A 92,712-nucleotide genomic window follows, 5' to 3' on the forward strand; every position below is an offset into this window, starting at 1 on the left:
AGCCGCAGCCGCCTCCGCACTCTGATCGAACCGGCGGGTCTGCTACGCGAGTCCCGCCGCACCAGAATCACTCCTGCACCGCGCCGCCCAGCGTAAGCCGTTTCAAATCAGCCGCGACGCCAGCGGTGGAACCTCTCGAGTAGTTTCAGCGCTGTCGCAGGCGCGTGGGCCCGCTTCCAGTCGCCGGCAGCAAAGCGGTTCGCCTCCATCATGGTGGGGTAGATATGGATGGTGCCCAGCAACTTATTGAGCCCCAGGCCGTGCTTCATCGCCATGACGAACTCGGCTATCAGCTCCGCAGCATTCTCGCCTACGATCGCGGCCCCCAGAATCGTGTCCTTGCCCTTGGCCGTCAGCACCCGGACGAAGCCACGGCGGTTACCCTCGACAATGGCCCTATCAAGCTCATCCAGCTCATAACAGGTGAGTTCATAGGCGATGCCCTGCTCCTGTGCCTGCCGCTCGGTCAGGCCGACACTGGCTACTTCCGGATCCACGAACACCGCCCTGGGCACGATGGAGTAGTCGACCCGGAACTTTTTCAGGTCACCGAACAGGCCGTTCACTGCCGCGTACCAGGCCTGGTGCGAGGCCATGTGGGTGAACTGATAGGGGCCCACCAGATCTCCGGCCGCCAGGATATGCGAGTGCTCGGTGCGCAAGTAACCGTCGGTTTTCAGCCGACCGTCCTCCACCAGACCCAGCTCCTCGAGGCCGAATCCCTGTACCCGCGGGCGACGTCCCAGCGCCAGCAATAGCTGATCAAAGGGGAGTGATTGCTCACCCTCGGGCGCCCTGACGATTGCCTGTCCTCCGCCCTGCGTCGAGCGATCAAACCGCTGTGCCTCTGTTCCCGTCTGGACGGTGACACCGTCTCTCTTCAGGGCCTCAGTAACAGCGTCGGAAACCGCCTTGTCTTCCGCCGGCAGCACGCGCGGGGCCTTTTCCACCAGTGTGACACTGGAACCCAGGCGTGCGAACGCCTGGGCCAGCTCGCAACCGATGGCACCGCCACCGAGAACCAGCAGCCTTTCAGGAGCCCGGTCGAGCTTTGCGAAACGGTCCCACAGAGTCTCGCTGGTGACATATCCCACCTGATCCAGCCCCGGCAGTGGCGGCACTATGGGCGCAGCACCCGTTGCGAGCACGATGGCTCGGCCGGTCAGTGTCTGCTCACTACCATCGTTGAGAGTTACCTGGACTGTCCACGGGTCTAGTAATTTCCCATAGCCCTTGAGCACCTCAACGCCGAGTCCGTTATATCGCTCGACACTGTCGTGGGGTTCGATGGTCTCGATGGATTGACGGACATGAGCCATCACCGAGGGAAAATCGATCTCCGGTTCCGGCAGTTTCACACCAAATTGCCCGGCCTCCCGTGCGTGCTGGGCCATACGGGCGCACTTGATCAGGGCCTTGCTGGGAACGCAGCCCGTATTCAGGCAGTCCCCGCCCATCTCCCCCGCCTCGATCAGGGTCACTTTTGCCTTCACCGCGGCAGCGATGTAGGCGCTCACCAGCCCGGCAGCACCGGCGCCAATCACGATCAGGTTGCGATCAAACTGTTTCGGCTTCTGCATGGTTCAGTGCTCCCCTTTTGTTTTGAGGCGTTTGATGGCCCGCAGCGCCCACTTGGCCAGTAATGGAAAGGCGCCGAGCAGGGCGAAGGAGAAAATGAGCTGGGGGGAGAGGATATCGCCGAGACTTTCGATATGCGCGAGCTGAGTGCCCGCATTCACATAGACCACTGTCGCCGGCAGCATACCGATCTGGCTGACCCAGTAGAAAGTCCAGGTGCGAATGCGGGTCAAGCCCATCAGGATATTGATGATGAAAAACGGAAAGACCGGTACCAGGCGCAGCGCAAACAGGTAGAAGGCACCCTCCTGTTCGACTCCCCGGTTGATGGCCTGCAGGCGCTCACCGAAGCGTGCCTGCACCCAGTCGTGCAGCAGGTAGCGTGCCACCAGAAATGCAAGAGTGGCACCAATACTGGAAGCAAATGACACGATAACCGTGCCCCACAGGAGCCCGAACAGCGCTCCGGCAGCCAGCGACATGATGGCCGCCCCGGGTAACGACAAGCCGGTAACCGCAATATAAAACAGCGTGAACAGCAGACCGACCAGGAGCGGTGACTGGGCCCGCCAGGCAGCAAACTGGGCCTGCCCCTCTTTCAGTCGCTCCAGCGTCAGCCACTCATTGAGATCGAAAATAAAGAACGCCGCACTCAGTGCCACTAGCACGACAACCAGCAGTATTTTTTTAGACACAACCTTCTTCCGTCTTTTCCGCTTCTGGGCTGTTGATGAAGATACGCTTTCCAGGCATCGATGCACTACTCTTGTGATCGATTGTGGACACCCTCAACGCGCAACGCACGCCAGGGCTTATCGCTCAATAGCTGCATGCCGCTGCCGACATGACTCTGAGCTGTAATGGTCGCCAGAGCAGGAGAAATCTTACACCTGCCGGTTGCAAGCCTCTGCAGGACGGCATATGAGCCAGCGGCATTTTGCCCACAGCACAGCTTGCCGTTATCCTCCGCCGCCATCCAGACAACCGTTTCAGGGGACGCATGCTCAAGGGTATCCACCACGCCGCCATCATTTGCTCTGACTACAGCAGGTCCAGGCAGTTTTATACGGAAGTTTTGGGACTTGAGATCCTCGCAGAAAACTATCGCTCCAGCCGGGACTCCTGGAAACTGGATCTCGGCCTGCCGGATGGCAGCCAGGTGGAGCTATTCTCATTCCCCGGCGCGCCAGAGAGACCGAGTTATCCGGAAGCCCAGGGCCTGCGTCATCTGGCATTCCGGGTTGCCGCACTGGAACCGGCGATCGAGCAGCTGGAGAGCTCCGGCATAGCGATTGAACCAGTGCGGGTCGACGAGTACACCGGCAAACGATTCACTTTCTTCAGTGATCCGGATGGACTGCCTCTCGAGCTCTATGAGAGCTAGCGCAGCGTTCTAAAGTAGCTTCTTTTCCAAGCGTTTTTCTTTCACCAATAAAAAAGGCTGCCCGGAGGCAGCCTTTCTCGCAAAGAAAGCAAACGACTGATTACCAGCCGGCAGCTTCCTTCAGTGCGTCGCCGATGTCGGCCAGGGAGCGCACGGTTTTGACACCGGCGTCTTCCAGCGCGGCGAATTTCTCGTCCGCAGTGCCCTTGCCACCGGAGATGATCGCACCAGCGTGGCCCATGCGCTTTCCGGGAGGAGCAGTTACACCAGCGATGTAGGAAACCACCGGCTTGGTGACATTTTCCTTGATGTAGGCTGCCGCCTCTTCTTCCGCAGTACCGCCGATCTCACCGATCATAACGATCGCTTCGGTCTGCGGATCCTTTTCGAACATCTCCAGGATGTCGATGAAGTTGGAACCCGGGATGGGGTCGCCGCCGATGCCCACACAGGTGGACTGGCCGAAGCCGTGGTCGGTGGTCTGCTTGACCGCTTCATAGGTCAGGGTACCGGAACGGGAAACGATGCCCACTTTGCCCGGCTTGTGGATGTGGCCCGGCATGATGCCGATCTTGCACTCACCGGGAGTGATCACGCCCGGGCAGTTCGGGCCAATCAGGCGTACGCCCAGCTCGTCACACTTAACCTTCGCATCCAGCATATCCAGAGTCGGAATGCCTTCGGTAATGCAGACGATCAGCTTGATGCCAGCGTTGGCCGCTTCCAGGATGGAATCCTTACAGAACGGGGCCGGAACGTAGATCACAGAGGCTTCAGCGCCAGTGGCCTCGACCGCTTCTTTTACGGTGTTGAAGACCGGCAGGCCCAGGTGCTCCTGGCCGCCCTTACCCGGAGTGACACCGCCAACCATCTTGGTGCCGTAAGCGATGGCCTGTTCGGAGTGGAAGGTACCCTGGGAGCCGGTGAAGCCCTGACAGATGACCTTGGTATCTTTGTTAATCAGTACGGACATGATTATTTACCCTCCGCCGCTTTAACCACTTGCTGAGCCGCGTCGGTCAGGCTGGTGGCCGCGATAATGTTCAGACCGCTCTCGCTCAGTACCTTGGCACCCAGGTCTGCGTTGTTGCCTTCCAGGCGCACCACAACGGGAATTTTCACGCCCACTTCTTTCACAGCGCCGATCACGCCCTCTGCGATCATGTCGCAACGCACGATGCCGCCGAAAATGTTGATGAGAACAGCTTTTACGTTCTCATCGGACAGGATGATTTTGAACGCCTCAACCACGCGCTCCTTGGTGGCGCCGCCGCCCACGTCCAGGAAGTTGGCCGGCTTGCCGCCGTGCAGGTTGACGATATCCATGGTGCCCATGGCCAGGCCGGCACCGTTTACCATGCAGCCGATGTTGCCATCGAGTGCTACGTAGTTCAGGTCCCACTTGGCGGCGTGCGCTTCACGGGCATCTTCCTGAGTCGGATCGTGCATTTCGCGCAGGTCCGCGTGGCGGTACAGGGCATTGCTGTCGATCACAACTTTGGCATCCAGGCAGTGCAGGTTGCCTTCATCGGTGATTACCAGCGGGTTGATTTCCAGCAGCGCCAGGTCTTTCTCTTCGAACATCTTGGCGAGGCCGAGGAAGATCTTGGTGAACTGCTTCACCTGAGTCGGGTTCAGGCCCAGCTTGAACGCCAGCTCACGCGCCTGGTAAGGCTGAGCGCCTACCAGCGGGTCGATAGTGGCCTTGAGAATCTTTTCCGGAGTCTCTTCCGCAACCTTCTCGATCTCAACACCGCCCTCGGTGGAGGCCATGAAAACGATGCGGCGGGTAGAACGGTCTACCACAGCACCCAGGTAGAGTTCCTGAGCGATGTCGGTGCAGCTCTCAACCAGAATACGGGAGACCGGCTGACCGTTTTCGTCTGTCTGATAAGTTACCAGGCGCTCGCCCAGCCACTTCTTGGCGAACTCTTCAATCTCCGCCTTGGAATCCACCAGCTTTACACCGCCGGCCTTGCCGCGGCCACCGGCGTGTACCTGGGCCTTTACCACCCACTTGTCGCCACCGATTTCATCTGCCGCTGCTGCTGCCGCTGCCGGGGTTTCCGCTGCAATGCCTTTGGAAACCGGCAATCCGTATGCTGCAAACAGTTGTTTGCCCTGATACTCATGCAAGTTCATAGTTGATACCAATTCACTTTTGAAAAATTAGAGGTCGGGTTTTCCTTTCCCGCATCCATAATGGGCAAACGGTTGCCACGAATGACGTAAAGGCAGGGCCCATATCAGTGGAACCTGCCTTTTTCGTTCGCCCGAACGAGACAGGGCGAACATAAAGCCCGCCCCTACTTCCTGATTGTTACTTGCGCTTCTTACGGTTGGCGATATGGATCGCGTGACCGTTAACTGCCAGCGCAGCTTCCTTCACCGTTTCGGACAGAGTCGGGTGACCGAAGACGGTCATACCGATGTCTTCTGCGCTGGAACCGAATTCCATCGCGATCGCCACCTGCTGAACGAGATCAGCCGCGGACGGACCCACGATGTGGGCGCCCAGAACGCGATCGGTCTCAGCGTGCGCGATGATTTTCACCATGCCGCTGGTGTCGTTGGCGGCAACCGCACGACCGGACGCCACGAACGGAAAAACGCCTACATTGTAGGGTTCGCCGTCGGCTTTCACCTGCTCTTCGGTGCGACCAACTGCGGCGATTTCCGGATGGGTGTAGATCACGTTCGGGATCACGTCGTAGTTCATCATCGGCTTTTGGCCGGCGATGCGCTCGGCAACCACCACACCTTCTTCAGAGGCCTTGTGGGCCAGCATCGGGCCGCGAACCACGTCGCCCACCGCCCATACGCCCGGGGCGGAAGTCATGCACAGATCGTTGACGTAAACGAAGCCGCGCTCGTCCATCTTCACGCCGGCGTCTTCGGACAGCAGACCTTCAGTGTAAGGGCGACGGCCGACACACACGATCAGCTTGTCGAAGGTTTCCTGCTGCTCTTTGCCATCTTTGTCTTCATAGGTGACAACGACTTCCTTGCCCTTCACTTCGGTGCCGGTTACACGGCAGGAAAGGCGGATGTCCAGGCCCTGCTTCTTGAAGATCTTCTGGGATTCCTTGGCGATCTGCTGGTCCATGATGGACAGGAAGCTGTCCAGGGCTTCCAGCACCACAACTTCGGAACCCAGGCGGCCCCATACGGAACCCAGCTCCAGACCGATCACACCCGCGCCGATGACGCCAAGGCGCTTCGGCACTTCGGAAAACTCCAGTGCGCCGGTGGAGTCGACGATGATCTTGTTGTCTACCGGTGCCGGCGGAATGTTTACCGGCACGGAGCCGGAAGCCAGGATCACGTTCTCGGCTTCGTAAACGGTGGTGTTGCCGTCTTTATCGGTCACTTCCACCTTCTTACCCGCCAGCAGTTTGCCGGTACCCTGAATAGAGGTCACCTTGTTGGCCATGAACAGGCCGGCGATACCGCCAGACATCTGCTTGACCACGCCCTCTTTACGCTCGATCATTTTCTTGACGTCAATCTTGACCTTACCGGTGTCGATACCGTGTACGTCGAGGGAGTCTTTGGCTTCGTGATACTTCCAGGAGCTGTCCAGCAGCGCCTTGGACGGAATGCAGCCCACGTTCAGGCAGGTACCGCCGTTAACGGTCTTGCCGTCTTTATTGGTCCACTTTTCAACACAGGCAGTCTTCAGGCCGAGCTGGGCTGCGCGAATGGCCGCTACGTATCCCCCCGGACCGGAGCCAATAACGATTACGTCAAATTTTTCCGACATGGTCAGTTCCAGATATTCGTGTGTTCAGGTTTCTGCGGGAGCATCGGCTCCCGCAGGACGAGTTACTTCGCGTGCTTAGACTTCCAGCAGGATGCGCGCGGGATCCTCGATCATTTCCTTGATCGCCACCAGGAAACCAACAGCCTCTTTGCCGTCGATGAGGCGGTGGTCGTAAGACAGCGCCAGGTACATCATCGGCAGGATTTCCACCTTGCCGTCAACCGCCATCGGGCGCTCCTGGATTTTGTGCATGCCCAGAATCGCAGTCTGCGGCGGGTTCAGGATCGGGGTGGACAGCAGAGAACCGAACACACCACCGTTAGTGATGGTGAAGGTACCACCGGTCATCTCCTCGATGGACAGCTTGCCGTCGCGGGCGCGCAAGCCCAGGTCGCGAATATTGTTTTCCATATCCGCCAGACCCATGTTCTCGGCGTTACGCAGGATCGGTACCACCAGGCCCTTGGGAGAGGAAACCGCCACACCGATATCCTGGTACCCGTGATAGACGATGTCGTCGCCGTCGATGGAAGCGTTCACTGCCGGGTAGCGCTTGAGCGCTTCCACGGCGGCCTTCACGAAGAAGCCCATGAAGCCCAGGCGGGTGCCGTTGTGGGTTTTCTCGAACAGATCCTTGTAGTTCTTGCGCAGGTCCATGACCGGCTTCATGTTCACCTCATTGAAGGTGGTGAGCATGGCGGTGGACTGAGAGGCGTCCAGCAGGCGCTCGGCGATGCGCTTGCGCATACGGGTCATCGGGACGCGCTTCTCGACGCGCTCGCCCGCGGCAACCGGCACTTCAGCGGCCGCAGACGGTGCAGCCGCAGCCGGAGCAGTGCCAGCCTTCATCACGTCTTCCTTCAGGACGCGACCGCCCTTACCGGAACCCTCGACGCCGGCCAGATCAACGCCCTTTTCGGCCGCCATTTTCTTGGCAGAGGGCATGGCAATCTTCTCGCCACCGGCAGCCGGAGCGGCTTCGGATTTCTCCTCCGCTTTTTCCTCGGCCTTGGCTTCCTCGCCGCCGGCACTGCCGCCAGCACCTTCCTCAAACTTGGCGATCACCTCATTGGAGAGAACGGTGTCGCCCTCGTCCTTGATGATTTCGCTGAGGGCGCCGTCAGCCGGGGCCACGACTTCCAGGACCACCTTGTCGGTTTCGATATCCACGATCAGTTCATCGCGGGAGACGGCCTCACCGGGCTTCTTGTGCCAGGTGGCAACAGTGCCATCCTGAACGGATTCCGGGAAAGTTGGCGCTTTAATCTCGATCGTCATTTTTCCTGTTCCTGAGATTGACTCTTCACTAATTACTGCCGCCGATTACTTGACGGTCAGCGCCTCGTTGATGAACTTGTTCTGTTCTTCCAAGTGCGTGGACATATAACCCGCTGCCGGGGCCGCGGAGGCCGGCCGGCCAACGTATTCCAGTTCCAGCTTCGGATGCGATTCTGCCAGAAGGCGACGCATGTGATGCTGACTGTGATACCAGGCCCCCTGGTTCATGGGCTCTTCCTGGCACCAGGCCACGCTCTTGATGTTCTTGAATGCAGAAACTGCATCCAGGAACTCTTCGTCCGGGAAGGGATAGAGCTGTTCGATGCGCACAAACGCAACATCGTCCTGCTCCCGCTCCATGCGCGCTTCCAGCAAATGGTAGTAAACCTTGCCGGAGCAAAGGATCAGGCGCTTCACCTTGGCCGGGTCGACACCCTGGTCCTGAATCACGTTGTGGAACTGGCCACTGGCCAGCTCGTCCAGGCTGGAGGTTGCCAGCTTGTGGCGGAGAATCCACTTCGGGCTCATGATCACCAGCGGGCGGCGCATCGGACGAATGGCCTGGCGACGCAGCAGGTGGAAGATCTGAGCCGGGGTGGTGGCGTTACATACCTGGATATTGTGTTCGGCACACAGCTGCATGAAGCGCTCGAGACGGGCGGAGGAGTGCTCCGGACCCTGCCCCTCATAGCCGTGCGGCAGCAACATCACCAGGCCACACATGCGGCCCCACTTGTGCTCGCCGGAAGTGATGAACTGGTCGATCACCACCTGGGCACCGTTGGCGAAGTCGCCGAACTGGGCTTCCCAGATCACCAGGGACTTGGGCGTGGTGGTGGCGTAACCGTATTCGAACGCCAGCACACCCTCTTCCGACAGCAGGGAATCGTAGATGTAGAACGGCGGCTGGCCGTCATACATGTTCTGCAGCGGCACGTAGGACTGGCCGTCCTTCTGGCTGTGGATCACCGCGTGACGGTGGGAGAAGGTACCACGACCCACGTCCTCACCGGTCAGGCGTATCAGGTAACCCTGCTCCAGCAGTGTGCCGTAAGCCAGTGTCTCGGCCATGCCCCAGTTCAGTGGCAATGCTCCACCGGCCATCTTGCGGCGGTCTTCGTAGATCTTGGAAACCTGCCGCTGCAGTACGACACCGTCGGGCACCGCGGTCATGCGGCCGGCCACGTCTTTGAGCTTGGCCAGCGGGAAGCTGGTATCGCCTTCCACGGTCCATTCGTGATTCAGGTACGGGCTCCAGTCGACGAACATGGATTCGTCGGGCTGCTTCACCAGACCGGTGGCAACGTCCTCACCCCGATCCAGCTTGTCGCGATAGTCGTTGGCGAGTTTGTCCGCTTCGGCCTTGTCCAGCACCTTCTCTTCCACCAGTTTCTCGGCGTAGAGGGTGCGGGTGGTCTTCTGCTTGCGGATTGCCTGGTACATCAACGGCTGGGTACCGGACGGATCGTCGGTCTCGTTGTGACCGCGACGACGGTAGCAAACCAGGTCGATGACAATGTCTTTCTTGAACTCGTAGCGGTAGTCCACCGCCAGCAGGCCGGCCAGTACGACCATTTCCGGGTCGTCACCGTTCACGTGCAGTACCGGAGCGTCGATCATCTTGGCGACGTCAGTACAGTACTCGGTGGAGCGGGCGTCCTCGCGCTTGCTGGTGGTAAAGCCGACCTGGTTGTTGAGCACGATATGGATACTGCCGCCGGTGTAGTAACCGCGGGTCTGGGACATCTGCAGGGTTTCCTGCACCACGCCCTGACCGGCAAAGGCCGCATCGCCGTGGATGTTGATCGGCATCACCTTCTCGCCGGTGTTGTCAGTGCGGCGATCCTGGCGCGCACGCACGGAGCCGACCACTACCGGGGCACAGATCTCCAGATGCGAGGGGTTAAAGGCCAGCGCCAGGTGCACTTCCCCGCCAGGAGTCATCACGTTGGAGGAGAAGCCCTGGTGGTATTTAACGTCACCGGAGGTATCCAGGGTCTTCTTGCCCTCGAACTCCTCAAACAGGTCGGCCGGGTTCTTACCCAGGATATTGACCAGGGTGTTGAGGCGACCACGGTGGGCCATGCCCATCACCACTTCCTTCACACCGTAGGTGCCGGAGCGGCGGATCAGCGCGTCCATCAACGGGATCAGGCTCTCGCCGCCCTCGACGCCAAAGCGCTTGGTGCCCGGGTACTTGGAATCCAGGTGGCGCTCCAGGCCCTCAGCGGCAGAGAGACGCTGCAGGATTTCCTTGCGGATATCGGCACCGAAGTTAGGACGCGCCTGACTGCGCTCGAGGCGCTGCTGAAACCACTGCTGCTCTTCGAGATTCGAAAGATGCATGATTTCGGCGCCGAGATTGCCGCAATAGGTGCGCTCCAGCCCTTCTACAATCTCCCGCAGGGTGGCTTCGCCCTGGCCAAAGAAAAGATCGCCGGTCTGGAAAGTGGTGTCGAAGTCGCCTTCGGTCAGGCCGTGGTAATTCAGCTGCAGATCCGGCACCTGCTCACGGGCCATCAGGCCGAGCGGGTCGAGCGTGGCCTTCTTGTGGCCGCGGTGGCGGTAGGAATTGATCAGCTGCAGGACACGGACCTGCTTACGCTCGTGCTCGACATTGATAGCGCCGGCACCGGGTGCAGCCAGCGGGCGGGTGCGGTTCTTGGCCAGCAGCTCAAAATGGGCACGGATGGCCTCGTGGGATACGTCACCACCCGCCACACGCGGGAGGCTGTCAAAGTAATTGCGCCATTCCTCCGGCACGCCACTGGGATCGTGCAGATAGGTTTCGTAGAGGTCCTCCACGTAGGCGGCGTTGCCCCCGGAGATATGGGAGCTACGCCACAGCTGCTCCATGGTGCTTTCGTGCATGTTGATGCCTACCTCGTTGCAGTGCCCGTCGGCGGCACTGCGCTTTTCAGTGTTCCTGCCTGCCGTGGGCGGTCCGATCACCCGCGGCACCAGCGCCATTCCAGCTGGCGCCAAAGCCTAGTTGCAACAAAACGCCAGTTGCCGCTGCCCGTGAATCGACCCTTTGGCCAACTCACAAAAGGGGAGGTGCCGTCAGTCACCTCCCCTTTTTATTCTGGCAGCGGCTCAGGCGCCGTCGCTTGATGCTGTCATTCCCGTTTGGCCGCGGCCAGCGGGAATCCGCTCCTGAGACACCGGCGCCGAATCAGACGGCGCGGGTCAGCAGCATATTGCGGATGTGGCCAATCGCCCGGGTCGGGTTGAGACCCTTGGGGCACACATTCACGCAGTTCTGGATACCGTGGCAGCGGAATACGCTGAAGGGGTCATCCAGATTGGACAGACGTTCCTCGGTGGCGGTGTCGCGGCTGTCCGCCAGGAAGCGGTAGGCCTGCAGCAGGCCCGCCGGGCCGATGAACTTGTCCGGGTTCCACCAGAAAGAAGGACATGCTGTGGAGCAACAGGCACAGAGGATGCACTCGTACAGTCCGTCCAGCTTTTCGCGATCTTCCGGGCTCTGCAGACGCTCGATGGCCGGAGCCGGAGTGTCGTTCTGCAGGTACGGCTCGATCTTTTTGTACTGCTCGTAGAACTGTTCCATATCCACAACCAGGTCGCGGATCACCGGCAGGCCCGGCAGCGGACGCAGGACCAGCTTGCCCTTGGGCGCCGCCTCGGACAGCGGCGTGGTGCAGGCCAGGCCATTGCGGCCGGAAATGTTCATACCGTCGGACCCACACACACCTTCACGGCAGGAGCGACGGAAAGACAGGGTGGAGTCCTCGGCCTTCAGCATCTCGAGTACGTCCAGCACCATCAGGTCCTTGCCCTGGGTGTCCAGCTCGTAGTCCTGCATGTAGGGAGCCTTGTCGGTCTCCGGGTTGTAACGGTAAATGCTTACTTTCAACATATGTCTGCTTCCGAATGAAGGGCGCCGAGCGCCCTGCAATCTCTTAGTAGGTGCGGGCCTTAGGCTCGAACGCCTCCATGGTGGTCGGTGCAAAGTTCACCGCGCGCTTGCCGACACGTTTCTCTGCCGGGAAGAACATGGAGTGGCACAGCCAGTTCTCGTCGTCACGTTCCTGGAAGTCTTCGCGGGCGTGGGCACCACGGCTCTCGACGCGGGTCTCTGCGGCAATGGCAGTCGCCTCGGCCACTTCCAGCAGGTTCTGCAGTTCCAGCGCTTCGATACGGGCGGTATTGAAGGCGCGGCTCTTGTCGTCCAGGCGCACGTTCTCGATACGGCCACGCAGCTCTTCCAGCTTCTTGACACCTTCAGCCATGTAGTCACCGCGACGGAATACACCGAAGTGGTTCTGCATAACGTTCTGCAGGTCACGACGCAGGTCGGCGGCCTTCTCGCCGTCGTTCTTGTTCTCGAGGTTGTTCAGGCGCGCCATGGCGGCCTCGAGATCCGACTCGGAAGCCTCGCGGTGCTCGATACCCTCGCGCAGGGACTGCTCGATGAACAGGCCGGAAGCGCGACCGAAGACCACCAGGTCCAGCAGGGAGTTACCACCCAGACGGTTGGCGCCGTGTACGGACACACAGGCAACCTCACCACAGGCATAGAAACCGTCGATGACCTGATCGTTGCCGGAAGCGTCCTGGGTCAGGGCCTGGCCGTGCACATTGGTGGGGATACCACCCATCATGTAGTGACAGGTCGGCACCACCGGGATCGGGGCCTTGACCGGATCCACGTGGGCAAAGGTCTTGGCCAGCTCACAGATACCCGGCAGGCGGCTGTTCAGCACTTCCTCACCCAGGTGGTCGAGCTTCAGGAATACGTGGTCGCCTTCCGGACCGGCACCGCGGCCATCGAGGATCTCCAGCACCATAGAGCGGGCCACCACGTCGCGAGAGGCCAGGTCTTTGGCGTTTGGAGCGTACCGCTCCATGAAACGCTCGCCATCCTTGTTGATCAGGTAGCCACCCTCACCGCGGCAACCTTCGGTTACCAGTACGCCGGCACCGTGGATGCCAGTCGGGTGGAACTGCCACATTTCCATGTCCTGCACCGGGAAACCAGCGCGCAGGGCCATGCCAACACCGTCACCGGTGTTGATGTGGGCGTTGGTGGTGGAGGCGTAAATACGGCCGGCACCGCCAGTGGCCAGCACGGTGGCCTTGGATTTGATGAAGACCACTTCACCGTCTTCGATGGAGAGCGCGATCACACCCACCACGGCGCCATCCTGGTTCTTCACCACGTCGACGGCGAACCACTCGTTCAGGAAGACAGTGTTGTTCTTGACGTTGTTCTGATACAGCGTGTGCAGCAGGGCGTGACCAGTACGGTCGGCTGCAGCACAGGTACGCGCCGCCTGACCGCCGCGGCCGAAGTCCTTGGACTGGCCACCGAACGGACGCTGGTAGATACGGCCATTCTCGGTACGAGAGAAAGGCAGGCCCATGTGTTCCAGCTCGAACACGGCCTCCGGGCCAGTGGAACACATGTACTCGATCGCGTCCTGGTCACCGATATAGTCGGAACCTTTGACGGTGTCATACATGTGCCAGCGCCAGTCGTCCTGCGGGTCAGAGCTGGCGATTGCACAGGTGATCCCCCCCTGGGCGGACACTGTGTGCGAACGGGTGGGAAAGACTTTGGTGATGACCGCGGTCTTGAAGCCGGATTGGGCCATCTGCAGGGCAGCGCGCATACCCGCGCCACCACCGCCAATTACAATCCCGTCAAAGGAAATGGTTCGCATGTTCGCCATAAATTACACACCCCACAGAATTTGAATGCCCCACACCGTGTAGATCACGGCAACCGCGCCCAGCACAGTCTGCGCCAGGACTCGCAATACGGTCGCCTTGGGACCCATCATGCGATTGGTGAGGTAGTCGGTAACAACAGACCAGAGACCGATCCAGGCGTGCACCACTACAGACAGCAGCGCTACCAGGCTGAAGATGCGCATCCAGAAGTTCTGGAACAGCGCGGACCAGGCCTGATAACCAAAGTCATCAGTCAGAAAGATGAAACCCACAATAAAGAGGGTATAGGCAGCGAGAACCACCGCGGTAACGCGCTGGTACAGCCAATCGAAAACGCCGCTGCGGCCGAAACTAGTGACGGTCGTTACCATAACCATACTCCCACTGCCAGAATCAGGATGACACTCAGGACCAGAACCAGCACGGCACCGCGCCGGCCACCTTCCAGGGACTCACCGATCCCCAGGTCCATGAATAAATGACGTACGCCAGCCACCAGGTGATAGATGAGGGCAGCCAGGGAAGCCCACAGGATGAGCTTGGCGGGAACGCTGCTGAAAGTCTCGGCTACACTTGCGAAGCCCTGCTCGGACTCGAGACTGGTACCCAGCATCCACAACAACAGCGCCATCACGGCGAAGAGCACTACGCCGGAGACACGATGCAGAATGGAAACCAGTGCGGCAGCGGGGAGCTTAATAGTGGAAATGTCTAGATTGACAGGTCTGCTTTTGTTCACAGGAAAAACACCTTGTTGCCCTGAACGACCGGGCGCCCGTTAGCTTTCATTGGAGGGGCGAATCGCCTGCTGTTCACTTTGCACTCGACCTGATGAAGGCTTGTACAAAATGGCCGTACCTCGGCGCAAGCCGCGCGGATTATAGGCATTTGGCATTCAAAAGACAATGAAACTGCGGCCTTCCCCGGCGGCCCCTTCCGGGCTCCAGATCGTAAAAACGGCTCCCTGGCGGGAGGTCAGCACCGAATATACTTGGACGCCAGGTGGGGGTATTCAGGCAATTCCTCTCCCACTGCGAAGCGTGACCGCATATTCTGCCGTTTCCCAGCGGGTCACTCCGCCCGGTTCAGTTTGACAATTGGGGGCGCGACACTTAAGTTTGGCCCCGCTTAAAAGCCCGCTACGGCCCAATATGACAGGGAATCAGGCGGCATAAGAACAGTTTTAGGAGTCCGCAATGTCCGATAAAAAAGCGCAACTAACGGTCGACGGTATCGACGGCACTATAGAGATGCCTGTGCTCTCCGGCACTCTCGGCCCCGACGTTGTCGACGTCGGCAGCCTGACCGGCAAGGGCTTGTTTACCTACGACCCGGGCTTTGTGTCCACCGCCGCCTGTGAATCCAAGATTACCTTTATCGATGGTGCCAAAGGCCAGCTGTTGCACCGCGGCTACCCCATCGAGCAACTGGCAGAGCAGTCCGACTACCTGGAAACCTGCTACCTGCTGATGAACGGCGAGCTGCCGAGCGCAGAAGAGAAGAGAGAGTACGTCGAGACCATCATGAACCACACCATGGTGCATGAGTCCATCGTCAACTTCTTCAAGGGCTTCCGCTACGACGCCCACCCGATGGCCATGATGTGTGGCGTAGTAGGCGCCCTCGCCTCCTTCTACCACGACTCCCTGGACATCAACGATCCGGAGCATCGTAGAATCTCCGCCCATCGCCTGATCGCCAAAATGCCGACCCTGGCTGCCATGTGCTACAAGCACTCCAAGGGCCAGCCGTTCATGTACCCGGACAACAACCTCGGCTACGCCGAGAACTTCCTGCACATGATGTTCGGCAACCCCTGTGAAGCGAGCAAAATCGACCCGATCGTGGCCAAGGCCATGGACGTGATCTTCCTGCTGCACGCCGACCACGAGCAAAACGCCTCCACCTCTACCGTGCGTCTCGCCGGCTCCTCCGGCGCCAACCCGTTTGCCTGCATCTCCTCCGGCATCGCCGCCCTGTGGGGACCGGCGCACGGTGGCGCCAACGAGGCGGTACTGAACATGCTGCAGGAGATCGGCGACGAGAGCCGTATCGACGAGTACGTCGCCAAGGCCAAGGACAAGAACGACCCGTTCCGCCTGATGGGCTTCGGCCACCGCGTGTACAAGAACTTCGATCCGCGCTCCCGCGTCATGCAGGGCATCTGCGACGAAGTCCTGGGTGCCATGGGTGCCGAGAACGACCCGCTGCTGCGCATCGCCAAGAAGCTGGAAAAGATCGCCCTGGAAGACGAGTACTTCGTCGAGAAGAAGCTGTACCCGAACGTGGACTTCTACTCCGGCATCATCATGAAGGCCATCGGTATCCCCACCGATATGTTCACCGTGATCTTCGCCACCGGCCGCACCGCCGGCTGGATTGCGCACTGGAATGAGATGATCTCCAACCCGTACAAGATCGGCCGTCCGCGCCAGCTGTACACCGGCTACACCCAGCGCGACTACGTACCGCTGGACAAGCGCAAGTAAGGCGCTGATCCAAGCTAAAAAAAACCCGGCCTCAGCGCCGGGTTTTTTGTACCTGATCGATCTTCAGAAAATACAAAAGGCGCCGCAGCGCCCTTTGTATTTACCACACCCTGTGAGAGTGAATAGCTGTGATGGCAACGCCCACCGGCTGCCGCTATCGCCCAGCCCCAAAGGGACGCCGGCTTTGACCAACATGCAAACTGACAGCGATGTCATTTAATTTTCAAAATAGCACCAATTACCTTTTCTACAAATGGAAGTTGGATTTTCGCGAAGAAAGTCACACATCTGGCGCCGAAGTCACCTTGGGCGGCGTGTGTCTTCCTGGCGCCCTCACCTGCCTAAAACTTCAATCCCAGAAAGCTCCAATAGATTCAGGCTATTCAGGGCTGCGGGGAGGAGCAGTTGTGATGGGAGCGAGAGAATGAAAAATTTCAGGTACCTGGGAGAAGAAATCGAAACCAAAAATTAAGTACCCGTAAAAGAGAATAGCGGCCGAATTCATTTCGACCGCTCCCTCTCTTTAAGCTGTCCGAACGTTAGTACCGCATGTTCACTCGCTGAAGTCATCTCAGACCAGTGGTCACCCGCTGTGGGCCTATTTACGGTCTTGTCCGGGCTCCATTGCGGACCGCTTCTTCTTGCCGCTCCGCACTACAAACAGTGACGGGGCTTCTTACCTAGGCACTATGTATTTTAGTGTTGGGCAGCTCCGTCACAAACTTTCTGGCGCACTATCTACACTCTAAATACACGGGAAAAACAGTACCGGAGTCGACTCCATGCCCTACGAAAAGCGCGAAGAACTTCCGGATAGCGTCAGGAATGTACTGCCACCGCATGCTCAGTCCATCTACAAGGAAGCGTTCAATAGCGCCTGGGAACAGTATGCGAAACCGGAGGACCGGAAAGGAGATTCCTCCCGTGAGGAAACAGCCCACGCGGTCGCCTGGTCTGCGGTGAAAGAAAAATATGAAAAAGGCGATGACGACCGATGGCACCGCAAATCCTGATCTCAACCCCGCGCCCCACATTCCTATCGGGTATCCCCGCGACAGTGATCTTGCTTGAATGGGTAAGCGCGGCCAGGTCGAGCTAGTGGTTCCCTGCCCTTTCTGGGCCGCCTCCTTTCAGGGGGCGAATCAATCCCTCCAGCCCCTCGATCTTGATTTCCAGCGTTAGTGCCAGCAGGTAGCCGAGCCGCCCCGCGGGAAATTCCTTTTTCTGAAACCAGAGCAGGTATTCCTCAGGCAAATCAATCAGCATCCTTCCTGCATATTTACCAAAGGGCATTGGGGTACGAGCTATATCCAGCAGGTCTTTTTTCTCAAACATAACTACCTCTTCCCGACTTCTTTTCAGGCCCACCTGACATTGACAGCGCAGGTGGGGAGCGCCTGAACAGGACAATAAACTCGCTTGACGTGGGCTATCCCCCGGCCATCCGCCTCACTCATGGAGGTGACCTGCCTGATCCGCCCGCTCAAACCCTGTCGAACCATCAGGAGCCTATTATGCTGAATCATTACCTGAAACGCGCGGGGCTAGCCTCTCTGGTATCCGCCACCGTTCTCGCCGGCAGCCTCACCAGCGGCTGCGCCAACATGAGTGATACCGATCGTCGTATCGGAACCGGAGCCGGTATTGGTGCAGTCACCGGGGCCCTGATCTCCGGTGGTCGGCCTGGAGGCACCGCGGCAGGCGCAGTACTGGGTGCAGGCGCCGGCTGGCTTTACGACCGCGAGAAGAAACGGCACTACTACTACGACCGTAACGGCCGCCGCGTTTACCGCTAGGAGCGGGTCCGAAAGAAACGGGGCAAAATGGCCGCCCAACAGTCAGTCCATGCCCCGGGCCGCGACGGGATAGTAACAGCAACAATAACCATACGGGGTGATGCTCAGCTTCACCCCGACTTTCTGGGCAAGCCAATCGCGAGTTAAGGACACATCTCAAGGTTTCCGCCTGCGCCATCGTGGCGCGCGAGGCGCCACCTTACACTGGAGCTGTTTTTTGCAGGAAGGTTTTTAGAGGTGCTTATGCGAACCCGTGTAATTCAGAATTGTGGCCTTGCCGTGATCCTGGCTGCCGGCCTCGGCAGCACCGGCTGTGCCAACATGAGTGACTCGCAGCGCCGGGTTACTACCGGGGCAGGAATAGGTGCAGCCACCGGCGCGGTGATCCGTGGTGATACTCGCGGTGTTGCCACGGGCGCGGCCATCGGTGCCGCGGGTGGTTGGATCTATGACCGCAACCAACGGAAGTGGAGACGTCGTCGCTGATCAGCGCAGTCATCATCTATCAGAGTTCGTACTCGATGATCGGAGCCGGTAACCCCCTCGGTTTACCGGCTTCTTCGTTTTCCCCAATCGCCAATTGTGGGATTATGGAGCCCTTGCGGCCGCCTGTTGCGGCCGCACTGTGATTTCGCAGCAAAAGCCAAACCGCTAAGGACAAGCCGTGAAGAAAAATAACCTATCACGTGTGCTGGGGCTTTCCCTGGCCACAGCACTGCTGGCCGCCTGTGACGGCAAGCCAACCGAACAAACAACCCAACCGGTCAGCGAGACCAAACCCGAATCAGCACAACAGGCCTCGGTCTCTACCGAAGGCATGTGGATGCCAAGCCAGCTGCCGCTGCTGGGCGACAAGCTGAAGAGCCTGGGCCTGGAGCTGGATCCGGAAACCATGACGGACCTGACCCAGTTCCCGATGAACGCCGTTATCAGCCTGGGAGGCTGCTCTGCGTCCTTCGTCTCCCCTCAGGGCCTGGTCGCAACCAACCACCACTGCGCCTATGGCTCCATCTCCTATAACTCCACCGAGGACAACGACCTGCTGGCCAACGGTTTCCTGGCCAAGAGCCTGGAGGAAGAGCTGCCGGCCGCCCCGGGTTCCCGGGTCTACGTGACCGTGGACATGCAGGAGGTGACGGACAAGATCAAGAACAAGCTCAGCGACGATATGGACGGTGCCGAGCGCTTCAAGGCGATTGAAGATGCCGAGAAAGCCCTGGTTGCCGAGTGTGAGGCCGACCCGGGCCACCGCTGTGAGGTCTACAGCTACTACGGCGGCGCCACCTATTACCTGATCAAGCAGCTGGCGATCCGCGACGTTCGCCTGGTGCACGCCCCGGCCTCCTCCGTGGGCAAATTCGGTGGCGATATCGACAACTGGATGTGGCCGCGCCATACCGGCGATTACTCTTTCCTGCGCGCCTATGTCGGCCCGGACGGCAAGCCGGCGGATTACGCCGAGGACAACGTCCCCTACAAACCCAAGCACCACCTGAAAGTTGCCACCAAGGGCCCGAGCGAGGGTGACTATGTGATGGTGGCCGGCTACCCCGGCAGCACCAACCGCTACCGCACCGCCGCAGAGGTGGATAACAACTTCAACTGGTATTACCCCACCATGCAGAAGGTATTGGCGGAGTGGTCCGAAGTTATCGGCAAAGCCAGCGAGGGCAACAAGGACGCAGAACTGAAATACGCGAGCCTGGTCGCCGGCCTGAACAACTACTCCAAGAACTTCACCGGCATGCTGGAAGGCTACGAGCGCAGCGACCTGCTGCAGCGCAAACAGCAGCTGGAGAAGGATCTGCAGGCCTGGATCGAGGCCAACCCGGAATCTGCCGAGAAATACGCTTCTGTGATCGCAGATCTGCAGGCGCTGATTGCAGAGCAGCAGTCCACCCAGGAGCGCGACCTGGTGATGCGCTATATGGGCCGCTCCGCCATGCTAAGCGCAGCTCAGCGGCTGTACCGCCTCAGCTTGGAAAAAGAAAAGCCGAACATGGAGCGCGAGCCCGGCTATCAAGAGCGTGACATGACCCGCTTCACCGAGAGCATGAAGCGCATCGAGCGCAACTTCCATCCGCAAGTGGACCAGGCAATCTGGACCTACTTCATCCAGCGCTACAACCAGCTGCCGGAAGACCAGCGCATCGCCAGCTTTAGCGAATTCCTCGGCGACGACGCCAGCGGTGAAGCCCTGCAGGAAAAGCTGTCGGCGATGTACGGGAACACGGATCTCACCGAGACGGATACCCGCCTGGCGTGGATGGAGAAATCTCCAGAAGATTTCCGCAACAGCGAAGATCCGTTCATCCAGCTGGCCGTCGCCATGTATGACGACATGTACGCAATGGAACAGCGGGACAAGGCCATGACCGGCCGTTTTGCCGAGCTCCGTCCCAAGTACATGGACCTGCTGATTGCCTACTACGAGGAACAGGGCAAGCCGGTCTACCCGGATGCCAACAGCTCCCTGCGCCTCACATACGGCCTGGTGAAGGGCTACACCCCGCCCGAAGGCACCATCAAGGGCCCCGCAGACGGCAACGATGGCAAAGACGGCTTTGTACCGTTCACCACCCTGCGCGGCATCCAGGAGAAGTACACCGGCGAGGATCCCTTCGATGCACCGCAGGCGCTCCTCGATGCCATCAAGAACGAGGATTACGGCCGCTTCTACAAGGAAGAGCTGAACTCAGTACCGGTGAACTTCCTCAGTACTGTGGATATCACCGGCGGCAACTCCGGCTCTGCCACCATGAATGGCAAGGGCGAGCTGATTGGCCTGGTGTTCGACGGCACCTATGACAGCATCAACGCCGACTGGGACTTCAACGACAACACCCGCGCTATCCACGTAGATGTAGCCTACATGCTGTGGGTAATGGAAAAAGTCGACGGGGCACACAACCTGCTGGAAGAAATGGGTGTGGCGGCGGATTCCGCTGAGAAAGAATCAGCCAACTGATTCCCCCCTTAGCCAGAAATAGAAAAGCCGGCGTTTTCGCCGGCTTTTTTTATTTCTGTTTGCTAACCACCAAAACCCCCAAACTGGGAATGTCAGGTTAAGGTACTTGGACGGACTGGCGCTCAGAGCAGCTTGGTCTTGGTCTTGCCGCACCGCTCGCAGCGGTATTCGGTCACCAGCTTGCCCTGCTTGACGTCGAACTTGCGCTCGGTAACCACCTGCCACTTGTGGAAGCCATCGCGGCACAGGCTGCTGCCTTTGTGCTTTTGCCACGCGGTTTTGCGCTTGAAGGGAATCACATCGCCCATGGATGCTCGCCTCCTGTCCGGTTTATGCCAGAGCCATTGGATGGGGTAGAGCTATATTAAACCACTTCTCCGGCGGCATGTGCGGAAGACCAGGCCCATTGAAAGTTGTACCCACCCAGCCAGCCGGTCACATCCAGTACCTCACCGATAAAATACAGCCCGGGCTGTGTTTTACACTCCATGGTTCGCGACGAGATTGCATCCGTATCCACACCACCGAGGGTCACCTCGGCCGTGCGGTAGCCCTCGGTACCGGCAGGCACCAGTTGCCAGGTCTGCAACGCCATACCGATTTCGGCCAGCTCAGAGGGACTGAACTGCTTGAGAGGACGGCTCTCGATACCCTTTTCGGAGAGGAAATGCTGCGTAAGCTTCTTGCTCCAAAAGCCGGCAAGCACCGTATGCAGATGCGCCTCCGGTTTTTCCTGCCGCTGTTGGACAAGCCACTCGGCCAGGTCCAGGTCCGGTGCCAGGTCAAATGAGACGGGCTCGCCTTCACGCCAGTAGCTGGAAATCTGCAACACTGCCGGACCGCTCAGGCCACGGTGGGTAAACAGCATCTGCTCGTGGAAACTGCCCGCACCACAAGTAGCGGTGACCGGTATCGCACTGCCCGGCAACTCCTGCTGTCGCTCCAGCTGGCGCTTGTGCTGGGTAAAAGGTACCAGGGCCGCACGAGTGGGCACGAGGCGCAAACCAAATTGGCGGGCAATATCGTAACCAAAGCCGGTCGCACCCATGGTGGGAATCGACAGACCGCCGGTAGCAATCACCAGCGACTGGCACTGCACCGGACCCAGGCTCGTCTCAACCCGGTAGCCGTTACCCAGCGGCTTCACCGACTCGATGCTACAGCGGGTGCGGACCTGCGCTTTGGCCGCGCGGCACTCTGCCAGCAGCAGGTCGACAATGTCCTTCGACTTGTTGTCGCAAAACAACTGACCCAGGGTTTTCTCGTGGTAGGGAATCCCATGTTTTTCCACCAGCGCGATAAAGTCCCACTGGGTGTAACGGGCCAGCGCCGACTTACAGAAGTGCGGGTTTTCGCTGTAGAAGTTCTCCGGCGAGGTATACAGGTTAGTGAAATTACAGCGCCCGCCGCCGGACATCAGGATCTTCTTGCCCACCTTGTTGGCGTGGTCCAGCACCAGCACACTCCGTCCCCGTTGCCCGGCCACAGCCGCACACATGAGCCCGGCGGCACCGGCACCGATGATCAGGACATCGATCTGTTGGGGAAGCTCATTCATGGCTAAATGCTAATGGAGAAAAGCGAGGTAAGGGAGAAGTGGCGGGGGCGCGGGTTCCGAAACCTTCCGTACCAGGGACGGTACGGAAGGAGCCACAGGGACGTGTTCATGCGTTTTCGGAACCCGCGCCCCCGTCACTTTGACGCCACACAGTAATCCCGGGGCGCCAGAGAAAAATCAGGCCCGCGGCAGGGTGACGCCGCGCTGACCCTGGTACTTGCCGCCGCGGTCCTTATAAGACACGTCGCAGACCTCGTCAGATTCGAAGAACAGCATCTGCGCCACACCCTCGTGGGCGTAAATCTTGGCCGGCAGGTTGGTGGTGTTGGAGAACTCTAGGGTCACATGACCCTCCCACTCCGGCTCCAGTGGCGTCACGTTGACGATGATGCCACAGCGGGCATAGGTGGACTTGCCCAGGCAGATGGTCAGTACGGAGCGCGGGATGCGGAAGTATTCCACGGTGCGCGCCAGGGCGAAGGAGTTCGGCGGGATGATGCAGGAGTCACCCTCCACATCCACAAAGCTGTTCTCGTCGAAGGTCTTCGGATCCACAGTAGCGGAATGCACGTTGGTGAAGATCTTGAATTCACTGGAGCAGCGCACGTCATAGCCGTAGCTGGAGGTGCCGTAGGAGATCAGTCGATCACCGTTGCCGTTCTTGCGTACCTGACCCGGCTCGAAGGGCTCGATCATGCCCTCTTGCTCGGCCATCCGGCGAATCCACTTGTCGGATTTGATACTCACTCCGCCCCCCGTCGCTGTGCGTGTTCTGGTCTGTGAAAGAGGCGGAATCATAGCGGGTTTGAACTGTGCAAAAAAGTGCCAGCTGTGCCGGGAACCCACGGGACACTTTCCGTCAGCTAATGTTTAGGAAGAAGCGAGGCAACTGAGCCGCCAGCGCCCGGGCGGATCCCCCACGGCTGAACCTGGGCACGACCGGATGGAACCATGAGTAAGCCCGGTACAGACCGCCCCATTCGTGCACCCTCCCTGGTGGACGCGCTGATCCCACTGGTCACACTCACCGTTCTGATCGCCGCTGCTCTGGCCCTGTTCGGGCTGAATGCCCTGGATGGCCCCATCCAGACCGCCCTGATCCTGTGCTGCATGGTGGCGGCATTGATTGCGCTGAAGAACGGCTATACGTGGGGGGCGGTGCAGAAAGCCGGCCAGGGCGCGCTGGCTTCAGTCACCAGTGCCATCTTTATCCTGCTAGCCGTGGGGGCCCTGATCGGCACCTGGAACCTGTCGGGCACCATTCCCACACTCGTCTATTACGGCATTCAAGTCCTGGCACCGGGCTGGTATTACGTGGCCACGGCACTGATCTGTGGCGTGATCGCCCTGTCCATTGGCAGCTCCTGGACCACCGCCGGTACCATCGGTGTGGGGCTGGTGGGCATCGCCAATATGCTCGAGGTGTCTCCCGCCATTACCGCAGGGGCAGTCATATCCGGCGCCTATCTCGGCGACAAGCTTTCACCACTATCCGAGACCACCATCCTTGCCGCCCAGATGGCGCGGGTGGACCTCCCCACCCATATCCGCACCATGGCGTGGACTTCGGTCCCGGCGTTCCTGATCGCCGCCGTGCTCTTCGGCCTGCTGGGACTGGGCCGGGTCGATGTCCAGGGGCAATCCGAGCTGCAGACCGCGGTAGAACTGGAGGCACTGAACGGTATCTACCGGATCAGCGCCTGGAACCTGCTACCGCTGGCGCTGCTTGCTTTCCTGTCGATCCGCAAGGTACCCGCCTCCCTGGCACTGATGACTTCGGCCATGTTTGCCGGTGTGCTCGGCGCCTTCCTGCAGCCGGACGTGTACAGGGGCTTTGTCGACAGCGCCCAGATGGGCCCGGTGGAGGCCATCAAGAGCATCTGGCAGGCCATGGCCACGGGCTTCACCATGGACTCCGGTATTGCCGATGTAGACAGTCTCCTGTCCCGTGGCGGCATGGATAGCATGCTGTTTACGGTATGGCTGATCATCGGCGCCGTCACCTTTGGCGCCCTGCTGGATGAATTCGGCCTGATCAACCGTCTGGTCAGCCCGGCGATCAGCCACGCCAGGTCCACCGGCCAGCTGTTCCTGCTGGTGTGCGCCAGCTGTATCGGCCTCAACGTAGTGGCGGGAGATCAGTACATCGCCCTGGTGCTACCGACCCGAATTTACCGGGCAGAGTTCGCCAAACGTGGACTGGCGCCGCAGAACCTCTCCCGGCTCGCCGCCGACTCCGGCACAGTGACCTCGCCACTCGTCCCCTGGAATTCCTGCGGTGCCTTTATGTCAGCCGTACTCGGCGTATCCACCCTGCTCTACCTGCCATTCTGTTTCTTCAATATCGCCAGCCCGCTACTCAGCGTCTTGTACGGCTTTACCGGCTTCCGGATCGTCCGCACCGAGCCCATCGTAAGTAGCGAAAGTAGCGATCAATAAACTGGCGATAACTTGCGCCAGCAACTCAACCCACCCTTGTTAGCCTGAAACAACTACTGTATAAATTGACAGTATTAACTGTATACCCATACAGCAACCCAAAGACCGGGAGCTGACAAAGAGGGCTCAGATCGTGAGCAATGCCGAAAACCTTATTCAAAACAATCAGTTAGATCATGGCTCCAGGCGCCAGCGCATCAACCGGCTGCTGGCACGGCCGGATATCTGGCAGGCCGCCAATGAACAACAGCGCCCAAGAAACGGCATTACCACGGGCTATCCCGGGCTGGATGCCCTGCTGGCCGGCAACGGCTGGCCCCGTGGTGCCACTACAGAGCTACTGGTAGACCAGTCCGGTATCGGTGAGCTGTCACTGCTGTTACCAGCCCTGGCAGAGATGACCCAGCGGGAGCAGATGGTGGTACTGATCAATCCGCCTTTTATCCCCTACGCCCCCGCTCTGGCTGCTGCCGGAGTCCGGTTAGAAAAACTGTTGATCCTGCACCCGCGTGGCCAACGGGATCAGTTGTGGGCCATGGAGCAGACCCTGCAATCCGGCTGCTGCGGCGCATTGCTCAGCTGGCAGGGCGGCCCGCCGCCGGCAGACAAGGATCTGCGCCGTCTGCAAGTAGCCGCCCGTGAGGGCAATGCCATGCACTTTCATTTTCGCCCCAGCTCCTGTGCTGCCAGCCCATCACCGGCCGCCCTGCGGCTGCAATTGGCAAGTGACGGCGAACAGCTGGTCCTGCAACTGCAAAAACAACTGGGCGGCGCCTCCGGGCAGCGGCTCCACCTGGCCCGCAACAGCGACCTCACCCGGCGCGACCGGCCGCTGCACTGAGGATCTGTCAGCAACGAATTCATTGCTCCAAAAGGCAGCGGGCATTCCAGCCCGCCCAACCCAAACAAAAAGACCAAAACAGGAAGTGGTATCACCTGAAGACATCACGCACTGAAAAGTGCAGGAGTTCCCCATGCTCTGGCTCTGTATCCAGTTTCCCCGCCTGCCTCTGCAGGCCCTCACCCGCGCCCAAACCGGACCCATCGACGAAACGCCGCGTGCCGTCGCTGAACAGCAACTGATCGTCGATGCCAACCCGGCCGCCAATCAGCGCGGTATTGAATGTGGCCTCACCATCGCCACCGCCTGTGCCCTGAGTGCCGAACTGGAGCTACTGACGCGGGATACGGAACGGGAGTCACAGCTACTGCAGGAACTGGCGCAATGGGGTTACAGCTTTACACCGGTGGTCTCACCCATGGCTGCAGGCCCGGTGGAAAACGGAGAGAGCCGCGCTGCCTGCCTGTACCTGGAACTGAGCGGCTGCCTGCGCGCCAGCGGCGGCCTGCAGCCGCTACTGGAGCAGTTGCGCCGGGAACTGGAACAGATGCAGATCACTGCAACAATGGGCCTTGGCCACAGTCCCAGTGCTGCCCATATGCTCAGCCAGTTACCGGAACACCGGCAGTGGCTGCAGGAAGCCAAGTCACCCCCTACGGCCCAGCAGTGGCGCCAGTGGATCAGTTTCAGCCCCTCTAAATTACTGGATTGCGACCACAAGACCACCGCCAAACTCTATGCCTGCGGCATCAAGCGCGTCAGCCAGTTGCTGGCCATTCCCCTGTCCGAGGTCGGCAGCCGCTTCGGCCGCAACTTTGTGGATTACCTGGCGCGGTTGAATGGCAGCCGGCACGATCCGGTCCCAAGTTACCAGCCACCGCCGCAGTTCCACAGCGAACTGTTTTTCCCCACCCCGCTGGATAACAGCGAGCAACTGCTGTTTCCCACCGGCCGCCTGGTGCGCGAACTCTGCCAGCAACTGCAACGCCGCCAGTTATATGCACAGCAACTGCGCTGGAAACTGGACTTCGGCCAGAAAGGCTGCCAAGTAGTGAGCGTTGAAGTGTCACGCCCGCTGCTGGATGCACAGCGCCTGATCGCACTGACAAAATTACAGTTCGAGCGCGTTCATCTGGAGCAGGAAGTACAGGCACTGCATCTCACCTGCGATCAATTACAGCCCCTGGAAGAAAGCGTGCTAGACGACGATCTGTTCGGTGAGAGCAGCAATCTGCAGCGCAGCCATCAGCTACTCGACAAGCTCAAGGCCCGCCTCGGCCACGAGGCCATGTCCGGCGTCACCCTGCGGGAGAGCCACCTGCCGGAGCAAGCCTGGCAGAGCGCCGACACCCTGATACTCCAGAGCGGTCGCCGTCAGCACGGGCACCAGGTAAAACCTGTCAACGCACCGCGCCCCAGCTGGTTCCTGCAGAGACCGGATCCGATCAAGGCGCGTGAGAACAAGCTTTTCTACCGCGGTGAGATCCAGCTACTGCAGGGCCCCGAGCGTATCGACGGCTACTGGTGGCAACACCACCGCCACGCCCGCGATTACTACATCGCTCGGGGTGAGGAAGGCAGCCTCTACTGGGTGTACCAGGACCTCACATCTGCGGAGTGGTATCTGCAGGGTATCTACGCCTGATACTCCTACTCACGACAAAGCACTTCCCTTATACGGCGAGCAGTTACTGAGCCACCCCACCATGCAGTACGCGGAACTCTTCTGCCAGAGTAACTTCTCCTTCCTGCAGGGTGCATCGCACCCGCAGGAACTGGTGCGCACCGCCCATGAACTGGGCTATACCGCACTGGCGCTGACCGACGAATGCTCCCTCTCTGGCGTCGTCCGTGCCTACGCAGAACTTCAACAGCTCAAGCAGGAAGGAAGCCAGCTTAAGCTGATCTGCGGGAGTTTTTTTCGTTTGGAGAAAGAAAATGAAACCGATACAGAAAGAGCGGAGAAGAAAACCAAGTCCAGGAAAAAAGATTCAGAAAGCACCCAGCAGATCGTACTGCTGGCCCCAACCCGCAGTGCCTACAGCGAACTCTGCCAACTGATTTCCACCTCGCGCCTCCGGGCCGAGAAAGGCCAATACCGCATCTACGTCAAAGACCTTCTGGAGAGCTGCCATGAGTGCATCGCCCTCTGGTTACCCGCTGAAAAACTCGAGATACCGGAGACGGTCAGACAGCATTTCGAGCGGCGCCTCTATCTAACTATAAGCAACCAACTATTGGGCCAGCAGAACATGCAGGCCCAAGAGCTGATCGACTTTGCCCGACGAGAAAAGCTCCCACTTGTCGCCACAAATGCGGTGCTAATGCACAGCACCAGCCGTAAGCCCTTGCAGGATGTGCTTAATGCCAATTATCACCACTGCACTCTGGAAGAGCTGGGTTACCGTCTGGAACAGAATGCCGAGCGCTACTTGCGCACCCTGGATGACATAGCCCGACTATTCCCCCATGAAGGGATCGACAACACCATAAGAATTGCCGAGCAGTGTCACTTCTGCCTGAGTGAGTTGAGGTACCAATATCCCTCCGAAGTCATACCCAAGGGCAAGAGCGCCAGTGCATATCTACGGGAACTGGTCGAGGCGGGGCAGCAAGTACGCTGGCCCCAGGGCGCGGCCACGCATATTGCCGAGCAGATCGAAAAAGAACTCAGCCTGATCGCCGAACTGGAGTACGAGCACTACTTCCTCACTATTTACGACATCGTCCAGTATGCCCGCAGCCAGCATATCCTCTACCAGGGGCGCGGCTCTGCCGCGAATTCGGTCGTGTGCTATTGCCTATTTATCACCGAGATCGACCCCCACTGTATCGGCCTGCTGTTTGAGCGCTTTATCTCCCGTGAGCGCAATGAGCCACCCGATATTGACGTGGATTTCGAGCACGAGCGGCGCGAGGAAATCATCCAGTACATCTACAACAAATACAGCCGTGATCGCGCCGGCCTAGCCGCCAGTAAAACCACCTACCGCTTCAAGAGCGCATTGCGGGATATCGGCAAGGCACTGGGTATCGGTAGCGCCACCATCGAGCAGCTCATCGCCGAGCGCGCCTGGTGGGACACCATGGACGATTTCCCCAAGCAGATGCAGAAAGTGGGGATCGATCCGGACAGCGCTACCGGGCGGATGCTGCCAGAGTTGATGGGACAGATTTACGGCTTCCCCCGTCACCTTTCACAGCATGTGGGCGGATTCGTGATTACCGAGCAACCCCTGCACACCCTAGTGCCGATCGAAAATGCCGCCATGGACGACCGCACCATCGTGCAGTGGGACAAGGAAGATATCGAAGATCTGAAACTGATGAAGGTGGATATCCTCGCGCTGGGTATGCTCACCGCCCTGCGCAAGTCACTGACCTATATCGGCCTCTACGGACCCAAGCTACGTCTGCAGGATATTCCGCCGGAGGACCCGGCCGTCTATGAAATGATGTGCCGTGCCGACACCGTGGGTGTTTTCCAGATCGAATCCCGCGCCCAGATGAGCATGCTGCCGCGCCTGCAACCCCGGAACTTCTACGAACTCACCATCGAAATCGCGATCGTGCGCCCAGGCCCCATTCAGGGCGGCATGGTGCACCCGTACCTCAAGCGCAAGCAGGGCCTGGAGCCTGTCACCTACCCCCATGAGAACCTGCGCCCGGTACTGGAGCGCACCCTGGGCGTACCGATTTTCCAGGAGCAGGTGATCAAGCTGTCGATGGTCGCCGCCGGCTTCAACGGCGGTGAAGCCGACCAACTCCGCCGTGCCATGGCCAGCTGGGGAAAAAACGGCAACCTCAATACTTTCAAGGACAAACTGATTCAGGGCATGCAGGCCAACGGTTACCGTGCCGACTTCGCCGAGCAGCTGTTCCAGCAGATGAAAGGCTTCGGCGCCTATGGCTTTCCAGAATCCCACTCCGCCAGTTTCGCCCTGCTGGCCTACTTCTCAGCCTGGATCAAACACCACCACCCTGCGGCCTTTTACTGCGGTCTACTAAACAGTCAACCGATGGGCTTTTACGCCCCCGCCCAGCTGGTTTACGACGCCCAGCGGCACAATGTGAAAGTGCTGCCAATTGACGTGCTCTACAGCCACTGGGATCACCAGCTGGAGTTAACATCATTTTCCCGGCACAAGCCAAGACCCAGCCCCCTAGAAGCGAAAAAAGCCCCCATGCTCCGACTCGGTATGCGCCTGATCAAAGGTTTCGAACAGCACAGCGCTGAGAGCATCTCTAAATTGCAGCGGAGTCACCGCTTGACCTCTTTTATAAGATTTCAGCGACTTACTGACCTGAACCGAGAGCAAGTCGCTTTGTTGGCTAGTGCCAACGCATTCACAAGCCTGAGCGAAAACCGCTACATCAACACATGGCAATCATTTGAGCAGGGGGACACAAAAAAAGAACACCCCGCCCACACCCCAGCAAATTCCGCCGAAGACCACACCTATAGCGATTACTCAAGTATCGGTCTTAGCCTGCATGAACACCCCATTTCACTGCTTCGCAAGAAACAGCGATTTCGAGCTCATGCCAGCGCACGAGACTTAGCCAATTACCAAGATGGGGAGCAGGTAACAGTTATGGGGCTAGTAACCTGCCGACAAAGGCCCGGAAGTGCATTGGGTGTGATTTTTCTAACACTGGAAGATGAAACGGGGATTATCAATGTGGTTGTATGGGAACATGTACAGCGGAGATTTCATACCGAAATCATTCAGGGAAAAACCCTTGAAGTATGTGGTTCAGTACAGCTAACGGTGCATTCCGGATCAAAAGAGCATCGGAATATACACCTTATTGCAAAAAAAATAAGCTGCCTTTCATGGGACGAACACCAAACAGGCAGGGACTTCCACTGAACCTGATTAGGGTGTGGGGAATTCATACGTTCCCGACAATTTCACCTGCATAGGTACAGGAACCAGAACAAAGTGATATTAAAACAGACAACCCATTTGCAAGAGCAGGTAAATATAAACTGCCAATATATTTACATAAGCACTAATTATCGACACTCTAAAGGCGCATATTTGGCCGGCAAAGTGCCAGCAACAACACTACCAAAGCCGCGATCAGTTGCAGTTACATTAGTCGCGGATGCACATGCCCAATCAATCCCCCCTACGGAAGCCTGCGTCGGTTCGTTTAAAGCCACATTCGGAGTAAAAACCACTGTCTGACCATCCAAGCCTGTTGGGATACCATTGCTGGCATTTGCTTCAATTTGAATCTGAACATCCCAAGGCGCACCTTCAGTAATTACCACATTTTTTACATACTTGGACTGCTTCTGCGTTATAGGAACCGCATTGTGGCCAGCCGCTGCAGCAGTCATGCCGGTAACACCGCCACTCTCATAACCCTCGCTCAATAGAGACTTTACCGCTGAAGCAGCAACCACACCCTCACTCACCTTAGCGCGCACGGCATAATCCCTGTAGGCGGGTAAAGCAACAGCAGCCAGAATGCCAATAATTGCCACTACGATCATTAACTCAATCAAAGTAAATCCATGCATTCTAGCCATTTCACCTGCCTCCATGCAGATTTTTGGTTCCGATCCATTCCTCAGGAAAATAGGTACCAAACAGAAACAACTTCCCATGTCAGCGCAACCAGTAAGCGGCGCAGAAAGAACCTGGTCCAGTATAGACAGAGGTTCAAAAAGTGCACACGAGGAAAAGGATTCAGCGCCGAATTTTTAAAGGCAGTCACGGCAGCGCCGGAAGTGTATTTATTCAATTGAACGACGAGCACAATTGGATGGCTCAACAAGTGCGCACTCCACCGATCGCTCGTGATCAACGAGCCTCTGAAACTTCACCACAAAGTGCTGAAAACCTGCAGGCATGCGCCGGCAAAGAGGGTATTGAGGATATGAGCTATCAGGCAAACAGTTCCGATTAACCGGATCGCAGCTATGATTTAATTTATTCCAAACAGGAAACAAATGAATTACATATACAGCGGGATCGACATCAGGCCACCGCAACAAAACAAACTACTCAAGTTTTCATTCATGCATCAAAAGGGCTCAAGAGGAACTAGCTCAAGGACCTCTTCCGAATTCAAGTCGACCACTGCCACAACATTTTTGCTCTTTGCAAACACTGGAACGTAAGAAAAGCCTTGCCCTCCTTCACCGTATTGCTTTGCAACATACTGCAGCCCTGGGGCGCCCTTGTTGCGAACTTTTAACTCATCCAAGGTAAGACTCGCACTTCGCAAAGCTTCAGTTTTACCCTGCAAAACCTGAAAATATTGCGGGTAGTTCTGGATATCATCCCCGCCAGCAACGGCCTGCAAAACGATTTCCTTCGCCTTGCTTTCATTCTCTGGCAGTTTTGCCGATACAAATTTGGGGCCCCACAATGGCGCTGATGAATAATCCGAGTAGCCTGCCTCTGCAAAGTTTTCTTCAGAAATTTCATTGGCATAAACAAGATCAAACCTGCCTGCGTTGAACACCGCAAATGCGGGGCGTGCGATGAATACTGAATAGACGCCGTAAGTCAAAGCCGCCAGCTGTAGAAAAACGACGACACACAGGTCGCGTCGCAATTCTTTTTTGCGCGGGTTGAAGATAATCAATGTCAGTAACGGTCCGAGAACGACATCAATAACAACGAGGAGAAGAAAGATTTCACTCACACCGCTGGCATAGGCAAAGCCACCCGGGTACCAGACAGAGAAAACCAATAGAGCACAAACAGAAGCGACCAACGCTGAACCCAACAGGTGCCAAGCGGAGGCAGAGAAACGATTCATTGACAACAACATAGACTCACAATCAAAAACGCCCGCGATCGCGGGCGTTTTTAGCATTCACTTTTACAAAGCGATTAGCGGCACTCGGACGGTGCATATTTAGCCGGCAGGGTACCAGCAACAATGCTACCAAAGCCGCGTGCAGTTGCAGTCGCATTGGTGAGGGAAGCGCAAGCCCAGTCAATGGCACCTACAGAAGTAGCTACTGGCGCACCAATTGCCCCAGCTCCGTCGTCAACGTTAGGGGTGAATACCAGCGTATTTCCATCGAGAGTCGCCGGGATACCGTTGTTAGCGTTCGCCTCGATTTGGACTTTGATATCCCATGGAGAGGCCGCTGTTACGACCACATCCTGAACGTACTTAGACGCCTTTTGAGTTATCGGAGTGGCGTTATAGCCGGTAGCCGCAGCGGTCATGCCACCGATACCACCGCTCTGGAAAGCCTCACTCATTACCGACTTGGCGGACGAGGCAGCGATTACCGCTTCACTCACCTTGGCACGCACGGTGTAATCCTGGTAGGCCGGCAGCGCCACCGCAGCCAGAATGCCGATGATCGCAACCACGATCATCAATTCAATAAGAGTAAAACCCTGTTGTTTTTTCATTGTAACCGTCTCCATACAGACATTGTTGTTCGAGTGAAATCCCGTGAGGAAGTCGGCGATAACAATACAAGCTTTGTGCCAATTCGCGCAAGCGCGCTGATGTCACAGAACTCCACCGTTGTCGCTCACTTTTCGAACAATTTTTTTTGCCTTCTCCACCGATTCGAAAGATGTGACGTAAATTGTCAACTCTTAGCACAAAGTGACAATCACACAGCAGCGTCGATCAGTAATTAAACAACTCCTCCCCCACCCTCGCTTTGTCACCCCTCTAAATAACCTCTTTCACCGATTGGATACCAGCCTTCGCCGACATGACGATCAATAGAGCTGCGAAATAGATACATGCATGCTGATTGATAGGCCTCTCAGTCATCACCTACCGTGATTGGCCTAAGGCATTGAATTCGCTATATTGAAGTACTTGAAGCGCCGGCTATTGAACACCCAGCCATAAGTGGTGACAAAGATTCAATGAGCGCCCAGCCGAACAAAAAATAAACAGCAATTGCATACAAGCATTGCCTTCACCGAGTGTCAGCACGGTAGATCATGAGCAGTATTCCTCTAAGTGGCCTTGCCAAACGGCTGGTAGCAGACCAGAAACTGGATGAATCCACAGCTGTCTCCGCCACCAAGGCGGCTCAGCGTGAAAACCAGACTTTTGCCCAACATGCGGTTGAAGCCAAACTGATCAAGAGCCGTGAGCTAGCCAGTATTGCCGCCAGCGCCTTCGGCTCCCCTCTGTTCGACCTCAGTGGTTACAATTTCGACCTGATGCCCAAGGGGCTGGTCGATGATCGCCTGATCAGCAAGCACTTTGCCCTGCCCTTGTACAAGCGTGGCAACCGACTGTTTGTAGCCGTAGCAGACCCTACCAACCTGGCCGCACTGGATGAACTCAACTTCAATACCGGCCTGAATACCGATGCGGTGCTGGTTGAAGCTGACAAACTTGCCAAGGCAATCGACAGCTACCTCTCCAACAGCAATGACATGGGGGCAGGCCTTGATGGAATGGATGATGAGGACCTTGATGCCCTGGATGTAGAGGGTGGCGAGCCTGATCAAGCGCAAGATGATAACCCTGGCGGCGACGAAGCCCCGGTTGTACGTTTTGTAAACAAAGTACTCCTCGATGCCATCCGTTCAGGCGCTTCGGATATCCATTTCGAACCTTACGAGAAAGCCTATCGGGTCCGCTTCCGTACTGATGGTGTGCTGCACGAAATAGCAAAGCCGCCCATTCAGCTGGCCCCGCGTATCTCCGCGCGCCTAAAGGTCATGTCCAAGATGGATATCTCCGAGCGGCGAGTCCCTCAGGATGGCCGTATCAAGATGAAGCTGTCCAAGACCAAGGCAATCGACTTCCGGGTCAATAGCCTCCCGACCCTCTGGGGGGAAAAGATCGTACTGCGGATCCTTGACCCCTCCTCTGCCAAACTGGGCATCGACGCGCTCGGCTATGAGGAAAGTCAGAAGAAGATGTACCTGGATACCCTTGCCCAGCCACAGGGCATGATTCTTGTGACAGGCCCTACCGGCTCGGGTAAGACGGTCTCCCTCTATACCGGCCTCAATATCCTCAATACCGCCGAACGGAACATCTCCACCGCGGAGGACCCTGTGGAGATCAACCTGGAGGGGATCAACCAGGTTAACGTTAACCCCAAAGTGGGCCTTAACTTTGCAGATGCTCTACGCTCTTTCCTTCGCCAGGATCCCGATGTGGTGATGGTAGGTGAGATCCGTGACCTGGAAACAGCCGAGATTGCCATCAAGGCAGCCCAGACGGGGCACTTAGTGCTATCAACCCTACACACCAACTCCGCTCCAGAGACACTGACCCGCCTGATGAATATGGGTGTGCCCACATTCAACATCGCAACTTCGGTAAGCCTGATCATAGCCCAGCGGTTGGCCCGTAGGCTCTGCAACGAGTGCAAAAAGCCGGTTAACCTGCCGGATGAAGTGCTGAAGGAAGAAGGGTTTGACTCAGTCACTATTCCAAAGAACGAATGGAAGATATATCAACCCGTGGGCTGTGAGCACTGCTCTAAAGGCTACAAAGGCCGGGTGGGCGTCTATGAAGTAGTTCGCATCACCGATGGCATCTCCAGAATTATCATGGAGGGGGGTAACTCCATACAGATTGCAGACCAAGCCCGCAAAGAGGGCTTTAATGATCTGCGCATATCAGCCCTCCGCAAGGTGGTGATGGGAATAACCAGCCTAGAAGAGGCAAACAGGGTTACCAATGATTAAACCAGCCTGCAACGCTGGAGTCCGGCCTACACCGGTATAACGATACAAGTTTGAAAGGCTTATTGGACGCGGTTCTTGCCGCGGCAGAATAACAACAGGAACGAAACCATGGCCAATGCCACCGCAGTCGCTTATGTCTACAAGGGCGTGGACAATAAAGGCAACAAGGTCGAGGGAGAGATCAACGGCACCAACCCCGCACTGATCAAGGCACAGTTGCGTAAGCAAGGAATTATTGCCAGCAAAGTCCAGAAAAAACCAAAGCCGCTTTTCGGCGGCAATAAGAAGATCAAGCCCGCCGATATTGCTCTTTTCACACGGCAGATGGCTACTATGATGAAAGCCGGTGTGCCGCTAGTGCAGAGCTTCGAAATCGTAGCCGATGGTCTAGATAACGAGGGAGTGAAGGGGCTAATCTTTAAGGTTCGGGATGACGTAGCCTCCGGCACTTCTTTTGCTGAAGCATTGCGCAAGCACCCCCTGTACTTTGATGATCTGTTCTGCAATCTGGTGGCCTCCGGAGAACAATCAGGTGCCCTGGAAACCATGTTGGACCGGATCGCCACCTACAAGGAGAAAACAGAGTCACTTAAGGCCAAGATCAAGAAGGCAATGACCTATCCTATCGCGGTTATCGTGGTAGCCATTGTGGTGACCTCAATTCTCCTGATCAAAGTTGTCCCACAGTTTGCTGAGACCTTTTCCAGTTTTGGCGCCGACTTGCCTGCCTTTACTCAGTTAGTGGTAGGCATGTCGGAGTGGATGCAAGCTAACTGGTTCTTCGCCCTGGTAACGATAATCGTCCTGATTGGCGGCACTCTTGAAGCTAAAAAGCGCAATAAAAATGTTGCCCATCTTTTTGATCGGCTGATCCTAAAAACGCCGATTTTTGGGGCCATCACATACAACGCAATTACTGCTCGCTTCGCCCGCACCCTATCAACGACATTCGCCGCAGGTGTTCCTTTGATTGACGCGCTAAAATCCGTAGCAGGTGCCACAGGAAATAGTGTTTACGAAGAGGCCACACTCAAAATTAGAGATGCGGTGGCAACCGGTATTCCCCTAAATGTAGCAGTGAGAAGCTCCGGCCTTTATCCCTCCATGCTGATTCAAATGGCTGCTATTGGTGAGGAATCCGGTGCGCTAGACGACATGCTTTCTAAAGCTGCGGATTTCTACGAAGAAGCCGTAGACAATATGGTCGATAACCTCACCACACTTCTTGAACCGATGATCATGGCGGTTCTTGGTATCCTTGTCGGTGGCTTGATGATTGCCATGTACCTGCCGATCTTCCAGCTGGGCCAGGTGGTGTAAAAAGAAATCCACAATGCTCGATATCTTGATCTCCTATCAGGCGCTGCTCTTGGGCAGCGCTTTTATTTTGGGCCTGCTGATCGGCAGCTTCCTCAATGTAGTCATCTACCGCCTGCCGATCATGATGGAGCGGGAATACAAGCGGGATTTCTATAGTTACTTTAATCAGAAGCCTGATCCGACCGAAAAAAAGGCTCTCGAAGAAACCTTCAACCTGATCCTCCCCCACTCCCACTGCCCCAACTGTGATGCCGAGATCAAACCCTGGCATAACATCCCGCTAGTGAGTTACCTGCTTCTTGGAGGTAAGTGCGGTTTCTGCGGAACCAAGATTTCCAAGCGCTATCCGCTGGTGGAGCTGGTGACCGGTCTGCTGACTGCAGTTGTGGTTTGGCAACTAGGTTTTACCTGGCAGGCGCTGGCAGGCTGTGTGTTTACCTGGGCCTTGGTTGCGCTGACCGGGATCGACTTCGACAAGCAGTTGCTACCGGACCAGATCACCCTACCCCTTCTTTGGACGGGCTTGGTGATCAATATCTGGGGCGCGTTTGTGCCGTTACAGGATGCGGTGATTGGTGCAGTGGCCGGGTATTTGTCGCTTTGGGCGGTTTATCACATCTTCAAGTTAGTGACCGGCAAAGAGGGCATGGGAGCCGGGGACTTCAAGATTCTGGCAGCCATTGGGGCCTGGTTTGGCTGGCAGATGCTGCCGCTGGTGATTCTGCTCTCTGCTGCGGTGGGTGCGGTAGCCGGGCTGACCTGGAGTGTGATCGCAGGGCGGGACAAGAACCTACCAATCGCGTTTGGGCCCTACCTCGCCGGCGCCGGCTGGATTGCCATGCTCTGGGGTGAGAAGATTGTGGGGTGGTATCTGGCCTATTCAGGCCTTGGGTCGTAGGCCGGAACCAGAAGTCGGGTTCGGTAGTTTCTCGATTCCGGCCTGCGCCGGGATGACGATAGTTAGCAGTAGCTAGGGACGATATGATGGCTCGCTATATTGTCGGTCTGACTGGTGGTATCGGCAGCGGCAAGTCCGCAGCGGCAGACGCCTTTCGGGAGCATGGTATCAAGGTTGTTGATGCCGACTGGGCTGCGCGAGTGGTTGTGCAGCCCGGGCGCACGGTGCTGGAACAGATTGCCGGGCATTTTGGAGCCGGGGTGTTGCTTGAAAGTGGCGAGCTGGACCGGGCCCGACTGCGACAGCTTGTATTTGAGAATGAGGCGGAACGCCGTTGGCTGGAGGGGCTTCTGCACCCTCTGATCCGCGAGGAAATTGTTCAGGCCCTGCAGTCCGCCTCCAGCCCCTACGCGATTCTGGAGTCACCACTGCTAATCGAGTCCGGGCAAGATACACTGGTACAGCGAGTCTGCGTGGTGGACGTGCCAGAGGAGATGCAGATCGCCCGGGCCAGTGCCCGCGACCGCAACGATCCCGAGCAGATACGCAAGATTATGGCCGCCCAGCTGCCGCGTTTGGAGCGACTTAAGCGCGCCGACGATGTGCTGGACAACTCCGGCGACCTGGCCAGCCTGCAAGCCCAGGTCCACACGCTGCACGAACACTATCTGCAGCTGGCTAATGAACACGATTGAAGAGTTATGAGTAGTAAAAAAGCCGCATCCGACAAACCCTCAGTGCCCTGCCCTACCTGTAAGAAGCCGGTCGAGTGGGGTGCGGACTCCCCCTTTCGCCCTTTCTGCAGCGAGCGCTGCAAGCTGATTGACCTGGGGGAATGGGCCAGTGAGGGGCATAAGATTCCCGGCCAGCCAGTTTATGACGATGTGCTGAGTGAGGACCTGGATCCCGATAAGACCCGGCACTGAGGCCGACCGGACAGCTCCAAATCCTTCCCCCTGATCTCCTACCAGTGCCAACTCCTGGCTCAGTGGTTTCTGGATGCCGGCGTGAACTGCGCTGCTCTTACGCGTCGCCGGCATGATGACGGTAGGTACAGCCCTCCTCTCCCGGCTCAAGAGATCTGGCTACCGCGACCTACCCCGCAACCTCACTCTTGTGAATCGCCTCGATAATCGCCTGATTGGCATCCGGAAACTGATAACTATCCAGCTCTTCCCTGCCAACCCAACGTGTCTCCTGCCCTTCCAGTCCGCTTGGCTCACCGCTGAACGATGTCACCCACCAGGTATCTAAAAACACCGTCTTTTCAGGGTACTCGTGGCGGATTTCGGTTAGCGGCTGGACCGCTTGTACTTCGATGGCAATCTCCTCGCGCAGCTCCCGTGTCAGTGCGTCCTGCACACTCTCTCCCGCTTCTACCTTGCCTCCGGGAAACTCCCAGCGGCCGCCCATATGCAGGTGGTCGGGACGACGGGCGATCAGAATGCGGCCGTCTTGGCCGAGGATTACGCCAACGGCGACGTGGATAACTTTGCTCACGAAGACCTCTATGCCTCTATCAAGATGCCACCGTTATACGGGGCCGTCGTTGATTTCTCAAGGCGGGCAAATCCATCTTTAAGATGCTCAACTGGCAGATTCGAGACAGAGGAAGGCGTTACGAGGGCAGGACCTGCAATTTGCCCCAAAATCGCCCCGGGCCAAACCACAAGAAAGCGATTACAGTCCTCTAGGGCTCCTGAGTTGCGGGCGCTTCCGGCACTTCTCGCTGCTCGTCACCGGTCTTGACCGTGTCGACCATAAAGCGACCGAACATCAGGATGGCGAGCACGATCAGGATCGCCCAGACAAGTTTCATCACCAGCTTGGCTCCTAATTTGAGGTTGGAGACTTCACTGATAGGTATAGCATTGCATGGTGTGGACCCGTCACTATCAGCGGCAGGGCCCACGCCTGCAGCTGTCAGGTACGGTACTCGGCGTTGATGGTCACGTAGTCGTGGGAGAAGTCGCAGGTCCAGATATGCTCCTGGCATTCGCCGCGCCCCAGATCCACCGTGATTGTAAATTCAGGCTTGGAAAACACGCTCTCGCCCTGCTCCTCGGTGTAGCTCCCGGCGCGCCCACCGTCCTGCACGACCTGTACGTCATCCAGAAAAATGTTCACTTTGCCCGCGTCCAGTCCGTCGATACCGGCATTGCCGACAGCCATCACCAGACGCCCCCAGTTGGGGTCTGAGGCATAGAGTGCCGTTTTGACCAGGGGAGACTCACCCACTTCGAATGCCACTCGCAAGGCCTCTTGGATGCTCGCAGCGCCGGTCACCTGCACAGTGACGAACTTGGTTGCCCCCTCCCCGTCTTTGACGATTGCCTGGGCCAACTCGATATGAACATCGATGATCGCCTGTTTAAGGCGCGCGAAGTCCTCACTCTGGCCATCGACAGCCTGGCCTGTAGCGCCGCTGGCGATCAGGACACAGGCATCATTGGTGGAAGTGTCACCGTCGATACTGATGCGATTGAATGACGCCGCCACAGCCTCCTGCACCAGCGTATCGAGTAACGGCTGGGCAATTGCAGCATCCGTGGCGACGTAAGCGAGCATTGTGGCCATGTTGGGCTGGATCATCCCGGCCCCCTTGGCGATGCCGGCAATACGAATCTGCTCACCGGCCACTTCGATCGTGCGACTGGCAGTCTTGGGCTTGGTATCGGTGGTCATGATCGCCCTGGCCGCCGCATCCCAGCCATCGGCACGCAGCTGCTCGGCTGCCTGCGGTATACCGTCCAGAATGCGCTGTAGCGGCAGGTGCTCGCCGATAACACCCGTGCTGAACGGCAGCACCTGACTGGGCTGAATATTCAGCGCCGTGGCGACCGCTTCACAGCAGGCACGCGCATCGGCGATTCCCCGCTCGCCGGTGGCTGCGTTGGCATTGCCGGCATTCACCAGTAATGCCCTAACTGTACCGCTCTTGATGTGCTCTTTCGCCACCGTTACCGGTGCCGCGCAGAACGCATTTTGGGTAAAGGTCGCAGAAACACGGGCCCCTTCATCGAGCGCAACGAGCAGCAGATCATCCCGCTCCCAGTTCTTGATCTTCGCCGGCACGCTGGCCAGACGGATTCCCGGAATTTGCGGCAGAGAATGTTCAGACATGACTGTTAGGGCCAACGGGCCTCCCCGGCTGAGCCACTATGGATGAAAGCGGCAAGACTAGAAAGATGACATTATCGAAGCCGGTAAAGCACGAAACAAGCAGAAATCAACGATTCCTGCGGTTTCGAAAATCCAAACAGCAGATAATTTTTACCTGCCACAAAAAAATGCCCCGCATAAAGCGGGGCATCGGAGATTTGCGCCCATCAATGATGGGCTCAAACGGAGTCTCAGCCTTGCTGGGTCGAGGACGCCAGCTTGCCGTGGCACTGCTTGTACTTCTTGCCGGATCCGCAGGGGCAGGGGTCATTACGACCGACCCGAGGGCCGCGGCGAGCAGGCTCAGGTGCTGCCTCGGGTGCCTGTTCGGCCCCCGGCATGGCAGATGCCTGGGCGTGCTGGAGCTCCAGCTGCTGCTTGCGCTGCGCTTCGATGCGGCGCTGTTCCATCTCTTCCATCTGCTCGCGGGTCATCGGTTCGACGTGAGCCAATACGCGGACCACCTCGTGCTTGAGGTTATCCAGCAGACTCTGGAACAGGTGGAAAGACTCGCGCTTGAACTCCTGCTTCGGGTTCTTGTTGGCGTACGCACGCAGACCAATACCCGCGCGCAGGTGGTCCATGCTGGCCAGATGCTCTTTCCACAGCTGATCCAGCACCTGCAGCATGATCTGACGCTCGATGGTGGGCATCAGGTTGGTATCACCGGTGGACTCACCGATACGGGCTACCTTGGCATCGTAGGCTTCCTGGGCGGTGGCGATGATCTTCTCGCGCAGGCTCTCCTCGTGGAGGGTACGGTCTTCGTCCAGCCACTGCTGGATCGGCAGCTGCAGGCCGAGTTCGCCGGCGAGTTGCTTCTCGAGGCCGGGGGTATCCCACTGCTCTTCCACGCTCTGTGGCGGCACGAAACCGGAAATCAGCTCGTCCACCACGTCCGCACGGATGGCGGTGATGGTGTCGCTGATGTTCTCCGCTTCCAGTAGTTCGTTGCGCTGGCTGTAGATCACCTGGCGCTGGTCATTGGCAACGTCATCGTATTCCAGCAGCTGTTTGCGGATATCGAAGTTGCGACCTTCTACACGGCGCTGGGCCTTCTCGATGGCATTGGAGACCATACGGTGCTCGATGGCCTCACCCTTCTCCATGCCCAGCATCTGCATGAAGTTCTTCACCCGGTCGGAGGCGAAGATGCGCATCAGGCTGTCTTCCAGCGACAGGTAGAAGCGGGTTACACCCGGGTCACCCTGACGACCCGCACGGCCGCGCAGCTGGTTATCGATACGGCGGGATTCATGACGCTCGGTACCGATGATGTGCAGGCCGCCGGCCTCGATCACGGTTTCGTGGCGCTTCTTCCACTCTGCTTTGACCTGTTCGATCTCCGCTTCAGTGGGCTGGCGGCCCTCCTTCTCGCGCAGCTCCTCGACTTCCGCCTCCCAGTTACCACCGAGCACGATGTCGGTACCACGACCGGCCATGTTAGTGGCGATGGTGACGGTCCCGGGGCGGCCGGCCTGGGCGATGATCTGTGCTTCCTTCTCGTGGTACTTGGCGTTCAGCACCTGGTGTTTGATGCCGGCCTTGGTCAGGCGGCGGGACATCTCCTCTGAAGTCTCGATAGAGGCAGTACCCACGAGGATCGGCGCCTGCTTGTCACGGCAGTACTTGATGTCCTCGATGATGGCATCCATCTTCTCTTCTTTGGTCAAATAGACCAGGTCGTTCAGGTCTTCCCGCTGCTTCGGCTTGTTGGTGGGAATGACCACCACGTCCAGGCCGTAGATCTGGCGGAACTCGAACGCCTCGGTGTCGGCAGTACCGGTCATACCGGCCAGTTTCGGATAGAAACGGAACAGGTTCTGGAAGGTAGTGGAGGCCAGGGTCTGGCTCTCGCTCTGGATCTGCACACCCTCTTTCGCTTCCAGTGCCTGGTGCAGGCCCTCGGACAGGCGGCGGCCCGGCATGGTGCGACCGGTATGCTCATCGATCAGCACTACCTGGCCATTCTGCACGATGTAGTCCACATCGCGGTTGAACAACACGTGCGCGCGCAGGGCGGCGTGTACATGGTGCAACAGGCCAAGGTTGCCCGGTGCGTACAGGGAATCCTCGGGCTTGATGAAGCCGCCACGGACCAGCAGGTCCTCCACCAGCTGGTGGCCCTCTTCGGTCATTTCTACCTGGCGGGTCTTCTCGTCTACGGAGTAGTGACCCTCCCCACCCTCAACGGCACGCTCCAGCTGGGGTACCAGCTTATTCATGGCCAGGTAGAGATGGGAGGAGTCTTCCGCGGCACCGGAAATGATCAGCGGGGTGCGGGCCTCATCGATCAGGATGGAGTCCACCTCGTCGACGATGGCGAAATTCTGCGGGCGCTGTACCCGGTCTTCCTTGCGCAGCACCATATTGTCGCGCAGGTAGTCGAAGCCGAATTCGTTGTTGGTGCCGTAGGTAATGTCCGCCTGATAGGCGGCCTTCTTGTCATCCGGGTGCTGCTGGGAAACCACCACGCCGACCTGCATGCCGAGGAACTCATACACCGGGCGCATCCAGTTGGCATCGCGACCGGCCAGATAGTCGTTGACAGTCACGATATGAACGCCCTTGCCTTCCAGTGCGTTCAGGTAGGCGGGCAGCGTGGCCACCAGGGTTTTACCCTCACCGGTGCGCATCTCGGCGATATGGCCCTCGTGCAGGGTCATACCACCAATCATCTGTACGTCGAAGTGGCGCATACCAAGGGTACGGCGGCTGGCTTCGCGTACTGCGGCGAAGGCCTCGGGCAGCAGCTTGTCCAGGGTCTCGCCATCGGCGAGGCGCTGCTTGAACTCGTCAGTTTTGGCTTTCAGCGCGGCGTCGTCGAGCTTCTGGTACTCGTCCTCGTAGGCGTTGATCTTCACCACAGCCTTGCGCATGCGCTTGATCTCGCGGTCATTTTTTGAACCGAAGACCGTTTTTATCAGTTTGCCAATCATTATCTAGAAACCACTCAATCCAAATTGCAGGTCCGGCCCTCTTCCGGGGCCGGCGTCTCACGGCAACGAGGCCGGAGACCGACAAGGGGTGCAAGTAAACAGGAAGGCGCCAAGACTAGCAACTCCCGGTGGGAGCTGCCCTGGCGCATAGGAAGGATAGTTGTTACCGGCCGGTGCGGCGGATGTAGGTGGCCGGGTCCACCGGGCGGTTGTTCTTGTACACCTCGAAGTGCACATGGGGGCCGGTGGAGCGGCCACTGGAGCCCATCAGGGCAATAACCTGGCCCTTCTTGACCACGTCACCCAGCTTGACCTTGAGTTCACTGTTGTGGCCATAGCGGGTTTTGTAACCGTTGCCGTGGTTGATCTCGACAAGCTGGCCGTAGCCATGGCGGTCTTCCGCCCAGGTCACCACACCGGAGGCCACGGCCACCACGTCGGAACCGTTCTTGCCGGCAAAATCCACGCCCTTGTGCCAGGAGCGGCGACCACTGAAGGGGTCGGTACGGTAGCCGTAGCGGGAGGACATCCAGCCACGGGAGATGGGGCGACCGGCGATGAACTGCTCGTCCTGCAGCTGGCGACGGGCCAGCAGGGATTCGAGGGTGCTCATCTGCATCTGGCGGTCTTCGATCTGGTCGGAGAGCTCGCCCAGCGCCTCCACGAATTCCGGCGGCTGGTATGGCAGCTCCGCCGCGCCGGCAATACCGGGATCTTCGGGACCACCCACGGCCGGAGTGGTGCCGAACTGGAATTCGCCCTCGTCGAGCTTGGCTACTGTGGTGAGGCGTTCACCCAGGGCATCAATACGGGTCAGGCGGGCCTGCATTTCCGCCATTTTGACGGTCAGGGCGGTGAGCTGCTCACGGGCGTGGCGGTCTGCGGCCTCGATCTGATCCTGCTGCTTGCGCAGCGCCTTGCCCCAGGCCTTGGCTGTGCGGGAATCGAAAACGTCGCTCTCCGCGACCGGCAGGTTGGCGCCAATGAGAAAGGCGCCCACGGGCAGGCCGAGCAGACACAGTCCCAGCAGGGCTTTGCTCAGGCCGCCGAAGCGGAAGGTGCGCGACATACCGCCGCGCTCATTGACCAAGATAATCTTCATAACAGGGCGTGTTCGGGTTTGGCAGTCTGTTGTTGTCTTCTCTTTTTGCTGCTCTGCAGGGCGTAACCTCTCCCCGCTACACCTAGTTCTTTCACGCCTGTCCATTGGCATGCGAGCCGACGATTCCCTTCACTGTACCACTTGTCGGCTGCTTGAAAATATCGGCCCGGGCACAATTCCCGCCCGGGCCCTCAAATAAAAAAACCGGCAATTTTCGTGCCGGTTTTTTGTCTTCCGGCTCAGACCGCCAGAATGGGTTTGACGTAGGAAATGGGGGACTCTTCTTCGTCCTCGAAAGTCACCATTTCCCAGGCGTCTTCCTGCGCCATCAAGGTGCGCAGGGACTTGTTGTTCAGTGCGTGGCCGGACTTGAATGCCTTGTACTCACCGATCAGGCTGGTGCCCAGCAGGTACAGGTCACCGATGGCGTCCAGGATCTTGTGCTTCACGAACTCATCTTCATAGCGCAGCCCGCCCTCATTAAGGATGCGGTACTGATCGATGACGATGGCGTTGTCGACGCTACCGCCCTGCACCAGGCCCTTGGAGCGCAGGTATTCGATCTCATGCATGAAACCGAAGGTGCGCGCGCGGCTCACTTCCTTCACGAAAGACGTGCTGGAGAAGTCCACGGAAGAGGTCAGGTTGCGGCCCTGGAAAACAGGGTGATCGAAATCGATAGTGAAGGACACTTTGAAGCCATTGAACGGCAGGAAGCTGGCAACCTTGTCGCCCTCTTCGATGGTCACAGGCTTCTTGATGCGCAGGAATTTCTTCGGCGCAGACTGCTCCTGAATACCAGCGGACTGGATCAGGAATACAAACGGACCGGCGCTGCCGTCCATGATCGGCACTTCCTGGGCGGACAACTCGACCACGGCATTATCGATACCCAGACCCGCCATGGCGGACAGCAGGTGCTCGACAGTGGCTACGCGAACGTCGTCCTTCACCAGAGTGGTGGACAGCAGGGTGTCGCCCACGTTCTCGGCGCGAGCCTCGATTTCAACCGCCGGATCCAGATCGGTGCGACGGAAAATGATGCCAGTGTCCACAGGCGCCGGTTTGAGGGTCAGGACGACCTTCTTACCAGTGTGGAGACCCACGCCTGTGGCGCGGATAGCATTTTTCAGTGTGCGCTGTTTGATCATGTATTCGTGTTTTCCCAGTCGGTAAGCGGCGCGAGCCGCAGCAAGCCGGCGATCTTAGCAGAATTCATACGCCAAGACCACCAATAAGATGACAGTCATCCTGACTACCCTGTCACAACGTTCTGCCTATCACCCAGACATTGCTGACAAAGATCGCTGTCCTCTCTTTTCAGCTTAGCCCAGCGCGAAGACTGCTACGCCATGGCCCTATTCTAATGCGCTTCCCTGAACACACGCTGTAAATAAAAGTAAACCCGGGCGAACCCGGGCCTATAACTCCGACCGTGAGGTCATTCGTGACTTGGTCAATCAAGACCTGGTCATGCGAGCCCCGGTCGATCGTGACCCGGTCGATCGTGACTCGGTCAATCGAGACCCGGTCAGGCTCCGAACCGCTCGCCGCCGAGGCGGGTGCCCGGCCCGAGGGCCGGGCGGACATGAGCGGTGTGTTTGCCTCGCCTGCGCAGCGGTTCGGCCCTGAGCGGATAACACTCGTTACCGAGTCTCGCCTGACCGGATCAGTCTGCCTGGCGGCGCAGGAATGCCGGGATATCCAGGTATTCCATGTCATCGCCTGCACCGAGGCCCTGAGCCGCCGCAGTTCGAGTCCGCTGGCGTTCGACCTCAACCTCAGGGCGCTGACGAGCAACCGGGTTCTGTGCATTCTGACCACCGCGAGACTCGGTAGGTTCCGGGCGTCGGGTAGTGTTATCCACCACCTTGGTTGGGCGGGCAGCCTGCTGGACGCCCTCACCCAGACCGGCGGCGACAACGGTAACCCGCATCTCATCGCCCAGCTTGTCGTCTACCGCAGTACCGATGACGACGGTTGCCTCGTCGGAAGCAATCTCCTGCACGATTTCAGCTACTTCGGAATACTCACCCAGAGTGAGCTCCGAGCAGCCGGCTTCCTCGCTGCCGGTAATAATGTTCACCAGGATACCGCGAGCGCCCTGCAGGTTGACGTTGTCCAGCAACGGGCTGCGAACGGCTTTTTCAGCCGCCTCGCGGGCGCGGTTCTCGCCAACGGCGGCACCGGAACCCATCATCGCCATGCCCATCTCTGACATGACCGTGCGCACATCGGCGAAGTCCACGTTCATGATGCCGGGGCGGATCATCAGGTCCGCAATGCCCTGCACCGCCCCCAGCAGCACGTTGTCCGCCTCTTTATAGGCGGCCTTCATGGTGACCTTGGCCCCGAGCACTTCCATCAGGCGGTCGTTGGGGATGGTGATGAGTGAGTCGACCTTATCGCGCAGTTCCAGGATGCCCTCTTCCGCGACGGTGCTGCGTTTCTTGCCCTCGAGCTTGAACGGGCGAGTCACTACTGCAACGGTGAGGATGCCGAGATCCTTGGCGATCTCCGCCACGATCGGCGCACCACCGGTACCGGTGCCTCCGCCCATACCGGCGGTGATGAAGACCATATCAGCCCCCTGCAGCACCTCCGCGATGCGCTCCCGATCCTCCATCGCGGACTGGCGGCCCACGTCAGGATTGGCGCCAGCGCCGAGGCCCCGGGTGATGTTGTTACCAAGCTGCAGGATCGTGCGTGCTTCGATGTCCTTGAGCGCCTGGGCATCAGTGTTGGCACAGATAAAATCCACACCCTCCACTTCGCTGGCGATCATATGCTTCACGGCATTACCACCACCGCCGCCGACACCGATCACTTTGATTACAGGCTTGTCCTGTACGCTATCGACTAGTTCGAACATTGCTGTTCCCCTTTTTTGCTCATGTCAAAATTGTTATTCGTTCCTGAATTTTCAGAAGGGCCTGTCGAACCACAACCCAATCTGAAGTGACGGCCGTCTACCGCCTTTTTCTTTTCTTACAGATTCCCCCGGAACCAGTGCTTCACTTTGTCCCACCACTGGTTTTCTTCTCGCATCGGGCGCTGGCGATTTTCCGAAGTATCCTCCCGTTGCATGGCATACATCAGCAGGCCGACACCGGTCGAGTAAATCGGATTGCTGACGATGTCGGTCAGTCCGGCAATGCCCTGCGGTACTGCAAGCCGCACCGGCATATGGAAAATTTCTTCCGCGAGCTCCACAGCGCCCTCCATTTTTGAGGAGCCGCCGGTGAGCACCACGCCCGCCGCACACAGATCCTCGAATCCACTGCGGCGCAATTCTGCCTGCACCAGGGTGAAGAGCTCGTCGTAACGGGGCTCGACCACTTCCGCCAGTGCCTGTCGGGACAGGTCCCGCGGTGCACGGTCGCCGACACTCGGGACCTTGATGGTTTCACCCTCGCGGGCCAGCTTGGCCAGGGCGCAGGCATATTTGATTTTCAGTTCCTCGGCGTGCGGCGTCGGTGTGCGCAGTGCCATGGCGATATCATTGGTGACCTGGTCACCGGCGATGGGGATTACCCCGGTATGGCGAATGGAGCCGCCGGTAAATACCGCGATATCCGTCGTGCCACCACCGATATCCACCATGCAGACACCCAGCTCCTTCTCATCGTCAGTCAGCACCGCGTAGCTGGACGCCAGCTGCTCGAGAATGATGTCTTCCACTTCCAGGCCGCAGCGACGAATACACTTTTCAATGTTCTGTGCCGCATTCACCGCGCCGCTCACGAGGTGAACTTTTGCCTCCAGGCGCACACCGGACATACCGAGTGGCTCTTTGACACCCTCCTGATTATCGATCAGGTATTCCTGCGGCAAAGTGTGCAGGATCTTCTGGTCCGCCGGAATCGCCACTGCGCGGGCCGCATCGATCACGCGATCCAGGTCCTGCTGGGTCACTTCGCGATCCTTGATCGCCACGATGCCATGCGAGTTGAGGCTGCGGATATGACTGCCTGCAATGCCAGCGTAAACGGAATGGATTTCGCAACCGGCCATGAGCTCCGCTTCTTCCACTGCCCGCTGAATGGACTGCACCGTGGACTCGATATTGACCACCACGCCCTTTTTCATACCGGTGGAGCGGTGGGAACCGATACCGACGATATTCAGCTCTCCATCACCAGTGACCTCTCCGACGATGGCCACCACCTTGGAAGTGCCGATATCCAGCCCCACGATCATGCGGTTATCGGATGCTTGCGTCATTCTTCTACCAACCTCGCTGAACCTCTCCGTCCGTTATTGGTAATAATCGGTCAGGGACGGGTTCTCGCTTTTTTTACTGTTTGATTATGCCGGCTTTTGGCCGCGTTTATTGCTCTACTGTTGCTTATTGCGTCTTTTCTAAATCCCGCCACTGCACTGCCAGGGCGTTGCTATAGCGCGTGTCCACCCGCGCTACCTTTTCCAGGTGCGGTGCCAGTACCCCGCGGCTGAGTGTCAGGAAGCGATTTACCCGCTCCAGTAACTCGTCATGGCCGAGATACAACTCCACACCAGAAACCAGTTCCAGATGCCACCCTGCAAGGTCGTCAAACGTCAGGCGCCTGACCTCCATATCCCGAGTTGTCAGCAGTCCGGCCAGCGCCTGGTACTGCAATAGAATTCGTTCCACCATTTCTTCGTCGCCAGCCAGCTCTGGCAGCTGACCGGTTTCAAGCCCCTCGGGCCGCGGCAGCAATGCACCACTGGCGACTAGTAGCTTGTCATCCCCCCACACTGCCAGCGGGCTCGCTTCACTGACCGCCACCTCCACGCCCCGGGGCCAGCGACGGCTGACTGAAGCCTCGGTGATCCAGGGGTGCCGAAGCAATGCTTCCTGCATCCCACGGATATCAACGGTTAGAAAACCGCGCCGTAAAAACGGCAGCAGGATTTCCTCCACTTGCCGCTGTGAGACCGCCTGGAACGGTCCCTTTACCCGGACCTGCTGCAGCGCGTCCACACGACTCAACTCGTTGACGGGCACCTGGCGCCACAACCACAAGCCTCCGTAACTGACCGCAACGACCAAAGCGGTTGCAATCAGGACCACCAGCAACCTGCGCAGGCCCATGCCTCCCTCAGCTGCCGATTCTGCCCGCGGACTGGCACCGCGCTGTTTGCGCTGACGCTGGTCGCTATTGCCGGAGGCTCGTTTCACTATCGTCCCTACGCCTCTTCGCCGGTGTCGCCCAGACGCCACTGGGCCAGTTGCTGCGCCAGTGCGCCGACATTACCGGCACCCTGGGTCAGCACGATATCACCAGGCTCTAGCAAATCCGCCAGGATCGGCGGGACCTGCTCGATGCTTTCCACAAAAATCGGATCCACCTGACCGCGGTTGCGCAGGCTTCGCGCCAGCGTGCGACCATCCGCGCCCGGTATCGGCGCTTCACCAGCACTGTACACGTCCAGCAACACCAGCTTGTCCACTTGCGACAGCACCTGCACGAAGTCTTCGAACAGATCCCGTGTGCGGGTATAGCGGTGCGGCTGGTAGATCATGACCAGGCGCCGTTCCGGCCAACCATCCCTGACCGTCTTGATGGTTGCTGCCACTTCCCGCGGATGGTGGCCGTAGTCGTCCACCAGCATGACTTTGTCTGCGCTGGTGTCATCGCTGACCGCATAATTGCCATAGATCTGGAAGCGACGTCCAACGCCCTGAAAGCCCAGCAGCCCCTTACGGATCGCTTCGTCACCAACGCCCTCTTCCGTCGCGACTGCAATCGCTGCGGTCGCATTCAACACGTTGTGGATTCCCGGGGTATTGACGCACACTTCGAGCACATCGCCCTCCGGGCGCTGCACCTTGAAGTGACTACGCAGCGGCTCCTGATTTACCTCGACGATGCGGAAGTCATTGCCCTCATCAAATCCGTAGGTGGAGACCGGCCGTGAAAACTTCGGGATCACGTCACGCACATTTTCATCGTCCCCGCACACCACGGCCAGGCCATAAAACGGCAGGTTGTGTACAAAATCGACAAAGATCTGTTTGACCTTCTCAAAATCGCCGCCGTAGGTCTCCATGTGGTCTGCGTCGATGTTGGTAATCACCGTTACCATCGGCTGCAGGTGAATAAACGATGCATCACTCTCGTCGGCCTCGGCGATCAGGTAGCGGCTCTCGCCAAGGGCGGCATTCGCACCGGCAGCGTTCACCAGGCCACCGATCACAAAGGTGGGATCCTTGCCATCCGCGGCAAAGATTGATGCGATCAAGCTGGTCGTGGTGGTCTTGCCATGGGTACCGGCAACAGCGATACCGTAGCGGTAGCGCATCAGCTCGCCCAGCATCTCTGCACGGCGCACCACCGGAATGCGATTCTCCCGTGCTGCCACCAGCTCCGGATTGTCCTCGTGCACGGCGGACGAGTTCACCACCACGTCCACATCGCGCACATTGTCAGCACTGTGGCCAATCTGCACTTTCACACCAAGATCACGCAGCCGGCGAGTGACCGAGGACTCTTTCAGGTCAGAACCGGAAACCTCATAGCCCTGATTCTGCAATACCTCGGCAATACCACTCATGCCGGCACCGCCGACACCGATAAAGTGAATACGGCGGATGCGGCGCATGGCGGGCACGCTGTAGCTGCTCTTTTCCACTGCTGCTCCTTTAGTCATCTCGTTCTATACCTCCGCCGAAACTCTCATTTGTTGCCGATCATTGCTGCACAGGCCTCGAGCACACGTTCAGTGGCATCCGTGCGAGCAACGCTGCGGGCGGCTTTCGCCATGACCAGCAACCTTTCCGGTTGCGCAAAGAGGTCACTTAACAGGCCGGCCATCTGCTCGGCTCCCATGACATCCTGCTGCACCACAATTGCGCCACCCGCCTCCTGCAACCACTCGCCGTTCTTCGTCTGATGGTCGTCGATGGCAAACGGGAAAGGCACCATGATTGCACCCACCCCGGCAGCGGCGATCTCTGATACCGTCAAGGCTCCCGCTCGGCAGATAATCAGATCTGTCTGCCCATAAGCACAGGCCATGTCAGCGATAAAAGGCACCACTTCCGCCTCTATGCCAGCCTGGCGATAGCTCTCGCGCGCCACGTCGAGATGGCGCTGGCCAGCCTGATGCGTGACCCGGGGGCGAATCGACTCTTCTACCAGTGATAGCGCCTGAGGTACCACCTCGTTGATAGCGACCGCGCCCAGGCTGCCGCCCAGCACCAACAGCCGCAGTGGGCGTTCCGTTGCAATTCGCTCTTCCGGAGCGGACAACTGGGCAATTTCCTCACGCACCGGGTTGCCGACTAGCTCCCCACTGCCAAGACCACTGGGGAACGCCTCCAACACGCGATTGGCAATCCTGGCCAGCAATCGGTTGGTGGTGCCGGCCACGGCATTCTGCTCGTGAATCAGTAGCGGAACGCCGCGCAGCCTGGCCGCCACGCCACCCGGTCCGGTGGCATAACCGCCAAAGCCGAGCACCGCGTCCGGTTTAACTTCCTTGATCACTGCCAATGCCTGACGAACAGCACCCATAATTTTCAGCGGTGCTTTCAACAGTGCCAGCTTGCCCTTGCCACGCACTCCCTCGACGGTAATAAAGTGCAGCGGAATTCCTGCATCCGGGATCAACTGGGCCTCGATACCGCGCTGGGTGCCGAGCCATTCGACTTCCGCGCCCCGCTCCTGCAACGCTCTGGCCACAGCCAGCGCAGGAAAGACATGGCCGCCTGTACCACCTGCCATCAGCAAAAATTTCTTGCCTGAAAAATCGACTGCGGCCGTTGTCTTCATGGTCTTCTCAGCCATCACGCCGCCTCCCCCTGCGCCCTGTCACCCAGTTGCAGCGGATTGAAAATCGGCAATTTACGTACACTGCCTTCGGCTTTCTTCTCGGCGCCTGACTCCTGCAGCTCGGCCTGAATGCGCAGCGCCAGTGCAAACAGCGCACAACAGATCACCAGGCTGCTACCGCCTGAACTGACGAACGGCAACGTCAAACCCTTGGTTGGCAGCAGCCCGGAGGCCACACCCATATTCACAAAAGCCTGGCCGGCGAGAAGTACCGCAATTCCGAAAGCCAGCAGGGCAGCAAAAAACTGTTGCTTGGCCAGCGCCTGGCCCACCAGTCGTAACAGCGACCAGGTCAGCAGCGCAAACAGTCCGATCACTAACAGTCCGCCAACGATGCCCCACTCTTCAGAGAGGATGGCGAAAATAAAATCCGTGTGCGCCTCAGGAAGGTAAAACAGCTTCTGCACACTATTACCGAGACCGACACCAAGCCATTCACCGCGACCAAAGGCAATCAGCGACTGGGTCAGCTGGTAACCACTGGCAAACTGGTCCCGCCACGGGTCCAGGAAAGTGGTCAGGCGCTGCAACCGGTAGGGGCTCATCATTGCCATCATCGCCAGTGCACAGGCCGCCAACCCCACCAGCGTGAACGTATGCGGCAAGCGCGCGCCAGCCAGAAATACCATCGCGAGCACGGTACCGGAAATCACTACTACCGAGCCGAAGTCCGGCTGCAGCAGTAACAACAGTGCCACAAGACCGAGAATGACCACCGGCACCATGAAGCTGCTCCAGTGGCGCAATTGCTGATTGCGGCGGGTCAGGAAACTGGCAAAAAACACCAGCAGGCAGAATTTCGCCACCTCCGCCGGCTGCACCGTAATCGGGCCGAACGACAGCCAGCGCCGGCTGCCATTTACCTCGCGCCCAATACCGGGCACCAGCACGATCAACAGCAGCATGCAGGCAAACAAAAGCAGTGGCCAGGACAGGCGTGACCAGGCAGAGAGCGGCACCTGGCTTACCACCGTGGCAATCACAAGACCCAACCCCAGAAACATCAGGTGGCGCTTCAGGAAAAACCAGGGGTCACCGTAAGTATCACTGGCAAACGCGATGGATGCCGATGCGACCATCACGACACCAATGCTGGCCAGAGCGAGGACGCTGAACGGCAAAACCCACTCCGCCTTGAAGCCACCACTGCTGTCGGTTGCGAGCTGCTGTAACTTCTCTTTTGTGCGACTCACTGCGCACCTCCTGCCGGCACACTGGCGCCAAGCGCAGTGACGGCACGACGGAAGTCTTCCCCGCGAGCCTCAAAATTCCGGTACATATCGAAACTGGCACAGGCCGGAGACAGCAGCACGTAATCTCCCGACTCGGCCATCGCCATCGCCGCAGCCACTGCCTGATCCATGCTATCGGCGCTTTCTGCTGTGCAGGCACCGGCAAGCGCGGCGGCAATTTTCGGGCCATCGACACCGATGGTCACCAACCCACGCAAGGCGGTCGCCGCTTCCGCAAGCGGGGAGAAATCGGCACCTTTGCCTTCACCGCCGGCGATCAAGACTATTTTTTTCTCGCTGGAACCGAGCCCCTCCAGTGCCGCGCGTGTAGCGCCGACATTGGTGCCCTTGGAATCGTTCACAAAGACCACACCATCGATATCGCCGATGCGTTCACAGCGGTGGATGAGCCCGGGGAATTCCCGCAAAACGGCCAACATCGCCTCCATCGGCAGGCCCACCGCATGGCCGAGGGCCAGTGCCGCCAGCGCATTGGCCGCATTATGGCGGCCAACCATGGCCATATCTTCGAGCGGCATCAGTTTGGTTACGCCCTGGGCCAACCACTCCACGCCTTCGACCAGCCGCAGACCAAACTGCCCGAGATCCGGAGTGTCCAGGCCAAAGCTCCACTCCTTTACCCCCTCCGCCAAAGGGGCACGAGTCAGGGGGTCATCGCGATTGACCACTACTTGCTGCGCATGGCGGTAGATCCGCTGTTTGGCGGCATGGTAGGCCGCCATACTCGGATAGCGGTCCATGTGATCTTCACTGAGATTCAAAATGGTGGCCGCTGTCACCGCCAGCGTGTGGGTGGTTTCCAGCTGAAAACTGGACAACTCCAGTACGTAAAGTTCTGGCAGCCCCTGCTCCAGCAGATCCAGTACAGGCACACCGATATTGCCGCCCACGCCGACGCGGATGCCGGCACGCTGTGCCATCTGTCCCAGCAGCGTGGTGACGGTGCTCTTGCCATTCGAACCGGTAATCGCAGCAATCTTGGGCGGCTGTTCCAGGCCATTAATCTCCCGCGCGAACAGTTCGATATCTCCAACGACCGGAATGCCCTCTGCCAGGGCGCGCTGCAGGGCCGGTTCGGCCAGGGCGACACCCGGACTGGTAATAATTTCACTGGCAGAGAGCAGCGAATCCTCGTCCAGCGGACCGAGCTGTACCGGTACATCTGGAAACTGCTTGCGGAATTCCTCCAGCCCCGGCGGCTGCGCACGACTGTCGAGCACCACGGGAACACAACCGGCACGCAGCAGGTAACGCACCACCGATACACCGGTAGCGCCCAACCCAATTACCACTTTCTGCTGTGAAGTTGCGATCAATGTCATCCGTTAATATCCAGTACGCTTTGCGCCTTTTATGCTCTTCCTGGTGCTGTTCCGTCGATTCGCTTATAAATTTTTGTCGTTCTAGTCTATTCAGTTCTTTAGCGCAGTTTCAGTGTGGCGAGCCCCGCCAGCACCAGTACTACGGTGATGATCCAGAAGCGCACGATCACGCGCGGCTCGGGCCACCCTTTCAATTCAAAATGGTGATGTAACGGTGCCATGCGGAAAATACGCTTGCCTGTCAGCTTGAATGAGGCCACTTGCAGGATCACCGATACCGTTTCCATCACGAACACACCACCCATGATGAAAAGCACAATTTCATGCCGGGTAATTACGGCGATAATTCCAAGCGCAGCGCCGAGGGCCAGTGCACCGACATCCCCCATGAAGACCTGCGCCGGGTAGGTGTTGAACCAGAGAAAGCCGAGGCCTGCGCCACCGAGTGCAGCACAAAAGACTGCCAACTCACCGGCACCGGGAATCGATGGAATATGCAGGTATTCAGCAAATTCCACGTGACCAACCAGGTAGGCAATAATCCCCAGCGCTCCGCCGACCATCACTGTGGGCATAATGGCCAGACCGTCGAGACCATCGGTCAGGTTCACCGCATTGCTCGAGCCCACTACCACGAAGTATGTCAGCACGATGAAGAAAGCCGGCCCCAGGTCGATGGCGATATCTTTGAAGAAGGGCACAAAGAACTGGGTCTCGGCCGGAGTAGTGGCGCTCATAAAGAGATAGATCGCCGCACCGAGACCGGCGATTGACTGCCAGAAGTACTTCCAGCGGGCGATTAAGCCGCGCGGATTCTTTTCCACTACCTTCTTGTAATCATCCACAAAGCCGACAGCACCGAAAACGAAGGTCACCAGCAGGGTGACCCAGACATAGCGGTTGCTGAGGTCGGACCACAACAGTGCGGCAGAGAAAATGGCAGCAAGAATCAGGGTACCGCCCATAGTTGGCGTACCGGACTTGCTCAGGTGCGTCTGAGGACCATCGTCGCGCACTGCCTGACCCACCTGCAGCTGGTTCAGCCAGGTGATCATGCGTGGACCAACCAGCAGGGAAATACCCAGCGCAGTGAGTGCACCCAGGATGGCGCGCACGGTCAGGTAATTGAATACCGCGAAGGCACTCACATGTTGTTGCAGTAGTTCTGCCAGCCAGAGCAGCATCAGTTTTCCTCTTGCGCGTCCGCGCTTTCTGTCAGTGCCTGCACTACACGCTCCATACGCGCGCTGCGGGAACCCTTCACCAGCACTGTGGTGTCTTTATCCAATTCGCGCTTGAGCACTTCAACCAGCGCCCGGTATTCGCGAAAGTTATGCCGCGGTTTGCCGGTTCCCTCGGCAAAAGCCACGCTGGCCGCCATACCCAGCGGCCCCAGGGTAAAGAGCGCATCCAGGCCCCGGTCGCGGGCCAGCTCACCCATTTCGCGGTGCATCCGCTCCGCATCGGCACCCAGTTCGGCCATATCGCCGAGGACCAGTATTTTTTTGCCACGTCGCTGCGCCAGCAGTTCAATCGCCGCAGCCACGGAGCCGGGGTTGGCGTTGTAGCTGTCGTCGATCACCGTCTCTCCGCCGAGCCCGCTGTGCACTTGCAGGCGGCCGCCGACGGAGCCGGCGTGGGCAAGGCCTGTGGCAATTTCCGCAGCCGGGATCCCCGCGGCAAAAGCACAGCCGGCAGCAACGAGCGCGTTGTGTACGTTGTGTTCACCCAACAACTGCAACTGCACCGGATGGGCCACTTCATCGATCACCAGGTCAAATCGCGGAGAACCGCGCTCATCCATGGCGATGTTGTCTGCGTGAATAGCGCAGTCATGGCCGAGGCCAACCGCCAGCGTCTTCACATCCTCCGGCATCTGCTCCAGCCAGTAGCGGGCATAATCGTCGTCCGCGTTGATGACTGCAGTGCTGCCGGGAGCCAGGGATGTGTATATCTGCCCCTTGGCGGCAGCGATACCGTCCACGGAACCGAAGCCCTCCACATGCGCCGGCATCACGTTGTTGACCGCAGTGATCTGCGGTTTGCCAATACCGCACAGGTAGCCGATATCGTCGGGACCATTGGCACCCATCTCCAGAATCAGCACGTCGTGTTCCGGCGTGAGCCCAAACAGGGTCATCGGCAAGCCGAACTGGTTGTTCAGGTTGCCCCGGGTCACACAGACGTTGTGGCGTTGCGAGAATATCGCCGCCAGCATTTCCTTGACCGTGGTCTTGCCACAGGAACCGGTAATGGCGACCACCGGTCCCTGGAATTGTTCACGGCACAGCAGGCCAATCTGCCCCAGTGCGACCGTCGTGTCCTCGACGACCCACTGCGGCAGCGATACCCCGGCAATCTCCCGTTCGACCACCAGGCCCAGTACCTTGCCTTCGAGCTCGGAGGCAAAATCATGGGCATCAAAATTCTCACCGACGAGCGCAACGAACAGGCCCTGCTCATCCAGTTTGCGGGTATCGGTACCGACTCGCTCAAAGGAGACCGAACCGTTGACCAGCTCGCCGCCGAAGCGCTTCTGCAGTTGTTCCAGGGTCAGCGGGGCGATCATCAGCGCATCCCCTCGTCATCTGCAGAGGCGTGTCGCTTGGCCAGGGCGGCAGCCGCCTGCTCGCGATCACAGAAATGGAAGCGCTCGCTGCCGATGATCTGGTAATCCTCATGTCCTTTACCGGCGATCAGCACGATATCGCCCGGCTGGGCGCCGGTGACAGCGAGTTCAATCGCCTTGGCACGATCCACCTCCACTTCGATATTGCTCGCGGCGCCCTCGAGAATGTCATCAATAATTTTCTGCGGGTCTTCACTGCGCGGGTTGTCGCTGGTGACGATGGCACGGTCCGCCATCTCCGATGCGATGCGACCCATCGGCGCTCGCTTGCCAGTGTCCCGATCACCACCACAGCCGAAGACGCACCACAGACGGCCGCGGCAGTAGGGGCGTGCTGCAGCCAACGCCGCCCGCAGGGCATCCGGTGTGTGGGCGTAATCCACCAGCACACTGACTTCGTCCTCCATTCCCTCCACCCGAACGCGCTCCATGCGACCAGGAACAGCGCGGATTTTCGGAAATGTCTCGAGAATGTCTTCCAGCGGCATCCCGGAAGCGGCAACCGCAGCCACTACCGCCAGCGCGTTGTGAATGTTGAAGTCACCAATCAACGGCGCTTCCAGACGGCCGGAACCCCAGGGCGTGGTCAGCTGGACGGAGAAGCCGGTCTCATGACGGTGCAGGTCAGTGGCATGTAAATCCCCGGCCTGCAGGCCATAGGTGATCACTTTCAAGTTGCGCAGTCGACAGCGGTCGGCCAGCTGGGCACCAAACGGGTCGTCCAGGTTAATGATGCCGCGCTTCAGTTTCGGCAGGCCGAACAGCTTTTCCTTGGCTGCGCCATAGGCCGCCATGCTGCCGTGGTAATCCAGGTGATCCCGCGACAGGTTGGTAAAAATGGCGGTATCGAAGATCAGACCATGAACGCGCCCCTGGGCCAGCGCATGGGAAGAGACCTCCATTGCCGCGGCCTTGACACCCTGATCGCGGAATGCGGCGTAATCTGCCTGCAGCCGCACCGGGTCCGGCGTCGTAAGACCGGTGTCCTCCAGTGTGATCTGGCCATCTTTCCAGATACCGTTGCCGATCGTACCCATGACGCCGGCACTGCCGAAGTGATACGCCAGCAGCTGTGCAGTCAGGTAGGCGCAGGTGGACTTGCCGTTGGTGCCGGTCACCCCCACCAGATAGATATCTTCGGTGGGATTGCCCCAGAAACGTGCGGCTATCTCGCCCACGCGCTTGGCCAGCCCCGGCACGGATACCACCATCACACCCTCGCGGGTGACAGTATCCAGCTGGTCACCATCGGCCAGTACCGCAGCCGCACCGGACGCGATCGCATCGCCAATATATTCCCGTCCGTCCACGACACTGCCGCGCAGAGCCACAAACAAATCACCCGCACGCACCTGGCGGCTGTCGAGCGCGACACCGGAAACCTCAACGTCGGGGATGCCGGCGTAACCCGGTACCAGTTGCTGCAGGGAAACTTTGCGCTGATTCACGATTTCTTACCTCTCTCGCCCAGCTGCACGGCCAGCTGCTCGTCCGCCGGGGGAACCTCTTCCGGCGGCACCTGCAACAGTCGCATGGCACCTTCCATGACCGCACCGAATACCGGAGCCGCCACTTCGCCGCCGTAGTATTTGGCATGGCTGGGATCATCAATCACCACTACCGCCGCGAGACGCGGATTATCCGCGGGGATGAAACCGGCGAATACCGAGCGGTAGCGGTTGTCCACGTAGCCCTCGCTGCCCACTTTATGGACAGTGCCAGTCTTGCCGGCCACGCGGTAGCCATCCACCGCCGCCCGGCGGCCAGTACCCTCATCACCGATGACCGTTTCCAGCATGGCGGTAACCTGCTGCGCCAGGGCATCCTCGACCACGCGCTCTCCCTCGTCGGGAGACCTTTTGCCATCCGTCAAAACCAGCGAAACCGGGCGCTTGAGCCCGGCATTGGCGATAACGCTGTAGGCCTGTGCCAGCTGCACGGCATTTACTGTTAAACCGTAGCCGAATGCGAAGTTGGCCAGCTCGATTGGATGCCACCGACTTCGACTGGGCAGGATGCCCGCGGCCTCTCCCGGGAAGCCGCTGCCGACCGCCTCACCGAGACCCAGGCGGTAAAAGAGTTCCCGCAGGGTATTTGGTTCCAGATCCATGGCGATTTTTGTGATGCCGACCTGGCTTGATTTGGTAATCACCCGGGTCAGGTCGATGCGGCCGTAGTTGACCGGGTCTACCAGTGTCTTGCCCGGCAGGCGTATATATCCGGGACTGGTATTGATCTGGGTATGAGGCTGGTAGCGGCCGCTCTCCAGCGCCGCCAGCGCAGTCAGCGGCTTCACCGTTGAACCGGGTTCAAACTGGTCGATCAGCGCGCGGTTACGCATGGCTGCCGCCGTAACACCCTTGCGATTGTTCGGGTTGAATGACGGCTGATTGGCCATGGCCAATACATCGCCAGTGCGGGTATCCAGAACCACCATGAAACCGGAAGCGGCGCCGTTTTCATTGACCGCACGCTTCAGCTCGCGATAGGCCAGATACTGCAGTCGCATGTCGATGGAAAGACGCAGGTCACGACCGGGACGGGCCTCGCGCTTGGTAGCGAGATCCTGCACCGTGCGGCCCTTCAGGTCTTTCAGTACCTGCTGCTGACCGGGCTGACCGGACAGCCAGTTGTCATAAGCGAGCTCCAGCCCCTCCTGGCCCCGGTCATCGATATTGGTGAAGCCCAACAGCTGCGCCACCACTTCACCGGCAGGGTAGAAGCGGCGGTACTCTTTCTTGCTGTAGACCCCGGGAATATCCAGCGACAGAGCGCGCCCAGCCTGCTCCGGCGACAGGTGGCGGCGCAGGTACATGAATTCCTTGCTGGCGTATTTCTGCAGGCGCTTGGCCAGTGTCGCGGGCTTCACCTCGAGGGCGGCAGCGAGCTGACGCAGCTCCTCTGCACTGGCTTCTTTCAGGTGCTGCGGGTTCGCCCACAGCGTCTGCACCGGCGTACTTACCGCCAGCAGCTCACCATTGCGATCCAGTATGGCGCCGCGGTAGGCGGCGATCTCTTCCGTGCGAATCGTGCGGGCCCGCCCCTGATCCTGCAGGAACCGGTAGCCCCGCTCCTCCGCAGGCAGTACCTGCAGGCGCGCCAGGTGGAATACCAGAGTCACGGCCAGCAGGCACAGAAGTACCGCCACCAGCGCAAAGCGCCAGCGGGCGATACCCGGCTGTAACTGCTGTTTTTTGACCGCGCCCATGAAATTCCCCAAAGGCCCTTATGAAAATTATTGTTCCGGAACCAGCACGCGCTCGTCTGAATCCGGCATATGCATGTTCAGTTTTTTCCGCGCCACCTGCTCGATGCGCCCGTATGCGGACCAGGCCCCCTTCTCCAGCAGCAGGCGCTCCTGTTCAAAGCGCAGCTCATCGCGCTCTTTTTGCGCGTCTACCAGCGCCGCAGTAAGGGTGCGACTGCGGTGGGTGGTATGCACCACCGCCAGTGCCGAAGCAATCACCCCCAGCCAGAGTCCGGCGAGCATCAACCCCCGTTTCGGCTTCACGCTGCCCGCTCCATACCCAGCTTCTCAGCCACGCGCATTACCGCACTGCGTGAACGGACGTTTTCACCCAGTTCCTCGGCCTCGGCTTTGACAGCCTTGCCGACTGACCGCAGCGTCTTTTTGATCTGGCTGTCCATTACCGGAAGCCCCCTGGGTATCGCCGGTCCGCGTTCTTTCTCACGGATAAATCGTTTCACCATCCGGTCTTCCAGCGAGTGGAAGCTGATCACCACCAGATGCCCGCCGGGTGCCAGCAGCTCAATCGACTTTTCCAGCGCCTGGCGCAAGTCGTCCAGCTCGCCGTTCACATGGATACGAATGGCCTGAAATACCCTCGTGGCTGGGTGCTTGCCCTTCTCCCACGCGGGGTTTGCCTCTTTGACCACCTCCGCCAGGTCCAATGTGCGCTCAAAGGGGCGCTCCGCGCGTCGGCGCACGATGGCCCCAGCCATACGGCGAGCGAAGCGCTCTTCGCCATACTCCTTGAAAACTCGCGCCAATTCCGACTCGGATTCGGTATTGACCCACTCGGCGGCACTGATACCCCGGGTCGTGTCCATGCGCATATCCAGCGGCCCATCCTGCATAAAGCTGAAACCGCGTTGGGCCTGGTCCAACTGGGGGGAAGAAACCCCCAAGTCCAGCAAAATGCCGGTCACGCGCCCTGCTTCATCCTCAGCAGCCCGGTCCATATCGGCAAAAGAGCCGTGCCAGATTGAAAGGCGCGGATCACCGGCAAAACGCTCATTGCCGTAGGCCACTGCCTCTGGATCCTTGTCGATCGCCAGCAGGCGACCACTTTCATTCAACCGCTCAAGGATCGCAGCGCTGTGACCACCACGGCCAAAGGTGCCATCGATATAAAAACCGCCCGGATCGGTGACCAGGGCGTCCACGGCCTCGCGCAACAACACACTGCGATGCAACTCTTGTGACACCCGGGTCATCTCCTATCTTTGCTACAGCGACAGCGAAGCCATCTCCTCCGGCATCTCGCCATCACCCTCACTGCTGTCGAGCCATTCCATCCAGCGGTCTTCGCTCCACAGCTCCAATTTCTTACCCTGCCCCACCAACATCAGCTTCTTCTCCAGCCCGGCGTATTCCCGCAGGGTGGGCGGAATCAGCACACGGCCGTTGCCGTCCACCTGCAATTCGCAGGCGTAACCGATCAACAGCCGCTGGGCGCGACGGGCCACTTTATTAAAGCTAGACAGTGCTTCGATCTTTGGCAGAATTTCCTGCCACTGGGGCTCGGGATAAACCAGCAGGCAACGCTCTTCGGTGTGGGCGGTTACTACCAGGTTGCCGGCACACTCCTCCAGCAGCGTGTCGCGAACGCGCGCTGGAATCGCCAGACGCCCCTTGGCGTCCATATTGATAGCGTGGCTACCGAGATACACGAATGTGTCCGCTTGAAACCCGAGTTCTGCCCCCTCAAACCACCTGGGCGCGCTGTTATTAACGGGAAATCCTGTGTGTTTTTCATGCAGACAGTGGTAAATACCCACTCACTCGCCCGCACAAACCACCAAAACCCACAAAACTCCACTTTTCTCCACCTCCGACACTATAAATCTGGATGGTGCAAAGTCAAGGAAATAGACGGAAGGAAAACGAAGAAAACCCAGTAAATTCGCGGGCTGCGGGGTTAATGAAGCTCAATATGAGGAATTTTCCCGCCAAATTATCGGGCCTGAAGCAAGTACTCACTTTTTAAACTTAAGAGACTACTTTAACTTTCGATCGGAGGTGACTGAATAAAGGGCCGCAAGCGAACACTCACACCAGTTTGAATGCTTTTTAAACACCAAAAAAGCAGCATAATCATCGAGATCGCTATTTACCGGTAACCCCTGCCTAGATCCCCCTCTCTGACGCATAATTACCCAAAGGGACACTCCGCGCCCAACAAATGACCGCACTCACAATAAAAAGGACACAACCCGTGAAACGCTTTCTGCTTGGCTTGGCCTGCACCTTGATCATCGCTGTGGGCGCCGTCGCCAGCGATTCCGGCCGGGTGTATCTGCCCGTGGATGACGCCATGGAGGCCGTCGATCACACCCTGTCCACTGCAAGACAGCACAAAAAACGGGCTCTGATCATCATGGGGGCCAACTGGTGTCACGACAGCCGCGCGCTGGCGACCAGCCTCCAGTCAGAAGAAGTGGCCGAAACGGTTTCCGAAGCGTTCGAGATCCAGTTTGTGGACGTGGGCTTTCTTGAGAAGAATTTTGAAATCAATCGCCGCTTCGGCCTGCCGGTTATCTTTGGCACTCCCACGGTACTGGCGATCGATCCGGAAACGGAACAGCTGATTAATCGGTCTTCACTGCACATCTGGAGCAACGCCGCCAGCTTCAGCTCCGACGAAGTCCAGGAGAAACTAATCGCCTTGCGAAATGTGCCACTAGAACCACTGGAACCAATAGAACAACGCGAACCACTGGCCAGCCTGATGGCACAGATCGATGAATTTGAGCGGGTGCAGGCAGAACGCATCTACCGCGGCTTCGGCGTCGTGGGTCCAATGCTGGCCAGCTACAAAGCGGGCGACAAACCCGACAATTTCCAGGACTACTGGCAACAGCTTTACGAAATGCGCTCCAAGCTACCGAATGACCTACTAGCGCTTCGCCACCAGGCGAAAGCCCAAATCAAATCAGGAGAAGAGGGCTTCTCACTCCAATTTCCGGTCTATCCGGCCTTTGACTGGGAAAAGTCCCCGTCAGGCGACTGAAGCGGATGGAAATAAGTGATCAGAGCTGATCAATGAAGGGCTGAGGAGATAACCGCAAGCACCAACAGTCAACGCCCCTACTGAGAAGGCCAACTCGTTGCCGGTAATCTCGTGGCGGGCCGTTGCCTGCTGCAAGCCGTTCCCCAGACTCAATTACGGAACGACTTGGAAAATAAATGAGCTGGCCTGTAAGCCGGGTTCTGTCGAGGACAATCATTCATCTGGGATGCCTGTCACCAGACACCTCAAGCGACCTACCCGCCCTCAGTGCGGGTCACACCTGTAGAGGGCCTATTTGGTCTTGCTCCGAACGGGGTTTACCGTGCCGCGGACTGTTACCAGCCGCGCGGTGCGCTCTTACCGCACCCTTTCACCCTTACCTGTGCTTCCTAGGAAGCCATCGGCGGTCTACTCTCTGCTGCACTTTCCGTAGGCTCGCGCCCCCCAGGCGTTACCTGGCGTCCCACCCTATGGAGCCCGGACTTTCCTCCACTCCCCCGAAGGGAAACAGCGATTGTCCGGCCAGCTCGCGCGCAAGCCTAATGAGGCCGCCGCCCGCGCGCAAGGACTATTTGAGACTGGCGTCCAGTCTGGTCAGGATTTCTGCTCCAGCCCCCAGTTATAGAGCGCCTTCTTCTTTACCCCGGTGATCTCCGCGGCCAGTGCGGCGGCACGCTTCGGTGGCAGCTCTGACATCAGCAGCTTCATGACTCTCTGCGCTTCCGCGTCCACTTCCCCGGCCTGGCTGACATCCGCTCCTCGCACCATCAACACAATTTCTCCGCGCTGCTGGTTACTATCCGCCCGTACCCAGGCTGCCAGTTCCTGGAGCGGGGCCAGATGGAAGGTCTCGAACGCCTTGGTCAGCTCCCGGGCAATCACCGCCTCCCGCTCGGCTCCGAAAATCTCTGTCATCGCATCGAGCGTATCCGCGACCCTGTGGGGCGCCTCGTAAAAAACCAGGGTCCTCGGATCAGCGGCCAGCGCCTGCAGGGCATTGGCCCTGGCACCGGGCTTGGCCGGCAGGAAACCTTCGAAACTGAAGCGGTCACTGGGAAGGCCCGCAGCGCTCAGCGCGGCCACAAACGCGCAGGCACCGGGGATAGGAACCACTTTAATGCCGCGGCTGCGAGCCTCGCGGACCAGGCGGTAACCGGGATCGGAGATCAGGGGGGTGCCCGCATCGGAGATCAGGGCGATAGTGCGCCCTCCCTCCAGCTGGGCCAACAACTCGCCGGTACGTTTGTCGTCCGAGTGGTCATGGTAGGCAACCAGCGGCGTTGTGATGCTGAAGTGGGAAAAAAGTCTCTGACTGTGACGTGTGTCTTCCGCCGCCACCAGGTCGGCGGATTGTAGAACTTCAATGGCTCGCGGTACCATATCCGCCAAATTGCCAATCGGTGTTGCGACTACATATAGCACCTGATCCGACCCCATTGTTCACTCCGATTTAAAGAATTGCGGGAGAAGCATATGTCCGCCCAGTCCCGGCGCACGCCTCAGATGTTCGCCAGAGTTGCCGCCGGCGCACTGGCTCTGGCCCTGGCCGCCTGCCAGACACCGGCGCCCAAGCCTGGCGCCCAGCCCCAGATGCCGGTCACCGGCCCTGCGGCGAGCCGCGCCAGCGCCCAGCAACTACTGCAGAGCGCCCGGAGCCTGCCGTCTCCCCAACGCGACCAGCAGAGCCTGCAGGCGGCGGCCATTCTATACGACTTGGGTGAGGCTGAGGGCGCCCGTGAAGCGGTCACACAGATCGACCCGAACCAGCTGAGCGATGTGCAGTTTGCCCGCTACGCCCATGTCTACGGCAACATTCTGGCCTCCGACGACGAGTTCTTCCGGGCTCTCGACCTGGCTGCCTCGCCGCGCCTCGACGGCACCTGGCTACAGCTTCCGCGGGAAACCTCCCTGCCTCTGCGAGACCTTAGGGCCGACCTCTGGGGGCTGCTCGGGGACCTGGACAGCGCCATCGCCGAGCGCCAGCAGATCGCTATGATGGCCCAGGATACGGAGATGGTCGCCGAGAATAACGACGGCTTCTGGCAACTGCTTACCCAGCTGCCCTCCAGCGAGCTGCATCTGCGCGCAGATGAAACCAACGATCCGCTGATGCGGGGCTGGTACGAGCTGGCCCTGGTAGGACGCGACACCCAGACCGATATCAGCTCCCAGCTGACCGCTCTCAGCCGCTGGCGTCAGCAGTGGCCACGACATACTGCTGCCAGCAACCCGCCTCAGGCCTTGCGCCTGCTGGAGCAACTGGCAGCGCAGCGGGCTGACCATGTTGCCCTGCTACTGCCACTGTCCGGCCCACTGGGCAGTGCCGGCCGCGCGATTCGCGACGGCTTTATGGCCGCTTATTACACGTCCCTGGAAGCGGGGGCGCCCACTCCGAAAGTGCAGGTTTACGATACCGGCACCGAAAAGCCGTTCGATGAGCTCTACCAGGAAGCCGTCAACGCCGGCGCCCAGGCCATCGTAGGCCCGCTAGACAAGCAGAAGGTCGCTAACCTGGTGGCTACCGAGAAGCTGCCGGTGCCCACCCTGGCGCTCAACTATGCCGATGAAGGCCGCCTGACCAGTGACCTGGTGCAGTTCGGGCTGGCAATTGAGGATGAGGCGCGTCAGGTTGCCCGTCAGGCCTACCGCCAGGGCCACCGCCAGGCCATGATCCTCGCCGGTGATTCCGGCTGGGGGCAGCGCGGTGCCGATGCCTTTACCGAGGAATTCCAGCAGCTGGGCGGCTCAGTTAGCGTCCGCCGCACATTCCACGACCGCAGCAACTTCTCCAAACTGGTCAGCGACACCCTGCTGATCCCGGAGAGTAAATCCCGGGAAGCCGCCCTGCGTCGCCAGCTGGCTGCGCCAATGGAGTTCACCCCCCGTCGACGCGGCGATGTGGACATGCTGTTCCTCCTCGCCCAGCCGGAACAGGCCCGCCAGATCAATCCGATGCTGGCCTTCTTCTATGCCAGCGACCTGCCGGTGTTCGCCACTTCCCAGGTATTCGCCGGCACGGTTAACCGGGAGCGGGACAGGGATATCAACGGCGTTCGCTTTACCGCCCTGCCGTGGCTGTTCGAGGGTGAGAACCAGACCAAGCAGGCAATCGAGTCCCAGGCGTCCCCTGCGCCGGCCTTCGCGCGACTGTATGCGCTGGGCGCAGATGCTTTCCGCCTCTTTCCGCGCCTCCCCATGCTGCGCCAGTTCCCCGAGCAGCGGGTCCACGGCCTGACCGGTGCGCTGAGCCTGACAGCTGACGGCCGTATCGTGCGCGAACAGGTGTGGGCGCGGATCGACAAGGGGGCACCGGTGCCCATCACCACGGCGGTGGAGCCACTGGCCCCGCCGGCAGAGAGCATCGAACTATCCAGCAGCGGTGAAAATCTTTAAAAGCAGGGACAGCAGCGGGAGTCTGGTGACAGAAGCCAAGTCAATCGGCTCCCGAATGGAGGAGGCCGCAGCGCACTATCTGGCTGCCGCAGGCCTCCATATTGTCGAGTCCAATTTCCGCACTCACTGTGGCGAGATTGACCTGGTGGCCAGAGATGGAGACATACTGGTCTTTGTCGAGGTTCGCTACCGGCGCTCCCGCGCATTCGGTGGCGCTGCCGCCAGTGTGGACCGGCGCAAGCAGCAGAAACTGCTCATTGCGGCTAATCACTACCTGCAGCAAAAACGGCTGGACTGTACGTGTCGCTTTGATGTCGTTGCGATTGACGGCGTCGGCAGTAACCAACAGATCGAGTGGATAAAAAGCGCCTTTGAAGCGCATTGAGCTGTAAACGGCCAGAAGGCCTGACTGATACAAAAGCGGGCTCAGAACCGCACGAATAGGCAGGGAATGGAACAGAGAGTCGTCACCCTTTTTCACCGCAGCCTCGAGGCAACCATGAACGCCGGCGAGGTACTGGCCCCACTGATTGCCGAGGCCAGCGATATGATCGTTCACACCCTGCTGGGTGAGAACAAGCTGCTGCTCTGCGGCAATGGCGTCAGCGGGGCCCTGGCACAGAGCTTCGCCGCGCAGATGCAGGGAGGCTTTCAACGGGAGCGCCCGGCACTGCCGGCTATCGCCCTCAGCAGTGATGCCGTCTCCCTTGGCACCGTGGTGCGTAATCATGGCCGCGCGGAGTCTTTTGCGCGACCGGTGCGGGCCCTCGGTCAGCCCGGAGACCTGCTGGTGATTATTTCCAACGACGGTCGCGATTCAAACCTGGTGCAGGCCATGCGGGCCGCCAGAGACCGCGATATGGGCATCCTGGCACTGACCGGTGGTGACGGCGGTGACTGTGCTGCGCTTCTTGATATGGACGATATTGAACTGCGCGTGCCTTCTGAAGTCGCAGCAGAGGTGCACCAGGTACATCTACTAACCATTTTCTGCCTGTGCGATCTCATCGACAGCAGTTTGTTCGGTGGCTACGAGGACTGATAAATGAACCGATTTTTGAATAGTTTGAATAACGGGAAAAAATCCCTGCTGACCGCATTGCTCACCACTGTGTTGCTGGGTGGCTGTGCCACCGTGCTGGAGGCAACCAATGACGGCCCCATCCAGGAGGACCCGGGTGAGCGTTCACTGGGCACCTATCTTGATGACGAGAAGATCGAGACGGTCACCACCGTCAATGTCAACAAGGCACACCCGGATCTGAAAGCATCCAACATCAACGTCAATGTGTTCAACGGCGTTGTCCTGCTCACCGGACAGGTACCCAATAACGAGCTGCGCCTGTTAGCGGGCCGAACTGCACAGCAGGTCAAGAACGTGCGCCAGGTTTACAACGAGATTCAGGTGCGCGGCAAAGTTTCACTGCTTGCCAGCAGCAGCGATGCGTGGCTGACCACCAAGGTGCGCAGCAACCTGCTGGCCAATAAGGAGATCGACAGCGGCCGCATCAACGTGATCACCGAAAACGGTGTTGTTTACCTGATGGGCCTGCTGACCCGCGCCGAGGCAGAGCGGGCTGCCGATGCCACCCGCGGTATCGGCGGTGTGCAGAAAGTGGTCAAGGCGGTGGAATATATCGACTGATCCATTGGTCACTGGTCGCAGGGACAGCGACTCTCGGAAATAAAAAACGGAGGCCTGAGCCTCCGTTTTTTTATTGCTGCATTAGCGTGACTGTCACACTCGCTCAATCGCGACTGCAGTCGCCTCGCCGCCACCGATACAGAGACTGGCGATGCCTTTTTTCAGGCCCCGCTTTTCCAGCGCACCCAGCAGGGTCACCAGAATCCGCGCACCGCTGGCGCCCAGCGGATGGCCGAGCGCACAGGCACCGCCGTTCACATTGACCTTGTCGCGGGGGAGGCCCAGCTCTTTCATGGCCGACATGGTCACTACCGCAAAGGCCTCGTTGATCTCAAACAGATCGACTTCATCAGTATTCCAGCCGGTTTTTTCCAGCAGCTTCTGCATCGCCCCGACCGGAGCCGTGGTGAACCACTCCGGCTCCTGGGCAAACTGCGTCTGCCCCTTGAGGACAGCCAGTGCTTTCAGTCCACGCGCCTTGGCTTCGCTCTCGCGCATCAGCACCAGCGCAGCGGCGCCGTCAGAGATGGAGCTGGCGTTAGCCGCAGTCACGGTACCATCCTTGCGAAATGCCGGCTTCAGCTGCGGGATCTTGTCCGGGCGCGCGTTACCGGGTCCTTCATCGACGGAAACCGTTACATCACCGCGGCGGGAGGCTACGGTCACCGGGGCGATCTCACGCTCGAATGAGCCACTGTCGATCGCGCTGCTAGCGCGAGCCAGGGATTCCAGAGCAAACGCGTCCTGCTCCTCCCGGGTAAAGCTGTACTTGTCAGCGGTGCACTCGGCAAAAGTGCCCATCAGCTGGCCGTCGTAGGCATTCTCGAGACCATCGGTGAACATGTGGTCCAGGGCCTTGCCGTGACCGAGTCGCATGCCGCTGCGGGCGTTAGGCAGCAGATAAGGGGCATTACTCATGCTCTCCATACCGCCGGCCACTACTACCTTGGCATCACCGACCAGCAGGGCGTCGCGGGCCATCATCACCGTTTTCATGCCCGAGCCGCAGACCTTGTTGACTGTGCTGGTAGGTGTGCCCTGGGGGATACCGGCACCCAGTGCGGCCTGCCGCGCGGGAGCCTGGCCCACACCGGCCGGCAGCACACAGCCCATCAATACCTCATCCACCTCTGCAGGGGCGATACCGGCATCCTCGAGCGCACCCTTGATCGCTACTGCCCCCAGCTGCGGGGCGCTCAGCGCCGACAGCGCGCCCTGCATGGCGCCCATCGGGGTGCGGGCCATACCGACGATGACCACTGGATCTGAAGTTACTTCACTCATACTGGCTGCTCCCAAAGTTGACCCGTTGCCCACCACACAGTCGCGGGGCACGGGCGGATTCATTATTTCGGGGCGCAGTATAACCGAACCGCCACCCTCCCCGGCCATCCGCCTTTAGAACGACCTGCGGGCGGGATTTGGGCCCCAATTCTGACCAGCAGCGCATGGTATGATCCGGAGCCAGTGCCGCGCCAAGTGCGGCCGGGATAACAACTGCAAAGAAGGAACACCATGGAAGTTTCTACCATCGTCTGGCTAGTCGCCATCGCCGCCCTGCTCTTCTACGTGATGGGCATTTACAACAAGCTGGTGTCACTCAAGAACCGCTACGAAAATGCTTTTGCCCAGATCGAGGTGCAGCTCAAGCGCCGTTACGACCTCATTCCTAACCTGGTGGATACTGCGAAGGGCTACCTGAAGCATGAGCGGGAAACCCTGGAGGCAGTGATCAGCGCCCGTAACACGGCTCTCGCTGGCCTGAAGAGCGCCGCCGCACACCCGGACAACCCCAATGCCATCGCAGAGCTCGGTCAGGCCGAGGGAGCGCTGGCCAGCGCGCTGGGGCGCTTGAACGTGGTTATGGAGGCCTACCCGGACCTGAAGGCCAACCAGAATATGATGCAGCTCACCGAGGAGCTGACCAGCACGGAAAACAAGGTCGCCTTCGCCCGGCAGGCTTTCAATGATTCCGTGATGACTTACAACATCTACAAGCAGAGCTTTCCCCCGGTTTTCTTTGCTGGCTTCTTCGGCCACCGGAACGACGCCCGCCTGCTGGAGTTTTCCGACTCAGAGCAATTTCAGGCCGCACCGCGGGTGGAATTCTGAGGTAGCCCCGAATGAATTTTTTTGAATACCAGGAACGGGCACGCCGTAACAGCGGCATGCTCGTCGGGCTGTTGTCGCTCGCGGTGGTGCTACTGATCGGCATTACGACCATGGCGGCAGCGGCGCTAGTCGCCTATTCCCGTGGAGAACCGTTCAGCCCGATGCAGATTGGTTCTCTGCTGGGCTGGGACAGTGTTGCAGCTATCGCTGTGGGGATTTCGGCGGTGATCCTGCTCGGCAGCGTCTACAAGCTCCGCCAGATGTCCGCCGGTGGGCGGGCCGTGGCAGAGGCGCTGGGTGGTCGCAAGATCAACATCTCACCGCATAACGATGCAGAAAAGCGGGCCCTGAATGTCGTGGAAGAGATGGCCATCGCCTCCGGTACGCCGGTCCCCGAGGTCTACGTGCTCGATGACGACGCCATCAACGCATTCGCTGCGGGGCACGATATCCACGATGCGGTGATCGGCCTGACCCGGGGCAGTATCGAACGGCTGAGCCGTGACGAACTGCAGGGTGTGGTGGCCCATGAGTTCAGCCATATTTTCAACGGCGACATGCGCCTGAACCTGCGCCTCGTCGGACTGCTGCACGGTATTCTGGTGATCGGTCTGCTGGGCTACTGGCTGCTCCGTGGCACCTATATCGGCTCCAGCCGGGACAACCGGGGGCGCGCGGCGTTCGCCGGTATCGGTGCCGGACTGATGGTGATCGGCTATACCGGGACATTTTTCGGCAATCTGGTTAAATCCGCTGTCAGCCGCCAGCGAGAGTTTCTCGCCGATGCATCGGCGGTGCAGTTTACCCGCAGTAATGCCGGCATCGCCGGCGCGCTGAAAAAGATTGGTGGTTACAGTGAGGGCTCGAACCTCAGTGCCGGCCAGGCAGCTGAATTCAGCCATATGTATTTTGCCAGCGGACTGCGGCGCTCCTTTACCAACCTGTTCGCCACGCATCCCCCCCTGCCGGCACGGATCCTGCGTTTGGAACCGAACTGGAACGGTCATTTTCCTCAAGCCGCCGCGACTAAAGCGGCATTTGGGGATGCCCGCGTGGCAGGCTTTGCCGGCGCAAGCCCATCAAGCACGGCCATCAACCTGGACGGCCTTTCCGCCTCACTGGATAACAGCATCGGCAACCCGGGCCAGGACCATATCGAACTGGGCCAGCATCTGTTGGACAGTATCCCCACAGAACTCCGCAGCGCCGCGCACGATCCATTCGCGGCGCGGGCAATCGTCTACCTGCTGCTGTGCCACCGCGATGCGGCGGAGCGGGAGCAACAGCAGGCGCTGCTTGAGAAAATTGCCCACCCGGGAGTTTTTCGCGAGGTGCAGAAACTCTCGTCTCATGTCCGCTTTCTGCCCGCGTGTGCCCGGCTGCCGCTACTCGACCTCTGCATCCCGGCTCTGCGCGAGCTGGCCCCGCAGCAGTACCAGGTTTTCAAACGTAACCTGATCAAGCTGTTGCGCAGCGATCGTCAGGTTGACCTGTGGGAATGGGCGCTCTACCGGGTGCTCGTGCACGGAATTGAAGGGACTCCGGACGGCCACAGGATGAGCCAGCGGCGGGATGCACAAAGGGATGCCGCGCGTTTCCTCCTGGCAGCCCTGGCCCACGCCGGCCACCGCGACTACCTGGCTGCCAATCGGGCCTACGGCGCAGGTCTTGAGGCCATGCAGCGGGACAAGACGCCGCTGCCGCTCGCCTCGGACATAACGCTGCCACGGCTGGATAAGGCCATCGCCATCGCGCGTGCCCTGCCGCCGCTGGAAAAACCTGGACTACTGAAGTCGCTGGCGGCCTGTATAGCCCACGATGGCATCCTTGAGGCAGAAGAAATCGAGTTGCTGCGGGCGGTCGCGGACAGCCTGGACTGCCCGATGCCCCCACTGGCTGTAGAGCTGGTTAGCAAAGAGACACTGCAAAAGGACACGAAGGCGCCGGTCTAATATCCTGCGAACTCTCAGGTTGAGCCGCTCACTCGACCCAAAGCAAAAAGCCGGCCTCAGGGCCGGCTTTTTCGTGTCTTTTCAGGCTGTTTTAGGCAGACGCTTCGCAGACGGACGGCTCTCAATGACTGCGGTCAAGTGTTTTGATACACCGGCCCGATCCCCATGCTCCAGAGGATCACCGTGCCAATACGCACTGTGACCAGCAGCACCAGCCCGACGGTCACGACCGAGGTTGCGTAAAGGAACGCCCGGTCCTTATCCAGGTTCATCAGAATCGGGATGCCCTCGTAAATCAGATAGATCGAGTAGCAGGCCGCCAGCATGGTCACCGCTGCATTTACCCACAGGTTCGGGTATAGCCCGATAAAGCCGACCAGGAATATCGGCGTTGTCACGAACACAGCCAGGGCCGTCCCCTCGTAGTGGCGGGTAGGCTCGTCGCCCTCGACGTTGTATGTCTTCGCCATCCAGTTGATGAATTCACCGAAGAGATACACGCCGATCAAGATGGCGATATAGGTGAGGATCGACAGACTGAGCGCGCTGCCGGCCGTCAACTTCTGCACATTGTCGCCGATGCGGAAGCCCACCTGTGTGACACCGATATAACCGGAGATAGTGGGTATGAGGGCCAGGATGGGCACATGGCTGAGAAAGACCTGAGCGAATGAGTGCTTGTCCCGGCGAATCGCCTCCCACTCTTTATCCGGGTTGGTGAAAATCCCAATGGTATGACTGAGTAGACGCACGCTGTTTCTCCCTTCTCTGCTATGACTTGCAGTATCGGGGCGCAGTAAAGGATTAACCAACCCCGAGAAAGAACCGCGCGCCAACTTTTTCCCGGTCAGCGGTTCGCCACCGGGTTATGCAGCACTGATAACGCGATTGCGCCCTCCACGCTTCGCCCGGTACAGAGCCTTGTCGGCGGCCTCAAGTACCTGGTCTGGGGTGCGCGCCTTGGGGCCGCTGGCTGCCAGCCCCACACTCACAGTCGCGCGGATCTTGCGGCCCCCTCCCTGACCCCGTTGCTTGCGGACCTTACCGCCGCCATCTTTCGGGCGTCCCACCGCGCGAATACGCATCGGGTAAGCCGCAATTTTCTCCCGCATCCTCTCTAACGCCTTCTCTGCGCGTTCACGGTCCTTGCCCCTGATGACGATAACAAACTCCTCCCCTCCGTAGCGGAAGGCCCGGCCACCGCCATAGCGGGCGATTCGGGCCGCCACCATACGCAGGGCCTGGTCACCCACCTGGTGACCGTGCCGATCATTGAGCTTTTTGAAGTGGTCGATATCGACCACTGCAATGGAGAAGTTCCTTCCCAGGGTCAACAGGTAGCGGCTGTATGCCCGCCGCGAGGGAATACCAGTGAGCTCATCCCGAAATGCCAGATCGTACGCCGTTCGCAATGCCAGCAGGACGAGCAACAAGCCAATGGCAGATACCACCAATAACAGCATGCCGGGGCCGCCAAGATAGGCAACTCCCACCAGTATGCCGGCCCCGAACAGACCGATACTGACCTGGTCCCGGTGCCAAAACACCGCTACAGCCGCCGTAGCCAGAGCTGAAATTATCAGCAGGTCCGCGAGCTCCAGGCGGCCGAATAGCGAATCGAGTAATGGGAGCCCAACTGCCGGCGACCAACTTGTTGCCAACAGATCTCCACAACACTCCTGCAACATAAATTGAATGCCGGCAACCTGCGCCGCCAACAGGGCTGCCAATATCAACCCAAAGAAACTCAGCAGGCTGCGGTCTCGCGTCAGGGAGACCAGTGCGACATTGAGCGCGCCCACTGAAAGCCAGAATCGCAGCTCTCTCTCGCTGGGTGCCCATTGTAAGTAGTGAAGTCCCGCTAGAAGCAGCAGCGTCATCAGCGCTGCAGTGGCGATGCGGCTCGCCTTAAAGAAAATACCCAACGTGAATGCAATGGCGGCCAGGCCTGCAGCCAGTAACACATTGAGGGGCAACTGCAGGGCAAGCCACCGTTGCCACTGGGCCACCACCAGAAAGACAAGTAGCAAGGGAAGCCAGATATGGCGCAGGAGTGTCATAGTCAGATAGTTCGGCGATCTCGGTGTCAAAGCGGCATTCTACCGCCTGCTTCGCAGATTCACCGGGGTGCAGGTCGCAAACTGGTGACCGGCATGCTTTGCCGGCCACCATCAGCAAGCTATTTGACCACCCGCAGGGCAGGTTTTTTCGAGGACTTTTTGCCCAGGCTGGTGGGAGGAGTGGGCTCCGGCGGCTCCGGCGTTTCTTCCGCTTCAAACACCATGCCCTGGCCGTTCTCACGCGCATAAATACCAACGACCGCGCCCACCGGCACCTGGATATCGGTGGGCACACCGCCGAAACGGGCGTTAAAGCGGATCGCATAGTTGTCCATATTGAGACCGACTACTGCGGTTTCAGAGATGTTCAACACGATCTGACCATCCTCGTTCACGTGCTGCTGGGGCACGAGCACCCCTGGCAGATGGGTATCCACCAGGATATAGGGAGTGCACCGGTTGTCGGTTATCCACTCGTAGAACGCCCGCAGGATATACGGGCGGTTGGAGGTCATTTCCGGTTTACTCAAACCCTGTCCCCTCAGCGCATCTCGCGCTCGTATTCGGTCAGGCTCTGCTGGAATGATTCGCGCGTGAACAGGCGATCCATGTAGTCCAGCAACGGCTTGGCCTGCTTGGTCTTTGGCAGGGAGATCTCAAACTGCTCGAGGCGCCACAGCAGCGGGGCCATGCAGCAGTCCACCAGCGAGAACTCCTCATTGAAGAAGTACGGCAGGTCGGTGAACATCGGAGCAATGCCCACAAAGCTGTCACGCAGATCCTTGCGTGCCGCGGCGACGTCTTTGCCCCCGGCCAGAATCTTATCCACCAGCGGACACCAGTCCCGCTCAATGCGGTGCATGATCTGGCGGCTCTGCGCACGGGCTACCGGGTAAACAGGTAACAGGGGCGGGTGCGGGAAACGCTCGTCCAGGTACTCCATCATCACCTTGGTCTCGAACAGCACCAGGTCCCGATCCACCAGCGTCGGCAGCGAGTTGTAGGGGTTGAGGTCCGCCAGCTCCGCGGGCTTGTTGTCCGGATCTACATCGATGATATCCACCGAGACGCCCTTTTCCGCCAGGACGATCCGCACGCGGTGACTGAGATGACTACGACCATCGGAAAAGAAGGTCATTGAGGAGCGCTTGTTAGTAGGCACACCCATGTTCTAACTACCTCAAGATTGGGGGCCGGCAACGAAGCCGGCTGTCGGGCTTAAATACAAAAAGGGTGGCAGAGCGAGCCTACCACCCCTGAAATCAAGAATCAGTAGCAGCCTCAGTGGTGCACGTCTTTCCAGTACTCGCGATTGAGCAGCCAGGCGAAGACAAAGAACACCAGGATAAAGGCCAGCACAAAGAAGCCTACACGCTTGCGGTCTTCCGCCATCGGTTCAGCGATGTACTCCATGAAGTTCACCAGGTCGTAAACTGCCTGATCGAACTCCGCTGCGGTCATCGAGCCTTTGACACTGCCGACTTCAATGCTGCCGCAGTCCGCGTCCATGATCGGGTTACCCAGCTCATCGCGCACTACGTGGCCGTGGTCCTTCTTCGGTCCCGGCGCACACTCGGGCAGGCCCTGCAGCTCCATCAGTACATGCGGCATGCCCACATTGGGGAACACCTTGTTGTTCACCCCGGTGGGGCGGCTGTCATCCTTGTAGAAACTGCGCAGATAAGTGTAGAGCCATTCCGGAGAGCGGGCGCGAGCCACCAGGGTCAAGTCGGGCGGCGCGGCGCCAAACCATACCTTGGAGTCTTCCGGACGCATGGAGATTTCCATCAGGTTGCCGATCTTCGCATCGCCCAGCACCAGGTGCTCCATCATCAGCTCGTTGGGGATACCCAGGTCAGTCGCAACACGTCCCCAGCGGGAAAAGTTGGCACTGTGGCAGCCCATGCAGTAGTTGACGAAGTAGTTGGCACCGCGCTGCAGGGACGGCTTGTCCTGCAGATCGATGTTGATATTGTCCAGCTCAACTTGCGCACCAGCCGCGACCGCCTTGATCGGCAGGAATGCCAGCAGGCCCACGATGATGATGCCGCCAAACAGGAGGACAAAAGTCTTCTCACCAGAGGGGCTGGTAACACGCTCAGGTACCGGCTTCACGTGGTCACGGCTGGTCAGCCATGGCAATACCGCGAAGAAACCTGCCAGCACCAGGCTCATCAGGCCAACGAACAGGCTGGCCTTGAAGTTGGTGACCGCCATCCACAGGAACAGCACCCCGAAGATCACACTCACTACCCAGGACAGAGTGCTCTTACGCTCTTCCGGGTTAGTCCAGATCGGCATGGTGATGAAGTAGGCGAAATAGAACAGGGTAGCGACCTGTGCCAGGAAGTTCCGGCCCGGAGTCGGGGATTTTACGCCCAGATACCCCAGCACGATGAACATCGCTGCAAACACCAGCAGCAGTACCTTGGGCAGCATGCCTTTATAGCGAATGGAGCGCACCGGGCTCTTGTCCAGCCAGGGCAGCACGAACAGGATCGCGATCGCAGCACCCATGGCCACGAGGCCGAGGAACTTCGCGGTCAGCGGGCCGATATCGATGGTGACGGCACGCAGGATCGCGTAGAACGGTGTGAAGTACCAGACCGGCGCAATGTGCTCAGGAGTCTTCAACGGGTTGGCTTCCTCGAAGTTGGCATACTCAAGGAAGAAGCCGCCCATTTCGGGGAAGAAGAACACAACTACGCAGAAGATGAACAGGAATACCGCAATACCCACCAGGTCGTGCACGGTGTAGTACGGATGGAAAGCGACGCCATCTTTGGGGATGCCGTTTTCGTCCTTGTTCTTCTTGATGTCGATGCCATCGGGGTTGTTGGAGCCTACTTCGTGCAGCGCAAGGATATGCAGCACGACCAGCAGCACCAGCACCAGAGGCAGCGCGATCACATGCAGGGAGAAGAAGCGGGTCAGGGTAATGCCGGAGATCAGGTAGTCACCGCGAATCCACTGTACCAGATCCTCACCGATACCCGGGATGGCGCCGAACAGGGACACGATCACCTGAGCACCCCAGTAGGACATCTGGCCCCAGGGCAGTACGTAACCCATGAATGCTTCTGCCATCAGCACCAGATAGATGCACATGCCGAAGATCCATACCAGCTCGCGCGGCGGCTTGTAGGAGCCGTACATCAACCCGCGGAACATATGCAGGTACACCACCACGAAGAAGGCGGAAGCGCCGGTAGAGTGTAAGTAGCGGATGAGCCAACCCCACTCAACATCCCGCATGATGTATTCAACAGAGGCGAAAGCACCCTCTGCAGACGGGTTGTAGCTCATCACCAACCAGATACCGGTCAGCAGCTGGTTAACCAGTACCAGCATCGACAGGACGCCGAAGAAGTACCAGAGATTGAAATTCTTGGGCGCGTAGTACTTGCCCATGTGGGTATCCCACGCGCGATAAATCGGCAGACGCTGGTCTACCCAGTCACCCAGTGCGGTTAGCCAGTTCATGCGCTGCCCTCCTGATCCACGCCAATCACGATGATGTCATCACCCTCATAGGAATACGGCGGCACGTCCATGTTGGTCGGCGCGGGAACACCGGTATAGACGCGCCCCGCCATGTCGTACTTGGAGCCGTGACAGGGGCAGAAGAAACCGCCGAACCACTCGTCACCACCGAGGTCGGTAGCGCCTACTTCAGGGCGGAACATCGGCGCACAACCCAGGTGGGTACACAGGCCCACCATCACCAGCAGGTGCGCCTTGATGGCACGATTCTGGGGGTTGACGTACGGAGGCTGGATAGATTCCTCGGAGTTGGGATCGCGCAGCAGCGGGGTCACTTTCTCCAGGTTCTGCAGCACCTCCTCGGAACGTCGCACGACGTAAACCGGCTTTCCGCGCCACTCTACAGTGACCATCTGGCCCGGCTCCATCTTGCTGACGTTGAATTTCACCGGAGCGCCGGCGGCCTTGGCCTTGGCACTCGGATTCCAGGACTTGACGAAGGGTACGGCTACCCCAACGGCACCCACGCCACCAACTACCGAAGTAGCGGCCGTCAGGAACCGGCGCCGCCCTACGTTTACACCGTCATCACTCATGACGTATTTCTCCCATCACAGCGAAAGTTCGCTGGCCCAAACCCAAAAAATGTTCCGAAAAGAGGCGCCGCCGGCAAAGTGCCGGCGCCGATAAACCCCATAAATCAGGCGGATACAAATTCGCGCAATGTTAAAGAAAATGCCAATTTGATACAAGGAGAAGCCCGGGGGAACGTCGGTAAACCGGCGGCAAAATGGCGAGAAAATGAACAGAACTGGCGATGCAACGCCAGCCGGGTTCCACTCTCGCACAAATAAAAAAGCCCGGCAGGTGCCGGGCTTTGCAAGCAAGGGTAAGCGAATTAACGCTTGGAGAACTGCGGCTTCTTGCGCGCTTTACGCAGGCCGACCTTCTTCCGCTCTACCGCACGAGCGTCGCGGGTTACGTAACCCTCGGCGCGCAGCGGCTGGCGCAGCGCTTCGTCGTACTGCATCAGGGCGCGGGTCAGGCCGTGACGGATAGCACCCGCCTGACCGAAGGAACCACCACCTTTAACAGTGACGTTGATATCAAATTTTTCGACCATGTCGACCTTTTCCAGCGGCTGACGCACGATCATGCGAGCCACTTCACGGCCGAAGTACTGGTCCAGACTGCGACCGTTCACAGTGATTTTACCCTCACCTGCCTCGATAAATACACGAGCGGTGGAGGTCTTGCGGCGGCCGGTACCGTAGTATTGAGTAGTTGCCATCAGATTCTTCCCGTTTAGATCGCCAGTTCAGTCGGCTGTTGTGCCGCATGAGGATGTTCGCTGCCGCCGTATACTTTCAGCTTCTTGAACATGGCACGACCCAACGGACCTTTCGGCAGCATGCCTTTAACGGCGCTCTGAATGGTGCGCTCGGGCGCTTTCTCGATCAGCTTTTCGAAGCTGATGGACTTCAGACCACCAGGGTAGCCGGAGTGGCTGTGGTAGATCTTGTCTTTGGCCTTGTTGCCGGTCACGCGGACCTTCTCAGCATTGATCACGATCACGTAATCGCCGGTGTCCACGTGGGGCGTATATTCAGGCTTGTGCTTGCCGCGCAGACGGTGAGCGATCTCGGCGGAAATACGGCCGAGAGTCTTGTCCGCAGCGTCGACAATGAACCAGTCGCGTTTTACCGCTTCCGGCTTGGCACTGTATGTCTTCATGTTATAAACACCTGTAATGTGACCCTGGGTAAAGGGCCTTCCCACGAAAGAGCGCGGATAGTACAGAAGCGCCCCTGCCATTTCAAGCAGTTTAGGCTCAAATTTCAACCAACGACGGGAGCGTATGAATACGGGTCTCAGGGCCTGTGCGGGCGCGCCAGATACTCGCGGGACTGCATCTCTAGCAGCCGGCTCACCGTGCGCTGAAACTCGAAGGACAGATGCCGGGCCTGATAGAGCTCCTCTGCTGGCACCTCTGCCGATATGACCAGCTTGACGCAGCGGTCATAGAACTCATCGACCAGGTTGATGAAGCGTCTCGCCTGGCTCTCCATACGGCCGTCGAACTGAGGCACATTAGCCAGTAAAACGCTGTGATATTCGCGGGCCAACTCAATGTAATCATTCTGGGAGCGCGGCCCGTCGCAGAGTTCGGCAAATTCAAACCAGGCGACATCGTCAGCCTCACGCACCGCGGTGATGGTGCGCCCTTCAATCTCAAGCGCCACCGCCTCCCGGACCTCGGCCCCCTCGACGATGAGCGCGCTGAAGCTACGCGCCAGACTATGATCTGCCGCTTCATCCAGCGGGCTATGATAAAGCTCGGCCTTTTCCAGCGCCCGCAAGCGGTAATCGACTCCACCGTCCACGTTGACCACCTTGGTGTACCGTTTAAGCAGCTCGATAGCCGGCAGGAATCGTGCCCGCTGCAAGCCGTCCCGGTACAGGCCATCCGGCACGATGTTTGAGGTGGCCACCAGAGTGACTCCACGGCGAAACAGCGCATCCAGCAGGTTGGCGAGAATCATCGCATCGGTGATGTCAGAGACGAAGAACTCATCAAAGCAGAGCACCCGGGCCTTTCGTGCTATGCCATCGGCCACCTGCTCGAGCGGATTCTTCTCCCCCGCGAGCCCCTTCAACTCCTTGTGCACCTCCCGCATAAAGCGGTGGAAGTGCGTGCGGTACTTCTCCTCGAAGGGCAGCGACTCATAGAACGCATCCATCAGGTAGGTCTTGCCGCGCCCTACGCCACCCCAGAAATACAGCCCTATTTCCGGTTCCGGCACCGCCCGCCAGAGACTGCGCATCCGGCTCCAGACGCCAGCACTGGAGCGCTCCTGGAGCAGGCGCTGGTAAAGCTCCTCCAGCTCCACCACTGCCGCCTCCTGCGAAGCATCGGCAACAAACTCGGGGCGCTGAAGATCGCGCTGATAGCGCTGCATGGGCGAAAGGGGTGAATGCATGGTTCGGCTGTCGGCTGGATAACGGATTCACTTAGAGGGGGCGCACTCTACCAAACCTGCGGCAAATTCGCCTAGCATCAAGGCTTGCCACCGCAGCCGGGCCCATTGGCCCTGCGTCCCGGAAGAATGGCCAGTCAACCTGGAGGCCGGGCCGCCGACGGCACACAGATGACGTATAATGGGTGCGTCGTCAGGGACGACCGGTGAAATACCAATTTTGAGGAGAAGTCTTCGTGCACTCTACATCGGTTTTGATTCTGGTAGGCATTCTCGGCGTGGCGCTGGGTGCCCTGCTTGCTTTTCTCGCGGTACGCGGCCGCTCCGGCGTGGACCGCACTCAGGAGCTGGAGGCGAGGCTGCACGAGGCCAATAAAAAGCTGGAGGACTTCCAGCTGCAAGTGAACGAGCACTTCGACCAGACCTCGCAACTTGTTCACAATCTCACCGAGAGCTACCGGGAGGTACATGAGTACCTGTCCAACAGCGCCATGCGCCTGTCCAACCAGGATATCGGCCGGCAGATGCTGGAAGCGGGCAGCGGCAAGCTCAGTGACAATGACGAAAACCTCAAGGCTGTCACGCCGCCAAGGGACTGGGCGCCAAAAGAGCCCGGCGCCAAAGGGACCCTGGCCGAAGACTTCGGCCTGGACAAGGAGCCACTGGAAACCTCAGAGCCGGCCACAAACCGCTGAGCGAAGATAAATGGCTCCCGGCACTCCTGATTACAAAGACAGGAGCGCCGTCCTAAAGACACAAAAAAGGGCGGGTTAAACCCGCCCTTTTTAATGCCTGCTTACAGGCTCTGATAGTAATCCATCAGAATCTGCGCCACTTCGGGGCGGGAGAATTCCGGCGGCGGCGCAATACCATCGCCCAGCAACTCGCGCACCTTGGTGCCAGACAGCAGGATAAAGTCTTCCTTGGTGTGATCCGGCACATCACGCATCATCACCACCTTATTCAGCTTCTTGGAATATGCGGTGTGGTCCGCACGGTAGATGGCGATTTCCAGTGCGCCTTCGGGCACTTTCTGGTCAAAGATGGTCTGGGCGTCGAAAGCACCGTAATAATCACCAACGCCAGCGTGATCGCGGCCAACAATCAGGTGGCTGCAGCCACAGTTCTGGCGGAATACCGCGTGCAGCACCGCCTCGCGGGGACCTGCGTACAGCATGTCAAAACCGTAACCGGTCACCATGACGGTGTTTGCGGGGAAGTAGAGTTCCACCATTTTGCGGATTGACGCATCGCGCACCGGTGCGGGGATGTCGCCCGGCTTCAGCTTGCCCAGCAGCATGTGAATCAGCACGCCGTCGGCGTCCACGTCCTCAAGGGCCATCTTGCACAGCTCCTCATGGGCGCGGTGCATGGGGTTACGGGTCTGGAAGGCAACCACCTTATTCCAGCCACGCTCGATGAATTCATTGCGGATCTCCACCGCGGTGCGGAAGGTGTCCGGGAAGTCGCTCTGGAAGTAGCTGAAGTTCAACACTTCGATCGGACCGGAGATCAGCTTGCGACCGGTGGACTTGAAAGTGGCAACGCCAGGGTGTTTCTCATCCAGGGTACCGAAGACATGCTCCGCCATGGTGCTGATCTGCTCTTCAGACACCGTTTCGATAGCTTCGACATCCATGATGGCCAGTACGGGATTGCCCTCGATGTTCGGGTCGCGCAGGGCAATGCGGGATGCACCCTCGATGGCACTGGTGTCCTCCACCATATTGAGTACCGGCACCGGCCAGAATAGGCCGTCCACAGTACGCAGAGTCTCCGCCACACTCATGGCATCCGCCACGTTCATATAGCCGTGCAGCGGGTTGAAATAGCCCGCACCCAGCATCACCGCGTTCGCCGCAGCCGCTGAGCTGATAACGATGGAAGGCAGAGACTCGGCCTCGTGCATCAGTTCGTGGTGTCTCTCGCTGTCGTAAACAAATCGTGGCTGCAGCTGGGCGCTGCCATGCGGCCGAACCAGGGACATAGGACTCTCCAAATCGAGTAAAACAGTGGTCTTGGAATTTTTGGACCCGCCATTATACGGATCTGGCGCCAATCACCAACGGGGACAGCCCATGTATAATGGCCAGCAAATCTAGGAGTTCTGCGTGTCCCTACAACGATTTCTGCAAGACTGGGCTGCCCCGGCCGCCATCGGACTGGCGCTGGCGGCGGCAATTCTGCTGCTGTTCCCCCAGCTGCGCGGCGGCCCTACCCCCACCTCAGCGGACCAGTGGCAGGGGCCGGTCTCTTATGCCGCAGCGGTGCGCCGCGCCACACCGGCGGTGGTCAACATCTATAGCCGCATCCCGCTCTCTTCCCACCCTCAGGCCAACAACCCCTACTTTCGCTTACTGCTCGAGCGCATGAACCCGCAGCAGCGACAGCGCATGGAGTCCAACCTTGGCTCGGGGGTCATCGTCAGTGATGAGGGCTACATCCTCACCAATCACCACGTGATCGATCAGGCCGACGCGATCGTGGTCTTGCTGCCGGATGGACGGGAGGCCCTGGCGCAGCTGGTGGGAAGTGACGCAGATTTTGATCTGGCGGTTCTCAAGGTGGACCTGCCGCGACTGACCGCCATTGAGGTCGGTGAACCCCAACAGGCTGAGGTCGGGGATGTGGTACTGGCGATCGGCAATCCCCTCGGAGTCGGCCAGTCAGTGACCCAGGGCATCATCAGCGCTACCGGCGAGCGCTACGTGAACCTGGGCGCCGGTGGCACTGGGAGCTACCTTCAGGATTTTCTCCAGACCGATGCGGCGATCAACCCCGGCAACTCCGGCGGCGCACTGGTCGACGCCCACGGTCGCCTGCTGGGCATCAATACCACCGAGTTGAGCGAGAGCGGCTATGCAGGTGGTGTCGGCTTCGCGATTCCGGCGAATATCGCATTCAAGGTAATGCAGGACATCATCGAATACGGACGCGTGGTTCCCGGCTGGTTGGGCATCGAGGCTCAGGCGGTCACTCCACAGCTGGCTCGGGCGTTTAACCTGGGCTCAAGCAATGGCGTGATCGTGACCGCCATCTACAACCAGGGACCGGCCCATCAGGCCGGACTACAGCCAGGGGACGTGATAACACATATCGACGGCTTGCCGATCAATGATGGCATACGCGGGGTTGCGGCCATGGCCACTTTGCGACCGGGAGATACCGTCGCAATTACCTATGTCCGCGAAGGAGAATCCCGCACCGTGACTGCCACCGTCTCGGAAAAACCCTCGACACAACAGAACAATTGATGGGAGATGACAGCATGCGGAAGCTGGTTGCCACCTTACTACTGCTTTTACCTTTCTTGGCGGTCGCGGAAACCTCCGACGAGGCACGGCTGCAGACCCTACTCGACCGCTTCCTGGCGGGAGCGGCCAGCGATCCGGAGGTCCACAGTCGCTTCTGGGCCGATGACCTGATCTACACCAGCTCTTCAGGGCAGCGTTTCGGCAAGAGAAAAATCATGGAGGGCATGGAACAGTCCAGTGATGAGCCCATCACCGCCAGCTACCACGCGGAGGAGGTGGATATTCGCCTGTTCGGCGATACGGCAGTGGTCGCCTTCCAGCTGATTGGTGAAGAGAGCGGTGAGGGGCAGAAAAAAACCAGCCGCTATTACAACACCGGCACTTTTCTGAAGCGGAATGGCCAATGGCAGGCAGTGGCGTGGCAGGCCACGCGCATTCCCGACTGACACTCGCCATACAGCCCCAAAAAGCGAGGGCAATCGCGGAAAAGCCCCCTCGCCCGTCTGCGGATCTACTTGTTCCGTACCCGATACTCCGCCGAGCGGGCGTGTGCCTCCAGGCCCTCGCCCCGCGCAAGGATTCCTGCCACCCGCCCCAGCGTCTTAGCACCCTCCGGCGAGCAATAGATGATCGAACTGCGCTTCTGGAAATCGTAGACCCCGAGCGGCGACGAGAATCTGGCGGTACCGCTGGTGGGGAGGACGTGATTGGGCCCGGCACAATAGTCTCCCAGCGCTTCCGCCGTATGACGACCCAGGAAAATGGCCCCGGCATTGCGAATCAGGGGCAGATATTTCTCCGGATTGGCCACCGAGAGCTCCAGGTGCTCAGGTGCAATACGGTTGGAGATGGCGATGGCCGATTCGATGGAATCCACGGCGACAAGGGCGCCGCGCTCCTTCAACGAAACTGCGGCGATCTCCCGCCTGGGCAATTCTGCCAGTAACTTCTCCAGCGCGCGCTCTACCGCATCCAGAAACTCCTGATCGGGACTGACCAGAATCGACTGCGCCTGCTCGTCATGCTCGGCCTGGGACAGGAGATCCATGGCGATCCAGTCTGGATCCGTCTCACCGTCACAGATCACCAGAATCTCTGACGGACCGGCAATCATGTCGATGGCGACCTGGCCGAATACGGCACGCTTGGCCGAGGCGACGAAAATGTTGCCCGGACCGACAATCTTGTCCACTCTCGGCACCGCCTCGGTACCATATGCCAGTGCCGCCACAGCCTGGGCGCCACCGATGGTGAACACGCGATCCACGCCGGCGATGGCGGCAGCAGCCAGCACCAGGTCACTGATCTGGTTATCCGGCGCCGGCACAACCATCACCACCTCTTCGACACCGGCCACCTTGGCGGGTATGGCATTCATCAACACCGAGGAGGGGTAACTGGCCTTGCCACCGGGCACGTAGATACCCACGCGCTCCATAGGAGTAATCTGCTGGCCGAGGACAGTGCCATCCGCCTCGCGGTACTGCCAGGACTCCTGCTTCTGATGATCGTGATAGGCGCGCACCCGCTCCGCAGCCGCCTCCAGAGCGCGCCGGGCCTCAGGCGCCACTCGCTCCCGCGCTGCCTGTAACTCCGACGCCGACACCATGAAGTCACCCGCGGCCTGCAGCTGTCGCCGGTCAAACTGGTTCGTATACGAGATGACGGCTACATCGCCGTGTGCGCGGACCTCGCGCAGAATCTCCGCTACCGTCTCCTCGACCCGGTGATCAGCGACCGATTCCCAGGCCAGCAGCAGTTCCAGCTGGGCATCAAAATCCGGGGCGAGACTATCTAACTGGCGAATGACGGCCATGCTTTTGACCCTGCTCCTGCTCTGTACTGCTTTTTCCTGAATAGCGATTTAAGGCGCCGAATTTATGCCACAGGTTCTGTGCCAACGGCTTCAGCGAGCCGGTCCACCAATGCGCGGATGGGCTCGTACTTCATTTTCATCGACGCCTTGTTGACGATCAGACGGCTGCTGATCTGGGCAATCGTGTCCCGCGCCTCCAGCCCGTTGGCCTTGAGGGTATTACCGGTATCCACGATATCGACGATCTCATCCGCCAGCCCCATCAGTGGAGCCAGCTCCATAGCGCCATACAGCTTGATGATATCTGCCTGACGGCCCCGCGCAGCGTAATACCGCCGCGCGCTCTCGACGAACTTCGTCGCCACTTTGATCCGACCACGGGGCAGCTCTGCACCACGAATTCCGGCCGTCATCAGGCGGCAGCGGGCGATGCCGAGATCCAGGGGCTCGTAGATACCGTCGGTGCGATGCTCCAGCAGGGTGTCTTTGCCAGCCACACCAAGATCAGCCGCTCCGTGCTGCACATAGGTCGGCACATCGGAGCCGCGCAACAGCAACAGCCGCACGCCTTCCCGGTTGGTATCAAAAATCAGCTTGCGACTGCTGAAAATATCTTCGGCGGGCTCGAGTCCGGCGGCGGCCAGCAGCGGCAGAGTTTCCTTGAGGATTCTGCCCTTGGTCAGGGCGATAGTGATCTGCATGAGACTTATGAGTTATTTATCGGTATCGCCGCGGGGCATGACCCCGCGACACTTGAGAACAGCCTTCGGTGGACAGATTGTCGGCAGCCAGTTTACCCGGGTACCCGTCGAATGTTGGCGCCCAGCTGTTGCAGTTTTTCTTCGATGCACTCGTAACCGCGGTCAATGTGGTAAATACGATCAACCACTGTCGTACCTTCGGCAATCATCCCTGCAATGACGAGACTGGCAGAGGCCCGCAGGTCCGAGGCCATCACCGGCGCCCCCTTGAGCTGCTCCACGCCAGTCACAATCGCCGTGTTGCCTTCAAGCGTGATGTTGGCCCCCATACGATTGAGTTCGTGGACCTGGATCAGGCGGTTTTCGAAAATTGTCTCGACCACGGTGCCCTTCCCTTCTGCCACCGCATTCATGGCCATCAGCTGGGACTGCATATCCGTGGGGAAGGCCGGATAGGGCGCCGTACGGAAACTCACCGCTTTGGGGCGGTTGCCCTTCATATCGAGCTCGATCCAGCCATCCCCGGCGCTGAGGTGGGCTCCGGCCTCCTCAAACTTCAACAGTACCGCGTCGAGAATATCTGCGCGGGTGTGAGTGAGGCGAACCTTGCCGCGGGAGGCAGCCGCCGCAGCGAGGAAGGTACCGGTCTCGATACGATCCGGCATCACGCTGAAGGTACAGGGGTTCAGGCGCGGCACGCCGTGCACACGCATGGTGTCGGTACCCACGCCTTCGATCTGGGCACCCATGGCGATCAAAAACTCTGCCAGGTCGACGATCTCGGGCTCGCGGGCGGCGTTGTGCAGCACGGTAGTGCCCTCGGCGAGTACCGCCGCCATCAGCAGATTCTCGGTGCCACCGACTGTGACCTTTTCCATCACGATGTTGGCGCCTTTCAGGCGGCCATTGGAGCGGGCGCGAATAAAGCCCTCATCGATGGTGATTTCGGCACCCATCGCCTCCAGGCCCTTGAGGTGGATATCCACCGGCCGGCTGCCGATCGCGCAGCCGCCGGGGAAGGACACATTGGCCACCCCGTGACGGGCCAGCAGTGGCCCGAGCACCAGGATCGAGGCGCGCATGGTCTTCACCAGCTCATAGGGTGCGGTGAGATCATTCACCGAACGCGGATCGATCTCTACACCGAGCTTTTCATCAATCGTGACATCGCAGCCCATACACCTCAGCAGAGTGATCATGGTGGTGATGTCATTGAGGTGCGGCAGGTTATGGATATGTACCGGCCCATCAGCCAGCAGTGCAGCCGCAAGGATTGGCAGCGCGGAATTCTTTGCACCGGAAATCTTCAGGGTGCCGGATGTCGGGCCGCTCCCCTCAATAATCAGTTTGTCCATGGGATACGGGCCTACTGTCCGGCTTCTGCCGGCGTGAGTGTCTGCATCTGCACAGCGTGCAGGGTACCGTCGGCAATTTTGTCACCGAGCGCGCCATAGACCAGCTGCTGCTTCTTCAGGCGACTCAGGCCCTCAAAGGCCGGACTGACCACAGTCACCATGAGGTGACTGCCCTCGAAGGCCACATCGACCTGGCTGTCTGGAATGTGCCCTTCGATCAGGGTTTTGATTTCTTCGGGTTGCATAGGCGGGAAACACAGAGTTGGATTGCAAAATAGCGCGGCAGTTTACTGGAAACAGCCGGTCCGCGCAGCCGCGCGGACCGGACTCGCACTTAACTGACCTGGTCTGCGACCTGATCTGCGGACCAGTTCGCAATGACCTTGTCGATATCACCATGAGTCTGCATGGCCTGAGCAAACTGGCTGCGGAAAGTCTTACCGAGGTTCACACCGTTGAGAATCACATTGATCAGCTTCCACTGGCCGGCCCGGTTGCGCACCAGGGTATAGGACACTTTGGTGATCCCCTCCTTGCTGCGCACTTCCTGAAGTACGTTTACCCGGTTGCCGGAGGGGTTCGAGCCCGGATTCACCACGCGCACATCCATATCGCCGAACGTCGCCACGCCACGGGCAAAGGTTGACACCAGGTCACGGCGGAAGGTGCTGGCGAAACGGGACTGTTGGGCGGCCGAAGCCTGCTTGGCATAGCGCCCCATCACGCCGCGGGCGATAAAATCAAAGTCCACCACCGGCGCCAGGACGCTGTCCACCGCGTTGTAATAGCGCTGGGGGTCAGAGTTCAGGTACTGGGATTTGGAGCGGATAACCCCCAGCAGGCTCTGGGAAACACCCTCGATAACGTTGTAAGGGTTCTGGGCTGCACTCACCGCCGGGGCCCAGGCGGACAAGAAAAGAGTGCAGAATGCGGCCTGCAACCACAGAACCAGCGGATTGCGGCCGGGTACGGAAATAGCGTTCACAAAGTGTCTCCCATTTGGCAAATCGGTCCTTGGACGCGATGGGCGTCATAAAGTGCCACGATACTGCCGCTTTTTCTGACTGGATCAGTCTATTCAGAGCCTCCCGGAAGTGTGCGAACCGGCTGAGGCTGACAGCGACGGCGGCAGACTATACCATGGCCGCGCCCGCGGATGTTGTGGCCTCGATTACAGTCGGTTACACCCGCACATCTCATTTTTCACCTAAATCATTCTTTGAGGGTAGCATGCCGGAAGTATGGCAGGCGGCACTGGCACTGCTCGCCGGGTTAGCCGGGCTTGTCTGGGGCGCAGACCGCTTTGTCGCGGGCAGCGCAGCACTCGCATTGCGCCTCGGCCTTTCCAAACTGGTCATCGGCCTGACCATTGTCTCCCTCGGCACTTCTGCTCCCGAAATCATGATTGCCGTGAGTGCTGCGCAGCGAGGCGCCGGTGAACTCGCCATCGGCAATGCCCTCGGCTCCAACCTGGCCAACATCGGTCTCGTACTCGGGGCAACCGCGCTGATCGCCCCGTTGCCAGTCCAGCGACACTTGCTGGGCCAGGAGATCCCCGCGCTGCTGGCTGTCACTGTTCTGGCGGGCTTCGTGCTCCGCGATGCACGCCTAACTGCCGGTGAAGGCTTCTTTCTGATCGCCCTGCTTTTGCTTCTTTTATGGATGACAGTGCGCCTGAAGAAACGCCGCCACGGCAGCGAGGAGGAAGATGTGGAAATTCGCGACTACACCGCTTCTCGCGGCTTCCTCTGGTTCGGGATCGGACTGGCAGCTCTTCTGGCTAGTGCCGACATCCTGGTTTGGGGGGCAAGCCATCTGGCCGCCGCGGCGGGTATCAGCCCACTGGTCATCGGGCTTACCGTCGTGGCCGTGGGCACCAGCCTGCCGGAGCTTGCCGCCTCGGTCGCAAGCGCCCTCAAGGGCCACTTTGACCTCGCTATCGGCAACGTTGTCGGCTCCAATGTCGTTAATATTCTCGCTGTCATGGCTGTTCCCGGTATCATCGCCCCCCTGTACATGCAACCGGTGGTATTCCAGCGCGACTATCTGGCAATGCTGGCAATGACGTTGCTACTGGTAAGCGCAGTGGCCACGAGCCTGTGGCGGCGCCCCTATGGCGCCCGAATCGGAAGGCGCATCGGCGCCCTGCTGCTCGGCAGTTATGGGGCCTACTACTGGCTGCTGCTACAGACGTGAACAACGAGCCGCCTAATTCCTACACTCAAGTAAAGCTGTTTACAGAGATAAACAATGACCCAGGATCTGATCTTACAAGCTGGCCGCCGCACCATATTGATGGAGACCGAGGCGGTGGCCGCGCTGGAGCATCGCGTCAATGCCGATTTCAAGAAAGCCTGTGAACTGATCCTTCAGTGCCGCGGCCGCACCATCGTCACCGGCATGGGGAAATCCGGCCATGTCGGCGGTAAGATCGCGGCCACACTGGCCAGCACCGGCACGCCGAGCTTTTTCGTGCACCCCGGCGAAGCCAGTCACGGTGACCTGGGCATGATCACCCGCGAAGACCTGGTTATCGCCATCTCCAATTCCGGCTCCTCCGCCGAGGTGCTGACTCTGCTGCCGCTGCTGAAACGGCTGGGTATCCCCATGATCAGCATGACCGGGAAACCCGATTCACCGCTGGCGCAGGCCGCGGATGTGAACCTGGATATTTCCGTGGAAACTGAGGCCTGCCCGTTAAACCTGGCCCCAACCTCATCCACCACAGTCACGCTGGTCATGGGTGATGCGCTGGCAGTGGCACTGCTGGAGGCCCGCGGCTTCACCGCCGAGGACTTCGCCTTTTCCCACCCGGGCGGCGCCCTGGGTCGGCGACTACTGCTCAAGGTCGAAGACGTGATGCACGCCGGTGACGAACTTCCGCAAGTCTCCCCGGAAACCCTGCTGTCCAAGGCCTTGCTGGAAATGACCAGCAAGGGTTTCGGAATGACTACGGTGGTGGATAACAAAGGAACCCTGCTGGGCGTATTTACCGACGGCGACCTGCGCCGGGTCATCGACCACAAAGTGGAGCTGGACACCGCCACCATGGATGCAGTGATGAGCCGCCGCCCGAAGACGGTATCCAAGGACACCCTGGCTGCGGAGGCACTGCGGATTATGGAAGACAACCGCATTACCGCGCTGGTGGTTGAAGACGATGCCCACCATCCCATCGGCGTGCTACATATGCACGATATACTGCGTGCCGGCGTCATCTGAAGGAATAAAAGGAAAGAGACCAGTGAGTTCCAAGCACAAAGAACAAAGCGAAGCGCAGAAACAGCAGGCGCATATCGACCAGAAGCTGGCTCAGGTGCGCCACCTGGTGCTGGATGTGGACGGCGTCCTCACCGACGGCCGCCTCTACTTCGACAACAGCGGCAACGAGCTGAAGACCTTTAGCACCCTGGACGGCCACGGCATCAAGATGCTGCAGAAATCCGGCGTGCAGGTTGCGATCATTACCGGACGCCGCAGCAGTGTGGTTGAGCGCAGAGCCCACGATCTCGGCGTGCACAAGCTGATTCAGGGGCGCGAGGACAAGTTCACCGCGCTCAGGGAGCTATTCGGCGACGATGGCTATCGCCTCGAGGACATTGCCTATGTCGGCGACGACTACCCGGACCTGCTGGTAATGAACCGCGTGGGCTGCCCGATCTCGGTACCCAACGCGGCGCCGCCGGTGCGTGAGCGCGCCATCTGGGTAACCGAAGCGAGAGGTGGTGAAGGCGCGGTGCGGGAGGTCTGCGATCGCATCATGAAGGCTCAGGGCACTTTTGATGCCGCGCTCGCTCCATATCTACAGACAGTCTGA

Annotated in this window: 84 protein-coding genes and 1 other RNA gene (1 of these 85 cut by a window edge); 29 read left to right on the plus strand and 56 right to left on the minus strand. The window is 59.1% G+C overall.

Annotated elements, in window-relative coordinates; genetic code table 11:
• A protein-coding gene (gene mltF / locus AUP74_RS16520) for a membrane-bound lytic murein transglycosylase MltF (RefSeq protein WP_069948522.1) crosses the window boundary here: on the plus strand, positions 1-25 show its 3' end. Its footprint begins 1,457 nt before the window's first position; 25 of the gene's 1,482 nt are visible here — the last part of the coding sequence; its start codon lies beyond the left edge, outside the window; it ends in the stop codon at positions 23-25.
• 82 nt (positions 26-107) lie between these two features.
• On the opposite strand, the gene AUP74_RS16525 is transcribed toward mltF, so the two are convergent.
• Together AUP74_RS16525 and AUP74_RS17490 are read right to left on the minus strand one after the other, a co-directional pair.
• A complete protein-coding gene (locus AUP74_RS16525) occupies positions 108-1,580 on the minus strand; it encodes a dihydrolipoyl dehydrogenase family protein (RefSeq protein ID WP_069948523.1) in 1,473 nt (490 codons plus the stop codon).
• Positions 1,581-1,583: 3 nt separating this feature from the next.
• On the minus strand, positions 1,584-2,273 hold the full coding sequence (locus AUP74_RS17490; RefSeq protein WP_069948524.1) for a TVP38/TMEM64 family protein: 690 nt from the start codon (positions 2,271-2,273) through the stop codon (positions 1,584-1,586).
• A 305-nt stretch (positions 2,274-2,578) separates the two neighbouring features.
• Here AUP74_RS17490 and gloA2 point away from each other — a divergent pair, with 305 nt between their 5' ends.
• The gene (gene gloA2 / locus AUP74_RS16535) at positions 2,579-2,962 is read left to right on the plus strand and encodes an SMU1112c/YaeR family gloxylase I-like metalloprotein (RefSeq protein WP_069948525.1); all 384 of its coding nucleotides are present in this window, start codon (positions 2,579-2,581) and stop codon (positions 2,960-2,962) included.
• A gap of 100 nt (positions 2,963-3,062) precedes the next feature.
• On the opposite strand, the gene sucD is transcribed toward gloA2, so the two are convergent.
• The 9 genes from sucD to sdhC all read right to left on the minus strand — a co-directional run bounded on the left by sucD (position 3,063) and on the right by sdhC (position 14,439).
• Complete coding sequence (gene sucD / locus AUP74_RS16540; protein ID WP_069948526.1) at positions 3,063-3,935, minus strand: succinate--CoA ligase subunit alpha; 873 nt, start codon at positions 3,933-3,935, stop codon at positions 3,063-3,065.
• A 2-nt stretch (positions 3,936-3,937) separates the two neighbouring features.
• Positions 3,938-5,104 carry an ADP-forming succinate--CoA ligase subunit beta gene (sucC, locus tag AUP74_RS16545; RefSeq protein WP_069948527.1) on the minus strand — a complete coding sequence of 389 codons (1,167 nt, stop codon included), beginning with the start codon at positions 5,102-5,104 and terminating at the stop codon, positions 3,938-3,940.
• A 178-nt stretch (positions 5,105-5,282) separates the two neighbouring features.
• Positions 5,283-6,725, minus strand: a complete 1,443-nt coding sequence (gene lpdA, locus AUP74_RS16550) for a dihydrolipoyl dehydrogenase (protein WP_069948528.1) — start codon at positions 6,723-6,725, stop codon at positions 5,283-5,285.
• A gap of 75 nt (positions 6,726-6,800) precedes the next feature.
• Complete coding sequence (odhB, locus tag AUP74_RS16555) at positions 6,801-8,003, minus strand: 2-oxoglutarate dehydrogenase complex dihydrolipoyllysine-residue succinyltransferase (RefSeq protein WP_069948529.1); 1,203 nt, start codon at positions 8,001-8,003, stop codon at positions 6,801-6,803.
• A 45-nt stretch (positions 8,004-8,048) separates the two neighbouring features.
• Positions 8,049-10,874: a 2-oxoglutarate dehydrogenase E1 component gene (locus AUP74_RS16560; protein WP_069948980.1), complete on the minus strand. Its 2,826-nt coding sequence runs from the start codon at positions 10,872-10,874 to the stop codon at positions 8,049-8,051.
• Positions 10,875-11,178: 304 nt separating this feature from the next.
• Positions 11,179-11,883 carry a succinate dehydrogenase iron-sulfur subunit gene (locus tag AUP74_RS16565; RefSeq protein ID WP_069948530.1) on the minus strand — a complete coding sequence of 235 codons (705 nt, stop codon included), beginning with the start codon at positions 11,881-11,883 and terminating at the stop codon, positions 11,179-11,181.
• 43 nt (positions 11,884-11,926) lie between these two features.
• On the minus strand, positions 11,927-13,699 hold the full coding sequence (gene sdhA / locus AUP74_RS16570) for a succinate dehydrogenase flavoprotein subunit (RefSeq protein WP_069948531.1): 1,773 nt from the start codon (positions 13,697-13,699) through the stop codon (positions 11,927-11,929).
• A 3-nt stretch (positions 13,700-13,702) separates the two neighbouring features.
• On the minus strand, positions 13,703-14,071 hold the full coding sequence (gene sdhD / locus AUP74_RS16575; RefSeq protein WP_069948532.1) for a succinate dehydrogenase, hydrophobic membrane anchor protein: 369 nt from the start codon (positions 14,069-14,071) through the stop codon (positions 13,703-13,705).
• Positions 14,065-14,439, minus strand: coding sequence for a succinate dehydrogenase, cytochrome b556 subunit (gene sdhC / locus AUP74_RS16580; RefSeq protein WP_069948533.1), 375 nt, complete (start codon positions 14,437-14,439; stop codon positions 14,065-14,067). The genes sdhD and sdhC overlap by 7 nt, the downstream gene beginning before the upstream one ends.
• Before the next feature lie 457 nt (positions 14,440-14,896).
• Here sdhC and gltA point away from each other — a divergent pair, with 457 nt between their 5' ends.
• On the plus strand, positions 14,897-16,189 hold the full coding sequence (gene gltA, locus AUP74_RS16585; RefSeq protein WP_069948534.1) for a citrate synthase: 1,293 nt from the start codon (positions 14,897-14,899) through the stop codon (positions 16,187-16,189).
• Between the two features lie 782 nt (positions 16,190-16,971).
• Positions 16,972-17,202, plus strand: coding sequence for a putative cation transport regulator ChaB (chaB, locus tag AUP74_RS16590; RefSeq protein ID WP_069948535.1), 231 nt, complete (start codon positions 16,972-16,974; stop codon positions 17,200-17,202).
• An 82-nt stretch (positions 17,203-17,284) separates the two neighbouring features.
• Here the strand turns inward: chaB and AUP74_RS16595 are convergent, their stop codons facing one another.
• Entirely contained in the window at positions 17,285-17,524 is a 240-nt protein-coding gene (locus AUP74_RS16595; RefSeq protein WP_069948536.1) for a DUF3820 family protein, read from the minus strand.
• Positions 17,525-17,703: 179 nt separating this feature from the next.
• Between AUP74_RS16595 and AUP74_RS16600 the strand changes: the two genes are divergently transcribed.
• From AUP74_RS16600 to AUP74_RS16610, 3 genes are all read left to right on the plus strand, one after another.
• Positions 17,704-17,985: a glycine zipper domain-containing protein gene (locus tag AUP74_RS16600; RefSeq protein WP_069948537.1), complete on the plus strand. Its 282-nt coding sequence runs from the start codon at positions 17,704-17,706 to the stop codon at positions 17,983-17,985.
• Between the two features lie 243 nt (positions 17,986-18,228).
• On the plus strand, positions 18,229-18,471 hold the full coding sequence (locus AUP74_RS16605) for a YMGG-like glycine zipper-containing protein (protein ID WP_069948538.1): 243 nt from the start codon (positions 18,229-18,231) through the stop codon (positions 18,469-18,471).
• 178 nt (positions 18,472-18,649) lie between these two features.
• Positions 18,650-20,953 carry a S46 family peptidase gene (locus AUP74_RS16610; protein ID WP_069948539.1) on the plus strand — a complete coding sequence of 768 codons (2,304 nt, stop codon included), beginning with the start codon at positions 18,650-18,652 and terminating at the stop codon, positions 20,951-20,953.
• A 122-nt stretch (positions 20,954-21,075) separates the two neighbouring features.
• Here AUP74_RS16610 and AUP74_RS16615 read toward each other — a convergent pair whose 3' ends face one another.
• From AUP74_RS16615 to dcd, 3 genes are all read right to left on the minus strand, one after another.
• Positions 21,076-21,261, minus strand: a complete 186-nt coding sequence (locus tag AUP74_RS16615; RefSeq protein ID WP_069948540.1) for a hypothetical protein — start codon at positions 21,259-21,261, stop codon at positions 21,076-21,078.
• A gap of 56 nt (positions 21,262-21,317) precedes the next feature.
• Positions 21,318-22,511, minus strand: coding sequence for a BaiN/RdsA family NAD(P)/FAD-dependent oxidoreductase (locus AUP74_RS16620; protein ID WP_069948541.1), 1,194 nt, complete (start codon positions 22,509-22,511; stop codon positions 21,318-21,320).
• A 177-nt stretch (positions 22,512-22,688) separates the two neighbouring features.
• Positions 22,689-23,258, minus strand: coding sequence for a dCTP deaminase (gene dcd / locus AUP74_RS16625; RefSeq protein WP_069948542.1), 570 nt, complete (start codon positions 23,256-23,258; stop codon positions 22,689-22,691).
• A 204-nt stretch (positions 23,259-23,462) separates the two neighbouring features.
• Here dcd and nhaC point away from each other — a divergent pair, with 204 nt between their 5' ends.
• The 4 genes from nhaC to AUP74_RS16645 all read left to right on the plus strand — a co-directional run bounded on the left by nhaC (position 23,463) and on the right by AUP74_RS16645 (position 30,665).
• Positions 23,463-24,950, plus strand: a complete 1,488-nt coding sequence (gene nhaC, locus AUP74_RS16630) for a Na+/H+ antiporter NhaC (protein ID WP_069948543.1) — start codon at positions 23,463-23,465, stop codon at positions 24,948-24,950.
• Positions 24,951-25,083: 133 nt separating this feature from the next.
• Complete coding sequence (imuA, locus tag AUP74_RS16635; protein ID WP_083261068.1) at positions 25,084-25,791, plus strand: translesion DNA synthesis-associated protein ImuA; 708 nt, start codon at positions 25,084-25,086, stop codon at positions 25,789-25,791.
• Between the two features lie 133 nt (positions 25,792-25,924).
• Positions 25,925-27,436, plus strand: a complete 1,512-nt coding sequence (locus AUP74_RS16640; protein WP_069948544.1) for a Y-family DNA polymerase — start codon at positions 25,925-25,927, stop codon at positions 27,434-27,436.
• A gap of 61 nt (positions 27,437-27,497) precedes the next feature.
• Positions 27,498-30,665 (plus strand): error-prone DNA polymerase, encoded by a 3,168-nt coding sequence (locus AUP74_RS16645; RefSeq protein ID WP_069948545.1) that lies wholly within the window; start codon positions 27,498-27,500, stop codon positions 30,663-30,665.
• A gap of 146 nt (positions 30,666-30,811) precedes the next feature.
• Here the strand turns inward: AUP74_RS16645 and AUP74_RS16650 are convergent, their stop codons facing one another.
• From AUP74_RS16650 to AUP74_RS16660, 3 genes are all read right to left on the minus strand, one after another.
• Positions 30,812-31,348 (minus strand): pilin, encoded by a 537-nt coding sequence (locus tag AUP74_RS16650; protein WP_269465979.1) that lies wholly within the window; start codon positions 31,346-31,348, stop codon positions 30,812-30,814.
• A gap of 482 nt (positions 31,349-31,830) precedes the next feature.
• Positions 31,831-32,631, minus strand: a complete 801-nt coding sequence (tfpZ, locus tag AUP74_RS16655; RefSeq protein WP_158514578.1) for a TfpX/TfpZ family type IV pilin accessory protein — start codon at positions 32,629-32,631, stop codon at positions 31,831-31,833.
• A gap of 17 nt (positions 32,632-32,648) precedes the next feature.
• Positions 32,649-33,185 carry a pilin gene (locus AUP74_RS16660; protein WP_069948983.1) on the minus strand — a complete coding sequence of 179 codons (537 nt, stop codon included), beginning with the start codon at positions 33,183-33,185 and terminating at the stop codon, positions 32,649-32,651.
• Between the two features lie 552 nt (positions 33,186-33,737).
• On the opposite strand from AUP74_RS16660, the gene pilB reads away from it, so the two are divergent.
• The 5 genes from pilB (at position 33,738) to yacG (ending at position 38,594) form a co-directional block, all read left to right on the plus strand.
• The gene (pilB, locus tag AUP74_RS16665) at positions 33,738-35,450 is read left to right on the plus strand and encodes a type IV-A pilus assembly ATPase PilB (protein WP_069948547.1); all 1,713 of its coding nucleotides are present in this window, start codon (positions 33,738-33,740) and stop codon (positions 35,448-35,450) included.
• A 108-nt stretch (positions 35,451-35,558) separates the two neighbouring features.
• Positions 35,559-36,770 carry a type II secretion system F family protein gene (locus AUP74_RS16670; protein ID WP_069948548.1) on the plus strand — a complete coding sequence of 404 codons (1,212 nt, stop codon included), beginning with the start codon at positions 35,559-35,561 and terminating at the stop codon, positions 36,768-36,770.
• Positions 36,771-36,783: 13 nt separating this feature from the next.
• The gene (locus AUP74_RS16675; RefSeq protein WP_069948549.1) at positions 36,784-37,668 is read left to right on the plus strand and encodes a prepilin peptidase; all 885 of its coding nucleotides are present in this window, start codon (positions 36,784-36,786) and stop codon (positions 37,666-37,668) included.
• Between the two features lie 83 nt (positions 37,669-37,751).
• On the plus strand, positions 37,752-38,363 hold the full coding sequence (gene coaE, locus AUP74_RS16680) for a dephospho-CoA kinase (protein ID WP_069948550.1): 612 nt from the start codon (positions 37,752-37,754) through the stop codon (positions 38,361-38,363).
• 6 nt (positions 38,364-38,369) lie between these two features.
• The gene (yacG, locus tag AUP74_RS16685; RefSeq protein ID WP_069948551.1) at positions 38,370-38,594 is read left to right on the plus strand and encodes a DNA gyrase inhibitor YacG; all 225 of its coding nucleotides are present in this window, start codon (positions 38,370-38,372) and stop codon (positions 38,592-38,594) included.
• A 169-nt stretch (positions 38,595-38,763) separates the two neighbouring features.
• On the opposite strand, the gene mutT is transcribed toward yacG, so the two are convergent.
• The 20 genes from mutT to mraZ all read right to left on the minus strand — a co-directional run bounded on the left by mutT (position 38,764) and on the right by mraZ (position 62,806).
• Positions 38,764-39,168 (minus strand): 8-oxo-dGTP diphosphatase MutT, encoded by a 405-nt coding sequence (gene mutT / locus AUP74_RS16690; protein ID WP_069948552.1) that lies wholly within the window; start codon positions 39,166-39,168, stop codon positions 38,764-38,766.
• Between the two features lie 190 nt (positions 39,169-39,358).
• Positions 39,359-39,490 carry a hypothetical protein gene (locus tag AUP74_RS17520; RefSeq protein ID WP_257785519.1) on the minus strand — a complete coding sequence of 44 codons (132 nt, stop codon included), beginning with the start codon at positions 39,488-39,490 and terminating at the stop codon, positions 39,359-39,361.
• 101 nt (positions 39,491-39,591) lie between these two features.
• Positions 39,592-40,791, minus strand: a complete 1,200-nt coding sequence (gene argJ / locus AUP74_RS16695) for a bifunctional glutamate N-acetyltransferase/amino-acid acetyltransferase ArgJ (protein WP_069948553.1) — start codon at positions 40,789-40,791, stop codon at positions 39,592-39,594.
• 230 nt (positions 40,792-41,021) lie between these two features.
• The gene (gene secA, locus AUP74_RS16700) at positions 41,022-43,769 is read right to left on the minus strand and encodes a preprotein translocase subunit SecA (protein ID WP_069948554.1); all 2,748 of its coding nucleotides are present in this window, start codon (positions 43,767-43,769) and stop codon (positions 41,022-41,024) included.
• Positions 43,770-43,932: 163 nt separating this feature from the next.
• Complete coding sequence (locus AUP74_RS16705; RefSeq protein WP_069948555.1) at positions 43,933-44,871, minus strand: M23 family metallopeptidase; 939 nt, start codon at positions 44,869-44,871, stop codon at positions 43,933-43,935.
• Positions 44,872-45,110: 239 nt separating this feature from the next.
• Positions 45,111-46,022, minus strand: coding sequence for a UDP-3-O-acyl-N-acetylglucosamine deacetylase (gene lpxC / locus AUP74_RS16710; protein ID WP_069948556.1), 912 nt, complete (start codon positions 46,020-46,022; stop codon positions 45,111-45,113).
• 518 nt (positions 46,023-46,540) lie between these two features.
• The gene (ftsZ, locus tag AUP74_RS16715) at positions 46,541-47,743 is read right to left on the minus strand and encodes a cell division protein FtsZ (RefSeq protein ID WP_069948557.1); all 1,203 of its coding nucleotides are present in this window, start codon (positions 47,741-47,743) and stop codon (positions 46,541-46,543) included.
• Positions 47,744-47,859: 116 nt separating this feature from the next.
• Positions 47,860-49,095 (minus strand): cell division protein FtsA, encoded by a 1,236-nt coding sequence (gene ftsA, locus AUP74_RS16720; protein WP_069948558.1) that lies wholly within the window; start codon positions 49,093-49,095, stop codon positions 47,860-47,862.
• Between the two features lie 124 nt (positions 49,096-49,219).
• Positions 49,220-50,032 carry a cell division protein FtsQ/DivIB gene (locus AUP74_RS16725; protein ID WP_226999834.1) on the minus strand — a complete coding sequence of 271 codons (813 nt, stop codon included), beginning with the start codon at positions 50,030-50,032 and terminating at the stop codon, positions 49,220-49,222.
• 8 nt (positions 50,033-50,040) lie between these two features.
• On the minus strand, positions 50,041-51,504 hold the full coding sequence (gene murC / locus AUP74_RS16730) for a UDP-N-acetylmuramate--L-alanine ligase (protein ID WP_069948559.1): 1,464 nt from the start codon (positions 51,502-51,504) through the stop codon (positions 50,041-50,043).
• A gap of 26 nt (positions 51,505-51,530) precedes the next feature.
• Positions 51,531-52,643 (minus strand): undecaprenyldiphospho-muramoylpentapeptide beta-N-acetylglucosaminyltransferase, encoded by a 1,113-nt coding sequence (murG, locus tag AUP74_RS16735; RefSeq protein ID WP_226999835.1) that lies wholly within the window; start codon positions 52,641-52,643, stop codon positions 51,531-51,533.
• A complete protein-coding gene (ftsW, locus tag AUP74_RS16740; RefSeq protein ID WP_083261069.1) occupies positions 52,643-53,881 on the minus strand; it encodes a putative lipid II flippase FtsW in 1,239 nt (412 codons plus the stop codon). The genes murG and ftsW overlap by 1 nt, the downstream gene beginning before the upstream one ends.
• Complete coding sequence (gene murD / locus AUP74_RS16745; protein WP_069948560.1) at positions 53,878-55,263, minus strand: UDP-N-acetylmuramoyl-L-alanine--D-glutamate ligase; 1,386 nt, start codon at positions 55,261-55,263, stop codon at positions 53,878-53,880. The genes ftsW and murD overlap by 4 nt, the downstream gene beginning before the upstream one ends.
• 98 nt (positions 55,264-55,361) lie before the next feature.
• Positions 55,362-56,447, minus strand: a complete 1,086-nt coding sequence (gene mraY / locus AUP74_RS16750; RefSeq protein ID WP_069948561.1) for a phospho-N-acetylmuramoyl-pentapeptide-transferase — start codon at positions 56,445-56,447, stop codon at positions 55,362-55,364.
• A complete protein-coding gene (locus AUP74_RS16755; protein WP_069948562.1) occupies positions 56,447-57,832 on the minus strand; it encodes a UDP-N-acetylmuramoyl-tripeptide--D-alanyl-D-alanine ligase in 1,386 nt (461 codons plus the stop codon). The genes mraY and AUP74_RS16755 overlap by 1 nt, the downstream gene beginning before the upstream one ends.
• A complete protein-coding gene (locus AUP74_RS16760) occupies positions 57,832-59,340 on the minus strand; it encodes a UDP-N-acetylmuramoyl-L-alanyl-D-glutamate--2,6-diaminopimelate ligase (protein ID WP_069948563.1) in 1,509 nt (502 codons plus the stop codon). Before AUP74_RS16760 ends, AUP74_RS16755 begins: the two co-directional genes overlap by 1 nt.
• On the minus strand, positions 59,337-61,100 hold the full coding sequence (locus AUP74_RS16765) for a peptidoglycan D,D-transpeptidase FtsI family protein (protein ID WP_069948564.1): 1,764 nt from the start codon (positions 61,098-61,100) through the stop codon (positions 59,337-59,339). Before AUP74_RS16765 ends, AUP74_RS16760 begins: the two co-directional genes overlap by 4 nt.
• 27 nt (positions 61,101-61,127) lie before the next feature.
• Complete coding sequence (ftsL, locus tag AUP74_RS16770; protein WP_226999836.1) at positions 61,128-61,403, minus strand: cell division protein FtsL; 276 nt, start codon at positions 61,401-61,403, stop codon at positions 61,128-61,130.
• Positions 61,400-62,341, minus strand: a complete 942-nt coding sequence (rsmH, locus tag AUP74_RS16775) for a 16S rRNA (cytosine(1402)-N(4))-methyltransferase RsmH (RefSeq protein ID WP_069948987.1) — start codon at positions 62,339-62,341, stop codon at positions 61,400-61,402. Before rsmH ends, ftsL begins: the two co-directional genes overlap by 4 nt.
• Before the next feature lie 21 nt (positions 62,342-62,362).
• The gene (gene mraZ / locus AUP74_RS16780; protein WP_069948566.1) at positions 62,363-62,806 is read right to left on the minus strand and encodes a division/cell wall cluster transcriptional repressor MraZ; all 444 of its coding nucleotides are present in this window, start codon (positions 62,804-62,806) and stop codon (positions 62,363-62,365) included.
• Positions 62,807-63,351: 545 nt separating this feature from the next.
• On the opposite strand from mraZ, the gene AUP74_RS16785 reads away from it, so the two are divergent.
• Positions 63,352-64,146: a thioredoxin family protein gene (locus AUP74_RS16785; protein WP_069948567.1), complete on the plus strand. Its 795-nt coding sequence runs from the start codon at positions 63,352-63,354 to the stop codon at positions 64,144-64,146.
• A 173-nt stretch (positions 64,147-64,319) separates the two neighbouring features.
• On the opposite strand, the gene rnpB is transcribed toward AUP74_RS16785, so the two are convergent.
• Positions 64,320-64,676: RNase P RNA component class A (gene rnpB / locus AUP74_RS16790), an RNA gene on the minus strand.
• Between the two features lie 64 nt (positions 64,677-64,740).
• The gene (gene rsmI, locus AUP74_RS16795) at positions 64,741-65,583 is read right to left on the minus strand and encodes a 16S rRNA (cytidine(1402)-2'-O)-methyltransferase (protein ID WP_069948568.1); all 843 of its coding nucleotides are present in this window, start codon (positions 65,581-65,583) and stop codon (positions 64,741-64,743) included.
• Between the two features lie 36 nt (positions 65,584-65,619).
• Between rsmI and AUP74_RS16800 the strand changes: the two genes are divergently transcribed.
• The 4 genes from AUP74_RS16800 (at position 65,620) to AUP74_RS16815 (ending at position 69,184) form a co-directional block, all read left to right on the plus strand.
• Positions 65,620-67,539, plus strand: a complete 1,920-nt coding sequence (locus tag AUP74_RS16800; RefSeq protein WP_069948569.1) for a penicillin-binding protein activator — start codon at positions 65,620-65,622, stop codon at positions 67,537-67,539.
• Between the two features lie 25 nt (positions 67,540-67,564).
• Complete coding sequence (locus AUP74_RS16805; RefSeq protein WP_226999837.1) at positions 67,565-67,924, plus strand: YraN family protein; 360 nt, start codon at positions 67,565-67,567, stop codon at positions 67,922-67,924.
• A 66-nt stretch (positions 67,925-67,990) separates the two neighbouring features.
• Positions 67,991-68,581: a D-sedoheptulose-7-phosphate isomerase gene (locus tag AUP74_RS16810; RefSeq protein WP_069948571.1), complete on the plus strand. Its 591-nt coding sequence runs from the start codon at positions 67,991-67,993 to the stop codon at positions 68,579-68,581.
• 3 nt (positions 68,582-68,584) lie between these two features.
• A complete protein-coding gene (locus AUP74_RS16815; protein ID WP_069948572.1) occupies positions 68,585-69,184 on the plus strand; it encodes a BON domain-containing protein in 600 nt (199 codons plus the stop codon).
• A 93-nt stretch (positions 69,185-69,277) separates the two neighbouring features.
• On the opposite strand, the gene AUP74_RS16820 is transcribed toward AUP74_RS16815, so the two are convergent.
• Positions 69,278-70,468 (minus strand): acetyl-CoA C-acyltransferase, encoded by a 1,191-nt coding sequence (locus AUP74_RS16820; RefSeq protein ID WP_069948573.1) that lies wholly within the window; start codon positions 70,466-70,468, stop codon positions 69,278-69,280.
• 231 nt (positions 70,469-70,699) lie between these two features.
• Here AUP74_RS16820 and AUP74_RS16825 point away from each other — a divergent pair, with 231 nt between their 5' ends.
• Both AUP74_RS16825 and AUP74_RS16830 read left to right on the plus strand, forming a co-directional pair.
• The gene (locus AUP74_RS16825; RefSeq protein ID WP_069948574.1) at positions 70,700-71,296 is read left to right on the plus strand and encodes a LemA family protein; all 597 of its coding nucleotides are present in this window, start codon (positions 70,700-70,702) and stop codon (positions 71,294-71,296) included.
• A gap of 11 nt (positions 71,297-71,307) precedes the next feature.
• Positions 71,308-73,248, plus strand: a complete 1,941-nt coding sequence (locus AUP74_RS16830; protein ID WP_069948575.1) for a M48 family metallopeptidase — start codon at positions 71,308-71,310, stop codon at positions 73,246-73,248.
• 134 nt (positions 73,249-73,382) lie between these two features.
• Here the strand turns inward: AUP74_RS16830 and AUP74_RS16835 are convergent, their stop codons facing one another.
• The 9 genes from AUP74_RS16835 to zapE all read right to left on the minus strand — a co-directional run bounded on the left by AUP74_RS16835 (position 73,383) and on the right by zapE (position 81,772).
• Positions 73,383-74,000, minus strand: coding sequence for a Yip1 family protein (locus AUP74_RS16835; RefSeq protein ID WP_069948576.1), 618 nt, complete (start codon positions 73,998-74,000; stop codon positions 73,383-73,385).
• 114 nt (positions 74,001-74,114) lie between these two features.
• Entirely contained in the window at positions 74,115-75,308 is a 1,194-nt protein-coding gene (locus AUP74_RS16840; RefSeq protein ID WP_069948577.1) for a GGDEF domain-containing protein, read from the minus strand.
• A gap of 119 nt (positions 75,309-75,427) precedes the next feature.
• Positions 75,428-75,823: a ClpXP protease specificity-enhancing factor gene (locus AUP74_RS16845; protein ID WP_069948578.1), complete on the minus strand. Its 396-nt coding sequence runs from the start codon at positions 75,821-75,823 to the stop codon at positions 75,428-75,430.
• Positions 75,824-75,849: 26 nt separating this feature from the next.
• Complete coding sequence (locus AUP74_RS16850) at positions 75,850-76,476, minus strand: glutathione S-transferase N-terminal domain-containing protein (RefSeq protein WP_069948579.1); 627 nt, start codon at positions 76,474-76,476, stop codon at positions 75,850-75,852.
• 113 nt (positions 76,477-76,589) lie between these two features.
• Positions 76,590-78,791 carry a ubiquinol-cytochrome c reductase gene (locus tag AUP74_RS16855; RefSeq protein WP_069948580.1) on the minus strand — a complete coding sequence of 734 codons (2,202 nt, stop codon included), beginning with the start codon at positions 78,789-78,791 and terminating at the stop codon, positions 76,590-76,592.
• Positions 78,788-79,387, minus strand: a complete 600-nt coding sequence (gene petA, locus AUP74_RS16860) for a ubiquinol-cytochrome c reductase iron-sulfur subunit (RefSeq protein ID WP_069948581.1) — start codon at positions 79,385-79,387, stop codon at positions 78,788-78,790. Before petA ends, AUP74_RS16855 begins: the two co-directional genes overlap by 4 nt.
• A 302-nt stretch (positions 79,388-79,689) precedes the next feature.
• Positions 79,690-80,082 (minus strand): 30S ribosomal protein S9, encoded by a 393-nt coding sequence (gene rpsI, locus AUP74_RS16865; protein ID WP_069948582.1) that lies wholly within the window; start codon positions 80,080-80,082, stop codon positions 79,690-79,692.
• Positions 80,083-80,096: 14 nt separating this feature from the next.
• Positions 80,097-80,525 carry a 50S ribosomal protein L13 gene (gene rplM, locus AUP74_RS16870; RefSeq protein ID WP_069948583.1) on the minus strand — a complete coding sequence of 143 codons (429 nt, stop codon included), beginning with the start codon at positions 80,523-80,525 and terminating at the stop codon, positions 80,097-80,099.
• A gap of 137 nt (positions 80,526-80,662) precedes the next feature.
• The gene (gene zapE, locus AUP74_RS16875; RefSeq protein ID WP_069948584.1) at positions 80,663-81,772 is read right to left on the minus strand and encodes a cell division protein ZapE; all 1,110 of its coding nucleotides are present in this window, start codon (positions 81,770-81,772) and stop codon (positions 80,663-80,665) included.
• A gap of 233 nt (positions 81,773-82,005) precedes the next feature.
• Between zapE and AUP74_RS16880 the strand changes: the two genes are divergently transcribed.
• Positions 82,006-82,464: a Z-ring associated ZapG family protein gene (locus AUP74_RS16880; protein ID WP_069948585.1), complete on the plus strand. Its 459-nt coding sequence runs from the start codon at positions 82,006-82,008 to the stop codon at positions 82,462-82,464.
• A gap of 101 nt (positions 82,465-82,565) precedes the next feature.
• Here AUP74_RS16880 and sat read toward each other — a convergent pair whose 3' ends face one another.
• Positions 82,566-83,756 carry a sulfate adenylyltransferase gene (sat, locus tag AUP74_RS16885; RefSeq protein ID WP_226999838.1) on the minus strand — a complete coding sequence of 397 codons (1,191 nt, stop codon included), beginning with the start codon at positions 83,754-83,756 and terminating at the stop codon, positions 82,566-82,568.
• 124 nt (positions 83,757-83,880) lie between these two features.
• On the opposite strand from sat, the gene AUP74_RS16890 reads away from it, so the two are divergent.
• Complete coding sequence (locus AUP74_RS16890; protein WP_069948586.1) at positions 83,881-85,023, plus strand: S1C family serine protease; 1,143 nt, start codon at positions 83,881-83,883, stop codon at positions 85,021-85,023.
• A 14-nt stretch (positions 85,024-85,037) separates the two neighbouring features.
• Positions 85,038-85,469 carry a nuclear transport factor 2 family protein gene (locus AUP74_RS16895; RefSeq protein ID WP_069948989.1) on the plus strand — a complete coding sequence of 144 codons (432 nt, stop codon included), beginning with the start codon at positions 85,038-85,040 and terminating at the stop codon, positions 85,467-85,469.
• Positions 85,470-85,534: 65 nt separating this feature from the next.
• Here the strand turns inward: AUP74_RS16895 and hisD are convergent, their stop codons facing one another.
• From hisD to AUP74_RS16920, 5 genes are all read right to left on the minus strand, one after another.
• Positions 85,535-86,839, minus strand: coding sequence for a histidinol dehydrogenase (hisD, locus tag AUP74_RS16900; protein ID WP_069948587.1), 1,305 nt, complete (start codon positions 86,837-86,839; stop codon positions 85,535-85,537).
• Positions 86,840-86,901: 62 nt separating this feature from the next.
• Positions 86,902-87,540 carry an ATP phosphoribosyltransferase gene (hisG, locus tag AUP74_RS16905; protein ID WP_069948588.1) on the minus strand — a complete coding sequence of 213 codons (639 nt, stop codon included), beginning with the start codon at positions 87,538-87,540 and terminating at the stop codon, positions 86,902-86,904.
• A 92-nt stretch (positions 87,541-87,632) separates the two neighbouring features.
• On the minus strand, positions 87,633-88,895 hold the full coding sequence (gene murA / locus AUP74_RS16910; protein WP_069948589.1) for a UDP-N-acetylglucosamine 1-carboxyvinyltransferase: 1,263 nt from the start codon (positions 88,893-88,895) through the stop codon (positions 87,633-87,635).
• Between the two features lie 11 nt (positions 88,896-88,906).
• Positions 88,907-89,140, minus strand: coding sequence for a BolA family protein (locus tag AUP74_RS16915; protein ID WP_069948590.1), 234 nt, complete (start codon positions 89,138-89,140; stop codon positions 88,907-88,909).
• A gap of 89 nt (positions 89,141-89,229) precedes the next feature.
• The gene (locus tag AUP74_RS16920) at positions 89,230-89,880 is read right to left on the minus strand and encodes an MlaC/ttg2D family ABC transporter substrate-binding protein (protein WP_083261072.1); all 651 of its coding nucleotides are present in this window, start codon (positions 89,878-89,880) and stop codon (positions 89,230-89,232) included.
• A 245-nt stretch (positions 89,881-90,125) separates the two neighbouring features.
• Here AUP74_RS16920 and AUP74_RS16925 point away from each other — a divergent pair, with 245 nt between their 5' ends.
• From AUP74_RS16925 to AUP74_RS16935, 3 genes are read left to right on the plus strand one after another with little or no spacing between them, the layout of a single operon-like run.
• Complete coding sequence (locus tag AUP74_RS16925) at positions 90,126-91,091, plus strand: calcium/sodium antiporter (RefSeq protein WP_069948991.1); 966 nt, start codon at positions 90,126-90,128, stop codon at positions 91,089-91,091.
• Positions 91,092-91,145: 54 nt separating this feature from the next.
• Complete coding sequence (locus AUP74_RS16930; protein WP_069948591.1) at positions 91,146-92,117, plus strand: KpsF/GutQ family sugar-phosphate isomerase; 972 nt, start codon at positions 91,146-91,148, stop codon at positions 92,115-92,117.
• Positions 92,118-92,139: 22 nt separating this feature from the next.
• Complete coding sequence (locus AUP74_RS16935) at positions 92,140-92,712, plus strand: KdsC family phosphatase (RefSeq protein ID WP_472436429.1); 573 nt, start codon at positions 92,140-92,142, stop codon at positions 92,710-92,712.

This window comes from Microbulbifer aggregans, from assembly GCF_001750105.1.
GTDB lineage: Bacteria > Pseudomonadota > Gammaproteobacteria > Pseudomonadales > Cellvibrionaceae > Microbulbifer > Microbulbifer aggregans.

What these genes read in the sequence shown, in the direction of transcription:
- AUP74_RS16560 (WP_069948980.1), bottom strand. Translation starts at nt 10,874, where the DNA reads ATGCACGAAAGCACCATGGAGCAGCTGTGGCGTAGCTCCCATATCTCC.
- AUP74_RS16855 (WP_069948580.1), bottom strand. Translation starts at nt 78,791, where the DNA reads ATGAACTGGCTAACCGCACTGGGTGACTGGGTAGACCAGCGTCTGCCG.
- AUP74_RS16620 (WP_069948541.1), bottom strand. Translation starts at nt 22,511, where the DNA reads ATGAATGAGCTTCCCCAACAGATCGATGTCCTGATCATCGGTGCCGGT.
- rplM (WP_069948583.1), bottom strand. Translation starts at nt 80,525, where the DNA reads ATGAAGACATACAGTGCCAAGCCGGAAGCGGTAAAACGCGACTGGTTC.
- lpdA (WP_069948528.1), bottom strand. Translation starts at nt 6,725, where the DNA reads ATGTCGGAAAAATTTGACGTAATCGTTATTGGCTCCGGTCCGGGGGGA.
- AUP74_RS16660 (WP_069948983.1), bottom strand. Translation starts at nt 33,185, where the DNA reads ATGAAAAAACAACAGGGTTTTACTCTTATTGAATTGATGATCGTGGTT.
- AUP74_RS16670 (WP_069948548.1), top strand. Translation starts at nt 35,559, where the DNA reads ATGGCCAATGCCACCGCAGTCGCTTATGTCTACAAGGGCGTGGACAAT.
- AUP74_RS16525 (WP_069948523.1), bottom strand. Translation starts at nt 1,580, where the DNA reads ATGCAGAAGCCGAAACAGTTTGATCGCAACCTGATCGTGATTGGCGCC.
- hisD (WP_069948587.1), bottom strand. Translation starts at nt 86,839, where the DNA reads ATGGCCGTCATTCGCCAGTTAGATAGTCTCGCCCCGGATTTTGATGCC.
- AUP74_RS16930 (WP_069948591.1), top strand. Translation starts at nt 91,146, where the DNA reads ATGACCCAGGATCTGATCTTACAAGCTGGCCGCCGCACCATATTGATG.
- AUP74_RS16845 (WP_069948578.1), bottom strand. Translation starts at nt 75,823, where the DNA reads ATGACCTCCAACCGCCCGTATATCCTGCGGGCGTTCTACGAGTGGATA.
- AUP74_RS16645 (WP_069948545.1), top strand. Translation starts at nt 27,498, where the DNA reads ATGCAGTACGCGGAACTCTTCTGCCAGAGTAACTTCTCCTTCCTGCAG.
- AUP74_RS16810 (WP_069948571.1), top strand. Translation starts at nt 67,991, where the DNA reads ATGGAACAGAGAGTCGTCACCCTTTTTCACCGCAGCCTCGAGGCAACC.
- odhB (WP_069948529.1), bottom strand. Translation starts at nt 8,003, where the DNA reads ATGACGATCGAGATTAAAGCGCCAACTTTCCCGGAATCCGTTCAGGAT.
- rpsI (WP_069948582.1), bottom strand. Translation starts at nt 80,082, where the DNA reads ATGGCAACTACTCAATACTACGGTACCGGCCGCCGCAAGACCTCCACC.
- murA (WP_069948589.1), bottom strand. Translation starts at nt 88,895, where the DNA reads ATGGACAAACTGATTATTGAGGGGAGCGGCCCGACATCCGGCACCCTG.
- sdhD (WP_069948532.1), bottom strand. Translation starts at nt 14,071, where the DNA reads ATGGTAACGACCGTCACTAGTTTCGGCCGCAGCGGCGTTTTCGATTGG.
- gloA2 (WP_069948525.1), top strand. Translation starts at nt 2,579, where the DNA reads ATGCTCAAGGGTATCCACCACGCCGCCATCATTTGCTCTGACTACAGC.
- AUP74_RS16830 (WP_069948575.1), top strand. Translation starts at nt 71,308, where the DNA reads ATGAATTTTTTTGAATACCAGGAACGGGCACGCCGTAACAGCGGCATG.
- AUP74_RS16565 (WP_069948530.1), bottom strand. Translation starts at nt 11,883, where the DNA reads ATGTTGAAAGTAAGCATTTACCGTTACAACCCGGAGACCGACAAGGCT.
- AUP74_RS16800 (WP_069948569.1), top strand. Translation starts at nt 65,620, where the DNA reads ATGTCCGCCCAGTCCCGGCGCACGCCTCAGATGTTCGCCAGAGTTGCC.
- yacG (WP_069948551.1), top strand. Translation starts at nt 38,370, where the DNA reads ATGAGTAGTAAAAAAGCCGCATCCGACAAACCCTCAGTGCCCTGCCCT.
- murD (WP_069948560.1), bottom strand. Translation starts at nt 55,263, where the DNA reads ATGACATTGATCGCAACTTCACAGCAGAAAGTGGTAATTGGGTTGGGC.
- AUP74_RS16615 (WP_069948540.1), bottom strand. Translation starts at nt 21,261, where the DNA reads ATGGGCGATGTGATTCCCTTCAAGCGCAAAACCGCGTGGCAAAAGCAC.
- murC (WP_069948559.1), bottom strand. Translation starts at nt 51,504, where the DNA reads ATGACTAAAGGAGCAGCAGTGGAAAAGAGCAGCTACAGCGTGCCCGCC.
- hisG (WP_069948588.1), bottom strand. Translation starts at nt 87,540, where the DNA reads ATGCAGATCACTATCGCCCTGACCAAGGGCAGAATCCTCAAGGAAACT.
- sat (WP_226999838.1), bottom strand. Translation starts at nt 83,756, where the DNA reads ATGTCCCTGGTTCGGCCGCATGGCAGCGCCCAGCTGCAGCCACGATTT.
- coaE (WP_069948550.1), top strand. Translation starts at nt 37,752, where the DNA reads ATGATGGCTCGCTATATTGTCGGTCTGACTGGTGGTATCGGCAGCGGC.
- ftsA (WP_069948558.1), bottom strand. Translation starts at nt 49,095, where the DNA reads ATGACGCAAGCATCCGATAACCGCATGATCGTGGGGCTGGATATCGGC.
- AUP74_RS16915 (WP_069948590.1), bottom strand. Translation starts at nt 89,140, where the DNA reads ATGCAACCCGAAGAAATCAAAACCCTGATCGAAGGGCACATTCCAGAC.
- sucC (WP_069948527.1), bottom strand. Translation starts at nt 5,104, where the DNA reads ATGAACTTGCATGAGTATCAGGGCAAACAACTGTTTGCAGCATACGGA.
- pilB (WP_069948547.1), top strand. Translation starts at nt 33,738, where the DNA reads ATGAGCAGTATTCCTCTAAGTGGCCTTGCCAAACGGCTGGTAGCAGAC.
- petA (WP_069948581.1), bottom strand. Translation starts at nt 79,387, where the DNA reads ATGAGTGATGACGGTGTAAACGTAGGGCGGCGCCGGTTCCTGACGGCC.
- rsmI (WP_069948568.1), bottom strand. Translation starts at nt 65,583, where the DNA reads ATGGGGTCGGATCAGGTGCTATATGTAGTCGCAACACCGATTGGCAAT.
- lpxC (WP_069948556.1), bottom strand. Translation starts at nt 46,022, where the DNA reads ATGATCAAACAGCGCACACTGAAAAATGCTATCCGCGCCACAGGCGTG.
- AUP74_RS16675 (WP_069948549.1), top strand. Translation starts at nt 36,784, where the DNA reads ATGCTCGATATCTTGATCTCCTATCAGGCGCTGCTCTTGGGCAGCGCT.
- gltA (WP_069948534.1), top strand. Translation starts at nt 14,897, where the DNA reads ATGTCCGATAAAAAAGCGCAACTAACGGTCGACGGTATCGACGGCACT.
- AUP74_RS16765 (WP_069948564.1), bottom strand. Translation starts at nt 61,100, where the DNA reads ATGGGCGCGGTCAAAAAACAGCAGTTACAGCCGGGTATCGCCCGCTGG.
- AUP74_RS16840 (WP_069948577.1), bottom strand. Translation starts at nt 75,308, where the DNA reads ATGACACTCCTGCGCCATATCTGGCTTCCCTTGCTACTTGTCTTTCTG.
- AUP74_RS16815 (WP_069948572.1), top strand. Translation starts at nt 68,585, where the DNA reads ATGAACCGATTTTTGAATAGTTTGAATAACGGGAAAAAATCCCTGCTG.
- AUP74_RS16640 (WP_069948544.1), top strand. Translation starts at nt 25,925, where the DNA reads ATGCTCTGGCTCTGTATCCAGTTTCCCCGCCTGCCTCTGCAGGCCCTC.
- sucD (WP_069948526.1), bottom strand. Translation starts at nt 3,935, where the DNA reads ATGTCCGTACTGATTAACAAAGATACCAAGGTCATCTGTCAGGGCTTC.
- murG (WP_226999835.1), bottom strand. Translation starts at nt 52,643, where the DNA reads ATGGCTGAGAAGACCATGAAGACAACGGCCGCAGTCGATTTTTCAGGC.
- AUP74_RS16595 (WP_069948536.1), bottom strand. Translation starts at nt 17,524, where the DNA reads ATGTTTGAGAAAAAAGACCTGCTGGATATAGCTCGTACCCCAATGCCC.
- AUP74_RS16650 (WP_269465979.1), bottom strand. Translation starts at nt 31,348, where the DNA reads ATGGAGGCAGGTGAAATGGCTAGAATGCATGGATTTACTTTGATTGAG.
- mraY (WP_069948561.1), bottom strand. Translation starts at nt 56,447, where the DNA reads ATGCTGCTCTGGCTGGCAGAACTACTGCAACAACATGTGAGTGCCTTC.
- AUP74_RS16705 (WP_069948555.1), bottom strand. Translation starts at nt 44,871, where the DNA reads ATGAAGATTATCTTGGTCAATGAGCGCGGCGGTATGTCGCGCACCTTC.
- ftsZ (WP_069948557.1), bottom strand. Translation starts at nt 47,743, where the DNA reads ATGTTCGAACTAGTCGATAGCGTACAGGACAAGCCTGTAATCAAAGTG.
- chaB (WP_069948535.1), top strand. Translation starts at nt 16,972, where the DNA reads ATGCCCTACGAAAAGCGCGAAGAACTTCCGGATAGCGTCAGGAATGTA.
- secA (WP_069948554.1), bottom strand. Translation starts at nt 43,769, where the DNA reads ATGATTGGCAAACTGATAAAAACGGTCTTCGGTTCAAAAAATGACCGC.
- nhaC (WP_069948543.1), top strand. Translation starts at nt 23,463, where the DNA reads ATGAGTAAGCCCGGTACAGACCGCCCCATTCGTGCACCCTCCCTGGTG.
- AUP74_RS16605 (WP_069948538.1), top strand. Translation starts at nt 18,229, where the DNA reads ATGCGAACCCGTGTAATTCAGAATTGTGGCCTTGCCGTGATCCTGGCT.
- argJ (WP_069948553.1), bottom strand. Translation starts at nt 40,791, where the DNA reads ATGTCTGAACATTCTCTGCCGCAAATTCCGGGAATCCGTCTGGCCAGC.
- tfpZ (WP_158514578.1), bottom strand. Translation starts at nt 32,631, where the DNA reads ATGCTAAAAACGCCCGCGATCGCGGGCGTTTTTGATTGTGAGTCTATG.
- sdhA (WP_069948531.1), bottom strand. Translation starts at nt 13,699, where the DNA reads ATGGCGAACATGCGAACCATTTCCTTTGACGGGATTGTAATTGGCGGT.
- AUP74_RS16925 (WP_069948991.1), top strand. Translation starts at nt 90,126, where the DNA reads ATGCCGGAAGTATGGCAGGCGGCACTGGCACTGCTCGCCGGGTTAGCC.
- AUP74_RS16825 (WP_069948574.1), top strand. Translation starts at nt 70,700, where the DNA reads ATGGAAGTTTCTACCATCGTCTGGCTAGTCGCCATCGCCGCCCTGCTC.
- AUP74_RS16895 (WP_069948989.1), top strand. Translation starts at nt 85,038, where the DNA reads ATGCGGAAGCTGGTTGCCACCTTACTACTGCTTTTACCTTTCTTGGCG.
- AUP74_RS16820 (WP_069948573.1), bottom strand. Translation starts at nt 70,468, where the DNA reads ATGAGTGAAGTAACTTCAGATCCAGTGGTCATCGTCGGTATGGCCCGC.
- AUP74_RS16850 (WP_069948579.1), bottom strand. Translation starts at nt 76,476, where the DNA reads ATGGGTGTGCCTACTAACAAGCGCTCCTCAATGACCTTCTTTTCCGAT.
- zapE (WP_069948584.1), bottom strand. Translation starts at nt 81,772, where the DNA reads ATGCATTCACCCCTTTCGCCCATGCAGCGCTATCAGCGCGATCTTCAG.
- AUP74_RS16600 (WP_069948537.1), top strand. Translation starts at nt 17,704, where the DNA reads ATGCTGAATCATTACCTGAAACGCGCGGGGCTAGCCTCTCTGGTATCC.
- AUP74_RS16755 (WP_069948562.1), bottom strand. Translation starts at nt 57,832, where the DNA reads ATGATCGCCCCGCTGACCCTGGAACAACTGCAGAAGCGCTTCGGCGGC.